Annotated in this window: 97 protein-coding genes and 1 riboswitch (2 of these 98 only partly in view); of the genes, 54 read left to right on the top strand and 43 right to left on the bottom strand. The window is 42.6% G+C overall.

Features of this window, described 5'->3' with window-relative positions; all coding sequences use genetic code 11:
* The 31 genes from J3P43_RS18005 to J3P43_RS17855 all read left to right on the top strand — a co-directional run.
* Positions 1 to 763, top strand: the 3' portion of a protein-coding gene (locus J3P43_RS18005; RefSeq protein WP_255905045.1) for a four-carbon acid sugar kinase family protein. 392 nt of this gene lie to the left of the window's left edge; 763 of the gene's 1,155 nt are visible here — the last part of the coding sequence; the start codon falls outside the window, past its left edge; its stop codon occupies positions 761 to 763.
* 17 nt (positions 764 to 780) lie between these two features.
* Entirely contained in the window at positions 781 to 2,337 is a 1,557-nt protein-coding gene (locus J3P43_RS18000; protein ID WP_255905043.1) for a sodium:solute symporter family protein, read from the top strand.
* 39 nt (positions 2,338 to 2,376) lie between these two features.
* Positions 2,377 to 3,774: a DUF4974 domain-containing protein gene (locus J3P43_RS17995; protein ID WP_255905041.1), complete on the top strand. Its 1,398-nt coding sequence runs from the start codon at positions 2,377 to 2,379 to the stop codon at positions 3,772 to 3,774.
* 1 nt (position 3,775) lies between these two features.
* Positions 3,776 to 4,678 carry a sugar phosphate isomerase/epimerase family protein gene (locus J3P43_RS17990; protein WP_255905039.1) on the top strand — a complete coding sequence of 301 codons (903 nt, stop codon included), beginning with the start codon at positions 3,776 to 3,778 and terminating at the stop codon, positions 4,676 to 4,678.
* A 277-nt stretch (positions 4,679 to 4,955) separates the two neighbouring features.
* Positions 4,956 to 7,739 carry a family 78 glycoside hydrolase catalytic domain gene (locus J3P43_RS17985; protein WP_255905037.1) on the top strand — a complete coding sequence of 928 codons (2,784 nt, stop codon included), beginning with the start codon at positions 4,956 to 4,958 and terminating at the stop codon, positions 7,737 to 7,739.
* Positions 7,740 to 7,751: 12 nt separating this feature from the next.
* Positions 7,752 to 8,855, top strand: coding sequence for a glycoside hydrolase family 130 protein (locus J3P43_RS17980; protein ID WP_255905035.1), 1,104 nt, complete (start codon positions 7,752 to 7,754; stop codon positions 8,853 to 8,855).
* Position 8,856: 1 nt separating this feature from the next.
* Positions 8,857 to 11,274 carry a beta-galactosidase GalB gene (gene galB, locus J3P43_RS17975; protein ID WP_255905033.1) on the top strand — a complete coding sequence of 806 codons (2,418 nt, stop codon included), beginning with the start codon at positions 8,857 to 8,859 and terminating at the stop codon, positions 11,272 to 11,274.
* 2 nt (positions 11,275 to 11,276) lie between these two features.
* A complete protein-coding gene (locus tag J3P43_RS17970; protein ID WP_255905031.1) occupies positions 11,277 to 12,326 on the top strand; it encodes a GntR family transcriptional regulator in 1,050 nt (349 codons plus the stop codon).
* On the top strand, positions 12,323 to 14,851 hold the full coding sequence (locus J3P43_RS17965) for an L-rhamnose mutarotase (RefSeq protein ID WP_255905028.1): 2,529 nt from the start codon (positions 12,323 to 12,325) through the stop codon (positions 14,849 to 14,851). The genes J3P43_RS17970 and J3P43_RS17965 overlap by 4 nt, the downstream gene beginning before the upstream one ends.
* Before the next feature lie 221 nt (positions 14,852 to 15,072).
* Complete coding sequence (locus tag J3P43_RS17960) at positions 15,073 to 16,224, top strand: Gfo/Idh/MocA family protein (protein WP_255905026.1); 1,152 nt, start codon at positions 15,073 to 15,075, stop codon at positions 16,222 to 16,224.
* 25 nt (positions 16,225 to 16,249) lie between these two features.
* Complete coding sequence (locus J3P43_RS17955; RefSeq protein ID WP_255905024.1) at positions 16,250 to 17,839, top strand: sodium:solute symporter; 1,590 nt, start codon at positions 16,250 to 16,252, stop codon at positions 17,837 to 17,839.
* A 68-nt stretch (positions 17,840 to 17,907) separates the two neighbouring features.
* Entirely contained in the window at positions 17,908 to 20,088 is a 2,181-nt protein-coding gene (locus J3P43_RS17950; protein ID WP_255905022.1) for an alpha-L-rhamnosidase-related protein, read from the top strand.
* Positions 20,088 to 21,161 carry a mandelate racemase/muconate lactonizing enzyme family protein gene (locus J3P43_RS17945; RefSeq protein WP_255905020.1) on the top strand — a complete coding sequence of 358 codons (1,074 nt, stop codon included), beginning with the start codon at positions 20,088 to 20,090 and terminating at the stop codon, positions 21,159 to 21,161. Before J3P43_RS17950 ends, J3P43_RS17945 begins: the two co-directional genes overlap by 1 nt.
* An 88-nt stretch (positions 21,162 to 21,249) precedes the next feature.
* A complete protein-coding gene (locus J3P43_RS17940; protein ID WP_255905116.1) occupies positions 21,250 to 21,600 on the top strand; it encodes a type II toxin-antitoxin system RelE/ParE family toxin in 351 nt (116 codons plus the stop codon).
* Positions 21,584 to 21,889, top strand: a complete 306-nt coding sequence (locus J3P43_RS17935; protein WP_255905018.1) for a helix-turn-helix domain-containing protein — start codon at positions 21,584 to 21,586, stop codon at positions 21,887 to 21,889. The genes J3P43_RS17940 and J3P43_RS17935 overlap by 17 nt, the downstream gene beginning before the upstream one ends.
* Before the next feature lie 320 nt (positions 21,890 to 22,209).
* Positions 22,210 to 25,500 carry a glycoside hydrolase family 2 TIM barrel-domain containing protein gene (locus tag J3P43_RS17930; RefSeq protein WP_255905016.1) on the top strand — a complete coding sequence of 1,097 codons (3,291 nt, stop codon included), beginning with the start codon at positions 22,210 to 22,212 and terminating at the stop codon, positions 25,498 to 25,500.
* Positions 25,501 to 25,533: 33 nt separating this feature from the next.
* Positions 25,534 to 26,694, top strand: coding sequence for an ABC transporter substrate-binding protein (locus tag J3P43_RS17925; protein WP_255905014.1), 1,161 nt, complete (start codon positions 25,534 to 25,536; stop codon positions 26,692 to 26,694).
* Entirely contained in the window at positions 26,691 to 27,848 is a 1,158-nt protein-coding gene (locus J3P43_RS17920) for a CaiB/BaiF CoA transferase family protein (protein ID WP_255905012.1), read from the top strand. The genes J3P43_RS17925 and J3P43_RS17920 overlap by 4 nt, the downstream gene beginning before the upstream one ends.
* The gene (locus tag J3P43_RS17915) at positions 27,849 to 29,060 is read left to right on the top strand and encodes a CaiB/BaiF CoA transferase family protein (RefSeq protein WP_255905010.1); all 1,212 of its coding nucleotides are present in this window, start codon (positions 27,849 to 27,851) and stop codon (positions 29,058 to 29,060) included. It begins immediately after the preceding gene.
* 1 nt (position 29,061) lies between these two features.
* On the top strand, positions 29,062 to 30,300 hold the full coding sequence (locus J3P43_RS17910; RefSeq protein ID WP_255905008.1) for an extracellular solute-binding protein: 1,239 nt from the start codon (positions 29,062 to 29,064) through the stop codon (positions 30,298 to 30,300).
* A gap of 6 nt (positions 30,301 to 30,306) precedes the next feature.
* Positions 30,307 to 31,404, top strand: coding sequence for a Gfo/Idh/MocA family protein (locus J3P43_RS17905; protein ID WP_255905006.1), 1,098 nt, complete (start codon positions 30,307 to 30,309; stop codon positions 31,402 to 31,404).
* Positions 31,405 to 31,483: 79 nt separating this feature from the next.
* Entirely contained in the window at positions 31,484 to 31,927 is a 444-nt protein-coding gene (locus J3P43_RS17900) for a MaoC/PaaZ C-terminal domain-containing protein (RefSeq protein ID WP_255905004.1), read from the top strand.
* A 28-nt stretch (positions 31,928 to 31,955) separates the two neighbouring features.
* Positions 31,956 to 33,254 carry an L-fucose:H+ symporter permease gene (gene fucP / locus J3P43_RS17895; protein ID WP_255905002.1) on the top strand — a complete coding sequence of 433 codons (1,299 nt, stop codon included), beginning with the start codon at positions 31,956 to 31,958 and terminating at the stop codon, positions 33,252 to 33,254.
* Positions 33,255 to 33,432: 178 nt separating this feature from the next.
* The gene (locus J3P43_RS17890) at positions 33,433 to 36,756 is read left to right on the top strand and encodes a glycosyl hydrolase (protein WP_255905000.1); all 3,324 of its coding nucleotides are present in this window, start codon (positions 33,433 to 33,435) and stop codon (positions 36,754 to 36,756) included.
* Positions 36,757 to 37,084: 328 nt separating this feature from the next.
* Positions 37,085 to 39,115 carry an aceric acid hydrolase gene (locus J3P43_RS17885; protein ID WP_255904997.1) on the top strand — a complete coding sequence of 677 codons (2,031 nt, stop codon included), beginning with the start codon at positions 37,085 to 37,087 and terminating at the stop codon, positions 39,113 to 39,115.
* A 63-nt stretch (positions 39,116 to 39,178) separates the two neighbouring features.
* Positions 39,179 to 40,423 (top strand): ribulose-bisphosphate carboxylase large subunit family protein, encoded by a 1,245-nt coding sequence (locus tag J3P43_RS17880; protein ID WP_255904995.1) that lies wholly within the window; start codon positions 39,179 to 39,181, stop codon positions 40,421 to 40,423.
* Positions 40,423 to 41,814 (top strand): four-carbon acid sugar kinase family protein, encoded by a 1,392-nt coding sequence (locus J3P43_RS17875; RefSeq protein ID WP_255904993.1) that lies wholly within the window; start codon positions 40,423 to 40,425, stop codon positions 41,812 to 41,814. Before J3P43_RS17880 ends, J3P43_RS17875 begins: the two co-directional genes overlap by 1 nt.
* A gap of 39 nt (positions 41,815 to 41,853) precedes the next feature.
* Entirely contained in the window at positions 41,854 to 42,519 is a 666-nt protein-coding gene (locus tag J3P43_RS17870) for an aspartate/glutamate racemase family protein (protein ID WP_255904991.1), read from the top strand.
* Positions 42,520 to 42,523: 4 nt separating this feature from the next.
* Positions 42,524 to 43,864, top strand: a complete 1,341-nt coding sequence (locus J3P43_RS17865; RefSeq protein WP_255904989.1) for a bile acid:sodium symporter family protein — start codon at positions 42,524 to 42,526, stop codon at positions 43,862 to 43,864.
* A 6-nt stretch (positions 43,865 to 43,870) separates the two neighbouring features.
* Positions 43,871 to 45,292 carry a sialate O-acetylesterase gene (locus tag J3P43_RS17860; protein ID WP_255904987.1) on the top strand — a complete coding sequence of 474 codons (1,422 nt, stop codon included), beginning with the start codon at positions 43,871 to 43,873 and terminating at the stop codon, positions 45,290 to 45,292.
* A 59-nt stretch (positions 45,293 to 45,351) separates the two neighbouring features.
* Positions 45,352 to 47,649: a DUF5703 domain-containing protein gene (locus tag J3P43_RS17855; protein WP_255904985.1), complete on the top strand. Its 2,298-nt coding sequence runs from the start codon at positions 45,352 to 45,354 to the stop codon at positions 47,647 to 47,649.
* Between the two features lie 71 nt (positions 47,650 to 47,720).
* Here J3P43_RS17855 and J3P43_RS17850 read toward each other — a convergent pair whose 3' ends face one another.
* Positions 47,721 to 48,011, bottom strand: coding sequence for a hypothetical protein (locus J3P43_RS17850; RefSeq protein WP_255904983.1), 291 nt, complete (start codon positions 48,009 to 48,011; stop codon positions 47,721 to 47,723).
* 176 nt (positions 48,012 to 48,187) lie between these two features.
* Between J3P43_RS17850 and J3P43_RS17845 the strand changes: the two genes are divergently transcribed.
* Positions 48,188 to 48,628 carry a response regulator gene (locus tag J3P43_RS17845; RefSeq protein WP_255904981.1) on the top strand — a complete coding sequence of 147 codons (441 nt, stop codon included), beginning with the start codon at positions 48,188 to 48,190 and terminating at the stop codon, positions 48,626 to 48,628.
* 9 nt (positions 48,629 to 48,637) lie between these two features.
* Here the strand turns inward: J3P43_RS17845 and J3P43_RS17840 are convergent, their stop codons facing one another.
* The 3 genes from J3P43_RS17840 to J3P43_RS17830 form a co-directional block, all read right to left on the bottom strand.
* Positions 48,638 to 50,023: an MBL fold metallo-hydrolase gene (locus J3P43_RS17840; protein WP_255904979.1), complete on the bottom strand. Its 1,386-nt coding sequence runs from the start codon at positions 50,021 to 50,023 to the stop codon at positions 48,638 to 48,640.
* Positions 50,024 to 50,059: 36 nt separating this feature from the next.
* On the bottom strand, positions 50,060 to 51,883 hold the full coding sequence (locus tag J3P43_RS17835) for an ABC transporter ATP-binding protein (RefSeq protein WP_255904977.1): 1,824 nt from the start codon (positions 51,881 to 51,883) through the stop codon (positions 50,060 to 50,062).
* 90 nt (positions 51,884 to 51,973) lie between these two features.
* On the bottom strand, positions 51,974 to 52,750 hold the full coding sequence (locus tag J3P43_RS17830) for an SAM hydrolase/SAM-dependent halogenase family protein (RefSeq protein ID WP_255904975.1): 777 nt from the start codon (positions 52,748 to 52,750) through the stop codon (positions 51,974 to 51,976).
* Positions 52,751 to 52,850: 100 nt separating this feature from the next.
* Between J3P43_RS17830 and J3P43_RS17825 the strand changes: the two genes are divergently transcribed.
* The 4 genes from J3P43_RS17825 (at position 52,851) to J3P43_RS17810 (ending at position 56,207) form a co-directional block, all read left to right on the top strand.
* On the top strand, positions 52,851 to 53,810 hold the full coding sequence (locus tag J3P43_RS17825; RefSeq protein ID WP_255904973.1) for a PhoH family protein: 960 nt from the start codon (positions 52,851 to 52,853) through the stop codon (positions 53,808 to 53,810).
* Positions 53,811 to 53,904: 94 nt separating this feature from the next.
* A complete protein-coding gene (locus J3P43_RS17820; protein ID WP_255904971.1) occupies positions 53,905 to 54,852 on the top strand; it encodes a phosphoribosylaminoimidazolesuccinocarboxamide synthase in 948 nt (315 codons plus the stop codon).
* A gap of 49 nt (positions 54,853 to 54,901) precedes the next feature.
* A complete protein-coding gene (locus J3P43_RS17815; RefSeq protein WP_255904969.1) occupies positions 54,902 to 55,279 on the top strand; it encodes an STAS domain-containing protein in 378 nt (125 codons plus the stop codon).
* Positions 55,280 to 55,295: 16 nt separating this feature from the next.
* The gene (locus tag J3P43_RS17810; protein ID WP_255904967.1) at positions 55,296 to 56,207 is read left to right on the top strand and encodes a ribonuclease Z; all 912 of its coding nucleotides are present in this window, start codon (positions 55,296 to 55,298) and stop codon (positions 56,205 to 56,207) included.
* 3 nt (positions 56,208 to 56,210) lie between these two features.
* Here J3P43_RS17810 and J3P43_RS17805 read toward each other — a convergent pair whose 3' ends face one another.
* From J3P43_RS17805 to J3P43_RS17795, 3 genes are all read right to left on the bottom strand, one after another.
* Positions 56,211 to 57,155 (bottom strand): MlaD family protein, encoded by a 945-nt coding sequence (locus J3P43_RS17805; protein ID WP_255904965.1) that lies wholly within the window; start codon positions 57,153 to 57,155, stop codon positions 56,211 to 56,213.
* Positions 57,156 to 57,248: 93 nt separating this feature from the next.
* A complete protein-coding gene (locus J3P43_RS17800; RefSeq protein ID WP_255905114.1) occupies positions 57,249 to 58,004 on the bottom strand; it encodes an N-acetylmuramoyl-L-alanine amidase family protein in 756 nt (251 codons plus the stop codon).
* Between the two features lie 99 nt (positions 58,005 to 58,103).
* On the bottom strand, positions 58,104 to 58,955 hold the full coding sequence (locus J3P43_RS17795; RefSeq protein ID WP_379126260.1) for an N-acetylmuramoyl-L-alanine amidase family protein: 852 nt from the start codon (positions 58,953 to 58,955) through the stop codon (positions 58,104 to 58,106).
* An 8-nt stretch (positions 58,956 to 58,963) separates the two neighbouring features.
* On the opposite strand from J3P43_RS17795, the gene J3P43_RS17790 reads away from it, so the two are divergent.
* From J3P43_RS17790 to J3P43_RS17780, 3 genes are read left to right on the top strand one after another with little or no spacing between them, the layout of a single operon-like run.
* On the top strand, positions 58,964 to 61,585 hold the full coding sequence (locus tag J3P43_RS17790; protein ID WP_255904961.1) for a putative LPS assembly protein LptD: 2,622 nt from the start codon (positions 58,964 to 58,966) through the stop codon (positions 61,583 to 61,585).
* Positions 61,585 to 62,832: a competence/damage-inducible protein A gene (locus J3P43_RS17785; protein ID WP_255905112.1), complete on the top strand. Its 1,248-nt coding sequence runs from the start codon at positions 61,585 to 61,587 to the stop codon at positions 62,830 to 62,832. Before J3P43_RS17790 ends, J3P43_RS17785 begins: the two co-directional genes overlap by 1 nt.
* A 41-nt stretch (positions 62,833 to 62,873) precedes the next feature.
* Positions 62,874 to 64,214, top strand: coding sequence for a dihydrolipoamide acetyltransferase family protein (locus J3P43_RS17780; RefSeq protein ID WP_255904959.1), 1,341 nt, complete (start codon positions 62,874 to 62,876; stop codon positions 64,212 to 64,214).
* A 37-nt stretch (positions 64,215 to 64,251) separates the two neighbouring features.
* On the opposite strand, the gene J3P43_RS17775 is transcribed toward J3P43_RS17780, so the two are convergent.
* Together J3P43_RS17775 and J3P43_RS17770 are read right to left on the bottom strand one after the other, a co-directional pair.
* Entirely contained in the window at positions 64,252 to 65,310 is a 1,059-nt protein-coding gene (locus J3P43_RS17775; protein WP_255904957.1) for a homoserine O-acetyltransferase family protein, read from the bottom strand.
* 173 nt (positions 65,311 to 65,483) lie between these two features.
* Positions 65,484 to 65,597: riboswitch (SAM riboswitch) on the bottom strand.
* Positions 65,598 to 65,691: 94 nt separating this feature from the next.
* Positions 65,692 to 66,807, bottom strand: a complete 1,116-nt coding sequence (locus J3P43_RS17770) for a trans-sulfuration enzyme family protein (protein WP_255904955.1) — start codon at positions 66,805 to 66,807, stop codon at positions 65,692 to 65,694.
* A gap of 121 nt (positions 66,808 to 66,928) precedes the next feature.
* On the opposite strand from J3P43_RS17770, the gene mqnE reads away from it, so the two are divergent.
* Genes mqnE through J3P43_RS17755 form a run of 3 tightly spaced genes read left to right on the top strand, consistent with a single transcriptional unit; the run spans position 66,929 to position 69,479 of the window.
* On the top strand, positions 66,929 to 68,122 hold the full coding sequence (gene mqnE, locus J3P43_RS17765) for an aminofutalosine synthase MqnE (RefSeq protein WP_255904953.1): 1,194 nt from the start codon (positions 66,929 to 66,931) through the stop codon (positions 68,120 to 68,122).
* 6 nt (positions 68,123 to 68,128) lie between these two features.
* Positions 68,129 to 68,758, top strand: coding sequence for a histidine phosphatase family protein (locus J3P43_RS17760; RefSeq protein WP_255904951.1), 630 nt, complete (start codon positions 68,129 to 68,131; stop codon positions 68,756 to 68,758).
* Positions 68,745 to 69,479 carry a menaquinone biosynthetic enzyme MqnA/MqnD family protein gene (locus J3P43_RS17755; RefSeq protein WP_255904949.1) on the top strand — a complete coding sequence of 245 codons (735 nt, stop codon included), beginning with the start codon at positions 68,745 to 68,747 and terminating at the stop codon, positions 69,477 to 69,479. Before J3P43_RS17760 ends, J3P43_RS17755 begins: the two co-directional genes overlap by 14 nt.
* Here the strand turns inward: J3P43_RS17755 and J3P43_RS17750 are convergent.
* From J3P43_RS17750 to J3P43_RS17735, 4 genes are all read right to left on the bottom strand, one after another.
* Entirely contained in the window at positions 69,469 to 71,877 is a 2,409-nt protein-coding gene (locus J3P43_RS17750) for a TonB-dependent receptor (RefSeq protein WP_255904947.1), read from the bottom strand. The two genes, J3P43_RS17755 and J3P43_RS17750, sit on opposite strands and share 11 nt — an antisense overlap.
* Complete coding sequence (locus J3P43_RS17745; RefSeq protein WP_255904945.1) at positions 71,858 to 73,186, bottom strand: HTTM domain-containing protein; 1,329 nt, start codon at positions 73,184 to 73,186, stop codon at positions 71,858 to 71,860. Before J3P43_RS17745 ends, J3P43_RS17750 begins: the two co-directional genes overlap by 20 nt.
* Before the next feature lie 19 nt (positions 73,187 to 73,205).
* Entirely contained in the window at positions 73,206 to 74,306 is a 1,101-nt protein-coding gene (locus J3P43_RS17740) for an imelysin family protein (protein ID WP_255904943.1), read from the bottom strand.
* Positions 74,307 to 74,381: 75 nt separating this feature from the next.
* The gene (locus tag J3P43_RS17735) at positions 74,382 to 75,524 is read right to left on the bottom strand and encodes a DUF4856 domain-containing protein (protein WP_255904941.1); all 1,143 of its coding nucleotides are present in this window, start codon (positions 75,522 to 75,524) and stop codon (positions 74,382 to 74,384) included.
* A 398-nt stretch (positions 75,525 to 75,922) separates the two neighbouring features.
* Between J3P43_RS17735 and J3P43_RS17730 the strand changes: the two genes are divergently transcribed.
* From J3P43_RS17730 to ligD, 3 genes are read left to right on the top strand one after another with little or no spacing between them, the layout of a single operon-like run.
* A complete protein-coding gene (locus J3P43_RS17730; RefSeq protein ID WP_255904939.1) occupies positions 75,923 to 76,390 on the top strand; it encodes a DUF2383 domain-containing protein in 468 nt (155 codons plus the stop codon).
* 6 nt (positions 76,391 to 76,396) lie between these two features.
* The gene (ku, locus tag J3P43_RS17725) at positions 76,397 to 77,167 is read left to right on the top strand and encodes a non-homologous end joining protein Ku (RefSeq protein ID WP_255904937.1); all 771 of its coding nucleotides are present in this window, start codon (positions 76,397 to 76,399) and stop codon (positions 77,165 to 77,167) included.
* Between the two features lie 3 nt (positions 77,168 to 77,170).
* Entirely contained in the window at positions 77,171 to 79,726 is a 2,556-nt protein-coding gene (gene ligD, locus J3P43_RS17720; protein WP_255904935.1) for a DNA ligase D, read from the top strand.
* A 52-nt stretch (positions 79,727 to 79,778) separates the two neighbouring features.
* Here the strand turns inward: ligD and J3P43_RS17715 are convergent, their stop codons facing one another.
* The 7 genes from J3P43_RS17715 to J3P43_RS17685 form a co-directional block, all read right to left on the bottom strand.
* Positions 79,779 to 80,960 (bottom strand): tetratricopeptide repeat protein, encoded by a 1,182-nt coding sequence (locus J3P43_RS17715; RefSeq protein ID WP_255904932.1) that lies wholly within the window; start codon positions 80,958 to 80,960, stop codon positions 79,779 to 79,781.
* Positions 80,961 to 80,966: 6 nt separating this feature from the next.
* On the bottom strand, positions 80,967 to 82,073 hold the full coding sequence (locus tag J3P43_RS17710) for a tetratricopeptide repeat protein (protein WP_255904930.1): 1,107 nt from the start codon (positions 82,071 to 82,073) through the stop codon (positions 80,967 to 80,969).
* Between the two features lie 9 nt (positions 82,074 to 82,082).
* Positions 82,083 to 84,737, bottom strand: coding sequence for a DNA gyrase subunit A (gene gyrA / locus J3P43_RS17705; protein ID WP_255904928.1), 2,655 nt, complete (start codon positions 84,735 to 84,737; stop codon positions 82,083 to 82,085).
* Positions 84,738 to 84,761: 24 nt separating this feature from the next.
* Entirely contained in the window at positions 84,762 to 85,034 is a 273-nt protein-coding gene (locus J3P43_RS17700) for a hypothetical protein (protein ID WP_255904926.1), read from the bottom strand.
* Positions 85,035 to 85,188: 154 nt separating this feature from the next.
* Positions 85,189 to 86,085: an oxygen-dependent coproporphyrinogen oxidase gene (hemF, locus tag J3P43_RS17695; RefSeq protein WP_255904924.1), complete on the bottom strand. Its 897-nt coding sequence runs from the start codon at positions 86,083 to 86,085 to the stop codon at positions 85,189 to 85,191.
* A gap of 67 nt (positions 86,086 to 86,152) precedes the next feature.
* The gene (locus J3P43_RS17690) at positions 86,153 to 87,424 is read right to left on the bottom strand and encodes an MFS transporter (RefSeq protein ID WP_255904922.1); all 1,272 of its coding nucleotides are present in this window, start codon (positions 87,422 to 87,424) and stop codon (positions 86,153 to 86,155) included.
* Between the two features lie 103 nt (positions 87,425 to 87,527).
* Positions 87,528 to 87,776 (bottom strand): hypothetical protein, encoded by a 249-nt coding sequence (locus J3P43_RS17685; protein WP_255904920.1) that lies wholly within the window; start codon positions 87,774 to 87,776, stop codon positions 87,528 to 87,530.
* Positions 87,777 to 87,886: 110 nt separating this feature from the next.
* On the opposite strand from J3P43_RS17685, the gene J3P43_RS17680 reads away from it, so the two are divergent.
* From J3P43_RS17680 to ppnP, 4 genes are read left to right on the top strand one after another with little or no spacing between them, the layout of a single operon-like run.
* Positions 87,887 to 88,357, top strand: coding sequence for a DUF4442 domain-containing protein (locus J3P43_RS17680; protein WP_255904918.1), 471 nt, complete (start codon positions 87,887 to 87,889; stop codon positions 88,355 to 88,357).
* 8 nt (positions 88,358 to 88,365) lie between these two features.
* Positions 88,366 to 89,007 (top strand): RNA-binding domain-containing protein, encoded by a 642-nt coding sequence (locus tag J3P43_RS17675; RefSeq protein ID WP_255904916.1) that lies wholly within the window; start codon positions 88,366 to 88,368, stop codon positions 89,005 to 89,007.
* A gap of 40 nt (positions 89,008 to 89,047) precedes the next feature.
* Complete coding sequence (locus tag J3P43_RS17670) at positions 89,048 to 90,397, top strand: MATE family efflux transporter (protein WP_255904914.1); 1,350 nt, start codon at positions 89,048 to 89,050, stop codon at positions 90,395 to 90,397.
* 44 nt (positions 90,398 to 90,441) lie between these two features.
* A complete protein-coding gene (gene ppnP, locus J3P43_RS17665; protein WP_255904912.1) occupies positions 90,442 to 90,723 on the top strand; it encodes a pyrimidine/purine nucleoside phosphorylase in 282 nt (93 codons plus the stop codon).
* A gap of 82 nt (positions 90,724 to 90,805) precedes the next feature.
* On the opposite strand, the gene J3P43_RS17660 is transcribed toward ppnP, so the two are convergent.
* The 12 genes from J3P43_RS17660 to J3P43_RS17605 form a co-directional block, all read right to left on the bottom strand.
* Positions 90,806 to 91,708 (bottom strand): histone deacetylase family protein, encoded by a 903-nt coding sequence (locus J3P43_RS17660; protein ID WP_255904910.1) that lies wholly within the window; start codon positions 91,706 to 91,708, stop codon positions 90,806 to 90,808.
* Entirely contained in the window at positions 91,702 to 92,946 is a 1,245-nt protein-coding gene (locus tag J3P43_RS17655) for a DUF1015 domain-containing protein (RefSeq protein WP_255904908.1), read from the bottom strand. The genes J3P43_RS17660 and J3P43_RS17655 overlap by 7 nt, the downstream gene beginning before the upstream one ends.
* 62 nt (positions 92,947 to 93,008) lie before the next feature.
* Positions 93,009 to 93,959: a D-2-hydroxyacid dehydrogenase gene (locus J3P43_RS17650; protein WP_255904906.1), complete on the bottom strand. Its 951-nt coding sequence runs from the start codon at positions 93,957 to 93,959 to the stop codon at positions 93,009 to 93,011.
* A gap of 40 nt (positions 93,960 to 93,999) precedes the next feature.
* Complete coding sequence (serC, locus tag J3P43_RS17645) at positions 94,000 to 95,067, bottom strand: 3-phosphoserine/phosphohydroxythreonine transaminase (protein WP_255904904.1); 1,068 nt, start codon at positions 95,065 to 95,067, stop codon at positions 94,000 to 94,002.
* Positions 95,068 to 95,120: 53 nt separating this feature from the next.
* Complete coding sequence (locus J3P43_RS17640) at positions 95,121 to 97,550, bottom strand: TonB-dependent receptor (RefSeq protein ID WP_255904902.1); 2,430 nt, start codon at positions 97,548 to 97,550, stop codon at positions 95,121 to 95,123.
* 3 nt (positions 97,551 to 97,553) lie between these two features.
* On the bottom strand, positions 97,554 to 98,225 hold the full coding sequence (rpe, locus tag J3P43_RS17635) for a ribulose-phosphate 3-epimerase (protein ID WP_255904900.1): 672 nt from the start codon (positions 98,223 to 98,225) through the stop codon (positions 97,554 to 97,556).
* An 82-nt stretch (positions 98,226 to 98,307) separates the two neighbouring features.
* On the bottom strand, positions 98,308 to 98,892 hold the full coding sequence (locus tag J3P43_RS17630) for a DUF4202 domain-containing protein (RefSeq protein WP_255904898.1): 585 nt from the start codon (positions 98,890 to 98,892) through the stop codon (positions 98,308 to 98,310).
* Positions 98,893 to 98,976: 84 nt separating this feature from the next.
* The gene (locus J3P43_RS17625; protein WP_255904896.1) at positions 98,977 to 99,270 is read right to left on the bottom strand and encodes an isoamylase early set domain-containing protein; all 294 of its coding nucleotides are present in this window, start codon (positions 99,268 to 99,270) and stop codon (positions 98,977 to 98,979) included.
* Positions 99,271 to 99,424: 154 nt separating this feature from the next.
* Positions 99,425 to 101,584 (bottom strand): polyribonucleotide nucleotidyltransferase, encoded by a 2,160-nt coding sequence (gene pnp, locus J3P43_RS17620; RefSeq protein WP_255904894.1) that lies wholly within the window; start codon positions 101,582 to 101,584, stop codon positions 99,425 to 99,427.
* A 124-nt stretch (positions 101,585 to 101,708) separates the two neighbouring features.
* On the bottom strand, positions 101,709 to 101,987 hold the full coding sequence (gene rpsO / locus J3P43_RS17615) for a 30S ribosomal protein S15 (RefSeq protein ID WP_255904892.1): 279 nt from the start codon (positions 101,985 to 101,987) through the stop codon (positions 101,709 to 101,711).
* Positions 101,988 to 102,083: 96 nt separating this feature from the next.
* Positions 102,084 to 102,500, bottom strand: a complete 417-nt coding sequence (locus J3P43_RS17610; RefSeq protein WP_255904890.1) for a BLUF domain-containing protein — start codon at positions 102,498 to 102,500, stop codon at positions 102,084 to 102,086.
* Between the two features lie 76 nt (positions 102,501 to 102,576).
* Positions 102,577 to 102,825, bottom strand: a complete 249-nt coding sequence (locus J3P43_RS17605; protein WP_255904888.1) for a hypothetical protein — start codon at positions 102,823 to 102,825, stop codon at positions 102,577 to 102,579.
* Positions 102,826 to 102,913: 88 nt separating this feature from the next.
* Here J3P43_RS17605 and J3P43_RS17600 point away from each other — a divergent pair, with 88 nt between their 5' ends.
* Positions 102,914 to 103,336, top strand: a complete 423-nt coding sequence (locus J3P43_RS17600) for an acyl-CoA thioesterase (protein ID WP_255904886.1) — start codon at positions 102,914 to 102,916, stop codon at positions 103,334 to 103,336.
* Here the strand turns inward: J3P43_RS17600 and J3P43_RS17595 are convergent, their stop codons facing one another.
* On the bottom strand, positions 103,337 to 104,323 hold the full coding sequence (locus J3P43_RS17595; RefSeq protein ID WP_255904884.1) for a D-alanine--D-alanine ligase: 987 nt from the start codon (positions 104,321 to 104,323) through the stop codon (positions 103,337 to 103,339). It lies immediately after the preceding gene.
* A 131-nt stretch (positions 104,324 to 104,454) separates the two neighbouring features.
* On the opposite strand from J3P43_RS17595, the gene J3P43_RS17590 reads away from it, so the two are divergent.
* Genes J3P43_RS17590 through J3P43_RS17575 form a run of 4 tightly spaced genes read left to right on the top strand, consistent with a single transcriptional unit; the run spans position 104,455 to position 107,937 of the window.
* On the top strand, positions 104,455 to 104,820 hold the full coding sequence (locus tag J3P43_RS17590) for a response regulator (RefSeq protein ID WP_255904882.1): 366 nt from the start codon (positions 104,455 to 104,457) through the stop codon (positions 104,818 to 104,820).
* A gap of 54 nt (positions 104,821 to 104,874) precedes the next feature.
* A complete protein-coding gene (locus J3P43_RS17585; protein ID WP_255904879.1) occupies positions 104,875 to 105,786 on the top strand; it encodes an ABC transporter ATP-binding protein in 912 nt (303 codons plus the stop codon).
* Complete coding sequence (locus J3P43_RS17580) at positions 105,779 to 106,999, top strand: ABC transporter permease (protein WP_255904877.1); 1,221 nt, start codon at positions 105,779 to 105,781, stop codon at positions 106,997 to 106,999. Before J3P43_RS17585 ends, J3P43_RS17580 begins: the two co-directional genes overlap by 8 nt.
* 5 nt (positions 107,000 to 107,004) lie before the next feature.
* Positions 107,005 to 107,937, top strand: a complete 933-nt coding sequence (locus J3P43_RS17575; protein WP_255904875.1) for a Ppx/GppA phosphatase family protein — start codon at positions 107,005 to 107,007, stop codon at positions 107,935 to 107,937.
* A 13-nt stretch (positions 107,938 to 107,950) separates the two neighbouring features.
* On the opposite strand, the gene J3P43_RS17570 is transcribed toward J3P43_RS17575, so the two are convergent.
* The 10 genes from J3P43_RS17570 to ccsA all read right to left on the bottom strand — a co-directional run.
* Positions 107,951 to 108,529, bottom strand: coding sequence for a Maf family nucleotide pyrophosphatase (locus J3P43_RS17570; protein WP_255904872.1), 579 nt, complete (start codon positions 108,527 to 108,529; stop codon positions 107,951 to 107,953).
* 3 nt (positions 108,530 to 108,532) lie between these two features.
* Complete coding sequence (locus J3P43_RS17565; RefSeq protein ID WP_255904870.1) at positions 108,533 to 109,069, bottom strand: KdsC family phosphatase; 537 nt, start codon at positions 109,067 to 109,069, stop codon at positions 108,533 to 108,535.
* Between the two features lie 152 nt (positions 109,070 to 109,221).
* The gene (gene iscX, locus J3P43_RS17560) at positions 109,222 to 109,464 is read right to left on the bottom strand and encodes a Fe-S cluster assembly protein IscX (protein WP_255904868.1); all 243 of its coding nucleotides are present in this window, start codon (positions 109,462 to 109,464) and stop codon (positions 109,222 to 109,224) included.
* Positions 109,465 to 109,473: 9 nt separating this feature from the next.
* On the bottom strand, positions 109,474 to 109,806 hold the full coding sequence (locus J3P43_RS17555) for a 2Fe-2S iron-sulfur cluster-binding protein (protein WP_255904866.1): 333 nt from the start codon (positions 109,804 to 109,806) through the stop codon (positions 109,474 to 109,476).
* A gap of 39 nt (positions 109,807 to 109,845) precedes the next feature.
* Positions 109,846 to 110,595, bottom strand: coding sequence for a Rossmann-like and DUF2520 domain-containing protein (locus J3P43_RS17550; RefSeq protein WP_255904864.1), 750 nt, complete (start codon positions 110,593 to 110,595; stop codon positions 109,846 to 109,848).
* Positions 110,596 to 113,040: a heme lyase CcmF/NrfE family subunit gene (locus tag J3P43_RS17545; protein WP_255904862.1), complete on the bottom strand. Its 2,445-nt coding sequence runs from the start codon at positions 113,038 to 113,040 to the stop codon at positions 110,596 to 110,598.
* Between the two features lie 14 nt (positions 113,041 to 113,054).
* Positions 113,055 to 113,456 (bottom strand): cytochrome c maturation protein CcmE domain-containing protein, encoded by a 402-nt coding sequence (locus tag J3P43_RS17540; protein ID WP_255904860.1) that lies wholly within the window; start codon positions 113,454 to 113,456, stop codon positions 113,055 to 113,057.
* Between the two features lie 122 nt (positions 113,457 to 113,578).
* Positions 113,579 to 115,009 carry a Glu/Leu/Phe/Val family dehydrogenase gene (locus tag J3P43_RS17535; RefSeq protein ID WP_255904858.1) on the bottom strand — a complete coding sequence of 477 codons (1,431 nt, stop codon included), beginning with the start codon at positions 115,007 to 115,009 and terminating at the stop codon, positions 113,579 to 113,581.
* A 109-nt stretch (positions 115,010 to 115,118) separates the two neighbouring features.
* Entirely contained in the window at positions 115,119 to 115,319 is a 201-nt protein-coding gene (locus J3P43_RS17530; protein ID WP_255904856.1) for a CcmD family protein, read from the bottom strand.
* Positions 115,316 to 115,343 carry the 3' portion of a cytochrome c biogenesis protein gene (gene ccsA / locus J3P43_RS17525; RefSeq protein ID WP_255905110.1) on the bottom strand. Its footprint extends 635 nt past the window's final position, so 28 of the gene's 663 nt are visible here — the last part of the coding sequence; the start codon falls outside the window, past its right edge — the gene reads right to left on this strand; its stop codon occupies positions 115,316 to 115,318. The genes J3P43_RS17530 and ccsA overlap by 4 nt, the downstream gene beginning before the upstream one ends.

The following is a 115,343-nucleotide window of genomic DNA, read 5'->3' as shown; positions in this document are numbered from 1 at the left end:
ATTTAAAGATGATCCCGAATTTCCGGCAAAAAGCTCGCAGGTAGTAGAATTATTGCCAGCTAAAAATCTCCCGATCATAGTAAAAAAGCACGGAGATCAGCTTGCCGACAATCAAATCGCTGTCGGCGAGGTAAGCCACACCACAGATTTAAAAAAGTGGACCGGTTGCGTCGGGGAAAATATGCTGCTTGCGGGCGGTTCAGGTTTTTTCTCTGCGATACTTGATTCACTTGAGCCCCTGCCAACATCTGAGCCGGTTGCGGCGCAGCCCTTTAAGGGAAATAAATTATATGTCTGTGGTACAGCATTTGTAAGCAGTCAATTGCGGGTTGCTGCTATTTCAAATCAGAAAGGCCTCGTTAATTATCTGCCCGAAAATCTGTTTTTGTCCGATGAATTGACACTATCAGTGGTTGAAAGTTTCGTATTGGAAGTTAGTCAGAAGCTCAGCCAACAAGGCGCAGCGGTGATTGCTATAAACCCGCTTACCAGAAACGGAAAAAACATTAATGCTATCAGTTTACGCGAGAAAACAGCGTTATTGGTTCAGGATGTTTTTCAAAAGGCCCAGATTGATGAGATGGTGATCGAAGGCGGTTCTACAGCCACCGCTATTTTTAATGCTTTGAATATTAAAACACTATTTCCAACCAACGAGTACGCGCCAGGAGTTATCAGATGTCGTGCCGGGGAGATAGAAAACCTGTATATTACGTTAAAGCCCGGCAGTTACAGCTGGCCCAAAGAAGTTTGGATTTTTTAAAATAAACCGAAAAATACATGACTAACCCTATTTTAAGTAGTATTGATTATGCTATTATCATTGCAGTATTGCTCACCACCTTGTACTTTGGTTTCCGCTTTTCGCGAAATCAGAACTCGGTAAAAACATACTTTGCAGCTAACGGCAGGGTGCCTACCTGGGCTATCGGCATGTCATTGTTGGCAACGCTGATCAGCAGCGTCACCTTTCTGGGATATCCCGGAGAAGGTTATTCTTCTAATTGGATCTTGCTCGTTCAGGGTCTTATGGTTCCAGTCGTTCTGATGGGCACTATTTGGTTTATTGTTCCCCTTTATCGTAAAGTGATTGGATTAAGTACTTACGAGTATTTCGAGAAACGTTTTGGCCCGGTAGCAAGATATTACAGTTCTATAGCCTTTGTTTTAAGACAGTTCTCCGGCATGGGAACGGTTTTTTACCTTCTGGCAATTGCGCTTTCAAGTATGACAGGAGGCAACCCATATTTGGTTATCGCGGTGGTGGGATTCATCATTATTGCCGTTAACCTGATGGGAGGGATCGAAGCTGTAATATGGCTTGATGTTTTCCAGGGTTTTATGCTTTTTGCAAGTGGGATATTGTGTTTGCTTGTAATCCTTTTCTCGGTCGAAGGCGGCCCTTCAGCCGTCTGGAATATCGCATCAGAAAATGGCAGAACCGGTTTCGGCCCGTATGACTGGGACTTCACTCGCCTTACATTCATCGTAATGGTGATTAACGGAGCTTTCTATGCTATTCAAAAATATGGAACCGATCAAACGGTGGTGCAGCGTTATTTAACAGCCAGAAGCGATAAATCAGCCATCCGGGCATCCATGATGGGGATTTTACTTACTGTTCCGGTATGGACCATGTTTATGTTTATCGGCACAGCTTTATTCGTGTTTTATAAACAACAGCCGCTTCCAGAAGGCGTTCGTCCTGATGCAGTGTTTCCATATTTTATCATGACCCAGCTTCCAACGGGTGTTATTGGATTTATCCTTGCAGCGATGATCTCTGCTGCCATCTGTAGCTTAAGTGCCGATTTGAACTCGCTGGCCGCCGTGGGCATTGAAGATTATTATAAAAAATTGAAGCCTAAAAACTCCGATATCAAATATTTGAAGGTGAGTAAAATATTAGTGGTGATCTCTGGCCTGATATCTATAGGCATTGGTGCTATTTACATCAATATCGGGAATGAAGGAATTTTAGGTATCATATTTACGCTTTACGCGATCTTCTCCGGTGGAATTGTTGGTATTTTTCTTCTCGGTCTATTTAGTGCCAGAGCTAATCAGCAGGGAATTAATATCGCAATCGGGGTTTGTGTGGTTTTTACAGCCTATGCATTTCTCACGTCTACCAAAATAAACTGGGGCGGTACCGAACTCTTATTAATTGATTTCGGCGCTTATAATTTCACCCATAATAAATTAATGCTGGGTGTTTACAGTCACCTTGTAATTATTGTAGTGGGATATTTTGCAAGTCTGTTCTTCCCAAAACCAAAACTAGACAAATTTTTATTGTACAGCGGCTGGAAAGAAAGCAGAGAAGAGCGAAGGTAAGAAGAATTAAGAGAGTCGTCTAAGCGTTAGTATAAGAGTATGATCAGAAAGTTGCTTTTTATTGCTTGGGTTTTATTAGGGATGATCAATACATCATTCGCCCAAACCTCCGACGATGCCTTTAAAGTTCCGTTGAAAGATGTGATCACACAGGTGGAGAACAGGTATAAAGTTAAAATCAGGTATCCCGAGGATTTGGTGAAAGACCGGTTGGTGACCTACGCCGGCTGGCGCTTTCGTCCTTCTCTTGAAGAGACATTAACCAATATTTTGGCTTCGCAGGATATCACTTTTGCGAAAGAAGGCGAGGGTCGCTATAAATTGCAAAATTTCCAGTATCATCTCAAAACCCCACTGCAGGGGAAACAGCAGCTCGAATTTTTATCGGCTTTCTACAATGATGCTGCCAGTTGGGAAAAGCGCAAAGCAGAATTAAAAGACTGTATGCTACAGGCGCTGCAGCTGTCGCCCTTACCCGCCAAACCTCGTAGTCAGCCGATCCGCAGTAATAAGAGAATATTTAATGGATATAGCGTAGAGAATGTCGCTCTGGAAGTTTTACCGGGCTTATATGTGAGTGGTTCCCTGTACCTGCCCTTAAAATCAAAAGGTAAAATCCCAGTAATACTAAATCCTGATGGACATTTTGGTGATGGACGTTACCGTGCAGATGCCCAATATCGCTGTGCCGTGCAGGCGCAGATGGGAGCAATGGCGTTTAGTTACGATTTGTTTGCCTGGGGAGAGTCGCTTTTGCAGTTTAAACCGGAAGATCACCGAAGAGCACTGGCTCAAACTATACAGGCGCTGAACGGTATCCGGATTTTAGATTGGATGCTATCATTTAAAAACGCCGATCCTAAGCGCGTTGCTATCACCGGAGGATCCGGCGGCGGGAGTCAGGCAATGCTTATCACTGCTATCGATCCGAGGATTACCTTAAGCGTACCCGTAGTAATGCTTTCATCATACCATAGCGGTGGCTGTCCCTGCGAAAGCGGAATGGGCATACATCTTTGCGGTGGCGGAACTAACAACGCCGAAATCGCCGCTATGGCAGCTCCTAAACCGCAACTGTTTATCTCCGATGGAAAAGACTGGACACAACAGGTTCCCGAAGTAGAATTCCCCTTTGTACAAAGAATCTACGGCTTTTACGGAAAACAGGGCATGGTTGAGAATAGACATTTACCGACAGAGGGCCACGATTATGGGGTTAATAAGAGACTTGCCCTTTACGATTTCCTGGCAAAACATTTTAAGCTTAATATAAAAAAGGTGCAGGACGGTTCCGGCAAAATAGACGAATCTAAAGTAACGATAGAAAAGTACCCGGCGATGTACGTATTCGGACCTAAAGGCGAGAACTTACCATCAAATGCCATCAAAAGCTTCGCCGACTTAGAAAAGGTTTTCGCGGAAAGTAAAAGAAATTAATATGCAAAACAGAAGAACATTTTTGAAGCATTCGGCACTGCTCGCTGGCACTGTATGTATCCCCGGAAGCCTGACCTGGGCCATGGCTGCCAAAAAGCAGCGCTATAAAATCGCCGTGATCGACCTGATGATCTTAAAACGTCAGAAGCTTAGTGCCTTTCAATTGGCAAAAGATATTGGAGCCGACGGATTAGAGGTTGATATGGGTGGCCTTGGTAACAGAAAAACCTTCGATAGTCAGCTTGCTAAGCCAGAGATTCGTCAGCAGTTCCTGAATAAAGCCAAAGAATTGAATCTTGAAATCTGTTCTCTGGCCATGACCGGCTTTTACGCCCAATCCTTTGCAACCCGGCCTACTTATCAGCGCATGGTTCAGGATTGTATTGATACCATGAAAGCGATGAATGTAAAAGTGGGATTTCTCCCGCTTGGCATTCAGGGCGATCTGGTTAAAAACCCAGAATTACGTTCTGCTATTGTAGAACGCTTAAAAGTGGTCGGTAAAATGGCGAAGAAGGCAGGAGTGGTAATAGGCATCGAAACGGCCCTTGATGCAAAAGGAGATGTTCAGCTTTTAAAGGATATTGACTGCAAGCACATCCAGATCTACTTTAACTTTTCAAATCCACTTAAAGAGGGAAGGGATCTGCATCAGGAGCTCCGCATTCTTGGAAAAAAACGTATCTGTATGATCCATTGCACCGATGAGGATGGTGTTTGGCTTGAAAACAATACTCGCATGGATATGCGAAAAGTAAAACAAACGCTCGATGATATCGGCTACCGGGGGTGGCTGGTAATTGAACGCTCCCGCGACCAGAAGGATCCTACAAATGTTCGAAAAAACTTCACGGCAAACACACGTTATATGAAGCAGATATTTCAATCTGGAAAGTCTGACTGATTTTCTCATTGCCGGATAAGTGCATTCCTAAGCTTGTTCTTATCCTGCAACTAGCTTGTTTCCAAAGGCGTTCTCCATGCCGCTTACTTTTCCAGCGATGGATCGGGGTTTTTCTGCTTTTTCCCCAAAAGATAACATCCTACAATAGCTGGAGAACTTGGTATAAAAAAACAAGGGGCCTCGCGTCTATTTTTGTATAGAGCCGACCAACTAATTCTTAATTTTTGCTGTCATTTATTCAAAAAGACATTGGTTGTCGACGCATTTTTAATCACACATGCGCCATTTTATAATAGTTTTACTAAGCTTATTTACTGTCGCACAGGCTTCTTCGCAAGACCTGCGGATTTATGATGCGCGTTGTGAATCTAAGGTAAATCCGCTCGGAGTGGATATGCTTAGGCCGCGATTAAGCTGGAAGCTTAGTTCCTTAGAAAGAAATACCGTGCAAACTGCCTATCGTGTGCTCGTTTCAGACAATGCACTCACGCTTCGCAAGAACCTTGGAAACATCTGGGACTCGCAAAAGGTAAATTCCAGCGCTTCAATACAAATCGATTTTAAAGGAAAAGCCCTGCGGCCGGCCCAAACCTATTACTGGAAAGTAATGGTTTGGGATAATAAAAAACGGCAATCTCAATGGTCGCCTACATCAACATTCCAAATGGGTTTATTTACCGCTGCCGATTGGAAAGGAGCTAAATGGATAGCTTATGAGAAATTGCCGGACTCCCTGGTGCATTCGTTGGTTACTGATAAGAAACCAGATAAAATAAGCACAAATAACGTCCTGCCGCTCTTACGGAAGACCTTCGTGGTAGATAAAAAAATAAAAAAGGCCTCAGCTTTCATTTCTGGTCTGGGACATTTTGAGCTGAGCCTGAACGGTAAAAAAGTTGGTGATCATTTTTTGGACGCCGGCTGGACACGATATGACAAGGAAGCATTGTATGTAACCTTCGACATCACCAACCAATTAAAATCCGGGAACAATACCTTGGGTGTAATGCTCGGCAACGGCTTTCACTATGTTCCGCCAGTGAAAGGACGCTTTCGGAAATTAAAATCATCTTTCGGATACCCTAAAATGATTACCAGGGTGTTGATTGAATATACCGATGGCAGCTCTCAAAACATCATCAGCGACAGTAGCTGGAAATCTGATAAAAGTCCCATAATTTTTTCAAGTATCTACGGAGGTGAAGATTACAACGCTAATCTGGAACAAAAGGGCTGGGATACTCCGGCTTTTAACGATAGAGGATGGAAACGAGTGTTGTTGGTCAATGGCCCGCCAAAATTGATCTCTCAGATGGCTGAGCCACTTAGAGTATTCGATCATTTTAATCCGTTAAAGACTACTAAACTCAGCAACGGAAACCTGGTGTACGACCTGGGCCAGAACGCATCAGGAATTATTGAACTACAGGTGAGCGGAAAAAAAGGAGATACCGTTCGCATTGCTCCGGCCGAGCTGGTAAAAGAAGATGGTTCGGTAAATCAGAAACCGACAGGTAGCCCCTTTTATTTCACCTACATTCTGAAAGGAGACGAAGTCGAAACCTGGCGCCCACGTTTCACCTATTACGGTTTCAGACACCTGGAGGTAAGGGGTGGCGCACAACCGCATGACCTGAACCCTGAAGATCGTCCTAAAATCATCAGCATAAAAGGTCTGCATACCCGAAATGCAGCTCCACGTGTAGGCCAGTTTGTTTCTTCGAATGAAATATTTAATAAGACAGATGAACTTATCGACTGGGCCATCAAAAGTAATATGGCCAGCGTGTTTACCGACTGTCCGCATCGCGAAAAGCTGGGTTGGCAGGAAGAAGTACACTTGATGGGTGCGTCAATGCGCTATAACTACGATATTTCGAATCTTGGAAGAAAAAACATCCAGGATATGAAAACCTCTCAACTTCCCAGTGGGCTGGTGCCCGAGACAGCGCCTGAATATGTAATGTTTACATGGGGAGGAGATATGTTTCGAGATTCTCCGGAATGGGGAAGTAACAGCATTATTTTTCCGTGGTATATGTATCAGTGGTATGGCGATAAACAAGCGCTTGTTTCGAGTTATCCCATGATGCAGAAGTATATCGCTTATCTTCAGACAAAAGCGAACAACAACATCTTGGCACAGGGTTTAGGCGATTGGTATGACCTCGGACCGAAGCCTCCGGGAGTTTCTCAGCTCACTCCAATGGGTGTAACGGGGACTGCCATCTATTACTACGATCTGAACATCATGGACAGCATTGCCCGGTTGATGGGAAAACCTGAAGACGCTGCAAAATATCGCAAACTGGCCGCCGACGTAAAGAAATCGTTTAACCAAACGTTCTTCAATAAAGAAACGAAACAGTACGCTACCGGCAGTCAGACTGCCAATGCAATGGCTATTTTCATGAACCTGGTTGAACCGGAATACAAAGAAGCTGTACTCGCTAACTTGATCAAAGACATTCGCGACAGAGGCAATGCGTTAACCGCCGGCGATATCGGTTTTAGGTACCTGCTCCGGGTATTAGAAAATGAAGGCCGCTCTGATGTGATCTATGATATGAACAGCCGCGGCGATGTACCTGGTTACGGTTATCAGCTTGCGAAGGGAGCGACTGCACTAACTGAATCCTGGGCAGCATTGCCAACAGTATCAAATAATCATTTGATGCTGGGGCATCTGATGGAATGGTTCTACAGCGGGCTTGGTGGAATCCGCGCCACTGAAGGAGCCATTGCCTTTAAAAACATTGATATTAAACCTGAAATAGTTGGGGATGTAACGTTTGCAAATACCAGTTACGATTCTCCTTACGGGATGATAAAATCGGAATGGAGGAATACAGCTGATGGATTTGAGCTGGATGTTCAAATTCCGGCAAATACTACCGCCACGGTCTATCTTCCTGCACAGCAATCCAGCAGGATCAAGGAAGGAGTAGCCGATTTGGCAAAATTAAATTCTGCGAACTTGAAGCAGATTGGATATAAAGAAGGAAGAGCAATCATTAAGGTGGGTTCGGGAAATTACCGGTTTACAGTATTGAATAAATAGCACACACGAATAATGAGATATATTACAGGTATTTTATTCCTTGCATCTTGTTACACTGCTTTTGCACAGCAAAAAGATACAGTGTCTCAGGTTGAGATGGAGAAGATTTATAATGAGGTTAAAACGCCACATAAGTACGGGCTTATAATTGTGCCTTCCGATGATTCTAAAAAGATGGATTGCCCCAGTGTTTTCCGCAAAGGGAAAAACTGGTACATGACTTACGTGATTTTTGATGGCCGCGGTTATGAAACCTGGCTTTCTAAAAGTAAAGATCTCTTAAACTGGCAAACACTTGGCCGGGTAATGTCGTTCGGCGATACAACAAAATGGGATGGCTCACAGCGTGCCGGTTACATCGCACTGCAGAACAATAAATGGGGCGGAAATTATAAGTTGAAGAAGTATAAAGGAAAATACTGGATGTCGTATTTTGGCGGGGCAGTTAAGGGCTATGAAGCCGGAGATTTAAGCATCGGAATGGCCTATACCACTGTCGATCCTTCGATCCCGCACGAATGGAAGAGATTCGAAAAACCCATCTTCACTTCGAAAGATGCTGACGTGCGCTGGTGGGAAAATCGCAAGCTGTTTAAGAGCAGCGTAGTTTGGGATAAGGGAAAAACCACCGGGCACCCCTTCGTAATGTATTATAACGCCAACGGCGATTCGGCCAAGAATAATATTAAAACCCGTTGGTTCGAGCGGATTGGTATGGCCGTTTCGGACGACATGGTCAACTGGAAGCGTTTTAACCCCGAGCCTGTGGTTCATCATCCTGTTGGAATAACCGGAGATGCGGTAGTACAAAAGATGGGCGATAACTGGGTGATGTTCTATTTTGGCGCGTTCTGGCAAGATAGAAAGGGAGCATTCAACCGTTTTGCCGCTTCTAAAGATATGGTTAATTGGACCGATTGGACAGGGGAGAACCTTGTTCAGTCGTCCGAGCCCTATGACGAGTTATATGCTCATAAATCCTTTGTAGTAAAACATAAAGGTGTTGTTTACCATTTCTATTGTGCAGTGAATAAAAAAGAACAACGGGGTATAGCTGTAGCTACTTCTAAAGACCTTGGAAAAAGTAAGATCAATTTCGTGAACTCAACTAAATAATATGCTCGCTATAAGACTAAAATCCACATTTATTATACTAGCCTTATTTGCCAGCATAGCAGTTGTCGGACAGCCAGTTAGCAGGGAGAACTTTAACAAAGGATGGAGATTTGCACTGGGGGATGTAAAACAAGCTCAGGAAAAAAATTTCAACGATTCGGGCTGGCGTGAATTGAGTCTTCCGCACGATTGGAGTATTGAAGGCTCGTTTGATGTGAAAAATCCTGCAACTAATCAGGGTGGAGCTTTGCCAACAGGTATCGCATGGTATCGTAAGACCTTCATAGTGCCGGCTTCTTCTGCAGGTAAAAATATACTCATTGAATTCGACGGCGTACATCGCGATAGCGAGGTTTGGCTTAATGGAAAATCTCTAGGCAAACGGCCAAATGGATATATTTCATTCCAGTATAACCTTAATCCACATTTAAAATTCGGCGAAGCGAACGTGATCGCGGTGCGGGTAAATAATTCGGAACAACCCGCTTCACGCTGGTATTCCGGCTCAGGGATTTACAGAAATGTATGGCTCGAGACAAAAGATGTTATAGCCGTTGCTCATTGGGGAACGTTTATCACAACCCCTAAAATAAGTGCCGAATCTGCAACGGTGAGTATCAAAACAACGGTTTCAAATTTTAAGTCACCAGGCGCAACAGCGGATATACGGACAATAATTTATGATCCCAAAGGAAAAGTGGTTGGATCGGTTGATTCCAAAAATACTTCGCTTGGAGGTACAAATACCGAGATTTCTCAGGAACTTCAAATTTCCAATCCCCAGCTTTGGGATGTTGAAAATCCGCATTTGTACAAAGCTATAACAACCATTTTTAGCGACGATAAGGTAATCGATACCTACCAGACAACTTTCGGCATCCGTTATTTTAAGTTCGAATCTGCAACAGGATTTTACCTTAACGGGAAGCCATTAAAACTTCTGGGTGTAAATAATCATCATGATCTTGGTGCTCTTGGAGCGGCGTTTAACGTCCGTGCAGCCGAGCGACAGTTGGAAATGCTAAAGGCAATGGGATGCAACGCTCTCCGGACAGCTCATAACCCACCGGCGCCAGAATTACTAGATTTATGCGACAAAATGGGTTTCCTGGTAATGGACGAAGCGTTTGACATGTGGAAGAAAAAGAAAAATGCCAAAGACTATCATCTGGATTTTGCCGAGTGGTCGCAAAGAGACATAGAAGACATGGTAAAACGAGACAGGAACCATCCTTCAATTATCCTCTGGAGCATTGGTAATGAGATTCGGGAGCAGTTTGATAGTACTGGAATTGCTATAGCAAAAGACCTGGTAGGATATGTGAAACGCTTAGATCCAACCCGTCCTGTAACCTCCGCACTTACCGAAACTATTCCAGAAAAGAACATGATCTACCAATCTGGTGCCTTAGATGTTTTGTCTTTCAACTACAAGCACGCTGATTATGCCGATTTGCCGAATCGCTTCCCGGGACAAAAATTCATATCAGGAGAAACTGCCTCAGCATTGCAAACACGCGGACATTACGAGATGCCATCTGATAGTATGCGAATCTGGCCAAAAGACGGGAAAACAAAATTTACGGAAGGCAACGCAGACTTCACGGCCTCTGCCTACGACAATTCATACGCGTACTGGGGATCCCCGCATGAAACGGTCTGGAACGTAGTTAAAAAATTGCCGCACATGGCCGGCTTGTTCGTATGGTCGGGATTCGACTATCTGGGCGAACCTCATCCGTATCCTTACCCTGCCCGAAGTTCGTATTATGGCATTATTGACTTAGCCGGCTTTCCGAAAGATGTATATTACATGTATCAAAGCGAGTGGACCGACAAACCGGGTCTTCATATATTTCCTCACTGGAACTGGGAAGCAGGCAAAACAGTTGATGTGTGGGCATATTACAACAATGCTGACGAAGTTGAATTGTTTTTAAACGGCAAATCGCTTGGTGTAAAGCGAAAAGAAGGCGATCAGATCCATATTATGTGGCGGATTCCTTTCCAGCCCGGCACCTTAAAAGCTGTCTCACGTAAGGATGGAAAAATCGTTTTAAGCCGCGAAATAAAAACTGCGGGTAAACCAGCCAGGATCGAACTAACAGCCGACAGAAAAAAGATCAGGTCAGATGGAGAAGATCTTTCGTTCGTGTCAGTTAGAGTGCTGGATAAAGATGGAAATCTTGTCCCTAACGCAAATAATCTTATAAAATTCAATATAAAAGGTGATGGCTTTATCGCCGGGGTGGATAATGGTTACCAGGCAAGTATGGAGTCGTTCAAGGCGCCATATCGCATGGCATACAATGGAAAGTGTTTGGCGATAATTCAATCCAAAGAGAAATCTGGAAAAATTAGGCTGCAGGCAACATCCGAGGGTTTGCGGCCCATGTCAATAACTATTAAAACCAAGTGATTATGAAGTCATCCTATGCAACTGCAACTCACACCAAGTTTTTTGATAATATCAAGGTCGATATGCATTCGGCCACGCCGAAGTATCTGCAATTGGCTCATTCAATTTTAGAGGGGATTGAGTCAGGGAAAATTCCGAAGAACATGATGCTGCCGTCGCTGAACGAGCTCACTTTTAATCTGGAAATATCCCGCGAGACTGCCGATAAAGGATATAAATATTTGCAACAACTTGGGGTCTTAAATGCAGTTCCGGGAAAAGGACATTTCATTAACAACATTGAGATAAAGCACGAGCTTAAGATTTGTCTTCTGATGAATAAGATCAGCGACGAAAAAAAGGTTTTTTATGACTCTTTCGTCGCCAGTCTGGGTGCACATGTCTCGATTGATTTCTATATTTATAATAACGATTTTAAGCTTTTTAAACGTTTACTGGCTCAAAAAGACGATTATTCTCATTACGCCATAGTGCCTCATTTTCTTGATAATTCAGATGAAGCAGAGCGATTGATCGACACTATTCCTAAAGAAAAACTTATCCTGCTCGATAAAGCCCTTCCAGGTGTAAAGGGAAGATACGGCTGTGTCTATGAAAATTTTAAAAAAGACATTTATAAGGCTCTTGAGCAAGCCGTGTATCAGCTCAGTAAATACCATACCATCAAACTGGTTTTTCCTAAAGACAGTTATTACCCAACCGATATCATTGAAGGTTTTGATTCATTTTGTCTTCAATACGCCTTCGATAGAGACGTCATTCACAGTTTTGACGATGACGAACTTCAGCCTGGCGTGGTCTATATCTGCTTGACAGAGAAGGACCTTGTGGGTTTAATTGAAGATGTTTCTGGAACCGGGTTTAAAGTCGGAACTGATATCGGTATTATTTCTTACAATGAAACACCGATTAAGAAATTTATACTCAGTGGAATCACCACTATTTCGACCGACTATAAACATATGGGTGTTTTAGCTGCCGAAATGATAGCAAGAGACTACCGGGAAAAAGTAGAATTGCCGTTTACTGTTAATTTGCGAGCTTCATTGTGATAAGAAATAAGATCATTTATATCGTCAGGCGCGGCCTGGTATTTTGTTTATTGGCCCTGATGGTTGACGCTGCTGCAGCTGATATCTGGGTATCGCCGAAGGGAAACAATACTAATTCGGGAGCGAAAGATAAGCCCCTTGCTGATATCGGCCTGGCCCTGAGAAAAGCCAGGGAGCTTCGACGCCTGCACGATCCTTCCATAAAAGGTGGGATTTCCATTATCCTTCGGGGAGGGGTCTATTCACTGTCCGAACCTTTATTCGTCAGACCGGAAGATTCCGGCACCGCAGAAAGTCCCACGACTTTTAAGGCCGCGCCCGGTGAAAGCCCCGTTTTAAGTGGAGGGATAACTGTTAGAGGATGGCAAAGAGCTGCTACTGTCGCTGGATTGCCCGCTGAAGCGCAGGGCAAAGTATGGGTTGCAGATGCGCCGGTAATTGGCGATGATATTCTTGATTTCAGACAGCTTTGGGTCGATAATAATAAGGCTATCCGTTCCCGGGATGTTAAGATCGGTACGATGAACCGCATTTTATCCTGGAATCATAAAGAGGAAACCTGTTGGATACCCAGGCCACTTGTTGATGTGAGTAAAGCGAAAGGAATTGAGATGCTCATCCATCAATGGTGGGCCATCGCCAACTTAAGGATAAAATCGATCGAGGCGCGCGGCGACAGCGCAAAGCTTTCCTTTTATCAGCCGGAAAGTCGGGTTCAGTCCGAACATCCATGGCCAGCTCCATGGATTTCGAAGACTACAGGAAACTCCGCTTTTTTCCTCTCCAACGCTATTGAATTCCTCAACGAGCTCGGCGAATGGTATCTCGACAAAAAGAACCGTAAAATCTACTATTGGCCAAGAACCAACGAAAACTTAAGTACCGCTACCGTTACTGTACCTTTTTTAGAAACGCTTGTAAAAATCCAGGGAACGATAGACAGACCGGTATCTTATGTTTTTTTTAAAGGCTTGTCTTTTCAGCATTCCACCTGGTTGCGGCCATCAAAAGAAGGACATGTCCCTCATCAGTCGGGCATGTATATGCTCGATGCTTATAAACTCAAGATTCCTGGAACCCCAGATAAGGCCGGTATGGAAAATCAGGCTTGGGTGGGGCGGCCCGCTGCTGCTGTTGAGGTAACTTTTACGAACTCTACCGGTTTTGAAGGATGTCGTTTCGAGCATCTGGCTTCTACCGGACTCGATTATAAACGAGGTGCCCACAATGACCAGATCAAAGGAAACTTATTTAAAGATATCGGTGGAACCGGAATACATGTAGGTGTTTATTCGGATGAAGCACATGAAGTCCACGTTCCTTACAATCCGCAAGATGAGCGTGATGTTTGCACAAACGTCCTCGTAAGCAATAATCTGGTTACCGATGTAACGAACGAAGACTGGGGATCAATCGGGATCAGCGCCGGATATGTAAAAGGTATCCGGATTGAACATAACGATATTTCCGAAGTTTCCTATACCGGAATTTCGATGGGCTGGGGATGGTCGCGTACTGTGAACACCATGCGTAACAACCGGATAGCTGCAAATAAAATCCATCGCTACGCCAAGCATATGTATGATGTGTCGTCGATTTATACGCTTTCTGCGCAGCCCGCTTCATTCATTGTAGAGAATCATATCGACAGTATTTACAAAGCACCTTATGTGCATGATCCGAATCATTGGTTCTATTTGTATACGGATGAAGGGTCTTCATTTTTTACTGTTAAAAATAACTGGACTCCATCCGATAAATACCTGCGGAACGCCAATGGCCCGGGTAATGTGTGGGAGAATAACGGCCCGCAGGTGGCAGATAGTATCCGGTTCAAAGCGGGATTACAGGCCCCGTACAGGTATTTACTGAAGGAAAGGGCACCAGTTTCGTCCGACAGGGAAATCAATCGTTCTGAAAAGACAAAGGTTGTGGAATTAGTGGGCTCATCAGGTACGAAGCATGATATTGCAGCGATGGCCGAGATTGCGCGAAAACACGGGCTCCCCGGCGAAAGTATCTATCAATGGAATAACCACACGGTAGCGTATGGTGCCATTCAAGATCCTGAAAGGATGCGAGAGGAACTTCTTGTCAAATACCCGGGCAGCTATGTGAAAATATATAATGCACCGCTATACGAGTTCAACCGAAAAAGACATTGCCCCGGTGCGACGCTTGTGAAGGATTGGGAGAACATTATACTTACTGCTGATCTTGTTAAGGATTCTTTGATGCAAAAAGAATACCTCGATTATCACGCTACTCAGTTTAAACAGTGGCCGGAAGTAGCCAAAGGTTTCTGTAATGCAGAGTTTCAGCAATTGCAGGTATTCAAAAATGCGGGCCAGCTAATGCTCATTATCAGCATCCCGAAAGGAAAGACACTGGACGAACTCAATCCGAGAACAACTCAGAATAATCCGCGGGTAGACGAATGGAACAAGTTAATGCAAAAATACCAGCAGGGAATTGAGGGGACGAAACCAGGGGAAACCTGGGTGTTTCTGGGGAAGGTAAAGTGAGGTGAAAGGTAAAAGCTGAAAGGTGAAAGGGAATAGCGAGTAGCTGAAGCTAAAGAGTAAGGGAGAGGTGCGACTAAAAACAAGCCGGCGGGTGAGGTCAAAAAGCCCAACAAAGTTCGAAAACAGATTTAAAAAATATATTAACCGTCAGGCTTATCCATAAAAACTCTCTCCTTAAGGAGGGGGTTTGGCAAAGAGCACAGGCGGATGACGTTTAAACTATGCTAACACAATTAAACTCCTCTCCTTCAGGAGAGGGCGGGCCAGCCAAGAGCGTAAAGGCGGGTGAGGTTCTAAAATTAGGAATATTAGGCCTTGGAGAAGGCCGCAGCACAATATCTGCTGCTCTTACGAGCGAAAAGTGGGAATTAAAAACCATTTGCGATGCAAACGAGGAAATGTGTAAACAACGGGCGAAGGAATTCGACTTTCAACATTACACTACCAGCTATCAGGATATGCTTGATGACAAAGAAATTGATGTTATCGCGATCTATACTCCGGATCACCTTCATGCTGAACATGTGAAGCAAGCTTTGCTGCACAATAAGCACGTGGTGTGTACAAAGCCATTCATAGACGATTTATCGGATGCCAACGATCTGCTCAAAGTTGCAGAGAAATCAGGAAAGAGAGTTTTCGTAGGCCAAAGTTCACGCTTCTTCGAGCCGGCAAAACGTCAGCGAAAAGACTTTGAAGCCGGATTGTTAGGCGATTTAATTACCATTGAAAGTCATTACCATGCAGATCATCGTTGGTTCTTAAAAAAAGGCTGGGCATTAAAGCAATCGTTTAAATGGTTATATGGTGGATTAAGTCATCCTGCCGATTTTATAAGATGGTATCTGCCCAATATCGAAGAAGTGATGGGATACGGAATGTTAAGTGCGAACGGCGCTAAAGAGGGCTTGAAGAATCACGATACCATGCATTTTATTTTCAAAGCTAGTGATGGTCGCATCGCCCGGGTTAGCGGCGCATATACCGGGCCCACCCAACCGGCAAGCCGAGATAGTGGCATGAGTGTGATATTGAGATGTACTGAAGGCGCTTCGCAGGCAGATTACCATGAATTGAGATATTCAGTTACCGATAAGACGGGCGAAGAAAGAGTAGTTCGTTGGGGAGATGACGTGATGAAACATTATTTCCGTTTCGAGGGACAAAGTCATCATGCGGGCGAATACCAAAATTACCTGGATTACTTTGCCGATAGCATTAATGAAAATTTTACGGCCTATCCCGATCTGAAAGAGGGAATTGGAACCATTGCTTTACTACAGGCCATGGATAAATCACTGGAAACAGGTTTGCCCGTTAAAATTGCGGACATATTATCGAGTTTCAATATATCTAAAGAACTTCTTAAATAGGAGCAAATAAAAACCTAACCAATAAATGAAAGACCTGAATAACTTATTACAGCCACTCGATTACACTATCATTGTCGGGTATCTTTTGATTTTACTGGCTATCGGCTACTGGGTGAGCTTTGTCAAAGATAAAAAGCAAAACGAAAACCTTTTCCTTGCCGGTAACTCGCTGGGATGGGCGAGTATTGGTTTAAATATGTGGGGAACCAATGTAGGGCCTTCGATGTTGATTGCATCGGCAAGTATTGGCTATACAACGGGTATCGTAGCTGGGAATTTTGCATGGTATGCCTTCGTATTCATCTTTCTGCTGGCTGTAGTTTTCGCGCCGAGATATTTACATGCCCGGGTTCAGACTTTGCCCGAATTTATGGGTAAACGCTTTGGCGACTCCACAAGGAATATCCTTGCCTGGTACACGTTAATCACCATATTAATATCCTGGTTAGCCCTTACTTTGTTTGCAGGAGGAATATTGATCCAGCAGCTTCTCGGCTTTCCAATGTGGCTGTCAGTGATCAGCATGGTACTTTTGGCTGCTTGTTTTTCTATTGCGGGAGGATTAAAGGCTATCGCTTACACCAACGTCTTTCAGATGCTGCTGCTCATTGCCGTTTCGCTGTTGCTTACGGTTTTCGGTTTTATGAAAGCGGGCGGGGTGATGGAAGTGTACAATAATACGCCCGGGGAATTCTGGAACCTCTTACTGCCTGCCGACGATAAAAATTATCCATGGCTTGCGATCGTTTTAGGTTATCCGGTAATGGGCGTCTGGTTCTGGTGTACCGACCAGTCAATGGTTCAGTCGGTACTTGGCGCAAAAACCTTAAAGCAAGGTCAACTTGGTGTGAACTTTATAGGCTGGTTAAAAATCTTGGATGTTCCTTTGTTTATCCTTCCGGGGATAATATGTGCTGTGCTTTATCCCAATTTAAAAAGTCCGGATGAAGCTTATATAACTATGGTTACAGGGCTTTTCCCTACCGGGATGATCGGCTTAATCGTAGTAGTTTTGATCGCCGCACTGATCAGCACCATCGGCTCTGCCTTGAATTCTTTAAGTACCGTTTTTACGATGGATATTTATGTAAAGAATCATAAGCCCGATGCTAGTCCTGCCGAAATTGTAAGGATTGGCCGGTTCGTAAACATAGCTGGGGCATTAATCGCGATTTTTATCACCCTCGCCATCGACAGCATCAAGGGCCTTAACTTATTCGACGTTTTTCAGTCGGTACTGGGCTTTATAGCTCCTCCAATGTCTGTAGTATTCCTTTTCGGAGTGCTTTGGAAGCGGACGACCACCAGAGCCGCCAATTTCACATTGACAGCCGGAACAGTAATCAGCCTGGGAATTGGAGTGTTATACCTATGGGTTTTTCCGTCTGCAGAATACCCGGCATGGCCGCATTTCCTCCAGCTTTCATTCTACATTTTTGTATTGCTGGCGACGTTGGCTTTCCTGATTACAATATTCGATAAAAATGCTGCCAGCAATGAACGCAATATCCTGGATTATACCAATCTGGCAAAGCCATCGAAAGATGTCTGGATTCTTTGGATATTACTCATAGTGGTGATGGTTGGATTGTATGTGTTCTTTAACGGGCACTAGAAATTCAAATTTAAAAGTCAAAAGCTCTGACGTTTACAGCAACGAGAAAAAAGTATTAAATACAGTTTATGATGAACTTAAAATCTATATTATCCAAACTACTTTTAGTCCTGTCAATCGGAGTCTTACTTCCTGATATGGCTTCAGCTCAATCAAAAGCCACATGGATCTGGTATCCCGGTGATTTCGAAGTTTGGTTAAGCAATAAAATGCAGGTAAGGCGTACAGAACGCGAAGCGGTATTTCCACCGCTTTGGCAATATTACAGTCCTTATGCCTTGGTAACCTTTCAAACAGAAGTAGATATTCCAAAACCAGATCAGGTGAAAATCTACTCAGAAGGACCTTTTCAATTACTTTTGGATGGGGTCCAGATTTATGGACAGCCAAAATCAATAACAGTTCCTGCCGGGAAACACAAAATTTCCTTTAAAGTTTATAATCAGGAAGTGCTGCCGGCGATTTATATTGCTGGTAACTATGTCAAATCTGATGCCTCCTGGAAGGTGACCAATGAAGATAAACTTTGGATTGATGAAAATGGGAAAGCACAACAATCCGGTACACCGTGGGTGCCTGTTGGTTCCTGGAATTTTGATACGCCAGTAAATAAACCTTCAGAATTTAAACTAACAACTACACCCTGGAATGCCAAAAAAACAGAAAAAACAGCAGCTGGTCAGTTGGTGGATTTTGGCAAAGAAACTTTTGGCTACATTAAAATTCACGGTTTAAAAGGAAAAGGTAGAGTAGCACTTTACTATGGTGAATCCCGTGAGGAAGCCATGGATACGGCCAGATGTGAAACACTAGACCATTTATCTTTTGATGGAAACCAGCCTGAAACTTACACACATGATGGATCGAAAGCCTTCCGCTATGTTCAGGTAGTAGCAGATGCATCGGTGAAGTATGATTCTATTTCGATGCTTTATGAATATTTGCCATTAGAGTATCGTGGGGCATTCAAATCTTCAGACCAGGAATTGAATAAAATTTGGGATGTGTCGGCTTACACGATGCATTTAACGTCCCGCGAATTTTTTATAGACGGAATCAAACGCGACCGTTGGGTTTGGTCTGGCGATGCTTATCAAAGTTATTTAATGAATTATTATTTATTCTTTGATTCGCCTTCTGTAGAACGGACAATGGCAGCTCTTCGCGGAAAAGATCCTGTAACGGCCCATGTAAATATCATAATGGATTATTCGCTGTATTGGTTTGTAGGCGTTTACGATTACTATTTACACACGGGCGATACTAAATTTATCAAAACTTTTTATCCGCGAATGAAATCATTGATGGATTTCTGCTTAGGAAGAAGAAACAAAAACGGATTCCTGGAACCATTAGAAGGTGATTGGGTTTTTATTGACTGGGCGAATGGATTACCAAAAACCGGAGAGGTTAGTTTTGAGCAAATGCTTTTAGCGAGAAGTTTAGAAGCTATGGCAGTTAGTGCTGAAATTGCAGGTGAAAAGGATGACCAGAAAGAATATCAAAAATTAGCTTCTGATTTAAAAACAAAATTATTCGATGTTTTTTGGGATAAGAAAGAAAACGTGATGAAGCACCAACGTATCGACGGTAAAATGCAGGATATTGTAACCAGATACGCTAATATGTTCGGTATTTTTTTCAATTATTTTACTGAAGAGCAAAAACAAAGTGTAAAAAATAAGGTGTTGCTGAATAAAGATGTTCTTCAAATCACAACGCCCTATATGCGTTTTTACGAGTTGGAAGCCTTGTGTGCTATGGGCGAACAGGATTATGTTCTAAAAGAAATGAAAGATTATTGGGGCGGAATGCTCAATGAGGGCGCAACATCTTTCTGGGAAGAATACAATCCGAATAAAAAAGGGACAGAGCATTTAACGATGTATGGTCGTCCTTATGGAAAAAGCCTTTGCCACGCTTGGGGAGCAAGTCCGATCTACTTATTAGGAAAGTATTATTTAGGAGTTAAACCATTGTCTCCAGGTTATGAAACATGGGCGATTGAACCAAATTTAGGCGGTTTAAAATGGATGGAAGGAAAAGTTCCAACTCCAAACGGTGAGATTTCTGTTTACGCCAGCACGTCGGAAGTGAAAGTAAAATCGCCGATAGGAACAGGCACACTGCGTTTAAAAAGCAAATCGAAACCCAGTGTGAAAGGTGCAAAAGTTCAGGCTTTGGGTAATGGTGTTTATGAAATTCAAATCCTGAAAGGGAAAGAATATACGGTAAAGTACAGCTTGTAATGAGTATAATAAAGAACTACTCCATTTTTTCAGCTAAATCAAAGTTAGACAAGCCTATTTCGGATGCTACCCATACCTTAACCGAAATTTCGTTTATGGTTTTGCGTATTCGTCTGGATAATGGAGTTGTTGGCGAATCTTATCTGCTTAGCTTTCAATACAGTCCCCAGGCAATTGCCGGGGCTTTGAAAGATGTTGGTAAAATGGTTCTGGGTGAACAAGTATATGATACCGTTAAAGTTTTTGAAAAGATTAATCATGCAAACGAATACTTCGGATTAGAAGGAATAAACCGCTGGGCGCAAGCGGCCTACAATATCGCCATGTGGGATGCCTGGTGCAAAACATTACAGCAACCAATCTGGAAAGTGCTTGGCTCATCACGTACCGAAATTCCTATCTATGGAAGTGGAGGCTGGATCTCCTATACCGTTGAAGAGCTGATTGATGAAGTAAGTAATTACAAATCGCGTGGGTTTAAAGCGGTGAAGATCAAGGTCGGCAAACCGGATTGGAAAGAAGATCTGGAACGACTTAAGCTGGTTCGCGAAGCGGTTGGGAATGACATCAATATTATGATGGATGCCAACCAGGGAATGCAGGTACCGGCAGCTTTACAACTGGCGCGGGCAGCCCGCGATCTGAACATAAACTGGTTTGAAGAACCTATTGATCATACCGATTTCGCAGGATATCAATTGTTAAGAACGCAGGCGGGAATTTCTCTGGCCATGGGCGAAAGAGAATATTCAACGCTTCCTTTGCGGGAATTACTTGTTCGTAATGCTATAGATATCTGGCAACCCGATATTTTACGATTGGGGGGCGTAGAGGCTTGGCGCAATAGTGCGGCGCTGGCAGGAAGCTTTAACATTCCCGTTTTACCGCATTATTATAAAGATTACGACATTCCTTTACTCTGCACCATTCCTAACGGAGCCGGTGCAGAGTCTTTCGATTGGATAGACCCCTTAATCAATTATCCTATCGAGATAAGAAATGGTATGGCGAGCCCCCACAACCGGCCTGGTTGGGGATTTGGTTTTAAGGATGAATTTTTGGTGGAGGTATAAGCGATCTTGCTATCTCTCGAAGCTCAAAACCAGATTCTTCGGAGTATTTTCTATTTGCAACTTGTTCACTGTTTAGGTAACTTTGTTCGTGGTCGAAAAAGTTATTCGCAACATTTTCTATTATAAACATTATTATCTCGACTTCTTTGAAGGCCTAAAACCCGATGTCAGAAAGAAGTTCAATTGGACTTTGAAATTGATAGCAACGCTGGAGCGGGTGCCCGTTAAATATTTCAAGCACCTGGAAGGTTCTTCGGGACTTTTTGAGATCAGAGTTGAAGTAGGATCAGATATCTACCGGGTTTTCTGCTTCTTTGATAAAGGACAATTGATAGTGTTGGTTAATGGGTTTCAGAAGAAATCGCAGAAGACCCCAAAAAACGAATTGGAATTGGCAGAAAAACTTAAAAAGGAGTACTTCGATGAAAAAGACAAGTAAAAATTTGACCTCTTTTGCTGATCATTTGGATGAGCAGTACGGAAAACCGGGTACAACTAAGAGAGAACAGTTTGAACAAGAATTTGAAGCGTTTAAACTGGGTGTAATGATTCAAGAACTTCGCAAGGAGCAAGGGCTTACTCAAGAGCAGTTGGCAGAGAAATGTGGTACAACTAAGACCTATATTTCACGGATTGAAAATAATGCAAGCGATATCAGACTTTCTACTTTAATGAGAATCATTCGCGAGGGGTTTGGGAAACACTTAAGATTAAGTGTTGAGGTTTAAAAAAGCCTGGCCCGGTACTTTCGCGTAACGATTTACTATCTGTGGAGCGACCCGCGCGGCCCGAGTTCTATAATATTTCTAATAGCCAAGTTCATGGCAATCATCAAGCAATCGCACTGTTCTGATAATATTTAAACATCATGTCCGGCTTTTTTAGGCTGTGGAGGGCAATATTCTATAATACAATGAGAACATGATATAAAGATAGAGTTTCGTCATCATATATATTTGTGTACAAGCCTGAGCTCAAAGTCAATAAATCAACTAACACATGTAGGTTATTGATTTATTGAGCGTTTCATATACACAAACCTCATTAGATGAAAGTATTTATATCCATTGCGATATTTTTTCTTTTTAGCATTCACGCGAGTGCGCAACTCGTAGATAAAACTCCCGCTGCTGTTCCCGTGGTTCCTACAATATACAACCGCGAGCCCTGGGAAGATCCTCTTGTTAGCGGCATCAATCGCGAACCATCGCGTGCTACGGCTTACTCATTTTCCTCCGTTACGGAAGCCTTGAAAGGCGATCGTACCAAGTCTGCGAGAATGATTTCCTTAAATGGCGAATGGGATTTTTCTTTTGCAATAAAGCCGTCAGATGCTCCTAAAGACTTTTATAAAAGTCGCGTTAGCGGATGGAAAAAAATAGAAGTCCCAAGTAATTGGGAGATGAAAGGATACGACAAGCCAATCTATAAAAGCGCTGTTTATCCGTTCCGCCCCGTAAATCCGCCTTATGTTCCTCAGGATTATAACGGCGTCGGATCTTATCAAAGAACATTCACCATTCCCGATAACTGGAAAAACATGAACGTAACTCTCCATTTTGGCGGAGTGAGCTCTGCTTACAAAGTGTGGGTCAACGGAAAATTTCTGGGCTATGCGGAAGATAGTTTTCTTGCATCCGAGTTTAACGTAACGCCTTATCTGCAGGCTGGTGAAAATATTGTTTCTGTACAGGTTATCCGCTGGAGCGATGGCAGTTTCCTCGAAGATCAGGATCACTGGCGCTTAAGCGGAATTCAAAGAGAAGTTCTCTTGCTGGCAGAACCAAAGCTTAGGATAGCAGATTTTCATTGGCAGGCAAAGTTGGATAAAGAATATAAAGATGCTGTTTTCAGCATTCGTCCTAGAATTGAAAATTTAACCGGCAAAGAGGTGAAGGGTTATAATGTTCGGGCTCAGTTATTTGATAAAAATGGGAAGCCTGTTTTTCAGAAGCCTTTGGAACGAACTGCAGAAAGCATCATTAATGAAATTTATCCAAGATTGGATAACGTGAAGTTTGGCTTGCTTGAAACGACGGTGAAAAATCCTGCTAAGTGGAGTGATGAGGAGCCAAACTTATACACACTCGTTCTTTCTTTACAGGATAGTACCGGAAATGTGCTCGAAGCAAAAAGTTGTAAGGTTGGGTTTAGAAGCATTGAATTTTCCAAGACCGATAGTAAACTACTCATTAACGGAAAAGTAACTTACCTGTACGGAGTTAATCGCCCAGATCATCATCCCATTAAAGGAAAAGCACTGAGCCGCGAGGATATTCTGGAAGATGTACGCACCATAAAACGTTTCAACTTCAACAGCATCCGCACCAGCCACTATCCAATGGATCCGTATTTATACGATCTGTGCGATGAATACGGAATCCTGGTTATTGACGAAGCGAACCTCGAAACCCACGGTCTGGGTGGCAAATTGAGCAACGATCCGCAATGGACGGCCGCTTATCTTGAGCGCAGCAATCGCATGGTAATGCGTGATAAGAACCATCCAAGCATCATTATCTGGAGCTTAGGGAATGAGGCAGGTCGCGGCCCAAATCACGCGGCTATGGCCGAATGGATTCATGATTTTGATATCACCCGTCCGGTTCAATACGAACCAGCAATGGGTAACCCGCGACTTGAGGGGTATATTGACCCTTCAGACCCGCGTTATCTTAAATCAAACGATCACTCACATCGTATTCAAAACCCTCAGGATTCTTATTATGTAGATATCGTGAGCCGGATGTACCCAAGCACGTACACGCCCAAGTTGATGGTAGAACAGAATAATAACGATAAGCGCCCAATCTTTTTTCTTGAGTACGCTCATGCGATGGGAAATTCTGTAGGAAATATGAAAGATTTCTGGGATATTTTCCGCAGTACGCCCAGGATTATTGGCGGTGCCATCTGGGAATTTAAAGATCAGGGCTTATTGAAAAAAGACAGTGCAGGAGTTGAATTTTACGCCTACGGTGGTGATTTTGGCGAAAAATATTTCGACAACTTTACGATAAAAGGCGTTGTAGCATCCGATGGACGACCAAAAGCACCGATGTTTGAATCGAAGCGCGTTTACCAGGGCGCACAATCCGAGTTAGTTGATGCAGCAAAAGGCCTGATCAAAATAACTAATCGCCATTCCGTTAAGTCTTTGGCTAATTATAATGTAAACCTGATCGTGCGCGAAGACGGTAGAATCGTTGTTAACAAGAATCTTCCAAAAATCGACCTCTCGGCAGGAAAAGAAACAACTCTAAGTATTGCCAAATATCTTCCCAAAATAAAGCCAGGCTCAGAGTACCTCGCCGATATACACTTTACTTTATCAGCGGATGAAGCCTGGGCGCCTAAAGGGTTTGAAGTGGCTTCCAACCAGTTTGCTTTAACCGGCCTGGTCGAGCCGAGGATGATTAAACGTGCTCCTTATCCTTCAATCGTGTTGAATGAAACTGCATCTGCTTATCAGCTAAACGGCAAGAACTTTAGCGTATCCATCGACAAGACAAAGGGAGCTTTAACCTCCTTCAAATTAAACGGAAAGGAACAAATTTTCGCTCCACTGCTTCCCGATTTTACCCGTCCGCAAACTGATAATGATAAGCGCGGCTGGAAAACGCATCGTAAATTGAAACAGTGGTTTTCTACAGACCTGAAACTTAAAAATATCTCTGCCGCTCAAACCACGCCGGGGACAATTAAGATAAAAAGTCTGTATTCGCTGATTAACGACAGTGCTTCTGTAGCTGTAACCTACACTGTAAATGGTGATGGAGTTATTAAAGTTGATTACTCACTGGATGTTAAGCCTGGTTTGCCTAATATCCCCAAAGTTGGGATGCAGGGAGGAATAGCACGGGGATACGATAATATCAGCTGGTATGGCAAAGGTCCTCTTGAGAATTATATCGACCGTAATTATGGTTTTGATGCGGCCATTTATTCCCAAAATATTTATGATTTCATGGAGCCTTACGCCGTTCCTCAGGAAAACGGAAATCGTACAGATGTGCGCTGGATGTATCTCTCTGATAAGAATAGAACCGAAGGTTTACTCGTAGTAGCCGATAGTTTGTTAAGCATGAGCGCATGGCCATACACCGAAGAAAATATCAGTACCGCCAAACATACTAACAAATTAAAAGATGCGGGTTTCATCACCCTGAATATCGATTTAATACAGATGGGAGTAGGAGGAAACGATAGCTGGAGTGACGTTGCAGCGCCTTTAGAACATTATCAGATTCCGGCTAAAGCATATAATTACAGCTTTTATTTATATCCCGTAAAAGGAAAAAAAGAGGTTAGCGAATTGGTTAAGAACATCAAGTTTTAGGCAGACTGAGCGAAAAGAAGAAGAATATTTAAAATGGCTGAGAAAATAATATTAAAAGGAATAACCTGGAACCACAGTCGTGGATTTGTGCCCATGGTAGCCACCGCACAACGGTTCTCCGAGTTAAATCCGAACGTTGAAATTACATGGGAGAAAAGAAGTTTGCAGCAATTTGCCGACTTTTCTATCCAGGAACTAGCCCAGCGTTTTGATCTGTTAGTAATCGATCATCCATGGGCTGGTTTTGCGGCAAAAACAAGGTCAATTGTGCCTTTGGATAAATATCTCAGCAAAGGCTATATCCAGGATCAGCGGCAAAGCACCGTCGGACGGTCGTTCGAAAGTTACTCGTACGATGGCCATCAATGGGCATTAGCTATTGATGCTGCTACTCCGGTGGCTTCGAGCAGGCCCGACTTATTGGATGAACATGGGTTTCAACTTCCCGCATCGTTTGAAGATCTGCTTGCGCTTGCACGTAAAGGATTGGTGGCTTTTGCCGGAATTCCTATCGATGTGCTGATGAGTTTTTACATGTTTTGCTGTTCATTGGGTGAAGATCCTTGTCAGAATGAAGATGCGGTAATATCTGATGAAACGGGTATAAAGGCCTTGCAACTCTTCAGAGAGCTGGCTTCTCATATTGATCCTGAGAATTTTCACCGGAATCCTATCCAGGTTTATGAAGCCATGACCCGGACAGATGATATTGCGTACTGCCCCTTTGCTTACGGGTATTCAAACTACTCGAGAAGAGGTTATGCCAGAAAGCTGCTTCATTTTCATGATATGGTTTCGCTCGACGGAAAGACAAATTTGAAGAGCACTTTGGGAGGAACTGGTCTGGCTGTTTCATCAAATTCCAGTAATATCGATATTGCAGTTCAGTATGTGAATTATGTTGCATCTGCGGCCTGCCAGCAAACCGTATTTTTCGAGAATGGCGGTCAGCCTGGCCATATCAGCGCCTGGACGGATGCTGAGGTAAATCGCCAAACTCATAATTATTTTTCGAATACTCTGCCCGCTTTGCAGCGCGCCTTTCTTCGCCCGAGGTATCATGGACATATGTTTTTCCAGGATCATGCAGGCGATATCGTTCGCGATTACCTGATGAAGGGTGGCAATGAAAAAGAAGTGCTTAATAAAATGAACGAGTTGTATCTTAAATCGAGGAACCTGCAAGTGGCATGAAACGACCGTTAGAAGGACTTATAGTTTTAGAGTTTTGCCAGTTTCTGGCCGGTCCTTTGGCGGGTTTAAAACTTGCTGATCTGGGTGCACGCGTTATCAAAATCGAGCGGCCGGTAAAAGGAGAGGCCTGTCGCCAGTTAGCAATTAAGAACCTTTTTGTTGAAAATGATAGCCTTTTATTTCACACCATAAACCGCGATAAGGAATCATATGCTGCCGATTTAAAAAACCCGGAGGATCTGGAAAGAGTAAAAAAATTGATCGCTAAAGCGGATATCATGACTCATAATTTCCGTCCGGGAGTGATGGAGAAAATAGGTCTTGACTTCGAATCCGCGAAAGCGATTAACCCTAAAATCATATACGGTGTTGTTACTGGTTATGGGGATAAAGGTCCCTGGGCAAACAAACCCGGCCAGGATTTATTGGTACAATCTCTTTCGGGTTTAACCCAATTAACAGGAACAAAAAATGACGGTCCGGTTCCCTTCGGGCTATCGGTTGCCGATACCATGTGTGGCAATCACCTGGCTCAGGGATTACTGGCAGCCTTATTAAAAAGAGCAAAGACAGGAAAGGGAGTGTTAGTTGAGGTGAGCCTTTTGGAATCTACGCTCGACCTGCAATTCGAAGTGTTAACTACTTACCTGAATGATGGTGCCAGGCTTCCGCAACGCAGTGCAGTAAGAGGAAGCGGGCATGCCTACTTAAGCGCTCCTTACGGGATTTATCACACCGCCGACGGCTACCTTGCTTTAGCAATGGGCAATCTTCATAACATTGCTGCTGCAATTGGCTGTGATATTTCAGAACATTTTGCCGAGTCATCTTCATGGTTCGACAAAAGGGATGAAATTGGAGTTCTGTTTTCAGGGATCATTGTACAAAAAAACACAGAAGAGTGGATTTATATACTGGAGCATGCCGGAGTGTGGTGCGCCCGGGTGCTTAATTATCAGGAAGTGTTTCATCAAGACGCAGTTAAACAGGCTGAAGCGATTCAATCGGTCAAAACCTCGCAAAACACCGAGATTAAAACCACCCGAAGCCCAATAAAGATAAATGAGTCCAGGCTTTACTCTGCGAAATCAGCACCGAAAGTTGGAGCTGGAAACACGTTAATAAATCAAGAATTTAACCTGGAAAATATTTAAATGAAGCCCTTAGAAGATTACCTGGTTGTAGATTTTAGTCAGTTCCTTTCGGGACCGTCGGCAAGTTTACGCATGGCGGATTTGGGTGCCAGGGTGATAAAAATAGAGCGTCCGGAAACGGGCGATATTTGCAGAACCTTATATACATCCAATGTGGTGATGAATGGCGAGTCCTCCGTTTTTCATGCCATCAACAGAAATAAGGAAAGCTTTGCCGCCGATTTGAAGAATACCGACGATGCAAACAGCGTATGGACTTTGCTTCGGAAGGCCGATGTGGTACTTCACAACTACCGCCCTGGAGTAATGGAAAGGCTGGGTTTTGATTATAAAAGTGTTAGTGCTGTAAATCCAGGAGTGATTTACGGAGAAATATCTGGTTATGGCACAGAAGGCGAGTGGAAAGATAAGCCCGGCCAGGACTTATTACTTCAATCTCTTACAGGTCTGACCTGGTTAAGTGGAAACGCTGATAATGGCCCTGTACCAATGGGTTTGTCTATCGTCGACATGCTTGCCGGGGCACATTTACTTCAAGGAGTATTAGCTTGTCTGGTGCAAAAAGGAATCAGCGGCGAGGGTGCCTTAGTGCAGATAAGCATGCTTGATTCGTCGCTAGACTTTCAGTTCGAAACGATCACAACCTTCTTGAACGATGGCGGCGCACTTCCTGAAAGAACCAAAAGCAATAATGCTAACGCTTATTTAGGCGCACCTTACGGGATATATCAAACAGCCGACGGTCATTTGGCGCTGGCTATGGGTTCTATTCCGGTGTTGGGTAATCTATTGCAATGCGACGGACTTAAAGCTTTTACCGAGTTATCAGAAGCCTTCACCAAACGGGATGAGATTAAACAAATCCTCGCCAGCCATCTTAAAACCGGAACCACAGAGAAATGGCTTTCTGTTTTAGAGCCCGCAGATATCTGGTGTGCCGATGTTCTTAACTGGGAACAATTAATGAACCATGAGGGATTTAAGGTATTGAATATGATTCAGGAGGTAGAGATGAGTGATGGTTATACATACAAAACTACTCGTTGTCCGATCCGCATTGATGGAGAGATCTTTAGTTCAGCTAAAGCATCGCCGAAGCTGGGAGAAGATAATGAACGGATCATTCAACAATTTCGGCTGGTGAAAACACCAGCCGAGGCGTCCGCCCCAGGGTTGGTGTCTTCACAAACGATTAAACAAGGTTTGAAATAATATGAGCTCAGCAGATAATCTTTTCAGAATAGCAGTCCGTAAGTTCGGCCCTTTCGAGTCGGCAATGGAAAAGCTGTGGAAGAAATATTGCGCTCATACGGGCTGTAAATTGCAGGCAGAATTTGTGCCAATGGATCTGCATCCTCTGCACGAGGCTACTCTGGTGAATAAAGGTCTGGCCAATGGCAGCTGGGATGTTGCTCATATCAATACAGATTGGATTTACGAAGCTTACACTTCCGGCTCGGTAGAAAAGCTGAACCAGTATATAGAGGCTAACCCTCCTGCCAATTATCCGGTAGGATGGAGTAACTCACTTTTACGGATGCAGCAATTTGGAGAAGATATTGTTGGTCTGCCTTTTCATGATGGCCCGGAATGCTTTATCTACCGCAAGGACTTATTCAACGACCTAAAAGAACAGGAAGCGTATTTAAGCCAATTTGGCAAACCACTTCAAGTACCTGCTACCTGGGATGAGTTCCAGCAGGTAGCACGATTTTTCCACCGTCCGGAGCGGAATTTGTACGGGAGTGTTTTCGCTTGCCTGGCCGACGGACACAACACCGTTTTTGATTTTTGTCTGCAACTTTGGACCCGAGGTGGCTCATTGGTAGACGATGATGGTAAGGTAAACGTTCTCACGCGGGAAGCGATTGAGGGCCTGAACTTTTATAGACAGCTAGTGAATGATAAGTCAGCAGTTCACCCAAAGTCAGATGAATATGAATCAGTTCAGGCTGGCTTAGCCTTCGCCAGAGGCGAGGTGGCGATGATGATCAACTGGTTTGGCTTCGCATCGATGTGCGAGGTTTACGAAGAATCGAAGGTAAAAGGAAAAGTAGATATTACTACGCTGCCTCACTCAGAAGGGAAAGATTCGGCCTCCTTAAATGTTTACTGGCTTTATACGATAGGCTCTGGGAGCAAGTACAAAAAAACCGCATACGATTTCGTCCGCTTTGCGGTAAACCAGGAAAATGATAAACTCCTAACCATGGAAGGGGGAATCGGTTGTCGTATTTCAACATGGAAAGATGCTGAAGTAAACGAAGTGATTCCTTATTACCACAAGCTGGAAATGCTGCATAAAACAGCCAGATCCCTTCCGCAAAAAAGTAACTGGGCCCAGATTGCAAGCCTAATTGACGAGGCAGTTTTAACTGCAATGCGATCTGATATGCCTGCCGAAGAGATTCTAAGCAGGGCGCAGAACAAAATTCAAACACTCAACACGTAAACGATAATGCAAATACCATATAAACCTCAGTTACCAGAAACACGACAACCTATCATCATTATAGGAGCAGGAGGGATTGTAAAAGATGCGCACCTTCCGGCCTATAAGCAAGCTGGTTTTTATGTGTATGGAATAACTAATCGCACTCGCTCTCGGGCAGAGAAGTTGGCCCAGGAGTTCGATATCCCTAACGTTTATGATAGCGTTTCGGAAGCTGTTGCGAAGGCTCCCGAAAATGCGGTTTATGATATTACCATCATGCCCGAAAAGTATGTGGAAACTTTAGAACAATTGCCCGATGGAAGTGCGGTGCTGATTCAAAAACCCATGGGCGACTATTACTGGCAGGCAAAAGAGATTCTTGAAGTGTGCAGAAGAAAGAATCTGGTCGCAGCAATTAATTTTCAGCTTCGTTTTGCACCTTTTGTTAGTGCTGCCAGATATATGGTAGAAAATGGAATGATTGGCGAGTTATACGATTTAGAAGTGCGCGTTACCCTAAAAACTCCGTGGGAGCTCTTCCCGCATGTAATGGTACACCCACGATTAGAAATTCAATATCACAGTATCCATTATGTAGACATGATCCGGTCTTTTCTCGGTGATCCCAGCAGTGTGTATGCTAAAACATTAAAGCATCCCGCTAAAGAGTTATCCTCATCACGCTCAACTATTTTAATGGATTACGGCGATACGATGCATGCAGTAATCAATACCAACCATGATCATGATTTCGGTCCGCATAACCAGGAGAGTTTTATTAAATGGGAGGGAACTAAAGGAGTGATTAAAGCCAAGATGGGTTTGCTGATGGATTATCCGCACGGGGTGCCGGACCTGTTTGAATATTGCATCGTCGAAGAAGGCAAACAGCCCGAATGGAAAACTTTAGAACTAGAAGGTTCGTGGTTTCCTGAAGCATTTATAGGTACAATGTCTAACTTGATGCGATATAAAGAATGCACCGACACTGTACTGCCTACAAGCGTAGAAGACGTGATTCATACGATGGCCGTTGTTGAGAGCGCCTATATTTCGAGCGATAAAGGCGGAGTAAAAGTTTCGGAGCAATTGCAGGAAGAGGGTAGTCATCGGATGACTTAACAGTTCATCGTAGTTTAACAATAATTGTGTTAGTCATCCGATGACTAACGCGACCTAATAAGTTAAGAGAAATAAAAACATGTATTTCAAATCAACATACTTCGAAGATTATATTTTAAACGATAAGCGCATTACTCTTGGCCGCACTATCACCGAAACAGATTTCGTGGTACACGCCGGGCATACTGGAGATTTCTTTCCGCATCACATGGACGCAGAATGGTGTAAAATGCAGCCATTTAAACAGCGCATAGCCCACGGCACCATGATCTTTAGTATCGGGATCGGTTTAACAGCCTCAGAAATAAATCCTGAAGCCATGTCAAAAGGTTATGACAGACTGCGTTTTGTGAAGCCCGTGTTTATTGGAGATACTATTCATTCGGAAATTACCATCTCAGAGAAAGCCGACGCAAAGAAGCCCGAGTACGGAACCGTAACCGAGCACGTAGAAATTATCAACCAGCACGGCGATGTGGTGCTGGTATGCGATCATTTACTGATGGTGAAAAGAAAATTATAAAACCTAAACTAAAAACTAACCGACAAAAATGGCATTTGCTACAAATCAAGAATCTGTTTCCGCAAAGCCCGGAACAGAAAACACAGGGAATAAGTACCTGGTTCCTTTTATTCTGGTATGTTCTCTATTCTTCTTATGGGGAATGGCGCACAACCTTGACTCTATCCTTATTCCACATTTGAAGAAAGCTTGTCAACTGAACAACAGACAATCTACCCTTGTAGATACTGCTGTGTTTATGGCTTATTTTCTGATGGCTATACCGGCCGGTGCAATTTTAAAAAAATGGGGTTACAAAAGCAGTATCGTATTAGGATTACTGGTTTTTGCTGTAGGGGCTTTTTTATTCGTTCCCGCTGCAAATACGCGGGCTTATGAAATTTTCCTGGTGGCATTATTCATCATTGGTTGCGGACTTACTATCCTCGAGACAGCGGCCAATCCATATGCGGCAGTTCTGGGTGATGCCAAAACCGCTTCCACTCGTCTGAATCTGGCAGCTTCTTTCAACGGTTTGGCTGCAATGGTTGCACCGATAGTGGGAACCATGTTTATTTTGTCTGGGAAAGAATACACACCAGATCAGCTTGCAGCCATGCCTGATGCTACCCGTATGGCTTATCTGATGGAAGAGGCTGCATCGGTAAAAGTGCCGTACATAGTTTTAGGCAGCGTTCTGGTTCTAATCGCTATTCTTTTTTACTTTATGCATGTGCCAGAAGTGAAACCGCAAAGTGATGACACCACTTCAAAAGGTGGTTTCTTTGATGTTTTGAAGCACAGACATCTGTCCTGGGCGGTAGTCGCTCAATTTTTCTACGTCGGCGCACAGGTATGTGTAACCAGCTTTTTTATCCGGATGGCCCAAAAAGGTGGCGGATTAGATGAGCATACCGCAGGATATTATCTGGGCGTATATGGTTTCTTATTTATGGCGGGCCGCTTTGTTGGTACAGCTTTATTGAAATTCATAAGCTCTCAGGCTCTGTTGTCTCTTTATGCAGTAATCTCCGTACTCCTTTGCATAGTTGCGATTTGGGGCGACGGAGCTTACGTAGTATACGCTCTAGGCGGATTAGGCTTTTTTATGTCCATTATGTTTCCAACCATTTTTGCCTTGGGTATAAACAATTTAGGCGAAGGCACAAAAGCCGGATCATCGTGGATCATCATGGCGATAGTAGGCGGGGCAATTTTGCCATACATTATGGGCACAGTGATCGATTTGAATAATGATGATATTCAACTGGGTTATTCAGTTCCTTTGGTTTGTTTCCTGGTGATTGTGTATTACGGAATGAAGGGATATAAGCCGGCGAAGACTTGATCGGTTTAAATGTGGTTTTTGGTGGATAGTAAAAACCACCACTTAATCCCCTCTTTGAAAAAAGGAGGGGAGGTTGACGCCTTAAATGGGCGCCATATCTAAGCGTCTTGCTTGCTGACCTTTCTTCAAGGAGAGCTGTCCGCAGGACTGAGGGGTGAATTGTGATAAATGTATATAAATGCGATATATTAAGATTTTCATTTCAGTTGTAATTCTGTTAAGCATCACCCAATCAACCAGGGCTCAGACCAGCGAATCCGCCAAGCCATGGGTATTTTGGTACTGGATGCACGGCGCAGTATCCCCGGAAGGAATTACAGCCGACCTGGAAGCGATGAAAGAGGTTGGTATTGCAGGGGCATATCTTATGCCGATTAAGGGAGTTACCAATCCTCCAATGTACACGCCAGCTGCCGCGCAACTTAGTCCGCGTTGGTGGGAAATGGTTAAGCACTCGCTTAAAGAAGCAGACCGTCTCGGACTCAAAATAGGAATGCATGTAAGCGATGGTTTTGCATTAGCCGGCGGGCCATGGATAACGCCAGAATTGTCGATGCAGAAAGTGGTTTCTACCCAAACAAACATTAGGGGCGGAAAGAAATCAAAGATCATTCTCCCTCAACCGGAAACAAAGGAAAACTACTATAGGGATATAGCAGTTTATGCATTTCCCTCCGCTCCGGGTGCAGGGATTTCAACCCAAACCATCGTTCCAAAAATTACTACGAGCACCGGAGCCGACGCTTCTTTTCTGGTTAAGCCTGAAAATAAAGAAGCAATCCGTTCCAATGAGCCGCTTTGGATCCAGTACGAGTTCGCAAAGCCGTTTACAGCCCGTACGGTGTTTATCCACACCAACGGAAATAATGTTCAGGCGCACCGCCTGATAATAGAAGTAAGTGAAGATGGTAAATCGTTCCGTCGGGTTACCCAGTTAGAGCCCCCACGACACGGCTGGCAGGACACTGATGCCGATATTACCCACAGCATTCAACCAACAACAGCAAAATATTTCAGATTTAAATACGATAAAGCTGGCTCTGAACCGGGAGCTGAAGACCTCGACGCCGCGAAATGGAAACCATCTTTAAAATTGGTGCGCCTTGAGCTTTCGGCCGAGCCACGTATCCATCAGTTTGAAGGCAAATCCGGCGCGGTTTGGAGAGTGAGCAAACGATCTACCGCTCAGCAAATCCCAGATAACTTGAGTGTCCCTCTGAAGCAGATTATTAACCTTACAGATAAGCTTAACGCAGACGGCAGTCTAAACTGGAATGTGCCTAAAGGCAACTGGACAATTATCAGAATGGGGCATACCTCTACCGGTCATACCAATGCCACAGGAGGAGCGGCGATCGGGCTTGAATGCGACAAATTCAACCCCGAGGCTATAAAACTTCAGTTTGATAAGTGGTATGGCGAAGCTTTACGTCAGGCGGGTCCTGAACTTGCACCAAGAATTTTAAATAGCTTCCATGTGGATAGCTGGGAATGCGGCAGTCAGAATTGGTCGCCGGTGTTTAGAGAAGAGTTTGAAAAGAGAAGAGGTTACGATTTATTGCCTTATCTTCCAATAATGGCTGGAATTCCGGTAGAAAGCGCTGAGGTTTCAGAAAAGTTTTTATACGATGTCAGGAAGACCATAGCCGAACTGGTAGTGGATAAATTCTACACCACTCTTGCAGGTCTTGCTAAAGAGAAGGGTGTTACGTTTACAGCCGAAAGTGTAGCTCCCACAATGATTAGCGATGGGATTTTGCACTACAAAACTGTCGACATCCCAATGGGGGAATTTTGGTTAAATAGTCCGACTCACGACAAGCCAAATGATATGCTTGACGCAATCTCTGGCGCTCATATCTACGGTAAAAACATCATTCAGGCGGAAGCTTTCACCACAGTACGAATGGCATGGAACGAACATCCAGGTATGATGAAAACTTTACAGGACCGCAACTATGCCCTTGGAATAAACAAAATGGTGTACCACGTATTCAACCACAATCCCTGGGTGGACAGAAAACCTGGAATGACTCTGGACGGCGTGGGTATCTATTTCCAGCGCGACCAAACCTGGTGGAAACAAGGCAAAGCCTGGGTAGGATATGCCGAGCGGGTTCAGAATTTATTACAGAAGGGCAAACCGGTGGCCGACATTGCTGTGTTTACCGGCGAGGATATCCCAAGGCGCTCGGTACTGCCAGACAGATTGGTTCCTTTCCTTCCGGGAATATTCGGTGAAGAAGTTGTAGAAGCAGAGGCAAAACGCCTCGGAAATATCGGCGAGCCCTTGAGGCAAATTCCTGTGGGCGTATCAAACTCGGCGAACATGGCTGATGCCGAGGATTTTGTGAACCCTTTACGTGGTTATGCTTATGATTCTTTCAATCCCGATGCACTGCTTTCAGGACGGGTTGTAAATGGAAATGTGGTGTTTGAAAGCGGAGCCAGTTACAAACTACTGGTTATACCGGGTAAAAGTCGCCTGAATCCGAATAACGATTGGATGAGTTTAGCTATCGTTGAAAAGCTTTTAAACTTAAGTAAATCCGGCGCAAAAATTTTGATGGCCGAAAAGCCTAAATATCAACCTGGTTTGCAACAGGCTAGTGTTACTGCGTTTAACAAAGTAGTGGATGAGCTGTGGAATTCGATCAGTCTGAAAGGCGCTTATCACGATGAAACATTTGACAAGTTTGGCATCGAAAGGGATCTTGACGTAAGAGAATCCTCAGGTAAATATGCCTCTAACATCGCCTACACTCACCGCCAGGATGGAATCGACGATATTTATTTCATTTCGAATCAGGAAGAAAAGGAGAGAGAATTAGACTTTTCGTTCCGTCGCGAGAGCAATGTTATCGAAGTTTTTGATCCGGTAAGCAACCGTAAATGGAAGGCAAGCGATTTTAAATTCTCCGGGAACAGAACGGTATTACCTTTAAAACTCGCAGCCAACGGCTCACTGTTCGTCATCTTTAAGAAAGCGTCTAAGGGACCGGAAGCTAAAAGAACCGCGAATTGGATAGAATTTGAGACGGTCGGGCCGGTTACAGGGACCTGGGATGTGGAGTTCCACGATATTTCGGGCGGCAAAAGAGAATTTAAGGACTTGAGTGATTGGAGCACGCACGCCGATTCTGCTATTAAATATTATTCTGGTACAGCCACTTATCAAAAGGAAATTAAGGTTAAGTCGAAAAAGCCGGTGTGGCTGGATCTGGGTGAAGTAGCTAACCTTGCAGAAGTGAAGGTCAACGGTATATCCTGCGGTATTGTTTGGACGCCTCCATACCGCGTCGACATCAGCAAGGCGTTGAAGAAAGGAACCAACCTGATTAGTGTTGAAGTGACGAACACCTGGGCTAATAGATTAATGGGCGATCAAAGATTGCCTGAGGATAAAAGAGTTACAAGAACTACAGCGCCGTACCGGCTTGCCGGACAGCCATTGCAACCGGCGGGTTTGCTGGGGCCGGTAATGTTATTGGAGGAGAAGTAGATGTTGAGAATAACGCAGACAGCGTTTGGAACGCTGTCTGCGTTCAACATATGCATTTTGTCATCTCGACGTGGGAGAGATCTTTGAGCAAGTTCTTAAGAGTTCTCCTTAGGTCGAAATGACAAGACATCCTAGTAGAACAAAGGAACCAACAAAGTTCCTGCTTTGCAAGCTAAACCTGATGGAAGCGGAAAGCCCGCATCCCGATCTTTTATCGGGAGAGGACTTGCAGCGTACAGCAGGAAGAAAGGAAAATAGCAGCACTGCATCTGCTTTTTAAAATATTAACCCGATGGCAACACCATCATAAGAAATAAAAACGATGAAGATGAACCGGAAAATTGCAAAAGGAACGCTAGCCCTAATTCTTTCGGGCTTTGTGCTGAGTGGCTCGGCGCAGGATAAAAGCCTGGTTAACACCTCTAGAAGTCCGCATGCTAAGCTGCAAAGTTTAAACATGAACGACGTCAACTGGACTACGGGCTTCTGGGCCGACCGTTTCAGGGTTGCCCAGGAAACTATGGTGCCTAATATGTGGAAGATCTACAACGATGCCAAGATTAGTCATGCTTTTAAAAACTTTGAAATTGCTGCAGGACTCGACACAGGCAGCCACAAAGGTCCTTCATTTCACGACGGTGATTACTACAAAACTCTTGAAGCTGTAGCCAGTGTTTATGCCGTTAGCCGGGATAGAAAATTGGATGAGATGATGGATAAAGCCATCGCCGTAATTGCTAAATCGCAGCGGGAGGATGGTTATATCTACACCAAGGCGATGATAGAACAACGTAAAACAGGTTCGAAAAATCAATTTCAGGACCGATTGAGTTTCGAGGCTTATAACATAGGGCATTTAATGACTGCCGCCTGCGTTCATTACCGGGCTACCGGAAAAACTTCGCTGCTTAATGTGGCTAAAAAGGCAGCGGACTACCTGTATAATTTTTATAAACAGGCATCTCCGACTTTGGCGCGTAATGCAATCTGCCCATCACATTATATGGGCACCATCGAAATGTACCGCACTACCCGCGAGCCAAGATATTTGGAACTGGCTCAGAAGTTAATCGACATAAAAGGTAAGATCGACGATGGTACTGATGACAACCAGGACAGAATTCCGTTCCGTGAGCAGACAAAAGCTATGGGACATGCCGTAAGGGCCAATTATCTTTGGGCTGGTGCTGCTGATGTTTATGCCGAAACTGGCGACAAAACGCTGATCAGTACCCTGAATTTGATGTGGGACGATATGACTAAGCGCAAAATGTATATCACCGGTGGATGCGGCTCTCTTTATGATGGAGTATCGCCAGATGGAACATCTTATAACCCATCGGTTGTTCAAAAGATTCACCAGGCTTTTGGTCGCGATTATCAGTTGCCAAACTTTACAGCACATAATGAAACTTGCGCCAATATTGGCAACGTGCTTTTCAACTGGCGCATGCTTCAGATAACCGGTGATGCTAAATACGCGGATGTAATTGAACTGGCACTTCATAATAGCGTCTTATCGGGAATCAGCATCGACGGAAAAAAATTCCTTTACACAAACCCGCTTGCCTTTTCAGACGACTTGCCTTTTCAACAACGCTGGTCGAAAGATCGGGTGGAATATATTGGTTTATCAAATTGCTGCCCTCCGAATGTGGTTCGCACCATTGCAGAGGTAGCGAATTATGCGTATAGCGTATCAGATAAAGGTTTGTGGCTGAATCTATACGGAAGCAATAACGTGTCAACAAAACTGAAAGACGGTTCAAAAATCAGCTTAGCTCAGGAAACAAACTATCCCTGGGATGGAAACATTAAGCTGACGCTTAAAGAAGCCGGTTCTAAATCACATTCTATTTTCTTCCGTGTTCCGGGATGGACAGATAATGCTCAGCTTTTAATCAACGGAAAAGCCGCTGACGTGAAATTAACTTCAGGCGAATACGCTGAAGTGAACCGTAAATGGAAAAAAGGTGATGTGGTAGAGTTAATTCTGCCAATGGAAGCCAAGCTTGTTGAGGCTAATCCTTTGGTGGAAGAAAACCGCAACCAGGTGGCTGTAAAACGCGGCCCGATAGTATATTGCCTTGAGTCTGTCGACATGCCGAATCAAAATATATTTAATGTATTTGTCCCATCGAGCATTGACCTTAAACCACACTCATTAAAAATTGATGGTGCAGATGTTATGAGTCTTGAAGGAGAAGCGAAGATGGTGGAGCCAAAAGACTGGACGAATGTACTGTATCGTGAAGTGTCGGATAAAAATCAGACGGCTAAAATTCGTTTAGTGCCTTATTTTGCCTGGGGAAACCGTGGCCATTCGGAAATGTCTGTTTGGTTACCGCTTAGCAGATAATATGACAATTGTGAATAACTGTACGCTTAGCTTTTAGCTTTAACCTTTTAGCTTTCACCTTAAATGCAAAGAATAACTGCTAAATATTACATTGAAACTCCATATGAGCTCGAAAAGGCAGCTCAGGTTCTTGCGGGCGAACAATCGTCGGGTACTTTCGTTGAGGTGCCGGGTGAAACCGCAGAATTAAAGAGTCGTTTCGCTGCCAGGGTAGAATCGATAGCGCCTTTGGAAACGGTTACGGAGCCTGCCATTCCCGGTGCAACCTCTAAGACCGGGAAATATCAACGGGCAATGATTGAAGTTTCCTGGTCGATAGAGAACTTTGGATATAATCTTCCGGTTATGATTTCGACTTTACAGGGAAATTTGTATGAATTAACACAATTCACAGGCTTGAAGTTAATGGATATTGAGCTTCCTGACTTGTATTCGGAACAGTTTAAAGGTCCTAAGTTCGGGATTGAAGGGTGTCGAAAGCTGACTGATGTCTACAACCGGCCGCTTATCGGAACTATCATCAAGCCCAGTATTGGGATGACACCCGAGCAAACTGCGGAGCTGGTGAAAACTCTTGTTGAAGCTGGCATTGATTTTATCAAGGACGATGAACTGTTGGGTTCGTCGGCTAATTCTCCATTCGACAAAAGGGTGGATGCGGTAATGCGGGTGATTAACGATCACGCTGATAAAACAGGCAAGAAAGTGATGTATGCGTTCAATATCAGTGATGAAATTGACGAAATGAAGCGCAATTACCAAAAGATTGTAAGAAATGGAGGGACTTGCGCAATGATAAGTCTAAATAGCGTAGGCATTTCTGCAACCAGGAAAATTTGCGAGATAGGGGAACTCGCCATACACGGCCATCGCAACGGCTGGGGAATGATGAACCGCCACCCTCTGCTGGGAATTGAGTTTCCGGCATATCAAAAGCTGTGGCGCCTGGCTGGTGTGGATCAGATCCATGTCAATGGCATCCAAAATAAATTTTGGGAGTCGGACGATTCAGTCGTGCGCTCAATTGAAGCCTGTCTGAAGCCGATCTTAAACGGAACAACAGTACTTCCGGTAGTATCGTCCGGCCAGTGGGGCGGACAAGCTCCGGAGACCTATCGACGTACTAAGACTGTCGACTTGCTTTATATGGCTGGCGGTGGAATTATGGCTCACCCGATGGGTCCGGCCGGTGGTGTAAGAGCTTTACACCAGGCTTGGGAGGCTGCGGTTGATGGATTATCAATTGAACAGGCTGCTCTTAAATATCCGGAGTTCGGGAAATCAGTAGAAAAATTTGATTCAAAATAATGGGAAACAACAACAGGCTTTTTATGGCTTTTTATGGCGATGATTTTACGGGCTCAACCGATGCTCTGGAATTCTTAAGTCGTGCCGGTATAAAAACTGTGTTGTTTATTGAACCACCAACTAAAGAGCAATTAGAGCGATATCCAGGATTACAGGCAATCGGAGTTGCGGGGATGACGCGTGCAATGCCGCCAGAAGCCATGGAGAAGGAACTTCAGCCCGCTTTTACTACTTTGAGGGCGTTAAATCCCCGTCATATTCATTATAAAGTTTGTTCAACATTCGACTCTTCTCCAACAATAGGAAGCATTGGAAAAGCCATAGACCTGGGAGCAGAAATTTTCGGTTCAGAATTTATCCCTCTGCTTGTAGCTGCACCTGTTTTGGGCAGACATTGCGTTTTTGGAAATCTCTTTGCGAAAATGGGAATCGGAAGTGAGGGTAGTATTTACCGGCTCGACCGCCATCCCTCAATGAGTAAACATCCCACAACACCTGCCGACGAAAGCGATTTACGCCTTCATTTGGCGAAGCAGACAAAGAGAAGAGTCGGACTTATCGATATTCTACAAATAGAAAAACCTCTTGAAGAGACCCGGCAGCAAATTCGCGAGCTTGTTGAATCTGGTGATGAGATTATCTTATTTGATGCTTTGTATCAGCAACAGCTGGCTTTAATAGGTGCACTAATGGATGAAAATGCCGAAGACGATGAAAGCTTGTTCTCTGTAGGTTCATCAGGGGTTGAGATGGCATTGGCTGCTTATTGGCAAACTAGCGGAGTAACACAACTGGCGCCGGTTTGGAATGACCTGGAAGATGCAGGTCCGGTTTTGATTGCTTCGGGCAGCTGTTCCCCGGTAACATCGGGGCAGATTGCATACGCGATAAACCATGGATTTGAGGAGATTGTGATTGATACTGAAAAGCTGGCGCGAGAAGGAATTTCAAACCCCTTAATCGAAGAATATGTTGCTCAGGCGATTCGGTATATCGAAAATAAATCGGATGTAATTCTGCACACCAGCCGTGGAAACGATGATATCCGGGTACGGGCGTCTGACCAGATACTTGAATCGCGAGGTATCGCAAAAACCGAAACCTCCATGTTGTATGGAACTGTCCTGGGCATAATAGCCAGACAAGTGGCCGAAAAAACATCCCTAAGGAGAATAATAATAGCCGGTGGGGACACCTCAAGTCATGCGGCGAGAGCAATGGGCATCGAAGCAGTAGAAATGATAGCACCGCTTTCGCCCGGATCTCCTCTATGTAAGGCTTATGCGCCTGGATCTTCAATAGACGGACTGGAAGTGAATTTTAAAGGCGGACAGGTAGGGAAGGAAGATTATTTTGAAATGGTAAGGGGAACGATTAACAGTAAATTATAACACTAAGACTTTGTGCCTTCGTGGCTAAAACAATAATATATGAAAATAAAAACATTAGGCCTTGTCCACACCTCCGCAACTCTGGTTCCGGTATTTCAAAAGCTTTGCGCTGATTACCTACCTGGAGTAAATGTCTTCAATATCGTCGATGATAGTTTGATTAAAGACGTGATCTCTAAAAACGAGCTGACCAATAACACGGCCCGCCGGGTGGTTGATTACGTTGGTTCTGCCGAAGCAGCGGGCGCCGACCTCATCATGGTAACTTGCTCATCCATCGGCTCTGCTGTTGAGGCTTCCGCAGCTCTAACGAACGTTCCTGTTTTGCGTGTAGACCAGCCAATGGCAGATATTGCAGTTCAGACCGGAAGTAGAATTGGAGTGATAGCAACGTTACCTACCACGCTGGAACCAACCAGCGATTTAGTGCGTCGCCGTGCAGTGGCTGCCGGTAAGCAAATCGCGTTGACCTCGCGTTTGTGTGAAGGTGCCTTTGAAGCTTTAATGAGTGGCGATACAGATAAACACGACAGCATGGTTGCAAAAGCATTAATCGAGCTGTCGGCCGAAGTTGATGTGATAGTTCTGGCCCAGGCATCAATGGCCAGGGTAGTGGATACACTGCCGGAGGCGGATAAGAGAGTGCCCATTCTTGCCAGTCCTGGCTTGGCCGTAAAACATATTGCCGATTTAACTAAAGAATGATCGTATGAGAAACGTTCGCAAACTTTGCCTCGGATTAAGCGCTATTTCTCTGCTAATTCTAATTATTGGCCTTGTAACCCAAAATCCACAATTGTGGCAACCTGCCGCCCTTGCCTTTGCAGTAAGCGCATCAATCGGCATAGACATTATTCCACTTCTTGAAAACTATCAGTATACGGCATGGATCATTACGGCCGTTGTCGCGGGGATGATTTATCCTTCTGCTTTTCTCAACTGGGGGAGTTTCGATCTGAGAAATAAATGGCTCATCCTGCTTGTTGTTCAATTGGTAATGTTCGGTATGGGTATCCAGATGGCATTAAAGGATTTTACAGGCCTGGCTAGCTCCGGAAAAGGCGTCCTGATAGGACTTTTATGCCAGTTCTCGATCATGCCTACGGTCGGTTTCCTGCTCACAAAAGTTTTTGATTTTGAACCTGAAGTGGCTGCAGGCGTTGTCCTTATCGGTGCTTGCTCAAGCGGACTGGCCTCGAATGTAATGACATATATTGCACGTGGAAATTTACCTTTATCGGTTACAGTGACCGCGATAGCCACACTCATTGCGCCCATTATGACTCCATTTATGATGCGTATGTTTGCCGGCACGTTGATAGAAGTAAAGTTCCTTAACATGATGATGGAGATTATCAAAATTGTGATTGTTCCAATCGGGGCGGCTTTGCTGCATGATTATCTTAAAACTGCGTCTCCTTGGGGCTGGAATATTGTCAGGCTTATCTCTGGTATCTCAGCTCTGTGGCTATTGGCGCTTCCTTTTGGTGTTTGGACTTATCTTAGCAACAACCTTGCAGAAAATGTACTTCAATCTGTAGAAATTTTTAGTTTTTTTGCCGGCGCTGTGCTCGTAGGACTCGGCTATCACCTGCTGTCCAGATCATTGCCAAAACTGGATAGTTTTATGCCTTATCTCTCCATGTTCGGCATTGTTTATTTCACTACGGTTACTACCGCTGCCGGGCGGGATAATTTGTTAAATGTTGGACTGATCTTATTTCTCGCAGCAGTGATACATAACGCAGCCGGATACTTTCTCGGATACTGGCTCAGCCGCGCTTTCGGTTTAAATAGAAATTCTGCACGTACCATTGCGTTTGAAGTTGGCCTGCAAAACGGCGGCATGGCTTCCGGTTTGGCGGGTTCTATGGGCAAACTCGGAACAGTAGGCCTGGCAGCGGCTGTATTCAGTCCATGGATGAATATATCGGGTTCTATCCTGGCAAACTATTGGAGAAAGCAGGTAATCAATGAAGAGCAAGCTGCTCTCAACAAGGAAGAATTAAGCGAAAACGATGCGATAGCAACTCCAAAAGCAACCTTATAATTTATAATGAAGAAAATATTAACACTCCATCTTTGCCTGTTTATTGCACTTTTTGCACATGCAGAAGTTAAACTTGCTTCCATCTTTACGGATAATATGGTGCTCCAGCAGAAATCTCAGGTTCCAATCTGGGGTTGGAGTACAGCCGGTAAGAACGTGCGGGTAAGTACATCCTGGAACGGCAGAAATTATTCAGCGAAAGCCGATAATTCGGGGAAATGGATAGTGAGAGTGGTTACCCCATCTGCTGGCGGGCCTTATGAGCTAAGCATCAGCGATGGAAAAGCTGTTAAATTAAAAAATGTCTTAATAGGTGAGGTCTGGATCTGCGGAGGGCAGTCGAACATGGAAATGCCCATGAAAGGTTTCAAGGGTCAGCCCATTTTAGGTTCAAACGATGCGATATTAAAATCCAGGAATAAACAGATTCTTGTATATACCGTTCCTCGTTCATCAGTTACCGAATTGCAGCAAAACAGCAAACCATCTGCATGGAAGGTAGCAGAACCCGAGTCGGTTGCAAATTTTAGTGCTACAGCTTATTATTTTGGACGATTATTGAACGAGATGCTGGATGTGCCGGTTGGCTTGATCAACGTAAGTTACAGCGGATCGTATGTAGAGGCCTGGATGTCTCCGGAAAATCTCAAGGCTTTTCCCGAAGTAAAAGTTCCTGCTAAAGAGGACCCGATCAAAGCGGTAAGCCGCACTCCCACAACGTTGTTTAACGGGATGTTATATCCAATATCCGGTTACGGTATAAAAGGCGCGATCTTCTATCAGGGAGAATCAAACTATGAGCGTCCAGACAGATATGAGGAGATGTTTCCCGCTATGGTAAAAGAATGGCGTTCATTATGGAAACAAGGGGATTTTCCGTTCTATTATGTTCAGATTGCGCCTTACAATTATGCCCAGCTGCCACCATTTAATTATGGTGGAAAGTTTAATTCTGCGTATTTACGCGATGCACAGCGCAAGTCTTTAACAAGAATACCGAACTCTGCTATGGCTGTTGTCCTTGATATTGGCGAGGAAAATCAGATTCATCCGGCAAACAAAGAAGCCGGAGGCAAGCGGCTGGCACTGCTGGCTTTAGCAAATATTTACGGCCTGAACGGATTTGGCTCTGCCAGCCCTCTGTACAAGTCTATGTCAGTTGGCGGCAGCGTTGCAACCATCAGCTTTGAGAATGCTGGAAATGGACTCACAGCTTTTGGAAAAGAGCTTAATACATTTGAGATTGCCGGCGCAAATAAAACGTTCTATCCTGCCAAGGCGACGATAAACGGTAGTTCGGTTTCAGTTTCTTCGCCCATGGTGAAAGAACCGGTAGCGGTGCGGTATGCGTTTAAAGACTTTATAGTCGGTGATTTATTCAACACCGAAGGCTTGCCGGCAAGTTCGTTTAGGACGGATGATTGGTAAGAGGCCTTTACTAGGTGCAAGACCAGTGCTCAAACAGAATACAAACCAAATAGAAGAAATTGAAAATACACGTCCTTATATTGCTGCTTTTTATAAGCTTAATAACCCAGGCACAACTCAGCTCCTACAATCCGGTATGGCTAACTCAATCCAAAAACTCCTCCGAATCGATGCCTCTTGGCGGAGGAAATATCGGCCTCAACGTATGGACGGAAAACAACGAAATCCTATTTTATATCGCCCGCTCGGGCACCTTTGATGAAAACAACAGCCTCCTTAAACTTGGAAGAGTAAGGCTCACTTTATCGCCGAATCCATTTGAAGGCGGCACATCGTTTAAACAAGAACTTCATCTAAACGATGGATACATCACCATTACTGGAACGAAAAACAAGCAGTCGACGCAGGTTAAACTTTGGGTGGATGTTTTCCTGCCTGTAGTCCACGTCGAAATAAACAGCAACCAGGCGCTGTCGGCCACCGCGAGCTATGAAAGCTGGCGTACCGAAGACCGGCTGCTTAAAGGAAAAGAAAACAACCAAAATTCCTATAAGTGGGCGCCACAGGGAGAAGCTAAGACTTTTAAGGATCAGATAAGCTTTACAAACTCCGGAGTTCAGTTCTTTCACCAGAATAAGCCATTCACTGTTTTTGATGTAACTGCTAAACAACAGGGGATGGATGCGGTGAAAGATCAGCTGTTTAATCCACTTAAAGATCTCATTTTTGGAGGAGCGCTTCTGGGACATAATTTCGTTCAGGCAGGAAATACCCGGGGACGATATATCGATACGGATTATAACGGCTTTACGATCAGGAGCAAGGTTCCATCTAAAAACCACAAGTTAAATATTGTGCTTCATACTCAGCACACGCCGTCGACGGAGGTTTGGAATGCTGGCTTACAACGCACAATTAGCGAAGCCACAAAAAATCAAAAACAGGCTGCCCGCAGATCACAGCAGTGGTGGAACGAATACTGGAAACGGAGCTTTATCCACATCAATAGCGACGTTCCCGCCAAGGATCCCCTTGCATGGCAGGTGGGCCGGAACTATCAGCTAATGCGTTACATGCTGGGTTGCAATCCTTTCGGCAACTATCCCACCAAATTCAATGGAGGATTATTCACTTATGACCCATCCTTTACAGATAGTACGCTAAAATTTACGCCCGATTTCCGAAACTGGGGAGGAGGGACCCACACCGCACAAAATCAACGGCTTGTTTACTGGCCAATGCTTAAAAGCGGCGACTTCGACCTGATGAAACCTCAGTTCAGAGTATACCAGCAGATGCTGAAAAATGCTGAATTACGGAGTCAGGTATATTGGAATCATAAGGGAGCGAGCTTTACCGAGCAACTGGAAAATTTCGGACTGCCAAATCCAGCAGAATACGGATGGAAGCGTCCCGCCGATTATGACAAGGGAATGCAATATAACGCCTGGCTTGAATACCAGTGGGATACCGTACTCGAGTTTTGCTTAATGATGATGGAAACGGAGCGTTATGCGGGTGAAAACATAAAGGAGCATATCCCATTTATTGAAAGTTGTCTCACCTTTTTCAACGAGCATTACCAGTATTTAGCTAAACAACGGGGCAGCAAAGTTTTCGATGGTAATGGACATTTGATTCTGTATCCGGGCTCGGCTGCCGAGACATATAAAATGACCTATAATGCGAGCTCGACCGTAGCCGGGCTGAGGGCGGTTCTGAGCCGGTTGCTTGAGCTTCCGGAATCTTATCTTTCGGAAGAAAAGCGAAAAGAATGGCAAGCCATGCTCAGTCGTATTCCTCCTATTAGCTTCAGAGCCTTTAATGGTAAGCCAACCATTGCACCGGCGAAACTGTGGGAGCGTGTCAACCATACAGAAAGCCCTCAGCTGTATCCTGTATTTCCATGGGGAATTTACGGTTTAGGCAAACCTGGACTTGATACCGCAATTAACACCTTCAAATATGATGCAGATTTGCTCAAGTCCCGCAGTCACATCGGTTGGAGGCAGGACAATATCTTCGCCGCCAGACTAGGCTTAACAGATGATGCATGGCAGCTAACTTCTGGAAAACTAAAAGATTCCGGTCGCAGATATCCAGCTTTCTGGGGGCCTGGTTTCGACTGGACACCGGATCATAACTGGGGAGGATCCGGCATGATAGGTTTGCAGGAAATGCTGATGCAGGCTGACGGTAGAAAAATTTACCTGTTCCCGGCCTGGCCAAAAGACAAAGATGTGCACTTTAAACTGCATGCGCCGTATCAAACAACGGTAGAGGCGAAGTTGAAAGATGGTAAGCTGGAATTTTTGCGGGTTTCTCCTGCAAGCAGGTTGAATGACGTGGTACAATAAAGTCCAGATTCATTTACAAATCTGGACTTTAAAAAAGAAGCCTATTCAAGGACTTCGCTTAAAATTTGATATTATAACTTATCAATAATCTCCTGTTCTTTCAGAGCCGAGATATTATTTTTGTCACTATAATTATCTGTCTGTTCGGCGAAATATTCCAGAATACCAGTAATAGTGTCGAGATTATCCGAAACTAACTGGTGCATTTCCGGCAGGTCTTTGTCTAATCGTTTATCGCCTAACTCGATATTATCGACCTCTATTTTTCCTAATTTTTTTATCACAGCCGTCTGACTGTTTTTCAAATCTTCTAATTCATGGACAATCTTCTCCATCAAATCGAATTTCTTTATCTTATCCATAGTGTTTAAATTTTCTATAGTGCCAACACCCCCTTTTATCAATTGTTTTAAAAAGCAGCATGCAGCGTGGTAAGGAAAACACCTTTATAATAGATTGTAACATCTCATTTACATGGCTTTAAAACTTTAAGACGCGCTTTTTGTACTATATTCAGGGAATCTAGATCTTTGTTGTTATGCCTTTAAATTTACTTATCATCGATGACGATCCAGTCCATAATAGCATTGTGGAGATGGTTGCGAGGCATTCTTCCCATCAAATCGAGTGTCATGCATTTTTAGAAGCTTCTGATGCTTTTTGTTATGTACTAAAGAACAATCGTCTAAATTCGCTACCCGACCTTATTTTATTAGATCTCGATATGCCTCTTGTCTCAGGCTGGGGATTTCTCGAGCTTTTTGAAACCATCGGACAAAACCTGGAGCGGCCGGTCGACGTGATCATTCTGACCTCTTTAATTCACGCTGAAATTAAAGAGAAAGCGGCCAGATTTAATTGTGTGAAAGGGATTTTTTCTAAGCCTTTTACAGAGGCCATGCTTGAGGATATACTTAATTCGTCTTTCATTACTGCAAACAGATATTCAAAGTATTCCAGCGCGAATTTTTTCCAATAACTAATTATTTTACAGTTCAAAAGGAGCTCCCTTTTCGGGGATAGTTACTTTATAACCTCTTTCGTAAAGATCTGCGGCTAAAGAATTCATGCTTTCAACTTCTCCATGAACCAGGAAAAGCCGCTTCAAAGTCGAACGGTCCTGACTCTCTACAAACTTTACTAAATCCTCATGATCACCATGTCCGCTCAATACATCCGTCCTTTTAATGGTCGCATATACTGCCAGTTCTCTGTCGCGGATATGAACATACGGATCGCCCCTTAAAAGTCGGTGCCCCAAGGTTCCCTTAGCGCTGTAACCAATAAAAAGTATGGTGCAGTAATAATTAGATATGTTATAGTATAAATGATCTTGTATACGTCCTCCCTCGAGCATCCCGGCGGAAGATACAATGACGCAAGGTTCCAGGTAGTTAGACAGTTCGCGACTTTCTTTCATATCCTGCACATAGAACAGGTTTTCGAATTCAAATCCATCACCCGCCTTCTGGTAGAAGTCGCGTGCATCTTCATTAAGGTGGCTAAGGTATTTACGGTAAATCTCGGTCGCATAGTTAGCCAGCGGGCTATCCACAAAAATTTTAACCCTTGGAAGCAGGCCATCCGTAAATATTTTATTGAGGGTATAGACTAAAGCCTGGGTGCGGCCAATGCTAAATGCAGGGATTATCAGGCGCCCCGGTGTTTTGATACAGGCATTCTCAATCTCTTCAACCAAAACCTGTTCAATGCTTTTATCTTTAGAATGGTACCGCCCACCGTAAGTAGATTCGCATACCAAATAATCTACCTGGGGTAGCTTTTGCGGATCAACCAGTACGGGATAATTTTCCCTGCCTATATCGCCACTAAAGGCAATTCTACGCTCAAGTCCATGTTCAATCACTGTAATAATCACGGAGGCAGCGCCCAGCAAATGACCCGCCGGAATAAGCTCAACCGATATTTCTCCACTTAACTTAAAAGGCTTGTTAAACCCGATAGTAACAAAGCGCTCGGCTGTCTCCATCACATGCTTCTGGAGGAACAAAGGGCTTGGGCCAGAACTGAACTTCTTAGATCTCCTCCTTTTCTTTTGCTTGCTCTCAAAAATATTCACAGAGTCAAGCAGCAAGAGTTCAGCCAGCTCGGCTGTAGGAGAGGTGCATATCACCTGACCTTCAAAGCCAGCCCTGATTAAAGTAGGCAGGTTCCCCGAATGGTCTATATGGGCATGAGTTAAAATAACTACGTCAATCTCACCTGGATTAAAAGGAAAATATTCATTTTCTTCTAATCTGGTTTCACGCTCATAATCCAGACCGCAATCAATAAGGATTTTATAATGCTCTGTTTCCAGAAGATGCATGCTGCCAGTAACCTGTTGTGCAGCACCCCATATCGTTAGTTTCATCCGTAAAGTTTTGGGAATAAGTCGTCCTAAAACAGACTATGCTTCAAATTGCAATTGGCTAAGATAACGGTATAAGCCTTCTTCATTTTTAAGAAGCTCATCATGAGTGCCACTTTCGATAACCATTCCCTTCTCAAGAACTACGATTTTATCTGCTTCTCGAATAGTTGACAAGCGATGGGCAATAATGATTGACGTCCGGTCTCTCATCAGAATCTCTAATGCTTCCTGTACCAGTCGCTCCGACTCCGAATCTAACGATGAGGTCGCCTCATCGAGAATTAAAATAGCCGGATCTTTTAATAAAGCTCTCGCAATAGCAATTCGCTGGCGTTGTCCCCCGGAAAGTTTAATCCCGCGTTCGCCAACCAAAGTATCATACCCTTCGGGCAAGGCTGTAACAAAGTTATGAGCGTTGGCTTTTTCAGCTGCTGCGATAATTTCTTCGTCGCTCGCGCCAATTTTCCCATATCCAATATTTTCCTTTATGGTTCCTCCGAAAAGAATGACATCCTGTGGAACAATAGCAACCTGATTTCTGATGTCGGTTAGAGCGTACTCGCCGGCGGGTTTGCCATCAAAAAGCAATTCACCTTCCTGTGCTTCATAAAAACGAAGTATTAATGAAGCAATCGTAGATTTACCCGCTCCACTGGGTCCAACAATCGCTACTTTTTCACCTGCACGGGCTTCGAACGACAGTCCCTTCAACACCGTAATCTCCTTACGGGATGGGTATGCAAAAACTACATCTTTAAAGGCCAGTTCCCCTGTTATAATCTTTTTGGTTTGATTTTCGGAAGCAACAATTGATATCGCTTCGTTTTTCTCGTTCAGGATCTCCATGACACGCTCACTCGCGCCTATTGCCTTCTGCACGTTAGCGTATAATTCGGGAAAGGTACCCATTGCAGCACCCACAAACATGGCATACAAAATATAGGTGGTCATGCTTCCTACATACAATTCACCCTGCGAAACAAGGATGGAACCGTACCAGATTACTCCTACAATAGTACCGAACAAGCAAAAGATGATAAACGAAGCAAAGCCACCTCTGTAAGTAGCTCCCCTTAAGGCGATTTTTACTACTTCTCTTAAACTAAGATTGTACCGGTTTGCCTCGTAAGCCTCATTTACAAAAGCCTTAACGCTGCTAATCCCTTGCAAGGTTTCTTCTACTACAGTATTCGATTCAGCAAGCTTGTCCTGAGCCTGGCGCGACACTTTCCGTATCAGCTTCCCCAGAAAAATTGCAACAACCACTAATACCGGAAGAATGCTCAGATTAAGTACAGTAAGCTTAACCGAGATAAAAAATAAAAATGCAACACCGCCAATCAAGATCACAATTTGTCTTAACATTTCAGCCAGGGTAGTAGTAAGTGTATCCTGGATCTGAGACAGATCAGACGAAAGCCTGCTGTTAAGTTCACCAACCCTGCGGTTCGAAAAGAAATCCATCGGGAGGGTGATCAATTTGAAGTAAGTATCTCTACGGATATCCGCCAGCGATTTCTCGGCAACTTCCACAAATAATTTTATCCTGAAAAAAGAAACAAACGACTGCAAGAACAAGATCACGAAAGCAACAATGCCGATCAGGTTAATGCTGGCAGGAATAAAGGAATATTTTTGATTGCCCTGGGCCGCATCTATCATGGCGCCCAAGAGAATAGGGAAGGCAAGGCCCGTTAAGCTGGATAAGAAAAGAAAGATTAACCCGATGATAAACTTCCACTTATAAGGCTTTAAATAATTAACCAAACCCGAAATCCGCTGTAAAGACTCTTTATTAATTTTGGCTTTAGGAAGTTCTTGTTCAGGTGCTGTTCCGCTATTAAATCTGTTTCTCGCCATTAACTATTAAAATAAAAAGCACCCATAAAGGCGCACAAAATTACTGTTTTCTTTGCTTTTAAAGTTCTAAGAAAATCACTGCAACGTCAATTAACTGAATTCAACGCGCACAATATCGCCTAAATGCAAACCCAGCAAACCACTGGCGTTTCCTTTGTTTATAGCAATTTCGAGGTAATTACTTATCCCAAACAAACAGAGTTTCTCGCCTTCAGGAACTTCATTATAATGCCAGCTTAATGTGGATATCGATTCATTTTTCCGGAAGTATAATACAAAATCCCTGTTCTGCTGAATTCTGGAGAACAAATCTTTAGAAATATTCGTGATCACGTTTTGAAAAGAGTCGATATAAATCACGCTCCCTTTAATTACATTATGCTCAATCACCGGCTGTAAATTCACTTTCTCTTCAAGTTCAGCAAGCGGGATCCCTATATCCTCCATTTTTCCACCCTCGGCGAGGTGAGTTGATGCCTTCGCGAAAATGTCCGTTAAAGGGAAATGAAGGAACTTTAAATCCTGCATAATATTCAGCTCTACAATCTCATCCGGCTTCTCGTCAAACATTAACGAAAAGATTCCGTTATCAGAGCCCACAAAAAAATGTCCTTTGTACTTTACAGCAAGGTATTTGGTGTTTTCGTTAAACACCGAATCTATCCCGATAAGGTGCACCGTGCCCGACGGAAAATAGGGGAACGCATTTTTTAAAACGAAAGCTGCCTGCGGAATGTTGAAAGCAGAGATGTTGTGTGTAATGTCAATAATATTCACCGTTGGCCTGATACTCAGAATGCTTCCTTTAAGAGCAGCCTGATAAAAATCTTTGTAACCCAAATCGGTTGTTAAAGTGATTATAGCCATTAAAATGTGAATATTTATTATTAACCTTGCGAGAGGCTTACAACCTGCAAATATTGAATTTTAATTGCACAAAAAATCAGGAAACTAAAAAAACCGTAACTTGAACGAACTAAAAATAGACCTTGAGAACATCAATCCCGTTACACTTTGGGGTTCGAATAACGAATATTTTGAAGTAATAAAAAGGCAGTTCCCTAAAATTAAGATTGTTGCACGCGGCAACGAAGTTAAGGTGTTGGGAGACGAGGCGGAGATTGCCACTTTCAATTCGCGATTCTCAAAAATCATTCAGCACGTAGAAAAATTTCAGAACCTCAGCACGAACGAATTAGAACGTTTGCTTGATGCAAAAATAACCATAGAAACTGAGTCGGCTTCGCCCCAGAACTCAGGCGCCGGAAGCGAGGCGATCGTATTTGGGCATAACGGTATTGTGGTAAAAGCGCGAACAGCCAACCAGCGCAGAATGGTTGACGGAATTAACAAGAACGACATTCTGTTCGCGATCGGTCCGGCAGGGACTGGCAAGACTTACACCGCTGTGGCTCTGGCTGTCAGAGCCTTGAAAAACAAGGAGATAAAACGAATTATATTAACAAGGCCTGCAGTTGAAGCCGGCGAAAACCTGGGTTTTCTTCCGGGCGACTTGAAGGAAAAGATTGATCCATATTTACGTCCGCTTTACGACGCTTTGGATGATATGATCCCACCCGAAAAGTTAAAAGTATACCTGGAAAACCGCACTATTGAGGTTGCTCCTTTAGCGTTTATGCGTGGCCGGACCCTCGACAACTGTTTTGTGATTCTGGATGAGGCTCAGAATACCACCGACATGCAGATTAAGATGTTTCTTACGAGGATGGGACCCAGTGCAAAGTTTATTGTAACGGGCGATGTTACTCAGATAGATTTACCTAAAAAACAGCAATCCGGACTTCAAACCGCCTTAAGAATACTAACCGACATTAAAGGGATCGATATCATTTACCTTAACGGAGATGATGTGGTGCGACATAAGCTCGTTAAACAAATCTTGAAAGCGTACGGAGATATTCAATAAAACCAAAAAGATTAATATGATTCTATATGGAGCATTAGGGTTAAAAGCCTAATTTTGCCTTAATGTTTAATTTCATATAAGCACTAATTTCTTCATGTCAGCAATAAAAGAAACGCACTTTCAATTCCCGGGTCAGACTAATTTTTACAAAGGAAAGGTACGCGATGTATATACCATCGATGATAAACTCCTTGTGATGGTGGTTTCAGACCGGATTTCGGCATTCGACGTAGTTTTACCCGAGCCGATTCCATTTAAGGGGCAGGTACTTAATCAGATTGCTGCAAAGTTTTTAAGTGCGACACAGGATATTGTTCCAAACTGGGTAATCGACGTACCGGACCCATCAGTTACTATAGGGAAAATTTGTGAGCCTTTCAAAGTTGAAATGGTGATAAGAGGTTATTTGGCCGGACATGCATGGCGGGAATACCAGGCTGGCAGACGAGAAGTTTGCGGTGTTAAACTTCCTGAAGGACTAAAAGAAAACGATAAATTACCCGAACCAATCATTACCCCAACTACCAAGGCTTCGGTTGGACACGATGAAGATATTTCAAGAGAAGAGATTCTGAAAAAAGGTATCGTTTCCGAAGAGGATTATACATTACTGGAAGAATACACTCGTTTATTGTACCAAAGAGGAACTGAACTGGCCGCCGAACGCGGACTTATCCTCGTGGATACCAAATATGAATTTGGTAAAGCCGAAGGTAAAATCTACCTGATAGACGAAATCCATACACCTGATTCATCGCGCTATTTTTATAAAGAAGGATATGAAGAACATCAGGCGAAGGGCGAGCCACAACGCCAGCTTTCGAAAGAATTCGTGCGTAAATGGTTAATGGAAAACGGGTTCCAGGGAAAAGAAGGACAAACAATTCCTGAAATGAACAAAGAGCTTGTAAATTCCATTTCGAATAGGTACATTGAACTATATGAACATATAACCGGTGAGTTGTTTATCAAGAGCGATTCCCCCGAAATTTACCAGCGGGTAGAAAAAAACATCAGCGACAGTTTGAGTCGTTTAAATTGAAAATATTTTTTATTATTGTAATCAAGGATTTACTTACAGGAAGAGTGATATGAAGTTCTCAATAGACAAACACGAGAAGTACGTTTTAATAAAGCTGAACGAATCGAAATTAAACAGCCTTATTTCACCGCAGCTTAAATCAGAATTTATTCTTATCAACACAGAGGGGTTACGAAATATAATTCTTGATCTTTCGGCGGTTAAGTATTCCGATTCATCGGGCCTGAGCAGTTTGCTTGTGGGGCACAGGCTTTGCAAAAATTCAGAAGGTAGTTTTATCATTACCGGTTTAAACGAAAACATTCAACGCCTGGTAACCATATCGCAATTGGAGAATGTCCTTTCAATTGTCCCAACTGTCGAAGAGGCAATCGACCTGATCTTCATGGAAGAAATTGAAAAAGAATTAAAAAAAGAGGCCAGATAATTGCTGACTTATATGCATGAGGTTTGATGTAACTATTTTAGGCAGCAGCTCTGCAACCCCAATTTATAACCGAAATCCAAGTTCCCAGCTTCTTAATATTAATGAACGTCATTTTTTGATTGACTGTGGAGAAGGTACGCAGGTTCAATTGCTTCGCAATGGGATTAAAACACAAAAAATAGAACATATTTTTATCAGTCACCTCCATGGCGATCATTATTTAGGTCTGGTTGGCTTATTGTCATCACTGCACCTCAATGGCAGAACCCGGCCTATGTATCTTTACGGTCCGCCCGAGCTGATGGAAATCCTTGACATTCAATTCAAGTACTCACAAACCCAACTTAGATATCCAATAGTATTTAAGTCCACTCAAACTACTCATATCGAGAAAATTCTCGAAAGCAACGATGTGATAGTAGAAACATTTGTATTGGATCACCGGATACCCTGCACCGGTTTTAAGTTTTCGGAAAAGAAACGCGGACGAAAGATTATTAAAGAGAAGTTTGATGAGCTGAAAATCCCCATAGATTTAATTCCTGAATTGAAAAGGGGAGGCAGCTTTACCGATAAAAAAGGACGGACTTATTCAGCCGATGAACTCACCGTAGAGGCGCCCGAACCGCGCAGCTACGCATACTGTTCGGATACTCTCTGCAGCTGGGGATATCTGGATGCGATCAAAGGAGTGAATACCCTTTATCATGAGGCTACATTTATGCACGACATGCTCTCGAGGGCGCAGGAAACATATCATACTACTTCGTTACAAGCTGCGGAAATCGCTATTAAGGCAGAAGTAAATCAGTTGTTATTAGGCCATTTTTCTGCTCGCTACCGTGAACTTGAGCCTCTGCTTGAAGAGTGCAAAACTCTTTTTGCAAACGCAAAACTGGCGATAGAAGGACAAACTTTCGAAATTTAGATCCTACTCTTTTCTTCCACCGAAAACCGAGAAGCTAACGTATCTTTTAGGATTGGCTTTCAGATCAATCATCAGCTTGTCGAGGTTTGCCGATGCATTGTTAAGATTATTATAAAGCCGTTCATCGTTAATTAACTGACCAAGCGTACCCTGTCCGCTATTTACTTTGTTAACGGCTGCCTGCAAGTCGGCAACAGCTTTGTCTGCATTCTTTATAGTATTCTCAAAATTCGCCCTGGCAAACTGATCAGAAACTTTTTCGAGATTTGTCATTACTGCATTTATACGAGCATTATTGTTTTTAAAGTTTGATGAAACCGACTCGAGATTGGCCATTATTGCTGAGATTCTGGTGCTTTCCATGCCAACCAGATTGTCGACTCTTTTGCTGGTTCCTTCGAGTGTTTCCAGAGTTCTGGCAATACTAGCGAAGCTCTTATTGAAGTTTTGCTGAAACTCGGGACTTATGGTGTTATTTACAGATGTAAGTACCGAATCTAATCGGCCAATAATTAGTTCGGCCTTCTTTTGTATAGGCTGAACCTGTTCCATTAAATTCTTTTCGGAATTTGCTCTGAGCGTATCGCCGTCTTCTGCGTAAACCTGGCTGGATCCCAGTTCAAATACGATTGCTTTGCTGCCAAGAAGGTCGGTGCTTTCCAAGCGGGCTATGGTATTTTTTGGGATCTGATAATCGGGACTGATTTTAAGTTGGGCCAGTATAGTGCCGTTGGGCTGTAGTTCCAGGGCGGCTACCCGGCCAATCTGATAACCATTCACCAAGACAGGTTTCGATACGGTTAATCCTTCAACGCTGTTGTAACGGGCATAAAACTCGTTCTCGCTCGAGAAAACATTATTTCCTTTTAAAAAACTATATCCCAGAACTAATATTGTAATTGCTACTGCAGCAAGAATGCCGACTTTGGTCTCATTAGTAATTTTCATCAATTATGGTTGTTGTACGCAGGAATTATCACGAAGGCTTTATTTGTTAACAATCCGTGATAGTTCAAAGCAATCATTTAGCTTGTAAAGATACTATTGTATTTCTACTTGTTTCTTATATGTTTGAATTGCTTTTAACAAACAACTTACTATTTCGGTTTGACCATAATCCGATACCATGTATTCTTCCTCCTGAGGGCAGCTTACAAAGCCTATTTCTGTGAGCACAGCTGGCATACCAGCCTTTGCCAGCACAGCAAGACTTTGTTCTTTTACTCCGCGGTCAATTCTGCCGGTAGCCACGTATTCGTTCTGCATCAAGCTTGCAAGCTTAATACTCTGATCTCTGAACTGGTTCTTCATCAAAGAAAAGATAATTATACTTTCCGGATCATTTGGGTCAAAGCCATCATAATTATCTTTATAATCCTTTTCCAATAATAACGAGGCATTTTCACGTAACGCAGCATCCTGTTGCCCTAAGCGGTTAAATCCCGACACAAAAGTCTCAGTGCCACGCACCGAACTCCTATTTTTTGTACTTGCAGGCATCGAATTGCAATGAATGGAAATAAATAAATCTGCCTTAGCCCGGTTTGCCACTCCAATGCGTTCATAAAGCGGGATGAAAACGTCTTCCGTGCGGGTATAAATAACTTTTACATCCGGCATACTTTCTTCAATCGCTTTCCCTAATTTGAGCGAAACCTGTAATGCCAGGTCTTTTTCACGTGCGATTAACCCGCGTGTGCTTCCATCATGGCCTCCATGTCCGGCATCAACAACGATAGTTTTAATTCTGTAAGGTGCCGGAGCAGGAACTTCCGATTTTCCCGTAAACGACAACATAGGAAGCAATAATAATAACCAGAAACTTGAGGTGAGTGTCTTTACCAAACCAGTTTTTGCACTTGTTTTAATTTTATTCATTTTGCTCGAAAACTTTTTCTAATCGATCTCTACTTGCTTTTTATAATTACGGACAGCACTTACAATATCCTCTACAATCTCTTCCTGACCTTGCACTGAATTCATATATCGTTCCTCTTCAGGATTGCTTATAAACCCTATTTCGGTGAGAACTGCAGGCATACCCGCACGCTGAAGAACGAGTATATTCTGTTCCTTAACCCCGCGGTCAACTCTGCCTGATCCAACGTATTCGTTCTGTAATAATGTTGCCAAACGGATACTTTGATCTCTGAACTGATTTTTCATCAACGAAAATATGATCATACTTTCAGGATCTTTTGGATCATAACCTCCATATTTACTTTTATAATCTTTCTCCAATAGAATATCGGCATTTTCTCTGATGGCCACATCCTGTTCATCTATCCTGCCAAAGCCGGCAACAAAACTTTCTACTCCCTTAATACTCGTTCTGTTTGCCTTAGATGTTGGCATTGAATTACAATGTATGGAAATAAATAAGTCTGCTTTCGCTCGGTTAGCCAGGTTTGTTCTACTGGCATTTTCAACAAAAACATCCGAAGTTCGGGTATATAAAACCTTTACATCCGGAAAACTTTGTGTTATTGCTTTTCCTAAACGAAGAGCAACCTGTAAGGTTACCTTTTTTTCTGATGAATATTTTCCGGAGGCTCCCCCCGCCTTTCCTCCGTGACCCGCATCAATTACAATAGTCTTTATACGATAAGCGGGCCTGGCGGAGTTATTAGTAAAAGATAAAAACAGCAGAGATGTTAAAAAAGGTAAAAAACCTATAAGCAATACTCTCGATGGGTTAATTTTCATTAATTTCGGCCAGTCTTTTATCATTGCAAAAATAATATTCATCATCAAATTTGAAATTTATCAAGAAGTTTTTTGTGAGAACCCTGTTTTTGATTCTGCTGCTGTTTTCAAACTTTGATATTTTCTCTCAAAGTACTCCGCCAAAAACGGATACTTCGCAACTCATTACCCCTATAACGGATACTTTATCAAAAAATTCTACCTCATCTTCCGGATTAAGTTCGGAAGTTAAATACACTGCCGACGATTCGATAAAGTTCAGCATCGACGGCAATATAGTTTACTTATATGGCAATGCCAGAGTATCGCATGAAGAAATGGAACTTTCTTCGAGCTATATCCGCCTCGATCAAAAAAACAAACTTCTATTTGCCAGCGGACAAAGAAACAAATATTCTGTTTATAAAGGACGTCCGATCTTGAAACAGGGCTCTGAACCGCCTGTAACATCGGACTCGCTGGTCTTCAATTTCGACACCAAACGGGGTAAATCTTTTGGCACCTTAACCGAAGTAGACGGTGGATTTATACAAGCCAACCAGTTTAAAAAGAATGAGTACAATGAGGGCTTTTTCAAAAATGGCATTTATAGTACCTGTAGTTTACCCGAGCCGCATACGCATTTCGGAATTCACATTACCCGCGGAATTGTAACCGAAAAACAGGTAATAAGCGGTCCTGCTTATCTGGTGATTGAACATGTGCCTTTACCGGCAGCAATACCTTTTGGATTTTTTCCAAAAACGAATAAACGTGCATCCGGTCTGCTTTTCCCCACATTTGGTGAGGATGGCACCAGAGGCTTTTTTATGCGGGGACTTGGGTGGTATTTCGGTATCAATGACTATTGGGATGCAGAGGTGCGGGGAACCCTTTATTCTAAATTATCCTACGAGACAAGTTTACAAGCCAGATACCGTAAAAACTACAAATACAGCGGGGGATTAAACCTGAGCTATGCATCAAACAGAGATCCTAATAGTATAGAAGGGACCGTGAACGCTAAACCAAGGAAAGACTTTAATATTCAATGGACCCATTCTCAAAGCGCTGAAGCTAATCCGGGAACGAGTTTCTCTGCCAACGTAAATATTGGTACCAGTTCCTATTTTCAAAATACCAGGGTTGCCGGCGACAGAATTGAACAGGCTACCAACAGCAGCGTATCATCAGGTATAAATTATCAGAGGACGTTTGCCAATAACCTGTTTAATTTTAGCACATCTTTACGGCATAGCCAGGACCTGCAAAAACAAAGGCTTTCGCTGGACCTGCCAACCTTCAATCTGGGTATGACTACTATCAATCCATTTGAAAGCAAAAGCGGTTCTGCAAATCCGAAATGGTACGAGCGTATATCTGTAGGCTACAGCATGCAGGGATCTAATTCAATTTCGGATGCACACGAGGATTCGGTTTTTAAAAAAGAGACCTTAAAGCGCTTCAGAAACGGAATTCAGCATAGCGTTCCTATTAGTATGTCGTTTAATGTGGCTAAATATTTTCAATTTAGTTCGGGTGTGAGTTACGGGGAACGCTGGACACTACAGACGATAAGGAAGCGATATGACACAGATTTGAAAAAGGTCTTAGTAGACACAGTATCAGGCTTCGCCAGAAATTATGATTATTCGTTGAATACCGGATTTAGCACCAAATTATATGGCACCAAAAACTTCAGGAAAGGCAATTTAGTAGCTATAAGGCACGTAATGACGCCCAACTTTAGTTTCTCCTATCGTCCCGATTTTAGTTCGGACAGGTTTGGCTTCTGGCGAAATATAGATGTCCCGGCAGATGCTGATACAGTTCTCAGAGATACTCGTTATTCAATCTATGAACGTGCAATAGGCGGCGGGCCTGGGTCGGGACGTTCTGCAAACATCAACTTCTCTTTCGAAAATAATATCGAAGCTAAGGTCAAATCCAAAAGCGACACTTCATCTAAATTTGAGAAGAAGCCCATTATTCAGGGACTGACTTTTAGTGGTAACTATGATTTTGAAGCCGAAGAACTTAATCGACTATCCACTATTTCATTCGGTGGCCGAACGGCTTTCTTTAAACAAAAACTAGCAATCTCTTTCCAGGGAGTTCTTGACCCGTACCGATTAGATACCGACGGATCTAGAAGGATTGGTTTCTTGTTTCAAGAGGGCAGATTGGCACGACTTTCGAGTTTTTCATTTTCAACAGGCTTTAACCTTAATCCTGCAGCCTTTAAAAGGCGGCAAGACAACCTAACAGAGCAACAAAATAATCCGAACACTACGCAACAGCAACGGGAGGATATTTCTGAAATACTCCGAAATCCTAATGGCTTCGTGGATTTTAGTATTCCATGGAACCTCAACGCTTCCTATAGTTTCTTCTTTTCTAATAACGGCGTCATCAGAAATGTTACCAACAACTTAAATTTCACTGGTGATTTTAGCGTAACACCTAAATGGAAGGTAAGCTACTCTTCGGGTTGGGATTTTAAAGCAAACGATTTCACTACTACCTCCTTTGCCATTAACCGCGATCTCCATTGCTGGGATCTGGCATTTAACTGGGTTCCTTTTGGTTTATATAAGAGTTACAGTGTTGACTTACGAGTCAGGGCCTCCATACTTCAGGATTTAAAGCTGAGTCGCAGAAGCGCCAGCAACAGTGGTATTTACTATCGATGATTTTAACCGAAATAATAACTATAGGCGACGAAATACTGATTGGGCAGATTGTTGACAGCAACTCGGCCTGGATAGCGCAAAAGCTAAATGAATGCGGCATCCGCGTCAAGCAAATTACTTCGGTATCTGATGATCGTGCACATATTCTTGAAGCTTTAAACGCCGCCTCCAGCCGTGCCGAAATAGTGATTATGACAGGAGGCCTGGGTCCGACTAAAGACGACATTACCAAAACCACACTCGCCGAATATTTTAATGTAGGTTTTAAAAGGGATGAAGCTACTCTGGCGAATGTATCCCGGATTTTCGAACGTTTTAAAAGACCATTGCTTGAGGCAAATATCCGACAGGCGGATGTTCCGGAAAACTGTACTGTTCTCCTGAATGCAAACGGTACTGCTCCAGGTATGTGGTTCAATCATCAGGAGGTTACTTATGTCTCGTTACCAGGCGTTCCGTTTGAAATGATGTATCTGATGGAAGAAGAAGTATTGCCGAGACTGAAAACCCAGCACCAGCTTGACGCAATTGTCCATCAGACTATTTTGACGGCGGGGCTTGGCGAGTCATTTCTTGCCGAAACTATATCCTCCATTGAAGATTCATTACCATCGCACATAAAACTTGCCTATTTACCTAAGCTTGGCCAGGTGCGGCTTCGTCTGAGCGCCTACGGAGGTAATGAAGCAGAACTGCAAACCGAAATAAACCATTATGTGGATAAAATTGTGCGAATGCTCGACAAGTATGTGGTTGCTACCGAAGACAAACCACTTGAGAAAGCTATTCTAGACTTTATGGAAGAAAGAGGCTTAACACTTTCGGTGGCAGAAAGCTGTACAGGTGGCTATCTTTCGCACCTTCTGACTCAGCATGCTGGCTCAAGTTCGGTTTTCCTTGGTGGTGGGGTAACGTACTCCAATGATCTGAAGATAAAGGTTCTGGGAGTTGCTCCAGACACCATCGATCAGTTTGGCGCCGTAAGCGAGGAGACGGTAAAGGAGATGGCTTGCGGCTCGCTGAATAAATTTAACTCACAATACGCTATCGCGATTAGCGGAATTGCCGGACCCGGCGGGGGCACCGCCGACAAACCCGTTGGAACTGTGTGGGTTGCAGTTGCAGGGCAGAAACGCCTGGTTAGTAAAAAATTTCAGTTCGGAAGCAAACGCGCGCAAAATATAGAAAGATCTGCTATCAACGCTTTAATATTACTTTTCCACATACTACGGGAAGACCATTGTTAACTGCTAAAAAGGTTTATTTTTGCCTTTGCTTGTTATAAAATATGCCTCAATTTGAATTGATCCTTCCTAAAATGGGCGAAAGCGTTGCTGAAGCCACCATCATAAAATGGTTAAAGCAACCCGGAGAACAGGTAAAGGAAGATGAAGCAATTGTAGAGATTGCGACGGATAAAGTGGATTCTGAAGTGCCGTCACCTGTTTCGGGAACACTTATCAAATACTTATATCAGGAAAACGACACTGCTCAGATTGGTGATGTGATCTGTTTAATCGAGACGTCAGAATCTGTCTCGGCAGAAGCGATACCCGCAATCGCGGATGCTACAACGAACGAAGAACTAGCTACTGAGCCCGCAACACCCGAAGATATTCCAGGAATCAGCACTGTGACAGAGCAGCCTGATGAAGTAAAACCTGAAACAGAAACAATCATTTCATCCGGAAGATTTTATTCCCCGCTCGTAAAAAGCATTGCTGCGGAAGAAAACATATCTGACGAAGAACTGGATACAATTCCGGGAACCGGAGCGGAGGGAAGGGTTACCAAACAGGATCTTCTTGATTATATATCCGGCAGGAATCCCTCGGGCTATAAAACAGCCTCTTCCGGATTTTCGAAAGCAGAACAATCAGCCAAACAAATCTATACGTCACCAACCTTTGGCCACTCTGGTACCGATGAAATTATAGAAATGGATCGGATGCGTAAGCTTATAGCCGAGCATATGATGATGAGTGTTCAAACAGCGCCACATGTTACGTCCTTTGTTGAATCGGATGTAACCAATATTGTGAGATGGCGCGAAAAAAATAAGTCTTTATTTGAGAAGAAAGTAGGCGAAAAAATCACCTATACTCCAATTTTTATTGAAGCTGTAGCTAAGGCAATAAGAGACTTCCCACTAATAAACAGCTCGTTAAACGGGACTCAGATCATTAAAAAAGCGGACGTGAATATTGGTCTGGCGGCCGCGTTGCCATCGGGTAACCTGATTGTTCCGGTAATCAGAAAAGCAGATCAGTTAAATCTGATTGGCCTAACCAAAGCAGTAAACGATCTCGCAAATCGCTCTAAGAGCAACCAACTGCAACCCGATGAGATTAAAGACGGCACCTTTACTGTTACCAACATCGGCTCGTTTGGCAACATTATGGGAACGCCCATTATTAACCAGCCACAGGTTGCAATCCTGGCGATAGGTGCAATTCAAAAGAAACCTGCAGTGATTGAGACAGAACAAGGCGACATGGTCGGTATCCGACACAAAATGTATTTATCTTTATCTTATGATCACCGGATAATAGATGGCGCTCTGGGAGGAATGTTTTTGAAAAGGATAAGCGATTATCTGGAAGCCTGGGACATTAATACCGAAATATAGTCGCCCCAGAACGTTTGTTCTAATCGTAGTTAGGTTATCAAACGGTTCGATGTAAATGTATCAGCGCACCCTCTGCCGCCGTATTTTTCAGAAACTTCATTATTTCATACGTGAGAATACCTGTTTCGATTAAAAAACCATCGTGCCCATAATAAGAATCTATTTCCAGATATGAAGCTCCGGGGATTTTTTCGGCCAGAAAACGTTGCTCGGAAGGAGGGAAGAGAATATCTGAACTGATACCCACCACTAATGTCTGAGCCTGAATTTCCCTTAATGCCTCAACAATGGAAGACCTGTGCCTGCCTACATTATGGCTATCCATTGCTTTACTCAAATACCAGTAGCTGTAAGCATTAAAGCGCTTTACTAGTTTATCGCCCTGGTAGTTTTGATAGGAGGATGCTTTAAAATTATCCCACTTTTCGTTGCCATCTTCCATTTGCGAATTAGCGTACGTTTCGTAATTACGGTACGACAAAAGAGCTATACTTCGTGCGGCCTTCAAGCCATCTTTTCCGCCGTCTGGTGTATCATCAAAATAAGTAGGGTCAGCGGCAATAGCCAGACGCTGACTTTCATTAAAGGCAACACCCCAGGGAGAATGGACTGCATTTGTAGCAATTATAATCAATCTTTTTATTCTAAGGGGTTCGCTAATCGCCCACTCAACAGCCTGTTGGCCGCCAAGAGAGCCGCCAATAAGCAAACCGATCTCAGAGATACCCAGATGATCTGCCAATAACTTCTGAACCTCCACCATGTCTTTCACGGTAAATTGCGGGAAAGAGCGGTAGTATCCTTGTTGGGTCTCCGGGTTGAAACTTAGGGGACACGTAGTACCATAACTTGAACCCAGGATATTCGCGCAGACGATAAAATGATCTTTGGGATTAAACAGGTCATCTTCCCCAAACAACCCTTGCCACCAATCAAACACATCCGAATTTCCCGTAAGGGCATGACACACCCACACCACATTATCTTGCTTTTCGTTAATGCTCCCGAAAGTCTGATAGGCTATTTCCAAACTTTGAAGCTCGGCACCGCTCTCGAATTTAAAGGTATTAGTGTGGGTAAATATTTGTATGCTCATTTGGGTGGGAATGACGAAGTGTTATCTTCAGCACCATTAATAATAATTAGTTCTGTTGTGATTAAAATCCTGCATTTTTTGCGATAAACGATCCACAAGAATGCATGCCGGAACTAATAAAATTTAATGGAAGAAACTGAGACCTCGTCTTTTCTTTGTTCATGGTTTTACATAATTTATATTTTCCCGGTGTTTCCGGGAGCAGGATTTGGCACCTTTTCCGGCGAATACCGGTTAGGTTGTCAGCGGGTCCTGGAGCCTGTTCTCTCACCGCTTCTTTATAAATCAAAACCTTGTTGAGGGGTGTTGACAGATTGGTAATGTACCAAATTGCGTCAAATATACGTTCTAAAGCACTATTCACCAAAAATTAAGGGAGAATTATTTTAGCGCCTGTTCTAAATCTGCTATCAAATCGTCTATATATTCCAGGCCCACAGAAATACGCAAAAGGTTTTTGGGAGTTTTGGTATCCGGACCTTCTACAGACGCCCGGTGTTCAATCAAACTTTCTACGCCCCCCAGACTGGTGGCCCTGGTGAAAAGCTTGAGTTTGTTTGAAATCTCTCTGGTTTCGTCAGAACTCCCTCTGATTGTGAATGATAGCATCCCACCAAAATCACTCATTTGTGTTTTAGCGATATGGTGCAAAGGATGATTTTCAAGACCGGGATAAAAAACAGCTTCAACCCGTGGATGCGACTCAAGGTACCGGGCTATTTTTCCCGCATTTGCCGAATGTCCGCGCATACGATACGGCAGTGTCTTAATTCCCCGGACGGCCATATAGCAATCAAAAGGTGCCGGCACAGCGCCAGAAAGAGTTTGAACAGACCGGATGCGCTCCCAGAATCCGTCGTTGTTCTTAGTAATCAGCACACCTCCTAATACATCGCTGTGTCCGCCTAAATACTTTGTAGTGGCATGCATAACCAGATCGGCCCCCAAAGTAAGTGGTTGCTGAAAAACTGGTGTGGCGAATGTATTATCACAACAAACGATAATGCCTCTCTCATGAGCGATTTTGCAGATTCCCGCTATATCCGTGACTTTTAACAGAGGATTAGAAGGTGTCTCTATCCAAATCAGTTTAGTATCCGGTTTGATAGCCGATTCAACAGCTTTCAAATCAGATAAATCTAAATAGTCTGCCGTAAGAATATCCTTATAAACACTATTGATAAGATTTTTTAATCCATGATACATATCATCGGGGGCGACAATATGACTTCCCGGCTTCAGCGATTGAAACACAGCCGCACCGGCGGCGTTGCCCGAAGAGAAAGCGCAGGCATCCACACCGCCTTCTAATTGTGCCATAACGTTTTCCAGCGATTTCCGGTTAGGGTTTGCCGCCCGCGTATAACTAAAGCCTCCGGGAAATTCTCCGTCTTCTCCGCGTTCAAAAGTAGTCGACAATGTGATGGGCTGAACTACAGCCCGCGTTGAAGGGTCGGTATGGTTGCCGGCATGAATTGCAATCGTTTCAATTTTCATCTTCTGAGGCTTTCAGCAAATATTAGATTTCTATTCAAAATAAACCAGTCATAATGGAATAAAAGCTATTGTTACAACAATATGATAGTACAATTTGTGGCATTATCGTATTTTTGTTTTAATGGATTCTGAACACAAACTCCACACCTTAATATCCGACAAAAATCTCTCTCAGGAACTTAAAGATATTGCTTTAAAGGTATCAAACCATCAGCGAATAAGCTTTGATGAAGGAGTTATACTATACGAAAATGGGGAATTAGGATACCTCGGAGTTCTGGCAAATTATATCCGTGAGAAGAAGCACGGAGACCGCACCTATTTCAACCGGAATTTTCATATTGAACCCACAAATCTTTGTGTTTATGATTGTAAGTTCTGCTCGTATTCCAGGTTAATAAAGCAGAAAGAAGAAGGCTGGGAGTATACCATGGATGAAATGTTCGACATGGTAAAAAAATACGATGGACAGCCGGTAACAGAAGTACATATTGTAGGCGGGGTATTACCACAATATGATGTAGCGTTTTATTCCGAACTGTTTAAAAAGATCCGTCAGCATAGACCAGAACTTCATATTAAAGCATTAACACCGGTTGAGTATCATTACATATTTAAAAAGGCAAAAATAGATTATCCTACCGGGATGAAATTGATGAAAGATGCTGGTTTAGATTCAATTCCCGGGGGCGGCGCAGAGATCTTTCATCCTGAAATCAGGGAACAAATCGCTAAAGATAAATGTAACGCAGAACAGTGGTTACAGATCCATGAAGAATGGCACAAACTTGGACAGCGTTCTAATGCCACCATGTTATATGGTCATATCGAGCAATTCTGGCATCGCGTAGACCATATGGAACGACTGCGGGAGTTGCAGGACAGAACCGCTGGTTTCCAAACCTTTATCCCGCTTAAATTTCGTAACCAGGATAACCAGATGTCTCATGTTCCGGAAGTTTCGGTGATTGAAGATTTGAGAAACTATGCTATTTCGAGGATCTATTTAGACAACTTCGACCACATCAAAGCATACTGGGCGATGATTAGCCGCGAAACGGCTCAGCTTTCGCTGAATTTTGGTGTGGATGATATCGATGGGACGCTTGACGATACTACAAAAATTTACTCGATGGCAGGCGCTGAAGAGCAAAATCCAGCGATGAGTACTAAAGAGCTCGTCGATCTGATTAAGAATATTGGACGCCACCCCATTGAGCGCGACACTCTTTATCGTGAGATTACCGACTATAAAGATTTTGTTTTCGAGGAGGTTGCCAAACCTCAGTTCTATAAATTACCTGTAATAAATTAATCGATATTGGAGAAGACTATTTATCTGATTCGTCATGGCGAAACAGACTTGAATAAAAGGGGAGTGGTACAGGGCAGAGGCATGGACACCGAACTTAATGAAACCGGTTGGAAGCAAGCCGAAGCATTTTATAAAGCTTATAAACATGTCCCTTTCGATAAAATCTATACCTCCACATTAAAACGGACGCATCAAACTGTAAAGCAGTTTATTGATGACGGGATTCCATGGACACAGTACGCAGGATTAGATGAACTGGCATGGGGGATTTACGAAGGGAAGGAAAGTACCGAAGAAATGCGGACGGCCTTTGAAAACATGATGGCTGGCTGGACAAAGGGCGATCTTCATTTAAAATTCGAGGCAGGGGAGAGTCCCTTAGAAGTGAAAGAAAGACAGCTCGAAGTTCTGGAGAAACTTATTGCTGAGAATACCGCCAAAAATATACTGATATGTATGCATGGCCGGGCAATGCGTCTTTTTCTATGTCTTCTAACCAACAGGTCTATTTGCGAAATGGATACCTTCCCGCATCAAAATACCACTCTTTATAAGCTTCATTTTGATGGAAGTACTTTTAATATCATTGATTTTCATAATACAGACCACTTAAAATATTTTTGTGAGCAGGATTAGAGTTTCCGCCGTATCATACACTAATACAAAGCCCTTTGTTTACGGACTTGAGCACTCGGGCATAATGGACGAGATCGACCTAACATTAGATATCCCATCAGATTGCGCCCGTAAACTAATTGATAACAAGGCAGATATCGGATTAGTCCCGGTTGCAGCATTGTTAAATATTCCCGGGTATAAAATACTATCCGACTTTTGTATCGGTGCAAACGGCGCGGTTAATTCAGTATTTATTTTTAGTACAAAACCTATTGGCGAAGTAAAAACAGTGAGGCTCGATCTTCAGTCGAGAACATCAAACGCTTTGGCCAGAATTCTGCTTAGAGAGTTTTGGAAAGTTGATGTAGTGTTTTCCGATTCACCGGATACAGATGCCTATGTTGAAATTGGCGACAGGACTTTTGGAAAGGCAGAAAAAGTACCATTTGCATATGATCTGGCCGAAGCATGGAAGTCGTTCACCGGGTTGCCATTCGCCTTTGCTGTTTGGGCTTCGAACCGGGAACTTGAACCCTCTTTTATCACCAGGTTTAACGAAGCTTTAAGCTACGGCCTTGAACACCGGCCTGAATTACTTAAAGCACTGCCTCCAAATCCGGACATAGATTTGGAAGATTATCTTCTGCATAAAATTGATTATGCCTTAACTGCTGACAAAAAAGAAGCAATTGATCTGTTCTTGTCGTATTTAAAGCAGATCTATGCCATTAGTACTTAAACTGCAGGCTTAGGTAAAAGCTTCGGTTGGATGATGGGATTATTCCCGGGCCGGGATATCCGGTAGCTCTTCTGGTGAAATAATATTGGTTGGTGAAATTGTTCACACCTGTTTCCAGTTTAAGATATTTCCATTGTTTTGACAAGCCAAAATCAAAAACATGAAAGGCAGGGATCAGACCCGTGACTGCGGAAGCGCCTCCATTCGAGTCGTTTGATGCATCGGTAAACTGCCTGGACAAATACGTAGCCTGCAACCTGCTTCTAAGAGTTTTCCATTGAGCTTCCAGGCCACCTTTAAAATTTAATAAAGGAACGAATTCTACTTCCTTGCCTTGCACGCCCACATTACTTTTAATATATTCTGATTTAACTAAGGTAAGATTTGAAAAGACATTTAACTCAAGTTCATCTTTCTTAATCAAATCATAAGTGGTAAATGTCTCTAATCCGTAAATCAGAGCCTTTCCAATATTGGTACGCGTACTTATGAGCCGGGAATCCTCCTCTTTCTTGATTAAAAGCTCCCCGATACGGTTTCCATAATTTAAAAGAAAAGCGCTTATATCAAACCTAAACCAGCGATTAGTTTGATTTCTTATTCCAGCATCCCAGCTAAAGCCTTTTTCGTCGGCAATATCTAAGTCTGTTTCAAAAGAGGGGCTGGTAACATGAATATCACTGAACGTAATAGCACGAAAATTCTGACTTAAGTTGGAATAAAAGCTTGTTCCATTTGCATGCTTATACTCCAAACCTAGTCCGGCAATGACAAATGACCTTACGCGGCCTAAAGTGCTTGGGATCACCTCATTCAAAATAATATTTTCAGCAAGGTCTTTTCTTACATCACGGAAGTAACCGTCGGAGCGTGTATTGATATACTCATACCGAATACCCGGAGTTAGTGTGAGATTGTCTTTCAGATAAACAATATTCTCGAAAAAGAACGACTGATTGAAGTTTGGATATTTATAGTCTGACTTTAAGTTCTCGGCGCTTTCTATAAATTCAAAATCAGCCGAATAGCCATTATTGGCAATTCCCTGTTTTCCGGTGTTCGCTACTTTATATGTTCTTGCACCTATTAGTCCGGTGGCATTTAAGCCGAATAACCGATAAGGTTGAAGGTGACGGGCTTCCATGCCAATAGTATTGAACTCACCGATTATCAGTTCGCGATTCTCTTTTTCGGTAGGGGTGCCGTCCTCGACTTCGACCCTATAATTCAAAAAGCCAAGCGCCTTTCTTGAAGCCAGCAGTCCGAAAGCCCTTACGTTGAATTTTCCGCTAGCACCGACCTTCTGGTCATACGTTAAATTAAACAGGTTCCAGTCTATTCCGAACCAGTTTCTTTCACGATTGGATTGCGTCGGGTCTTCGTTAAACATCCTGTCGCTTAAGCCGCCTGCCTGCTGAGATAAATAGTTAAGATAGGTATGCTCGAAGGCAATGGATGATTTGGGATTAAAAGCATAATCGAGATGAAAATAGGTCGACACATTATTATATTTCGAATTTGGGCGCCATCCCTCGGCTTTTTTATAATTGACGAAAGCGTAATATCCGAACTTTTTATTGGTTCCGGAGATACTGTTGAATGTATTGAATAAGCCATAAGACGCAATACTTTCCCTGCTCACAAATTCGAACTTTTTATCTTTTACAGGCTTCTTCATCACAAAGTTAATTAGCCCGCCAAACTGCGTTCCATATTGCAGAGAAGACGCTCCGCGGATAATTTCGATTGATTTTACCGCTTCAACAGGAGGAGTGTAATAGCTTTCGGGATATCCCAGAGCATCCGGACTAATATCGTGGCCGTTTTGGCGCACGTTAAAATTAGCTGCCCGGTTGGGGTTTAGTCCCCGGCCGCCGATGTTTAACTGCAAGCCGCCTTCACTTTCCCAGATATTCAGACCCGCCACTTTAGCATAAATCTCGCGGGCATTATTCGTCGAGAGGTTGGCTATCACATTTTCCATACGAATCACCTCGCTTTTCTTGCCGGCATAGATCGCGGTTCCTTCTACGGCTCTTAAATACCCAAAATTACGTGCCTTAACAGGATCTTTAATAGTTACCGTGCTAAGTACCTGAGAAAGACTTGTCAGTTCGACCTCGATAAAGTATGTGGGATTCTGGATTTCTATTGTGGTATCGCGATAGCTTTCTTTGCTGAAACGTAGTTTTTGGCCTGCTGTAATGCTTGTACCAACACTGAAGCGACCCGTTGAATCTGTAACAGTAGAGAGATTTCTGTCGGATAAAGAAACTTTAACCCCGACTACGGGGCCCGACAGATCCACAACGCGGCCGGCAATATTCTGCGCCCGCAAGCTATCCGCTGATAAAGCAAAAATTAAAATTAGTATGTAGTTAAAATCCTTTAATTTCATGGTTAAACTGTGTAATCCACCCTTTATGCTTGAACCCATCTTCTTTTCCGTAAAGATCTACCTTCGGATCTATAAGTAATTGATTTGACCTGGCGTTTAGTGTGGCATAACATTCCACAAAAACTGCAGGCTCTTGAAAACCTTGCTTTTTAAATTCATTTCCCAGGAAATTAGCGAACTGCACTATCATGTCTGGCTGGAACGACATTTGCTTCTCCTGGGTAGCATTTAAGTAGTTTCCGTTATTTATTATTCTTTGCTGTGATGACTTCAGATCTTTTACGGTAAACGTGGCAATTCCTGCTTTTTCCATCAACATCACCCTCCAGGAAAACCGGTATCCCTGTTCAGTCCAGAACAACTTACCAGGATATAAAAGAAACCTTAAAGGAAACAGCACCTGGAAAAGAAAGAAAGGAATCAATATATAGGATAGCGTGGCCAACTTCTTTTCCAGCAGGATTGATTGAGTCTCCTTCTTCTTATCGAACCATTTTAAAAGATTCAAAGCCATTTTTTCGTCAAAGAAGATTAACGAACCAATGATCATGATGTATGGAAACATGCCGATCGCTGGAAAGAAAATACTGGTGCAAACATGAAAAATAATCACCACCGGAAAGGCGAACTTTCGAGTCTTCTTATACAGCAGGAAAATCCAAATAGTAAGATCATAGAGCGCTCCAAACCAACTAAACAGGTAAGCCATCCAGATCTCGTCCACCAGACCGCCGATTAAAGGCAGGTCGTATTTAGAAGGCAGCCATATTTTCAACGGAAGGGCATGTACAAGCCAATCGGTGTTAAGTTTTGCCAATCCCGCATAAAAATAAACAAGGCACAACATAAACCGGATGGAGCCGACACACCAGCGGGGAACATGAGTATAGGTTTTGGTATAGTTAAAACGCGTATCAAGTGAGCAAAAATTTCCGGCAGGTAGCCAGATTAACAGGAAACCAACAATCGCGATAAAATAATAATGATTAAGATAATAAGCTTTATCCATCAACTCGATGTAGCTAAAACTGAGAAAGAACAGGATAGCAGAGATTCTGTACTTCAATCCGAGCATCAAACCCAAAGCCGACAGGGCACATATCAAAAAAATGAGGTATGTGTAGATGCCAAGGGGCCTTATAAACTCAAAGCCATAGAAAGTAAAATGGAAAGACGGGTTAATATAAAGCTCAGCTATCCATCCCATTAACCAGAATCGTAAAACACTTATAAACATCACCGCCCCAAACATTATCCTGAATAATGCAAGGGGCGCAATGTGAACCGGTTGTTCCAGGTATTTTTTCAATGGATAAATTCCTTATTTGTTAATCTCCATCAGTGTCGGTGTAAGAAATTGTAACGCTTAAAGCTGAAGCTACGTCGGTTTTTATGGTAACCACCATCTGCTGATAGGCTAACCAAACATCCTGCAGCTTTGCCGGGTTAGTTTGTGCTATCGCACGAAAATCAGGTTCAAGTGCGCTGATCTTGGCTTCAGTGGCTTGAAATTGGTTGTTAAGTGTGGAGGCGATCGACGTACCATTTTTACGGTCCATAAAAATTACGTAATTATTCAGGCTACTACCGTTCTTACTAGTTATATATCCAGTTCCGTACCAGGCGGCCTTATATGCATTAAATGCTGCAAGGGCAAGAGCTTTGGAATGTATTTTCGAATAAACGCCTTCCACATTTCCCGGAAGGGCGGTGCCGGTACGCTGGCCTCCAGGAATGCCGAATTTAGCCTCGCGATTATGCATTTCGAGGTAGGGGAGGTAGGTATTATTGAATAACTCACCTAACGAACTTCCCCGATCAACCCCCGATGCATTAATAAAAGTCTGACGATAAGTACTATTCCAGGAGGTTAATACACTTTTGTTAAGATCATTAATCTTCTTTGCCAATGCATTTATAAAAAGCGATTTTGAAGAACTTGAAAAAGATGATATTATTTCCTGATCTGTTTTATTATTACCGTAAAGGAGGTATTCAATTGCAGGAAAGCCCTGGATTGATTTTTGGAACGGACTATTTAGGTCGTATGTGGCGCCATCAGAGATCTGGTCTATTTTTACAGCATCTGCCGGATAAGTATTAGCATGAGAAATAAAGTTCAGATTCATGGCGGGGCCAAAATTCCAGAGCGCAATTTTCTGCCATGCGACGTAAGCATCAAGCCAGGCTGTACGAGCTTGAGCTAAACCACCAGAGGTAGGATTTTGAGTAAAAGCCTGAATATTGCTTACCATCACGTCGGCTTTGGTCTGAAAATCGTTGTAGGAGGGAAGAATAAGGCTGTCGGCCATATTTATCAAAATAAGCTGACGATTAAATCCATCAGCCCCATTGTCGTCATTATTCGTCTTTTTACACGCGAAAATAATCAGGCTTAAAATCCCCGCTACCAACACAGTTCTTTTCATATTTCTTTATTTATGTTAAAATCAGCACGGTCGAAACCATGCTGATCTTGTTTTATATACTACTTAAACAGGCTGCTAGTAATCCTTCGAAGGATCAACTGAATACAGATTGGCTAACTGGGTTTTTACTGTTGCGATTTTTGTAGTGATATCGCCAGCCCAGAAGCCGTCGCCTGAAGTAAGTAAATTCATCCATTCTGTTGCTTTTGCAGCGCTAATTTTAGCAGAAGGAGCGTATTGTAAAGAGTAGATAAATCCAAGTCCTTCAGACAATTCGTGGAAAGCAGAGGCAAAGTTACCCGCGTCAATTTTCTTTTTCGATTCGCCTAAGTAATGTAAGGCTTTAGTCATGCACACCGTTTCAAAATTCTGTCTGATGATGGCTCTTTGCTTATCTCTTTCAGCATAATTTTTAGCAACTATAGCCGCACGGCCTGTACGGAATGCCTCGTAAGTTTTAGAAGCTATTTGGTTTGTAGCTTCAAGACCATAAAAATACCCACCCCAGTAACCACGATCTTGGGTTCCTTCAAACTTCAAGTCATTAACTTTTGTAAAATAACCATAAGCTTCATCCCATGAATGTTCCATGGTAGTATAATTCTTACCACTCTCTACATTATCGTTATTGATAAGCTTGGCATCGCTAAGGTAGTTGTTAACCGCCTGATCCATAAAACAAGCACCCATCAATGCTTTTTGAAATAGCTGCGTATATTCTACTCCTTTTTCGCTTACTAAATATTTAGAAGTGCCACCTTGAACTTGTATTACTCCTGCTTGATTTGGGCCTGCCGGAGAAGTTGAAGTACTAGCTGCTGCCGCGTCGGTCAAAATGGATTTGAACCAGGTGATAGTTGTTCCCTGATGGGCAACATGCGCTGCAGAAGCTGAAGTTTTATCGCTGAGCTTTTTTGAAGTAGCTGCATTTAATGTAGCGTCCGTAAATGGAGCATTGGTGTTCTCGTACATGTTGATCAACTTTGTAGAGTTCAGAACCGCACCGGTAGTAGCAGTCGATAGGTAAGTCGCAATTTCCTTCATCATGTTCTGGCGCTGTGTCTGACCACTGTAATCAACACTGGTAGCGCTGTTACGGGCAAAGTCGTACGTAGCAGGAACCTCTAATTTAACTTCTGGTTCAGGATTGTTTTTATCACAAGAGCTGAATATAACTGTGAATGCAATCGAGGCAGATAGTAGTAATTTTTTATGCATGTGAATTTTTATTTAGATTAATTATCGATAGCGCAAAATTAACCAGAGAATCGGTTTCTCCAAAATTATTTAGATTTTTTCTAAATAAAGACAAGTTGCGCTATTGTATTTGATTAACAGATAGTTAATACATAAAAAGCATGAAATTTGACAAGAGAACTCATGAGAGTTTCTGGCAACTTCCTTTATTGAGTCCGATTTCGGCGCGGTGTTCCTTCAGATACTATCCATATATACAAGACGTAGACTATCGTCGGTTCTAAAAGAGTTGGCTGAAATAGATCATGATTTATGTCTTATAATTAATATTATGTTAAATAGGCTGTTTAATCCCCTAATGCTTCTCTTCTCAAACTATTTTATATCAATATCGTTTATTCTGTAAGTATCATACGATTATGGAAACATCATATCATGAAAATTATACAAAACAGCTTCAACGCTTGTTAAATGCTGTAATTAAAAGCCACAGAAAATATTTGAAAGCTTCTGATCAGATAGAATCACAGGAATTTAAAGACCAGTTTCGCCGCTATACTAACGAACGCAGCCAGATTATCGCCGAACTTAAAGACGCAATTCACAAGTTAGGCGGTCAAACTCAAGACACCGCTGACGCGGAAGCTGCTGTTAATCATTCTGATCACGCAAAAACCGACGGTAAAAAAGACCAGTCGGTGCTTGAAGCTCTTCGGGCGTCTGAGCAGGAAACGCTCGATATTTACGATGAGGTATTACAGGGAAGTATTCTGGAGGAATTCGATCTGAAGACACTCATTATGAGTCAAAGACTCATCATAAACGAGGCCTACACCGAGTTGGACAAGAGATATTTCGAGCTCTTTAAGCTTAGTCAACCATATTAATACCTTATGAGGTCTATCTGGAAAGGCTCGATCGGCTTTGGACTGGTAAATATACCTGTAAAACTCTATTCGGCTGTTCAGAGTAGTTCTCTGGGCCTTGATATGCTCGACAGTCGCGATCATTCAAGAATCCGCTACCAACGGATAAATGAGAAAACAAGGAAGGAAGTGCCTTACGATAAAATTGTGAAGGGCTACCCTATTAACGATAATTACGTAATCCTTGAGGATAAAGACTACGAAGACGCAAGTCCGGAAAAAAGCAAAATGATTGAGATTGAGAGTTTCGTGAACATTGATGAAGTAAACCCAATGTATTACGAAACTTCTTATTATTCTGAACCAGAAACTCAGGGGCGAAAAGCCTACGCCCTGCTTCTGCAATCGCTGAAAAAATCTAAAAAAGCTGGTTTGGCCCGTTTTGTACTGCGAAGCACAGAAAACCTATGTATTATTCATCCGGTAGACAAAGTTATCGTCATTACTAAAATTCGCTTTGCAGAAGAGATTCGTTCGTCGGAAGAGATACTTACGCCGGATGACGTTTCTGTAAACAAAAAGGAACTTGATATGGGTTTGGCCCTGGTGAACCAATATAGCAGTAAATTCGAAATTGATAAGTTCAAAGATGAATACCATCATGAATTAATGAAAATTATCGAGGCTAAAGCCAAAGGAAAGCGTCCAACTATCAAAAAACTTAAACCACAGAAAGCGTCTGATGATAATCTGTTTGACCAACTGATGCAAAGCCTTAACACCAAGAAAGGAGCTTAGCCCATGGGCCTTACAGAGTATAATAAGAAACGTACGTTTTCCAATACTCCGGAACCGAAAGCCAACAAAAACACTTCTAAGGGTAGTTTACGCTTTGTTGTTCAAAGACATCACGCTTCCCGGCTGCATTATGATTTCAGGTTAGAACTGGATGGTGTTTTAAAAAGCTGGGCCGTTCCTAAAGGACCGTCGTTAAATCCGAAAGACAAACGGTTAGCGATGATGGTAGAGGATCACCCCTACTCGTATCGCACTTTTGAAGGGACAATCCCGGAAGGGAATTACGGCGCTGGTGTGGTAACCATCTTTGATGAAGGAACTTATGAAGCTATTGATGGCACTTCGGGCGAGACTGCTTTAAAAAAGGGCTTAAACTCCGGCGATTTGAAATTCCGGCTTCATGGCCGTATACTGAACGGTGAATTTGCCCTAATTAAACTTAAAAACAGTGAAGATAACGCCTGGCTGCTGATAAAACATAAAGACGAATTTTCTACGGATAAAAACTTTGATAGCGAAGAACTGGTTTCCGATAAAATTAAAAAAGAGGGCCTTGCACGCAAAACAAAAAAGCAATCAAATTCTGCTGCAATCGCTACAGAAAAGATTATCGAAAAAACGCCGGTTATTAAGGATAAACCATCTAAAGAAATTAGTTACAAACCTATGCTGGCTAAACTCTCGGCCGATGTTTTTGATGATGAACGATGGATTTACGAGAAGAAACTTGATGGTTACCGGGCTATTGCATATGCCGGCAGCGAAGTAAAACTGATATCGAGAAACGGCATTGACTTTAGTCATAAATATAGAAATATCATAAATGCGCTGAAGCAAATCAAAACCGATGCTGTACTGGATGGTGAACTGGTAGCCGAAGATGACAGCGGAAAAAGCGACTTCCAAAATCTTCAGAATTACGCTACAAAAAGCAAGCAGGTTACCCTAAAATATTATGCGTTTGATTTGCTCGCTTTAAATGGCCACGATCTTCGTCAGCTGGAACTGATTAAGCGAAAACAGCTTTTGAAGGTATTAGTTGAGCAACTCGCTAACCCCTTGATCATTTACAGCGAACATATTGAAAAAACAGGAATAAAACTCTTCGCAGAAGCTGAAGAAAACGGCTGGGAAGGAATCATTGCAAAAGATGGTTCAAGTACTTATGAAAGTAATAAGCGCTCTGACCGATGGCTTAAGTTTAAACTGCAAAATTCCCAGGAAGCCATTATAATTGGCTATTCCAAACCTGCAGGGAGCCGAAAGTATTTCGGCTCTCTGGTATTGGCTATGTATGAACAAAAAGAGCTCGTTTATATTGGAAATTGTGGCACCGGATTCAACGAAACCACACTAAAAGAAGTTTACAGCAAGATGAACGCTCTGGCGAGCGACACAAAACCAGTGCGGCAGAAGGTTCCGAACGAGCGGACAATTACCTGGATTATACCCGAGCTGGTTTGCGAGGTAACTTTTTCAGAATGGACCGGCGATAAACATTTACGGCATCCGGTTTTTAAAGGTTTGCGTTACGATAAAGGAAACAATGAAGTACAACAGGAGATTCCCGAAACATCCCGGGCACCCTCTAAGACTACCAGAATGAAAACAACGAAGGAAAAAGGCGCCAATTCAAACACGCAGGAAAGCCTCAATGATAAAGAAGAGGTTTACGGTAAAAAAACCCTTAAGCTTACCAACCTGAATAAACTATACTGGAAAAAAGAAGGAATTACAAAGGGGCAACTAATCGAATATTACCGGTCTGTATCCAACTATATCCTGCCCTTCCTGAAAGACCGGCCGCTTTCTTTGAACCGGCACCCTAACGGGATTGATGCGCCCAATTTCTTTCAGAAGGATCTGGATACCGATCAAATTCCGGATTGGATCCAATATCAGCCCATGTATTCCGAAAGCAACGATAAAGATATTGACTATCTGATCTGCAACGACCTCCCTACCCTTCTTTGGATGGCGAATTTAGGCTGCATCGAAATCAATCCATGGCTAAGCACCTACAAAAAGGCTGAAAATCCTGTTTTTGCAGTAATGGATCTCGACCCGAATGATGTAGATGATTTTACTGAAGTAGTACGGGTTGCATTAACAGCGAAAGAACTTTTAACCCAGATGGGAATTAAGCCATGGATAAAAACTTCCGGCTCGAGAGGACTCCATATATTTATCCATGTAGGGCAGCAGTATGATTACGATATAATCAAAGATTTTATACACTACCTGGGGCAAATGATCATGAAACATCATCCGGAAACCACCAGCCTGGAGCGCAGTCCTTCCAAAAGGAAAAACAAAATATATCTCGATTTTCTGCAAAACCGCAGAGGACAAACGATTGCGGCGCCTTACTCGGCCCGGCCAAAACCCGGAGCAACTGTATCAACGCCACTCGATTGGGACGAAGTGAATGAACAGCTAAACATAAAAGTCTTTACCATTTTCAATACCTTAAAACGAATTCAGGATAGTGGAGACCTCTGGAAAGATATCACAAAAGAAAAAACCGATCTGAAATCGGCTTTAAGTTCCATGAAATAAAAAGAGGCTGATTCAACGACGAATCAGCCTCTTTCAATATTATAGTAATCCCTTATAACGCTTTTAATCTTGCTTCCAGCTCAGCCACTTTAGCCTTGTCAGATTTTGCATGATAATATGAAATAAGGTTATTCAGCGCTAACTTTGATTTAGGATCTATCTCTGCTGCTTTTTGAAGATATGGTAATGCCTTATCAAACTCAGCAGTCGCTTTTTTCTTTGCTGCGTTATATTGAGCTAACTGCGCCGGGGTTAAAGACTTGCCAGAATACTGCTTGTTTGCAGCGTTGTATAAATCAATTCCACGGTTCATAATAAGGCTTCCTGCATTAAGGTAAGCTTCGATAAAATTAGGATCAACTGCAATAGCCTTCTTGTAAGCTTCTTCAGCCTTAGCAAGATCATTTAACGATCCGTAAGCGATACCCAGGTAAAACGGATAGAATTTATTGGTAGGGTTAGCCTGGATCTGCCCTTCAATTTTAGATATCACATCTTTATATTTTCCAGAGTTGATACTAAACTCTATCTCGCGAGCTACCAGTTGATTACTTTTTGGATATTTGGCGTATCCATCAGATAAGGTTTTAATAGCGGCTGCAGTATCTTTATTGGCGGCATGCGACTCGGCCAGGTTGGCATATACATCCGGCAAGAACGAAAAATTTGTACTCAATAATTCGTTGTAATGCTTGATGGCAGATTTATAATCCTTCACATTTTGCGCACTTGCACCGGCATAGTAAGCCGCAATAGTATCACCAGGGCTATATTCTAATCCCTTAACAAAATCAGGATACGAAGCCGCGTACTCTTTCTTGTTAAATGATTTGATCGCCTTAGTTAGATAATAAGTATATATTAATTGATTTGCTACGTTGATGTTGGCTTTATTTTCACCTTTTATATCTAACTCTTTTGCTTTTGCGAGAGCTGCTACTGCTTCTGTAAGAGCCGGAGCTGCGGCTGTAGAATCGAACAATGCCTTTTCTGCATAAATTAACGATCTGAAAGTCCATGTCGCAGGCTCCAAACTGGTTCTCTTGTGGACAGAAGCCTTATCAATTGCTTCCTGCGCTGCTTTTAAAGATGGCTTTGCAAGCGGAGGAGACTGTTTCAACTTCGTAAACTTGCCATACTCCGTTCTCGCAAGTTCAACCTCTGAGCTTTGCGCGTAGGTATTGATGGAAAGCATAACTACCGCTGTTCCTAAAATTAAAGACTTAAAGTTCATTGTTGTTTAGTTTAAGATAATTTGACTCAATTTATTTTTAACACGTTGTAATTCGAGTGTGTTTCCTGTGTGTGTATAAAGGATCATTAACGATTTCAAAACATTTACAGAATTTGGATTCAACTCTGCGGCCTGCACCAGATATCTGCGCGACTCGGCAAGCAGATCCCTGCTCTTATCCGATGCTTTCAAAAACGAATTTAGGTAAAGTAATCCTAACGCATAATTTCCTTCGTAATTATTCTGTTCCAAAGAAATAATTTTTTTATAATACTCTTCCGCCCGGTCCTTTTTACCGGTCATTTCAAATGAAAATCCGGCCAGATACAAAAGATTCAGATTGTCGGGCAAAAACTCCAAAGCATCGTCTACAAGCTTCGAAACAGTCTCGTAGGCTCCGTTATCAGCATAAGTATTCAATTCTTTAAAAAGCAAATCCTTGTTCCCCGGAAAGGCTTTTCTTCCCTGCTGGATAACAGAAAGTGCCTTAGAACTGTTTCGAGTTTGTTCGTAAAGATTTGAAAGAGCAAGATAATAATCAGAAAGAGAACGCTTATTGTCTGTAATCAAATAAGAATAATATTGGATGGCTTTATCGGTGTAGCCCAGCCTTTCACTTAAAACCGCCAGGTTATGCCGTAAGGGGAATTTGTCGGTGCTTAAAGAGTCTGCCCATATATACGCATTAAAAGCATCGCTATAATTCAAAGCTCTTGAAGCTTGTTTAGCCTTAATTATCCAGGCATTACTAAGTTGTTTGCGAATAAATTTGATCTCCGGCTCATGCACATCGTTGAGTTTGGGGCTTTTCAATCTTTCCAGAGAAAATAAAGCCTCATTTATCGGATCTTTAACGTATTTGAGTTTACGGGTAGAATCGGCATAAGCCAAAGAAGAATAAATCATCCCTCTGATAAGATTAACACGGTAGCTCATAGAATCGCGTTTGGTTTTATACGATTCGTCGATGTTCTTACGTGCCTTTTCTAAGGTCGTTATTTCGGGTTTTTGGGTATAGCGGGCGAAATTATTCGATGCTTCTTTAGTAAGCGTTTGTGCCTTCAAATTAAGGCACAAACACATACCAATAATGCTTAAAAGTAACTTATACATTAGAAGAGTTTACTTCTTTAACGAATCATCCTCCTCATCAGTATCGTCATCTTCGGGATCTGATGCTTCAGACAAGTCTGACGACTTCAATTCGTCAATAACTTCTTCATCGGTTACAGCTGGCTCTGAAGACTCGAATCCTTCAGTTTCTAAAACACCATCCGCTTCCAATATCGCTTCCGCATCCTCCAGAACTTCGTCTTCATGCTCAACCTTAGCTACAGATGCAATTTCGTCGTCGCCTTTCAGATTGATTAAACGCACCCCTTGTGTTGCACGTCCCATCACCCGAAGCTCACTTACAGCAATCCGGATAACGATACCCGACTTGTTGATGATCATTAAATCATCCTTATCAGTTACATCTTTAATCGCGATCAGCTCACCGGTTTTATCTGTTACATTAATGGTTTTAACACCCTTACCTCCCCTGTTCGTAATGCGATAATCCTCCAGGTCGGTACGTTTACCGTATCCTTTTTCAGAAACCACTAAAATTGTAGATTCCGGATCGTTCACACTGATCATACCAATCACCTCATCTTTATCATGAGCAAGCGTTACTCCGCGAACTCCGGTGGCTGTACGTCCCATTGGTCTAACAGTTGATTCATTGAAGCGAATGGCACGTCCGGAACGTAAAGCTACAATGATTTCGCTGCTGCCATCGGTTAAGTTAGCCTCGAGTAATTGATCGCCATCGTTAATGTTAATAGCATTGATGCCATTAGAACGGGGGCGGGAATATGCGGCCAGTGAAGTTTTCTTTATAGTTCCTTTTTTGGTACACATGATAATAAAGTTATTATCAAGGTATTCCTGGTCTCTTAAATTCTTAACCTTAATGTAAGCCTTTATCTTTTCCTCCTTAGGGATATTGATCACGTTTTGTATCGCCCTTCCTTTACTTGTTCTCGATCCCTCCGGAATTTCATAAACACGTAACCAGAAACAACGGCCCGCCTCGGTAAAGAACAACATGTAGTTGTGATTTGAGGCGATTATTATATGTTCAATAAAATCAGCATCACGCGATTGAGAACCCATCGAACCTTTTCCACCTCTTCCCTGCGTACGATATTCGGTTAAAGGTGTACGCTTGATATAGCCTTCATGCGAGATGGTGATTACAACTCCTTCATCTTCGATGAAATCTTCCATGCGCATGTCTTCTGCCGAGTGAACAATTGACGTTCTGCGCTCATCGCCGTATTTTTCTTTAATTTCGCTAAGCTCATCTTTGATGATCTGCATTCTTAAGCCTTCATCAGCTAAAACAGACTTCAAATACTCGATGGTTTTCATCAATTCAGCAAACTCTTCCTTGATCTTGTCGCGTTCAAGTCCTGTTAAACGACGAAGCGTCATATCCAGAATTGCCCGGGCCTGAATGTCGGATAAACCAAATGCTTCGATCAAACCAGTACGCGCATCTTCAGGAGTGTCCGAGCTGCGTATCAGTCTAATAACCTCATCCAGATGATCTAGAGCTATAAGTAAGCCTTCCAGAATATGAGCACGCTTCTCAGCCTCAGCTAATTCAAATTTTGTCCTGCGCACAACCACTTCATGACGATGGTCCACAAAATGCCTGATGATATCTTTCAGGTTCAGCATCATCGGTCTTCCATGAACCAGCGCGATACTGTTGATGCTAAACGAGGTTTGTAAAGCAGTGTATTTGTAAAGGTTATTCAGAACGATCGAAGCATTTGCGTCGCGTTTAATTTCATAAACAATACGCATACCGTCACGGTCTGACTCGTCGCGTATCTCAGAAATACCTTCAAGTTTTTTCTCATTTACCAATTCGGCGGTACGTTCAATCATCATCGCCTTATTCACCTGGTATGGAATTTCATTTACGATGATACGCTCGCGGTCGTGACCAAAGGTTTCAATTTCTGCTTTTGCACGAATAACGATACGCCCTCTTCCAGTCTCATAGGCGTCTTTTGCGCCAGAGTGTCCGTAGATAATACCACCTGTTGGAAAATCGGGAGCTTTAATGTGCTGCATTAATCCTGATATCTCGATTTCTTTATCGTCGATATATGCAATGGTAGCATCAATAACCTCATTAATATTATGCGGTGCCATGTTAGTCGCCATCCCCACAGCAATACCCGAAGCACCGTTCATCAACAGATTAGGAATCTTCGAAGGAAGTACCGTAGGCTCTTCCAACGAGTCGTCAAAGTTTAACTGGTAATCAATTGTGTCTTTATTGATATCAGCCAGCATCTCTTCGGCAATACGCTTCAGGCGCGCTTCGGTATAACGCATCGCCGCCGGACTATCGCCATCAATCGAACCAAAGTTACCCTGCCCGTCAACCAAAGGATAACGTAAACTCCAATCCTGAGCCATACGCACCATGGTATCGTAAACAGACGAGTCGCCATGCGGATGGTATTTTCCGAGTACATCTCCCACAATACGCGCCGACTTTTTATGAGCCTTTCCGCTGGTAACACCTAAATCAAGCATACCATAAAGAACACGGCGATGCACCGGCTTCAAACCGTCCCTTACATCAGGTAAAGCACGGGAAACAATCACCGACATCGAATAATCGATGTACGCGGCTTTCATTTCTTCTTCAATATTTATTAGAATTATTTTGTCGTTAGGGGAGTTTTGATCTTCCGTTTCGTCGGCCATTGTTTGATTTTCCTTTTGTGAAAATTAGGTCTTAATATTATCAATGCGAAGATAAGAAAATAAGCCAGTTTGGGGGCATCTGTGGAAAAGTTTTAGAGTGTTAAAAACATCAAAAAACCAGTTAATGAATGCAAAAAGCAGGATTTGGAAAGCAACTTTCGTTTCTATGGCAAGAGCAGCCCCGCTATCCGTTACAAGCTCGGCCTCCACCTCTTCCACGACTCGCTTTTCTCTACTATCGGGTTTAGGCGGCAAGGTTTGGCTCCCTTGGCGTGGAGTACTTTTCAAAGCTCCCATGCTTCTTTAACTTTTTGAAAGTAATGGCGGAATGGTTAGAACTTTCCAAAAGTTCCGAGACTTTTGGAAGTTGTGCGGTGGGTGTTAGAACATATTGCCTAAAACTTTTAGAAAGTAAACGGACGGAGGGGCTAAAATTTTCTAAAAGTTATACCTACACCCAATCAATACCTTTCTTTAACAGCCTCAAAGTCCTCTCCTCTTCGGTCCCTGGCTCGGGCTTAAAGTCATATACCCAATTGGCCTGAGGCGGCAAACTCATCAGAATCGACTCAATTCTGCCATTGGTTTCCAAACCGAATTTCGTTCCTGCATCATAAACCAGATTGAACTCCACATATCGGCTCCTGCGTTGATACTGCCATTGCTTCTGAGAAGATGAAAACTCTTTTTTCCGGCTACGGTTAACCAGTTCCGAGTAAACGGGTACAAATGCCCGCCCAACAGCTTTCGAAAACTCAAATATTTCCTCCCAGCCGATACCCGCTGTAGCCGGAGTTAGCCGATCATAAAATATACCGCCAATTCCGCGCGTTTCGTTACGGTGTTTGATAAAGAAATAGTCATCTGCCCAAGTCTTAAACTTTGAATAAAACTCAGCGTTGAACTTGTCGCAGACACTTTTTAAAGACTTATGAAAGAAGCGGGCGTCTTCTTCAATTACATAATGCGGCGTAAGATCGATACCTCCGCCAAACCACCGGGTATTTTCATCGATTTCGAAATATCTGATATTCATGTGAATGATTGGAACCAGAGGGTGGTTCGGATGGATTACGATAGAAATGCCCGTCGCAAAAAAATCTTCCTTATCAATCTTAAAGGCTTTTTTTATAGGTTCTGGCAGCTGGCCATGCACCGCCGAAAAGTTTACGCCACCTTTTTCAATAATACCGCCATTTTGAAGTATTCGGGTTCTCCCTCCGCCGCCGCCGTCACGCTCCCAAAGTTCTTCCTGAAATTTTCCGGTTCTATCCAGCGCTTCAAGTCCGGCAGTAATTTCATCCTGGATAAGTTGATATTGGGCAGCTATTTCTTCCTTCCTTATCATCCTGTAAAGATGCTTCTTCTTGTTTAAAACAGCAGATATAACTTTAATTTTGACACCAGAAAGAAAATTAATTTTTTTCAGACACCAACGTTCCTTCTTCAGGCACATCCTCTCCCTCTACATAGTCGAGATCCTTACCGAAGGTTTCTTTAAGCTGGCTGAGCGCGAACAAACCGAGTGCTGCCAGTATGCCTGTCATTAAATATGCAGCGGTAAGCAGATTGTACTGTCCAACAAAAAAATTAAATAAAATCGTGATTGGTATAAGTGCGCCCCGTACAAAGTTGGGTACGGTGGTAGTTACGGTTGCCCTGATATTTGTTCCAAATTGTTCTGACGCGATGGTAACGAAAGTTGCCCAATATCCCACTGCAAAGCCCATAAACAGGCAAAGCCAGGTAAATCTTTCAGGACTTATTCCTTCACTGCCCAAATAAGCTATAATACTGATCACAGACAGAATATGGAAAATAAACATGGTGATTTTCCTGGATTTAGTGATCTGTGCCAATAATCCTGCTACAATATCACCCACAGCAATCCCAATATAGGTATACATAATGCCCGTTCCGGCCTTTATTGGTTGTGTAGCACCAAGTTCTTTTCCGAATTCCGGCGATAGAGTTACTAATATCCCGACAACAAACCATAAAGGCGCGCCGATTAAAATGCAATACAAATATTTAATAAGATTCTTGCGATTGCCGAGTATCAGCATCACATTTCCTTTTGATATGTTCTTGTTGGCTACTTCATTGAACATCCCGGATTCATACGTTCCAACGCGGAGAAACAATAGAACTAAACCCAGGCCTCCCCCCACAAAATAAGAGGTTTGCCAACTACCGGTCCATTCATAAACGAAGTTAGCCAGCACAGCGCCGAACAATCCTACTCCGGCGACTATCATGGTGCCGTATCCCCGGTTTTCCTTGCTCATGGTTTCACTTACAAGTGTAATCCCCGCGCCAAGTTCGCCGGCAAGTCCCACACCTGCGATAAAACGGATGTAAGCATAAGAGTCAACATCGGTAACAAAACCATTTGCAATATTAGCGAGCGAGTAGAGCAAAATCGATCCAAAAAGAACCTTTATGCGACCAAGTTTATCGCCCATTATTCCCCAGAGAATGCCTCCGATCAGCAAACCGGCCATCTGCATATTTAATACATATTGGCCTTGTATTCGCATGTGTTCCTCGGCAATACCTATATCTTTAAGACTTTGAACTCTAACGATAGAAAAAAGTACCAGATCATAGATATCCACAAAATATCCTAGAGCGGCAACAACAACAAGAAAAATAACATTCTTTTGAGAGGATGCAGTTTTAGTCATTCGGTTATCGGTTTAACCGATGAAACTACAATTAAATTTAAGAAAGGAAAAAAAGAATTGTAATTCTGCCTGATTTCGGAGCAGGCAGAATTACAGAAAGAGATTAGGGAGTTGGTGTTGTGCCAGTGCCTTCAGTGCCGGTTCCGGTACCTGTTCCTATAGTATCAGTTCCTGTTCCCGTACCCATGCCTGTGGTATCGGTCATCATGGTATCTGTACTCATACCCTCTGTAGGCATTAAGGTCGAGTCAGAATCGGCATTGCCTGATTCGTTCTGATTCGAGCTGCATGCGGAAAATGTTAACGCGAAGCACCCCGCGATTAGCGCTAATTTAAAAGCTGATTTTTTCATTTCATTAGTTTTAATAAGTAGATATTAAGATCGACCAACTTTTAACCTTGCTTAAATTAAATTGTTTACGAAATGTTAAACTCTTTTGGTTAAAATCAGCATATTCGCTAATGCTTGTATCTGAAAGGGTATTAAAATGGGCCATGCGGATGTATCCTCCGTTTTTGTTTCAGGGAATATGGATACAAAAGTTCGAAAAAGAGTTTACAGGTGCGCAGGTAAAAATTTGCAACAGCATCTTGAACAGGAATTACAACCGGTCTATTTTTGGCGGCACTATTTCCAGCGCTTCCGACCCTTTTTATGTTATTTTGTTCCACCAGATTTTAGGAAGGAAGGGGTATCAAGTCAAACTTTGGCTTAAACATGCATCAATAGACTACATAAGACCCGCGAATTGCAACCTTTATTTTTCACTTAGCCTGGGCGATGAGGATATTAAAGAAGCTTTACAGAAACTTGATGAAGATGGAAAATTTATAAAAACATTTCCCGTTAAAATAACTAATAAAGAAGGGGTGCTTTATGCGATGGTGCATAATGAGATTTATATAAAAAAGCTCAGTTCTTCTAACAACTAATTCCAGAAATGAATTCTTTCAGACCACATCATATAAAACAGCTCATTTTTGAAGGTGAAGGAGTTTCTCTAGATTTCAAAAAAACCATCACCTCCTGCGAAAAGATTGCAAAGACCATGGTTTCGTTTGCAAACAATAAGGGCGGACGTTTATTGGTTGGCGTGGCCGATAACGGCGAAATTAAAGGCTGTAAATCTGAAGAGGAAGAGAAATATATGCTGACCAAAGCAGCTACCTTTTTTTGCAGACCAGCACTTGAACCAATTTTTGAGGAAATATACATTGATAACAAAGTTGTTTTGCTTGTTGATATTCGCGAAAGCGATTCTAAACCGCATTATGCTTTAGGCGACGATAAAAAATGGTGGGTGTATATCCGGGTGAAAGACAAGAGTCTGCTTGCCAGTAAAATAGTGGTGGACGTATTAAAGGGAAGTTCCAGGGACGAAGGTGTATTTATCGAATATTCAAGTAAAGAAAAAGCTCTGCTCGAGTACCTCGATGAAAATGAGCGCATTACCTCTAAAGAGTACGGCAAGATTTTGAACCTATCGCGCAGGCGGGCGCAACGGATTTTGGTAAATCTTGTTTTATCTGGTGTAATCCGCTTACATACCACCGAAAAAGAAGAATACTATACCGCCTCCTGACCGGTATTAACTCCGCTTTTCGCCTATCTATCAGCCAGCTATGTTTTCGAGGTACAAACTCCATTATAAAACCAACCTGATCCTGGCAATCCCTGTGGTAATTTCGCAACTCGGACATACGCTGGTTCACATGGCCGATAGTATTATCGTTGGCCATTTTGCCGGTACGATTTCCCTGGCGGCTGTATCCCTTGTTAACAGCATATTTACCGTGATGATGGTAATAGGGATTGGGATTTCGTATGGCCTCACTCCTCTCATTGCTCAGGAAGACGGCAAAAGAAACTTTAGGGAATGCGGAAAGCTTTTGGCTAATAGCTTGTTCATCAACGTGCTAACCGGATTTTTGCTTTTTGTGGTCATTTATTTCGGATTACTCCTGTCAATAGACCACTTAGGACAAGCTCCCGAAGTGGTCGCTGAAGCAAGACCGTATCTCGGATTGCTTGGTATATCTATTATTCCGCTAATGGTCTTTATGACGTTTAAGCAGTTTGCTGAAGGCCTGGGCTTTACAAAACAAGCTATGGTAATTTCCATTGCAGGCAATGTGATAAATGTCATCCTGGGTGTCATTTTCGTTAAAGGACTTTTCGGAGTTGAATCAATGGGCGTTGCCGGTGTGGGTTGGAGTACTTTGATTGACCGTACTCTTATGGCTATCGTCATGGGGATTTATATTGTAAGATCGGCACATTTTAAGGCATATATCAAGAACTTCGCGATTCGTCGAATCAGCAAAATCAGATCATTTAAAATATTAAAGATTGGCGGGCCTGTTGCTATGCAATATGCTTTTGAGGTTAGCGCATTTAGCGGTGCAGCTATAATTATCGGAACTATCGGCGCTGCTCATCAGGCTGCACACCAGGTAGCTATTAACCTGGCGGCAATTACCTATATGATGGCCAGTGGCATTTCTGCAGCAGCCACCATCAAAACAGGTAATAGCTTCGGGCGAAAAGATTTTAAGGAGTTGCGTTTGTCGGCAAATTCGAATTATCACATCGTGATCGCTTTTATGATGTTTACAGCTTTATTATTCGTTAGCTTAAACCAGTTTCTGCCGCTTTTATACACCACAGACAAAACAGTAGTTATGATCGCATCTCAGCTACTTATCATTGCCGGACTGTTTCAACTTTTCGATGGAACCCAGGTGGTGGGCCTTGGCATTCTGCGCGGTGTTGGTGATGTGAACGTACCCACGTTAATAACGTTTATAGCCTATTGGATCATTGGGCTGCCGGTAGCGTATTTCCTTGGAATAAGCTTGTCGCTTGGAGCTAACGGCGTATGGTTCGGATTGACCATCGGCCTGCTGATATCATCCTTACTCCTTTTTTTGCGATACAGACATATGGTTAAAAAATTCAAACTCGGTGTATAGAGAACCGATTCAAAAATTTACTTTTGTCGGTAATTTAAAAGAAAATGATCAACGTAAACGAATACTTTAACGGAACTGTAAAATCTCTTGGCTACGATTCTTCCGAAGGGAAATCAACCATTGGTGTAATTGAACCAGGCGAATATGAATTTGGCACCTCGAGCCACGAAACTATGATTGTAATTGAAGGCGAACTTGTTGCGCTTTTACCGGGTCAATCTGATTGGAAAAATTATAAAAACTCCGAATCATTCGAAGTTCCGGCGAATTCCAGTTTTAAAGTTAAAGCAAATAGCCAGACTTCCTACTTGTGCAAGTATAAATAGTTTAAACCCAAGAAGGCGCAGGGATATCTTCGAGACTTTGCGCCTCTGTGGTTAAATCTTACCGCTTCATAAAACACTTACTCTAAAAATACATCTCAACTGCCAACCTAAAAGTGTTGCAGTGTGCCTCAACTATATCGCTGATCCGCTGCGAATACCCTCCTCCCATACTTACCTGGACTGGTATTTTCTCACTCTTGCATCGTTTAAGAACCAACCTGTCTCTTTCTTTACAACCTTGTCTTGTCAATCCTAAATGCCCGAACCTATCAGTCGCCAGTACATCAACTCCCGAAAGGAAAAAAACAAAGTCAGGTTTAGTTTTTTCAAACAGGCCGGGTAAAGTCTCCGCCAGGATATTTAAGTATTCCTCGTCCATCATTCCGTTTTTCAAACCGAGATCCAAATCCGATTTCTCCTTTCTAAAAGGAAAATTCTTCTCAGCATGCATTGAAAATGTAAAGACCCTGGGTTCGTTTTGAAAAATTTGCGCCGTTCCATTTCCCTGATGAACGTCGAGATCAATAATTAATATTGATTTAGCAAGACTGTTTTCCAACAGATAAGTGGCCGCAACTGCCTGATCGTTTAAAAGGCAAAAACCTTCGCCCCAGTTTGTACCTGCATGATGAGTACCTCCTGCAACGTTAAAGGCAATACCATTATCAAATGCAAAATGACAGGTGTCGATTGTTCCCTGAACTATTCGCATCTCACGTTCGACCAATTTCGCGGTAAGGGGAAAACCTGTTCTCCGCTCTTCTTTAGCGCTGAGGTGTAGCGTTTTTAGTCGCTCCCAATAGTCTTTATCGTGGGTTAACAAAATATACTTTTCGTCAACTGCTTGGGGAGAAAATAAATTATCCTTACTTATTGTCCCTTCATGGAGCAGTTGTTCGGGGATCAACTCATATTTCAGCATCGGAAAGCGATGGCCTTCTGGCAAAGGATGGGCATAAATCGTATCAAAAGCGATCTTTAACACGTTTCTTCCAACTGATGAATTAATAAACCTGCCGGAAACTTTGGTTCAAAAGATGTTGATTTAGCCGGCATCTTTTCTCCGCTATCGGCGATTTGAAAAAGGCTGGAAATGGAGGGCGGACTTAAAACAAAGGCGATTTGATAATCACCGGAGTTTACTCTTTCTTCAAGCTCCCCTATCGGATGTTTGCCTGATATAAAAGTTATTCTTTTATCTGTATTCGGATCGTCAATATCAAATATGGGCTTAAGCACATGGTTGTGTAGAAGCGATACATCCAAATTATTAATGAGATCTGCTCCATGATACAAAAATGGTTTTGCCTTTAGCTTATGCCAGAAGCCTGCGGCGTACAAAGAAATTTCATGACGATCTAAGCTACCTCGATCGTATTCCAGCACCTCAAAAGTCTGGCCGATTTTCTCTAATAAACTTTCTGCATCAAAATCAGCCAAACCCGATATAAGCCGGTTGAATGAATACAAGCGCAATTGGTCATGGGCCATATATACGGTCGAAAAACAAGTCCTCTGCGAATTTTGGTCCTCCATTTTGCGGCTGTATCTTAGAGCGGCTGCGACGCGGTGATGTCCGTCTGCAATATACGCCGACTTAAGCACCGAGATCTCCGACATGAGCGACTTAATGCGATCTAACTCCGAGATTCTCCAGAGTTGGTAGCGGTCTTCATTCTGCATGAATTCAATCTGCGGTCTGGTCTCTACCGTCGAAAAAATATGCTGATCTATCGATTCAGATCCTGGATATGTTACTAATATGGGATTGGCATCAATCTCTGCGTTCCCAAAATAATCGGCCAGTTGCTCTTCCCGTTCTGTTCGGGTGGTCTCATGGGCTTTGATATTATTGTTTGCAAAATCAGCTATCGAAGTACAAGTCCAAATACCGGTATAGGTAACTTTGTCCCTGGTAAGCCTGTAAATGTAAATCGCAGGCTCCTGATCCCGGATTAGAATGCCTTGTTTTAAAAAAGCAGCCAGATTTTCTTTGATCTGTAAAAAGGACTGCTCTTTTCTGGTCTCGCCCGGACTATCGTTCTGAATATCCGGTACAAGCATCTGCACAAAAGATAAAGGGTTCAAACTGGCCATTTCTTTCGCAACCTCTAGGCTCATTTCCTCTGTTGAGCATATTACTTTCCCTGCATTGAGAGAAAGCGGGTGGAGCCATTTTACGGGAAGAATATTCGGCATAGGCAGCATTCTATAATGGAACATGCGTTTAACAAAAAAGGTTGCCTGCATTTGCAAACAACCTTTTCTAATTAAGTATTTGAAGCTTATTTTTTGAAGTGATCAATAATAAGATTGGCAAGTTCAACGCCAATTCGCTCTTGTGCTTCGTTTGTAGCGGCACCGATGTGCGGCGTTAATGATATTTTAGGATGGGTTAAAATCTCCTGCCGTGGAGTTGGCTCATTGTCAAAAACATCTAAACCAGCAAATGCCACCTTACCCGAATTTAGCGCTTCAACTAAAGCAAGCTCATCAATAGCACCACCACGCGCACAATTTACTACACCAACGCCCTTTTTAATTTTTTCAAACTCCTCTTTTCCAAGAATCGCTTTATCTACAAAAGGAATGTGCAAGCTAATAAAATCAGATTCGGCTAAAAGCTCATCCAGGGTTACTTTTTTTACCGGGACCTTCACATTTACTCCCCCAGCAAGATTTAGTTCAATTTGAGTTTCAAAGTCGTACACATCGTATCCTAAAACCTCCATACCCAAACCAAGCGCCATCTTAGCGGTCTCTTTCCCGATACGGCCTAAACCTATAATTCCGATTTTTTTTCCTTTTAACTCAATACCTTTTGCGTAGGCTTTTTTCAGGTCGTTAAATTTGGTTCCGCCTTCAACCGGCATTTTACGGTTAGCGTCGTGCAAAAAACGAACTCCTGTAAAAAGATGAGCAAAAACCAGCTCGGCCACAGATGGAGACGACGCGGCTGGGGTATTTACCACCGCACGACCTTGTGATCTTGCGTAATCAACATCGATATTGTCCATCCCAACCCCACCACGACCAATAAGTCTTAAGTTCGGACAAGCATCAATCAGATCTTTACGAACTTTTGTTGCACTGCGAACAGTAATCGCATCAAAGTTTTTTAGCGCTTCTGGTAATTGTTCCTGAGGAATATTTTGTGTCTCAACAAAAAAACCGGCAGCTTCAAGCATGCTCTTTCCTGTTGCGTCGATACCGTCGTTGGCAAGAATTCTAATCATTATTATACTGTTTAGTTTTTGTATTTAATTTTACTTTCTTCTATTTCACCGTTTCGGCAAACTCCTGCATCACATCTATCAGGCTATGGATGGCCGTGATCGGTAAGGCATTATAGATTGAAGCTCTGAATCCGCCTACACTGCGATGTCCTTTTATTCCAACCATTCCTCTTTCTTCAGCAAGTTTTAAGAAAGGCTTTTCCAGCTCTTTATTTTCCATGACGAAGCAGATGTTCATACGAGAGCGGTCTTCTACAGCACATGGCGACTTAAATAAAGGGTTACGGTCAATCTCTTCATATAAAGCAGCGGCTTTCGCGATGTTTTCTTGCTCAATAGCTGCCACACCTCCTTTTGATTTTAACCATTGAAGATTTAGCATCGATACATAGATTGAAAATACCGGCGGGGTATTGTAAAGCGACTTGTTGTCAGCATGGATTTTATAATCCAGCATTGAAGGCAATTTACGGCCAGATTTTCCTAATAGTTCATCCTTAATGATCACCAGCGTTACTCCGGCAGGGCCCATGTTTTTTTGTGCACCGGCATAGATAATTCCAAAATCCGATACGTTTATCTCGCGACTGAAGATATCTGAAGACATATCACAAACCACTGGAACAGAAGTCTTCGGAGTCTCAAATAATTCAGTTCCAAAAATGGTATTGTTGGATGTATAATGGAAATAAGCTGCATCAGCAGGGATTTCGTAATCCTTAGGAATAAATGTATAGTTAGATTCTTTTGATGAAGCAACAACTTTTACCTCGCCAAATAATTTTGCTTCTTTTAAAGCCTTACTAGCCCAGGCACCAGAATCCAGATAGGCAGCCGACTGCCCTTCGGCTAACAAATTCATGGGTACCATAGAGAATTGTGTGCTGGCCCCACCCTGTAAAAGCAATACAGAATATCCCTCCGGAACATTCAAAAGTTCTTTTACCAGTTTAATTGTTTCGTCTACAACTGCCTCAAATTCAGGGGCTCTGTGCGAAATTTCCAGGATTGATAAACCTGTGTCGTTAAAATTTAATACTGCCTGTGAAGCTTGTTTAAATACTTCCTGAGGTAAAATACAGGGGCCTGCGCCGAAGTTACATATCATTTTGGTTCAGTGTTTTATGTTCCAAATTTAGAATATTTATATCTTTTTCTCACTTAATTTTTAATTTTAGCAATGAATTTTATATTTAACTGACGGGATGTTAAATAATTAGGAATAGCATATTGATTGTTATTCACATCTTTTATCCATAGAAACGATACTGTATTGTTAATGTTTAACAAATTAAACACCTCAGCATAAGCAATAAAAGAGCTAAAGTATCGATCTAAAAACCCGGTTTTATTCCTGTTGCCACGCTCTAAAAAATCTTTTGAAAAACCTATATCGGCTCTTTTATACGAAGGTATTTTAAAATATCCCCGGTAACGTTCATTATCAGGCGGGCCCGTCGGCAGTGAAGATCCGTATAGAAGGCTTAAATGAACTTTGTAAGAAGGGCTGTTAAAAAGCTTGTCTTGAAAAAAAACAGAGAAATTAACACGCTGATCGGTCGGCCGCTTCAGATAACCCGGATAAATAGTTTTAATGCTACCGTCGGCCTCTTTCACCTGGTAAGAATCATCTTCTATATCTTCAGCTGTCTTCATAAACGACAATCGGAATGAAGACTCAAGGCCCTTTACAAACTCTCCGCTTAAGGCAAAATCAGCTCCCATTGCATATCCCTCAGATTGCTGATCCGCAAGATAGCGTATTCTTAAATTTTCAATCTTGTAAGGAATCAAATTGCTCAGCTTTTTATAGTACAGTTCAGACGAAAACCTGAACGCAGTTGAATTTCTTGTAAACGAATAATCTGTTCCAGCTAGTAAATGTATAGAACGCTGAGATTTTGCGCGGTTATTCAAACCTCCATTGAGGTTCCTCAGTTCGCGATAAAAAGGTGGCTGATTGTATAATCCGGCGGAGAACCGGTAAACAACGTCTCTCTGGCTGGGATGATAAACCGCATTCAGTCTCGGACTTATTAACATTTCTTCGGTGAAAGTGCTGTAGTTGCTTCTAAGGCCACCGCAAAGGGTTAATTGAGATGTAAGGGCTAACGTATTCTGAATGTATGCACTTATTCTGTTTGTAATCACCGAATTTCTTGCGCTGACAGCATTCATCGCCAGTAAGGCACCTGTATTATTGGGAAGTGTATATCCTGCAGAGTCGATTATTTGATACTCATTTAAATAATCGTCGATTTTATCGTACTGGTACCTGATTCCGGCTTCGATGAAAGAGTCGTTTTTTTGAAAATAAGCCCTTAATTCCGAACTATATATATGCGCTTGGAGATTGTTTCTCGCATACTCGTAATTCACGCCAATACCTCGGTTAATTCCCGCGCCTGGTATCCCTTCATCCTCAGTGCTCTGTTCTTCAAAAATATAACTACCTTCAATGTCAAATGTCTCCCGCTCGCTATTGTTAAAAGCCGAGTTGATCCATTTGAACCATAGATTTTGCCAGGGCTTAAATGTTAAAGTAAGCGCAGCGGCCACAGATTCGTACTTGTCTTCTTCTTTCCCCTGATAATTTATATTTAACTTGAATTGCCGGTCTAGCGTTCCGAAAGTCGTTTCACGGCTTTCAGGAATCAACGTGAAACGGCTTAGATTATAGTCGCCGAAGGCAGAGATATTTAGTTTTTTGTTAATGTCTATATTGTAAAGAATCTGAAAGTCATAAAACTGAGGTTGATAACTGCCTTTAACCGGCTGTGATTTCAACAAACTCCGATTGGTCTTTTGCCTCAATCCAGCCAGGAGAAATGAATCTTTGAAGGGCATCTTTGCGGAAGCAGACAATCCCAGCATCCCCAACGACGCAATGTACTGAGTGCTATCTGGCCTGCTATATCGCACATCAAGCACAGAAGATAACTTATCACCATATTTTGACTCGAAACCACCTGCCGAGAAGCTGGCTTTGCTTAGAAGTTCCGGATTGATAAAACTTAAGCCCTCTTGCTGACCATTACGGACAAGCAAGGGGCGGAAGATCTCCACATCATTAATATAAACGAGATTTTCATCAAAATTCCCACCTCGTACAGAGTACTGCGAGCTAAGTTCATTATTGGACGAGACGCCGGGCAAGGTTTTTAAAATGGCTTCAAAATTTCCGGAAGCCAAAGGAATATTTTGAATCGAGCCAATATCTATACTTCGTAAATTCCCAGGCCGGTCTCTCTCTGAATTGATGGTAACCGGGTTTAGCTGTGTGATGTCGGTAACAAGAGTGATGTTCTTTTCTACATCATTTTTTGAACTGGTCACTACATCGAGTACCTGACTGAGATATCCCGTTAGTGAGTAAGATACTTTTAAGCTGGCTGCCCTTGCCCTGAATGTCAATGTATAAAAGCCTTCCTTGTCGCTGACGGTAGAGGGGCCGGAATTTAAAAGCCGGACATTCACACCTTCTAAACTTTCGTGCTTTTCGTTCGTTATCTTTCCCCGAACGGTCACCACTTTCTGGGCCCAGGTAAAGCTTGTAAGAAAAAGCAGGAAGATAATGAAGGTGCTTCTCATCTGTCAGGCTTGCAGAGTGTGGCCTTGAGGTAGTTTTAATTGAGAAATTACGTGACCAGGGTTTTCGGCTGTAAATACAAAATTACCCGCTACTAATACATTCGCACCGGCATTAATTAATGCAGAGGAGTTACCCAAATTTACGCCGCCATCTATTTCTATGTAAAGATTATCGTTTCTACCTGCAGCCATTGCTTTTAGTGCCCGCACTTTACGATAGGTGTTCGGAATAAACTTCTGTGCTCCGAACCCCGGATTTACCGACATGATCAGCACCAGATCAAGGTCTTCGATGATATCATCCAAAACATTAACCGGTGTGTGAGGGTTAAGAGCAACTCCCGCAATACATCCTAAATTTTTTATTGCCTGAATGGTGCGGTGCAGATGAGTACAAGCTTCGTAGTGAACGGTGATAGAGGCAGCTCCGGCATTTTTAAACTGTTCAAGATAACGATCGGGGTCGACGATCATCAAATGAACGTCTAATGGCTTTTGGGCGATTTTTGCGATGGCATCAAGCACCGGAAAACCAAAAGATATATTAGGAACAAATACTCCATCCATAATATCGATGTGAAACCAATCGGCCTCACTCGAGTTTACCATGTCTATATCACGATTTAAATTGCCGAAATCTGCAGCCAATACAGATGGAGCTATAAGGTGGTTCATGCATCAAATATACTTGATTTGACAAATTAAATTTGCCAGTTTTATCAATTAAAATGATTCGTTGTGCCAATAATCCGCCATTCTAGGCAAGCGCCTTTTCTATCAGCCCCTTCCCTCTTTCAGAGTATGTTAAGGTAAGGGCAGCATTATGGCCTGGTTCAGTCATTTTCCCCCAGGTTTTTTGCAATATGCGGACAACCTTTGCATCGTCGTGCTTTTCAATAAAGTCGTCGTACTCAAACTGCAGGAAAACAAGACAAAGTGCGTTTTCCATAGTTTGAACTTCGGGATCAGTTTTTAACTGTTGTTTAAGAACTATGCGGCGGACATCTTCAATCAAATCATCAGAGTATCCGGCTTTATGCAGTAACTGAGCAGCTATATCGGCATGATACTTAGCAAGATTGCTTCGCCAGTTTAAGTACCCCGCTTTTCCTTCGGGATATGATTCTCTTGGAATTTCCCAGCGACCAATATGCTCACATCTTGAAGCAAGCAATAAGGCTTCACTTGCGTTGGGATCTAATTTAGTTACCCATTGATAAACATTTAGTGCAAAAAAAAGCTCTTGTGGATATACTGCGCCGTTCCAGGTATAGCGTTTAGGATCGCGGCTGTTATAATCGTCAAAAAGCTCCAGGGCTGTTTCGAATTTGTTTGTGTCCATAATAGAATTGAGATGGGTATAAAGCAAAAAAGCACACTTAAACTCAATGAGTTAAAAGCGTGCTTCATGTATCCTTGTCGCGTGCTAATAAAGTTTCAACACGCTATTGGTGCTTCCAAATTCATTTGGCACCTGTACGTCTGCTTCCTCTTCGTTCATCCAGTCAGTTTCGTTTACGCGATATTTAAATTCGTGTTTAGAGTCTTTAGGTAAAGCGATTTCGGCAGAGAATGAACCATCCTTCTTTTTCGATAGCAGGACTGGAGTTTCCCAATCATCATTCAAACCAAGTAACTCAACTGTCTTCGCGCCTTCAGCTTTTACAGTAAATTTTACTTTATATGCACCTTTCGATTTAACAAACGTTTTTTGAAGCATTTCTATAGGATTTTTTTATTTTTTTATACAAATCACGCAATTATTCTGCGTATTTCATAATAATTATTTGATTTTTTTGAGTTTTCTGCAAAACAATTATCAGAGAAAAATGTTTCGATGACCAATAAAAAAGCCCCTTGCGGGGCTTTGAAATCTATGCTGTCGGCGCAGAGCCTTCAGGTTGCTTCTCTTCTTTAGGCGGACGAGGGATAAGTGCCTTCCTCGATAACTTGAGTTTACCTTGTTTGTCAACTTCAAGCAATTTCACTCTCACTTCATCTCCAACGTTAAATATTCCATCCATGGATTCATAACGCTTCCAGTCGATCTCAGAAATATGCAGCAAACCGTCTTTACCTGGCATAATTTCAACAAATGCACCGAATGGCATGATGGATTTCACTTTTCCTTCGTAGATTTCTCCGGGCTCTGGTTTAGCAACAATATTTTTGATACGCTTTACCGCTGCATCGATGGCATCTTTACCAGGAGCAAAAATGCTGATAACACCCTGATTGTCTTTTTCTTCGATAGTTATGGTAGCGCCTGTTTCGCGTTGCATTTCCTGGATAACTTTTCCACCTGGCCCGATAACCGCGCCAATGAATTCTTTATCAATTCTAAGCATCTCTAAACGAGGAGCATGTGGTTTTAACTCTGCACGAGGCTCGGCGATGGTTTTCTTCATTTCGTTTAGAATATGAAGGCGACCTTCTTTAGCCTGATGTAAAGCATCTCTTAACACTTCCCACTTCAAACCATTGATTTTCAAGTCCATCTGACATGCTACAATGCCTTTTTCAGTTCCTGTAACTTTGAAATCCATATCTCCTAAATGATCCTCATCACCCAAGATATCAGACAACACTGCGTATTTACCTGTTTTCTCATCAGTGATTAGTCCCATCGCAATACCTGATACTGGTGCTTTCAATTTAACACCTGCATCCATAAGTGCCAATGTACCGGCACAAACAGTTGCCATAGAAGACGAACCATTAGATTCTAAGATATCAGATACAATACGAACTGTGTAAGGATTTTCGTCATCACCAGGCATTACTTTTTTCAACGAACGCAATGCAAGGTTACCGTGACCGATTTCACGGCGGCCGGCTCCTCTGTTAGGACGAACCTCACCGGTTGAGAAACCAGGGAAATTATAATGTAAGATGAATTTTTGATAACCATTAAAGAAAGCTCCGTCGATCATCTGCTCATCAAGTTTGGTACCTAATGTAACCGTCGTAAGGGCCTGTGTTTCACCACGGGTAAAAACTGCGGAACCATGGGCTGCTGGCAAATAGCCAATTTCGCTCCAGATTGGGCGCACCGTGCGTGCATCACGACCATCTAAACGAATCCCTTCATCAAGGATCAAGTTGCGGATAGCATCATATTCCACATCGTGGAAATATTTCTTAGCTAACCCCTTTGTAATATCATCGATATCTTCTCCTAATGAAACGATAAATGTATCGCGGATCAACTTAAAGCTGTCAGAACGATCATGTTTAGATGAACCTGATTTGGCTACATCGTAAACCTGCTGATATGTAGCTGCAAAAACCTGCTCTCTTAATGCCGGATTGCTATGCTCGTGAGAATATGTGCGCTTAACTGTTTTACCAGCTTCCGCCATTAATTCTTTTTGAACAGCTACCTGGATTTTGATCGCTTTATGAGCGAATTCGATCGCTTCGATCATTTCTTCTTCATCGATCTCGCTGCACTCACCCTCTACCATGCCGATATCATTTTCTGAACCGGCTACTATAAATTCTAAAGTTGCACGCTCTAAATCGCTTAAATAAGGATTGATTACAAGTTTTCCGTCAATTTTGGCAACACGCACTTCAGAAATAGGCCCGTTAAAGGGTATATCTGACACAGCAAGCGCTGCTGATGCAGCAAGACCAGCCAGGGCATCAGGCATAATATTTTTATCAGCTGAAATAAGTGAAATCATCACTTGAGTATCGGCATGATAATCCTCAGGGAACATCGGGCGCAATGCACGGTCCACAAGGCGTGAAATTAAAATCTCATAATCAGATAAACGTGCCTCACGACGAAGGAATCCGCCGGGAATCCGTCCGGCTGCAGCATATTTTTCCTGGTAATCAACAGATAAAGGAAGGAAATCAACCCCCTCTTTTGCCTCTTTCGACGACACAACAGTAGCCAGCAACATGGTATCACCCATTTTCACTACTACAGAACCATCGGCTTGTTTGGCAAGCTTACCGGTTTCAATTTCGATTATACGGCCATCGCCCAAATCGAAAGATTTTGTAATTAAGTTATAACTCATTTTTTTTCATTAATGATGCGCTTTTCCTCTTTAATAACGCATCGGGATATTTTATTAAAATTTATTGCGAAGTTAAAAAAAAAGCCACCCTTTAATGGATGGCTTTTGATTTTTTTAAAAAGAATTATTTTATGATATCTCTTAGCTCAAGAGCTTTGATGATAGCACGATACCTGTTAATATCTTTCTTATATAAATAAGCGAGTAAACCACGACGTTTACCTACTAATTTTTGAAGAGCTAACTGAGTAGAAAAATCTTTTCTGTTGTTTTTCAAATGCCCTGTTAAGTGAGCAATACGAGCTGTAAATAAAGCTACCTGACCTTCTGTTGAACCGGTATCAGTTGCTGATTTACCGTGTTTGGCAAAAATCTCTGCCTTGTACTCTGTACTTAAATACATTACCTGAATAATATTAAAGCGATTAAATATTTTTGTTAATTGCCTGCAAAGGTACTGATTGTATCTGATTTTACCAATATAATCGATAAATTAAAACTACCGGTTATTCTTCAGGAAATCTTTCAGGATACGCATCTCCCTGCTATCAATATTAAAGCACTCCTCTAAATAAGCTTCCATCTCCGGATTACTGAAATCATTTAGAACTGAATGGATGTCGCTCATAAATACGTAATTTTCAAAATACCGGTGGGTGGAACTGTGGTCAAAAAGTTTGATAATATTACTTAGGTTAGGATTTCGCTTAACGTCCTCGTATTCCTCTAACACCTTTTCCTTATTACCTTCGATTAAACGAAGCACATTTCCTCCTAAAACCATCACAATACCGGTTAAACCACGTGAGGTAGCCACTTTACGTTCAGCATCGACAATAGCAGCCACTTCTTCGGTCTTTAAAATTTCTGTCACCGAACTTATGAAGATAATTGCATGCAAGGGCGGGCTATTCATTGTTTGGTTAGTTTTTTGATTATAAAGCGGGAAATATATAAGTTATTTAACACAATCGCTAAATATTTTATTGATTTTAAGGCAGCTGATAACCATTATATCTTTTGTGACGGATATCCCAAACCACTTCAATTGGACGGAAGCCAGCTTTGACTTTGATTAAAGGAAGCCTCTCACCACCCGCTCCTCTTTTCGTCCAGACATCAGAGGATGGTTTATTGAGACGGATGTGCCTTAATTTCAAAGGGTGCACAAAAACTCTTGTAAATATAAATGCGAGGTAGGTTTTTAGTAATCCATTATTCTGAATAATGGATGTAAACAATATAAATTAGCGCAAAAGGAAAGTATTACTATTTTTATGAACTCTTAAATAATTTCCTTGTTAGCTTTTTTTGAAGCAAAAGTTTTGAATGGATAAACATAAAGAATACAGCAAATTCACTACCGAATTGAAGGTACGGCCGGACGATATCGACATGTTTAATCATGTCCACAACAGTAAATACCTTGACTACGTATTAGCAGCCCGTTACGAGCAAATGGAAACTTGCTATGGCATGTCTATGGAAGAATTTATAGATATGGGGTATGGATGGGTAGTTAAAACCGCCCATGTAGAATTTAAACGTCCCTTAACTTTGGGCGAAATGTTTACGGTAACCACCTGGATCATTTCGATGGATGAAAAAAGCAGCAAAGTAAAGTTCGAAATTGTAAGTTCGAAAACCGGAAAAGTATGCAGCGACGGTTGGTTTGATTATGTATTAATCGACATTCAAACCGGCCGCGGCATGAAGATAACAGAAGAAATGATCGAGAGATATTCTATCTGATCAGACAATTGCCACTTCAATTAACTCGGTATAAAAGTCTTTTATGGTTCGGCCAATGGCCCGGACCTGTTGCGGAATAATACTATTTTCAGTTTGCCCAGGGACGGTGTTCACTTCTATAAAAAAGAATTTGCCCGTTCCTTCCTCCAGGATATAGTCTATTCGCACAACCCCTCTGCAATTCAGCTTCTTATAGGCCTCCAGAACAACTCTTTCCACCCGATTCTTTTCCTCGTCGGACATTCTGCCCGGCGTAATCTCTTCGGTAACGCCAGAAGTATATTTTGCCTCAAAGTCGAAAAACTCTTTTGAAGTTACAATCTCGGTCGCCGGAAGTACTTTAACACCTTCTTTTCCATGATACACACCAATGGTAAATTCGCGGCCCTTTATAAATTCTTCAACTAATACCTGGGTATCTTCCTTAAATGCTTTTTCAAGCGCTTCGGGAAGTTCTTCGGCTGTTTTAACCTTACTCATCCCAATACTGCTTCCGCCATTATTTGGTTTGACAAATAAGGGAAGATCGAGTTGCGCCAGTATTTGAGCGGCGGTATCCTTCCCATTGGAAAATAGTTGCACAGAATGGGCAATATTCAAGTCCGCCACCCCATTTACGATAGCTTTGGTGTAACCTTTATTCATGGTAATTGCCGAAGTGGGCGCATCACAGGTGGTATACGGAATGCCGATCATATCGAAATAGCCCTGTAATTTTCCGTCTTCGCCGGGCGAGCCGTGCAATCCGATAAATATCCCGTCAAAACGAATGACTTTTCCCTGAATTTCAATCGAAAAATCGTTTTTGTTAACCTCATGCTTCACACCTCCCTCATCCTCATGAAACCAGCTTTGCGCCGAAATAATAACTTTATACACATCAAACCTGTCGCGATCAAGATTTTTATCAATCACTTCAGCACTTTTAAGGGATATCACAGATTCGCCGGTGAAACCTCCGGTTACTAAAGCTATAACTTTCTTCATGTCTAATATATTGAGGTACGATTTTTGAATTCAATGAGAGGCGAAACTAAAAATAAAATTAATGTCCTATATTACTTATTTCAATAAAAAAATTACCTTAGGGACTAAATATCTAAAACCTCAAACGCGCAATGAAAACTGTTCTTGTAATCGATGATATCGAGATATCTACTTTTATTGTTAGAAAGTTAATCAACCAAATTTCTCCGGAAACCGTGGTATACGAATGCAACGATCCCGTTAAAGGTTTGCAAATGATTACAGAAGTAAATCCTGATTTTATCTTTCTAGATCTGAATATGCCATTAATGGATGGCTGGCAGTTTTTAAACCAAATGGCGAAAAAAGACCTTGACCACAAGGTCATTATCCTTACCTCTTCCACCAGTTCAGACGATCATGGTGATTCTTTCAACTTCCCGAATGTCTACACTTTTCTGGTAAAGCCTCTAAAGCCTTCCGATATCACGACTTTACTTAATTCTATAACTTTATAAAAGCCTTAAGAAATAAAGCAAATCATGCTTTCCGGCTTTCCGGCTACCCCAACTATGCTTAAAATCGAAAATATAGTCAAGCAATATGCCGATCACAGGGCACTCGACAATGTGAGCCTGGAGGTCGAAAAAGGCTGTATTTTCGGTTTGCTTGGCCCTAACGGTGCCGGAAAGACCTCGTTAATAAGAATCATCAATCAAATAACGGCTCCAGACGAAGGAAGCGTTTATATTAACGGCGAACGTCTAAATCCTGCACATATTAACCGGATTGGGTATTTACCCGAAGAACGGGGTCTCTATAAAAAGATGGAAATAGGCGAGCAAACGCTTTATCTGGCCCAATTAAAAGGACTTAGCAAAGCAGAAGCTCTTCAACGCAGCCAATACTGGTTTGAAAAGCTGGAGATGCAAAGCTGGTGGAAAAAAAAGGTAGAAGACCTAAGCAAAGGCATGCAGCAAAAGGTTCAATTTGTTGCAACGGTAATACATGAACCAGACCTAATTATATTAGACGAGCCTTTCTCTGGCTTCGATCCCATTAACGCCGAGGTGATTAAAAATGAAATTCTGGAATTGAATAAAAAAGGCGCAACTATTATTTTCTCTACCCACAGAATGGAATCTGTTGAACAGCTTTGCGATAGTATCGCTCTGATTCATAAATCTAAAAAGGTACTCGATGGCCGTCTGAAGGATATCAGAAATTCGTATCGCAGTAATACTTACTGCATTGAGTATCTGGGTGAAGAAATAAAGCCTGAAGCCACCGAACTATACGAGGTTGTTAAGTCGCGTAACCTCGAGGATACCAAAGAGATTGTTTTAAAGCTTAGAAATGGAGTGAAGGTTAATGATGCGCTGCAGTACCTGCTTTCGGTGGCGCAAATTCAGCAGCTTACAGAAGTAATTCCAACAATTAATGAAATTTTCATTCAGCAGGTAAACGGTATCGATCATGCGTAAAACCCTACTCATCATACGACGGGAATATCTTAGCCGGGTAAAGAAAAAAAGTTTCCTGTTGATGACTATTTTGGTTCCTCTCCTATTTATGGGAATGACCGGCCTGGTTGCTTACCTCACTCACACCGGTGGCGATGCGATAACGGAGGTTGCCGTTATTGACAAAAGCGGATTTTTCTTACCCCAACTTAAGAATTCAAAAAGCCTTATTTTTTTACCAACAGCGGAAGAGTTTAGCGACGCTAAACTACGGGCCAGAGAAGACGGCAGTTTTGTATTGTTTATCCCGAAAGATATTGGGGATCAATCGCAGGTGCAACTTGTTTCGGAAAAGAAGGCCCCAATGTTTATCACCAACGAAATAGAAAATCAAATCAATAATATCCTGCGAACCAAGCATTTGCAGGAAGCCGGAATTGATATTGCAACCCTCGAACGGATTAAGCCTAACGTAAGCATAGAATATAAGGAACTTACCGATGAAGGCGAGAAAAAAACCGACACAAAAGCCGCTTACGCTATCAGCTTTGCGGCTGCAATACTTATCTACATTTGCCTCTTTATTTATGGTGCCCAGGTAATGAGAGGTGTGATAGAGGAAAAAACAAGCCGTATCGTCGAAGTAATTATATCGTCGGTAAAGCCGTTTCAGTTGATGCTGGGAAAAATTATTGGGATCGGAATGGTTGGCCTGACTCAATTTCTGCTTTGGGTTACTTTATCTTACCTGGCCACAAAGATCACCGACGTTCAGGCTCTCCCCATGTTAAGTGCCTTACAAACTATTCCTGTAGGATATATACTGGTTACTTTCTTAGCGTATTTTTTAGGAGGGTATCTGTTATACAGCGCCCTATTTGCTGCGGTGGGTTCGGCGGTTGACAACGAAACTGAAACGCAGCAGTTTATGTTTCCAATTACACTGCCGCTGCTATTTACATACATTATGGCATTCAGCTTTATCGTAAACAATCCCAACAGCACATTGTCGTTTTGGCTAAGCATGATTCCCTTTACCTCTCCCATCGCCATGATGGTTAGAATTCCGTTTGGTGTACCAGACTGGCAGTTATATTTATCCATAACCTTTCTAATTGCGGGCTTTATCTTTACTACGTGGGTTGCAGCCAGGATTTACCGAGTTGGCATTCTGATGTATGGTAAAAAGTCAAGCTACCGGGAATTGCTTAAGTGGTTTTTATATAAAGAGTAATAACCATGTCCAAACGTATCGCGGCGCTCGACCTTGGAACAAATACTTTTCACTTATTGATAGCGGATATTTTCGAGGGTGTAATCACGCGAATTATTTATTCAGACCAAAAACATGTGAAGCTGGGTGAGGGAGGTATAAGTACGGGAACCATCACCGAAGCGAGTTTCAGCAGAGGTATCGAGGCTTTATCTGATTTCCATCAGGCAATTATCGAACATAAAGTAGAATTCATTAGGGCGGTAGGAACAGCGGCATTGCGAAGCGCCGCCAACGGCCAGATGTTTATTGATCAGGTAAAGGCAAATACGGGAATTGCAGTTGAGATAATAGATGGTGATCGCGAAGCCAGCTTAATCTATTTAGGCGTTAAGCAGGCCATTAGATTGCAGGAGAATTCTCTTATAATGGATATTGGCGGCGGAAGTGTGGAGTTTATCTTCGCGAATGCAAATGGAATCCTTTGGAAAAAGAGCTATCCCATTGGTGCGGCAAAATTAATGGCGCTGTTTCATCATATCGATCCAATACCTGATGCAGAGATAAAAAATATAAAAAATCATCTTCAAGACGTCTTGACTGACTTGAAAGCAACATCGCGTGATCTTAAGCTCCAAAGACTTATCGGTTCGGCCGGAGCGTTTGAAACCTTCGCTGCACTTTGCCAAATTAAAACGCTGGGAGCGTCGTTGCCTGTCGGTAAACATTTTTGTTTCGATTTAGGGGTGCTAAACGAGGTATTGGAAGATATCTTAAAATCTACCCACCATCAACGTGCGGCAAATCCTGCAATTCTATCGGTAAGAACCGATATGATCGTGGTGGCGTCTATTCTTACTCAATGTGTTATAAACGAGTTGAAATTTAGGTCGGTAGAGTTAAGTAGTTTTTCTCTGAAAGAAGGACTTTTGGCGGAGCAATTGCAGCCTCGATATTAAGCGATTAAATACTTTACTTCTTGCTGAACTTTTGCAGTTCTTCATACACTCGGTGAGTAGGCAGGCCAACCACATTGGTGTATGAACCTACTATTTTTTCGATACCCACCAGCCCTGGCCATTCCTGAATACCATACGAACCGGCTTTGTCGAAAGGTTTGCAGGTTTTTATATAGTGTCTTATTTGTTCTGGTAAAAGCACTTTAAAGTGAACTTCCGAAACTTCATAAAAAGAATGTAATTGATGATTCTGAAGAAATGCAACACCTGTAATTACCTCGTGCCGTTTGCCTGAGAGTAAGCTAAGCATTTCAAAAGCATGCTCTTCGTCTTCAGGCTTTCCAAGAATCAGGTTATTAACACAAACTATAGTATCTGCAGTAAGTACCAGTTCATCTTCGGCTAAAGTTTCGTCGAATGCAAGAGCTTTCTTTTCTGCAATGTGAACGGCGATTTCTGACGGCTTTAACCCTTCAGGATAGCTTTCATCCACATCCTTCAACACGATGCGGAAATCGAGGTTCATCAACCGGAGAAGTTCCTGACGGCGAGGCGATTTTGAGGCTAATATAATCTTTGGAAACTTATCCATGAGTTAAGCAGATGGGATACTGTCTTCTTGAGCAGTCGGATTATTGTCGTACCAGTTATCCTGAACCTTTAATACTTTTTCGATGATATCCCTCACGCAGCCTTCGCCACCGTTTTTCGCAGAAATGTAGTCGCTTATTTCTTTTACCTCTTCTACTGCGTCAGCCGGACAGGTACTCGCCCCTGCAACTTTCATCACCGGCAGATCGGGAATATCATCTCCCATATAAATCACCTGTTCATCACTCAATTTATGCTCGGCAAGAAATTTGTGATACACCGCCAGCTTTTGGGTAATTCCGAGATGCACATCCGTAATTCCCAGGCCTTTCAGCCGTAAAATAACGCTCTCAGATTTCCCTCCCGAGATCACACAAATAAAGTATCCTTTCTTTACCGCTAACTGCATAGCGTAACCATCGCGCACATTGAAACGGCGTAATTGCTCGCCAGATTCTGTGACGTGAATGGTGGCATCGGTTAGAACGCCGTCAATATCCAGAACAAAGGCCTTTATCTGTTTTAACTTATTAAGAAACATGATTAGATGTGCAGATGGATTGATGTACGGATACGCAGATTCATGTAAAGCGCGTTAAAAAGTGCAGATGGATTTTCGCACTTACCCATTTCATACCTGAACATAGATATAACGGTTTTGCGATATCTACCCATTGCATATCTACACATCTATTATTGATTATCCCGCCATTCGTAAACCCAGGCAGATTGAATTTGCTCCAAATGTCCTTCGTTACATTCTTCGCGGGTGCCTGCAAAATTTGGAAGCGATAACACCCATTCCATCAAATCTGTAAACCGGATGCGATAGATCTTCGATTCGTTAAAATCATCGCCGAACTTTTCGTAAAGCCCCATAGCGATATCTTCATGATCCTTCCAATAAACGGGTAAGGCAAACTTATGCTGATTCATGTGAGAATATTAGTGTCCTAAGAACTGGTTTTGGTCTGGTAAAGTAACTTCTATATCGCCATCAATTACCACACATTGACAACCGAGGCGGGAATTAATACGAGGGTTGACAGCGCGGTCGATGAAATCTTCTTCCTTATCTGATATTTCCTGAAGATTGTCCATTCCTTTGTTTACGTACACCTGGCAGGTACTGCAACCGCAAACACCACCACAATTATGCTGAAGTTCAATTCCGTTGTCAAGGCATACGTCAAGTACCGACTCGCCCTCTGCTATAGGAAGTTCGACAGACTCTAATCCCTGCTCTTCGAAATTTATTTTTAATTTATACAGATTCATTGCGGCAAAATTAATAAAAATGAGCAGGCCCAGTGTGTTTTAATCGAAATTGATAATGCTTTGACTTAACCTCTCATATAAATCCCGTAAGGCTGGATTGTTTTCCAGGAATTCAAGATGTTTTCTAAGCGTGATCTGGTCATTTCTTATAGCAGGGCCCGTCTGAACCGAACGAGCTGAGTGTGTCTGAATTTTCTTTGCCGTTTCCATAATTAACGGTCGTATCATTTCGAACTCCAGACCATCGCTCTGTAATATCTTATCGGCGATGGCATATAAATGATTGCTGAAATTACAGGCAAATACAGCTGCAAGGTGTAAGGTCTTCCGCTGTTGACTACTTATTTCGCTTACTTTTGTAGAAATAGTTCCAGCAAGTTCCAACAATTTCCCGCTAACCTCGGGATTAATGCCTTCTACAGCAATTGGAATATTTGAAAAATCAACAGGACTTTGCTTTGAGAATGTTTGTACAGGATAAAAAACACCTGATAAGCCGGGGATATTTAATTCTGATGTTCCTGCAGTATGGATCAGAATTTTATCCCGAAAAGGAAATTTAGCTGACACCTCCCTGATACTATCGTCGCTTACCGAGATAATATAAATCTCGGCGTTGGGCGATAAAAGGGACATCTCTCCGCAATACCGTGTTGAAAGCTCAATTGCTAGTGTCTTTGCATTTGCGGGAGTTCTGCTCCAAATCTCCACAATTTCGTGCCCTGCCTGTTTAAAAGCTTTGCCTAGATGTGTTGCCACATTACCGCTTCCAAGCAAGGTTATCCTCATCTATCTGGTCGGTCTTGATTCTTTTTGCCTGCGGAAAATCGAAAGAAGGAAGCCTATAACCATAATAATGGTTCCGCCCCATAAGAGGTTGATATACGGGAATTTGATAGCTTTCAACACAATCCATTTCTTTGGAGCTGCGGGTTTTTGATAAACCATTAACTCTAATTTATCTCTATCAGGATAGATATTAGAGAAACGCAGTTTGAGCCCTGCTTCTTCAATAGTTTTGGCGAAATCAAATTTGTTACCGTTTTTGATCAGATACAGTGGTTGCACTGTAAATGTTTTGCCGCCTGTAACGACATCCAGTTCCATACCTACCGCAATATCATTTGGAGCCAATGGAATTTTTTCAATACTCGCATCTCTGTTTACAGATTTTACCACAATAAATCCTTTCGAATAATTTATGGTGTCGCCAGGAGAAACCTCCTTGGTTAGCGGAGTATCGTATTCTTCATCTTCGCTGTGTCCTTCGTGCGGCTCATGTTTGTCTTCCTTTATTTGCGGAGCAGCAGTAGCGTGCGTGTATATATCGTAAGTGAGATAATGGCGTGTGTCTGGCGAGGCCACCAATCCCATTTTCGGGTTTTGCTGTGCATTCGGGTAAAGATCAAATTCCTCAACTACCTTTCCTGTTTTTTTATCGATATTTTTATAGTTTACCCGATAATATACGTTCGGACCATCAATTGAATCGCCAAGGTAAGTAATCGTATAATTGTCCATTTCCATCGGTTCTCCCTCATAAAGCATGAGGTTATCCTTTGGCTTTTCCACTTTATCAAAGCCTTCCACTGCGATCGTACCAGAGGTATTCACTGAAACTACTTCACTGGTGGCGGCAGAAACCAACGCACCAATCAGCAATAATGCAAAACCAATATGCGCGACCGATGAGCCAGCCAGTTTCCACTTCCCTTTCAATGCATCGTACAGCACGTCGAGGTTGCTGACAACCGAGAAGATCCCTGCAAAGGTTAATACGATATACATCAGGTTAGTATACACTTTAGCGATATATACAAATCCGGCAGCGGCGATAAGGGCGATCAGTAACGCAATTCTGATTTTCCTCCAGAACTTAGCCGGGTCGGTATGTTTATATTTTAAAAACTGGGTGAAACCCGAAATAATGGCCACTACTACAGCAAAGGGAACCTGCCACTTATTATAATGCTGAATCTCGTCGGCTGGCGGAGCTATCTTTGTACCAAAAGCGGCGTTAAATACCGGAATGGAGGTTGTGGCTAATACCTGCACACATGAAAGACCCAGAACTAAGGCTCCTATAAACAACCAAAACTCGCGCGAGTAGGTTTCTTCGTCTTTTTCTGTGATGGGCATCTGCTTCCATCGCGTCCACATTAAGGCGATGGCTAATATGGCAAATGCTGCGATATAGAGAAGCAAATGTCCAAACATCCCCAAGTCGGTAAACGAATGGACGGAGGTCTCACCCAAAATTCCGCTTCGGGTTAAAAATGATGCGTATAAAACCAGTATAAAACTTATAAGCGTTAAAAACGTAGCTGTAAAATACGAATGCCCGGTGCTTTTATACGCAAGGATTACGTGAACAGCGGCGATCAGCATCAGCCATGGAATAATTGATGCATTTTCAACGGGATCCCAGGCCCAGAACCCGCCGAAGTTCAACGCTTCGTAAGCCCAGAAAGAACCCATAATAATTCCCGCTCCTAAAATCATCACCGCAAAAAGCGCCCACGGTAATGCGGCTGTCGGCCATTCTTTAAAGCGCTTCTCCCAGAGCCCGCCAATAGCATAGGCAAATGGAACAATCATTGACGCAAATCCGAGGAACAATGTGGGCGGATGTATAACCATCCAGTAGTTTTGCAGAAGCGGATTTAATCCATTTCCGTCACCTATCAATGTCAGGTAATCCGGTCTTGAGAATATAGGGCCTTCTACAGCTTCACGAAGAAGGATAAAAGGCGAACTACCGATTCGTGTCCCAAGAATTTCGACGCCAAGGAGCATAGAAGCAAGGAAAGTTTGCGATAACATCACGGTTGTCATGACCGAGTTTTCCCAGCTTTTTGCCTTCCACATTAAAATATTGGCTAATGCCGACTGCCAGAACATCCATAACCAGAAACTTCCCTCCTGCCCTTCCCAAAAACTGGAAATAATATAGTAAACCGGCAGGGACCTCGACGAGTGCGAGTAAGCGTAGTGGTATTCGAAATAGTGATTATAAATAATATAGAAAAGGCAGGAGCCTATACCGATCACAGAAATGGTATTCAGACCACTTGACAGACGTGCAATTCGTTTCCATGAATCGTCAAGGGTATCTTTTACTGTGGCAAAGTAGTATGATAGTGTGGCTAAAAGGGCTGTACCGAAAGATAAAACGATAAAAAACTGACCTAGCTGGCCAGGAAGCAGGTGCTCACCTGCAAACTGTGTATCCATTTATGACGATTAATTTAAGAAGCAGTACTTACTTCCTGAACTTCAATTTGATCCTTATTGTACTTGGAAGGACATTTCATTAGAATTTTGGAAGCGTGAAACTCGCCATCAACCATTTTACCTGTTAATACGATCTGCTCCGAGCGTTCAAAGTCCTGCGGCTTGGTACCGTTAAATACAACTTTGCAAGCTTTACCGTTATTGTCCTTCATATAAAAGGCAAAATAATTAGCATCTTTTTCAGGATTATAGATAAGTTCCTGATTTTTATCTAATTGCCCAACCACATGCAATTCTGAGGATGATTCCTGAGCATCAGTAAAGGTGCCATAGGTGCTTGAATCGGCATAAGTGCTGATAATTGTACCTATAGCGATTGCAATGATAATAATCCCAATAATAGAGCTTCTTTTCATGAATTTTCCAAAACTTATTTCTCCAACGAAATTGGTTCCGCAAAATTACAAAACGTTACTCATTACTAAGACGAATATCAACAGGGAAGTTTATTAAGAATTAATCTAAATAAGCATGTTAACTATGGCCAGATACCCAGATTCATATAAGAAATGGCGATTTTATTTATCGAACCTACAAAAGCCGCTGTTCTGAGATCATGGATTTTTGGATTGCTCTGCTTGATTTCTCTGATCTCATGATAAGCCCGGATCATGGTTTCTTCGAGGCCCGAGTTTACAAGTTCAAGTTCTGAAGGCCCTTTCACTACTAATTTCTTTTGTTCCGGACTTAAATTCACCCCGGTCATTTTCTCCATAAGATTGATCAGGTTGAGACTGGTATTTTCTTCATACCGTTTATCCATACGTCCAAAAGCAACGTGAGAAAGGTTTTTAAGCCATTCGAAATACGACACCGTAACCCCTCCGGCATTACAATACATATCAGGAATAATGATTCCACCGTTTTTAATAAATATTTCGGCAGCTTGCGGAGAAGTAGGCCCGTTAGCGCCTTCAGCTATGATTTTCGCCCTTATTTTAGCAATATTATGAAGAGTAAGCTGGTTCTCTAGTGCTGCCGGCACCAGAATATCGCAGTCCTGCTCAAGCCCATCGGCAGAGTTATTGAACCCGGTAGAACCCTTAAATCCAAGAATAGAGCCGGTCTCTTTTCTATGTGTCATTACCGCTTCCAGGTCAAGGCCTGCGGCGTTGTAAATAGCTCCTTCAAATTCGCACAGACCCACAATTATTGCCCCGAATTCGGCCAGATATTTTGCCGAATGGTATCCAACATTACCAAGTCCCTGAACAATTATTCTTTTACCTTCTAAACCCGGACTTAGTCCCAGCGGCTTCATATCTTCGGCAATACTTACACATTCTTTTGTAGCAATCGCCACTCCCCTGCCTGTAGCCTCTTTACGTCCGTGAATTCCATGCAGGGCGATGGGTTTACCCGTTACACAACCCAGAGCATCTAACTGACCAGGATTCATGGTTAGATAGGTATCCGCAATCCAGCTCATCTCGCGCTCACCCGAACCGTAGTCTGGCGCCGGAACATCAATGGCGGGCCCAATAAAGTTTTTCTTGATTAATTCAACCGTATAGCGGCGGGTGATATTCTCCAGTTCGGCAAGAGAGTAATTTTTGGTATTGATCTTTATACCGCCCTTTGCTCCACCAAAGGGAACGTTCACTATGGCGCATTTATACGTCATCAGCGCCGCTAAGGCCATCACCTCATCCTGGTTTACAATTTCGCTGTAGCGAATACCGCCTTTCGTAGGCGACATATGATTTGAATGTTCAACCCTCCATCCGTCTATCACCTCTACATTATGGCCTTTTCTAATAGGGAAGCGGAAATGGTAGACGCTGTTACATGCCTTTATCTGGTTGAGAAGGCCGGCAGAATGGTTAGTAAATTGTGCTGCGTAATCAAAATAAGAACAAACATCGTCAAAGAAACCTGATGGATTAGGGTTAACAATATCTTTTGCCATATCGAAGGGTTTTTAAAGTCTTTTTTGCAATTTGATTAATTAAATCAATACTGCAAAACAATCTTAACTTAAACCTCTAAACGGCGGGAATGTTCGATGTGAGTGGCTGCTAGTCTTTTTTCTCCAGCTTTTTCACGCGGCGGTCTATAGAAAAAAGATACATCACCAAGCCAAGAAAGATCACACCTATTACCGCTACCACCACGTATATCTTACCCGAGCTCCTCATTCCGGTAGCCATGTCGACATCTTGCGAACGGGCCTGAATGAAAGTGAAGATCAATGCAAGAATGCTAAGTATCTTTTTCATATTGAGTTTTCTATGTTTTCAAGT

The sequence above is a fragment of the Paradesertivirga mongoliensis genome, from assembly GCF_024436395.1.
Taxonomy (GTDB): domain Bacteria; phylum Bacteroidota; class Bacteroidia; order Sphingobacteriales; family Sphingobacteriaceae; genus Paradesertivirga; species Paradesertivirga mongoliensis.
This window is presented reverse-complemented; position numbering and strand designations above follow the sequence as displayed.

Excerpts from the sequence above, each read along its gene's own strand:
- J3P43_RS18000 (WP_255905043.1), top strand. The coding sequence starts at position 781 with ATGACTAACCCTATTTTAAGTAGTATTGATTATGCTATTATCATTGCA.
- J3P43_RS17995 (WP_255905041.1), top strand. The coding sequence starts at position 2,377 with ATGATCAGAAAGTTGCTTTTTATTGCTTGGGTTTTATTAGGGATGATC.
- J3P43_RS17990 (WP_255905039.1), top strand. The coding sequence starts at position 3,776 with ATGCAAAACAGAAGAACATTTTTGAAGCATTCGGCACTGCTCGCTGGC.
- J3P43_RS17985 (WP_255905037.1), top strand. The coding sequence starts at position 4,956 with ATGCGCCATTTTATAATAGTTTTACTAAGCTTATTTACTGTCGCACAG.
- J3P43_RS17980 (WP_255905035.1), top strand. The coding sequence starts at position 7,752 with ATGAGATATATTACAGGTATTTTATTCCTTGCATCTTGTTACACTGCT.
- galB (WP_255905033.1), top strand. The coding sequence starts at position 8,857 with ATGCTCGCTATAAGACTAAAATCCACATTTATTATACTAGCCTTATTT.
- J3P43_RS17970 (WP_255905031.1), top strand. The coding sequence starts at position 11,277 with ATGAAGTCATCCTATGCAACTGCAACTCACACCAAGTTTTTTGATAAT.
- J3P43_RS17960 (WP_255905026.1), top strand. The coding sequence starts at position 15,073 with ATGCTAACACAATTAAACTCCTCTCCTTCAGGAGAGGGCGGGCCAGCC.
- J3P43_RS17955 (WP_255905024.1), top strand. The coding sequence starts at position 16,250 with ATGAAAGACCTGAATAACTTATTACAGCCACTCGATTACACTATCATT.
- J3P43_RS17950 (WP_255905022.1), top strand. The coding sequence starts at position 17,908 with ATGATGAACTTAAAATCTATATTATCCAAACTACTTTTAGTCCTGTCA.
- J3P43_RS17945 (WP_255905020.1), top strand. The coding sequence starts at position 20,088 with ATGAGTATAATAAAGAACTACTCCATTTTTTCAGCTAAATCAAAGTTA.
- J3P43_RS17935 (WP_255905018.1), top strand. The coding sequence starts at position 21,584 with ATGAAAAAGACAAGTAAAAATTTGACCTCTTTTGCTGATCATTTGGAT.
- J3P43_RS17930 (WP_255905016.1), top strand. The coding sequence starts at position 22,210 with ATGAAAGTATTTATATCCATTGCGATATTTTTTCTTTTTAGCATTCAC.
- J3P43_RS17925 (WP_255905014.1), top strand. The coding sequence starts at position 25,534 with ATGGCTGAGAAAATAATATTAAAAGGAATAACCTGGAACCACAGTCGT.
- J3P43_RS17920 (WP_255905012.1), top strand. The coding sequence starts at position 26,691 with ATGAAACGACCGTTAGAAGGACTTATAGTTTTAGAGTTTTGCCAGTTT.
- J3P43_RS17915 (WP_255905010.1), top strand. The coding sequence starts at position 27,849 with ATGAAGCCCTTAGAAGATTACCTGGTTGTAGATTTTAGTCAGTTCCTT.
- J3P43_RS17910 (WP_255905008.1), top strand. The coding sequence starts at position 29,062 with ATGAGCTCAGCAGATAATCTTTTCAGAATAGCAGTCCGTAAGTTCGGC.
- J3P43_RS17905 (WP_255905006.1), top strand. The coding sequence starts at position 30,307 with ATGCAAATACCATATAAACCTCAGTTACCAGAAACACGACAACCTATC.
- J3P43_RS17900 (WP_255905004.1), top strand. The coding sequence starts at position 31,484 with ATGTATTTCAAATCAACATACTTCGAAGATTATATTTTAAACGATAAG.
- fucP (WP_255905002.1), top strand. The coding sequence starts at position 31,956 with ATGGCATTTGCTACAAATCAAGAATCTGTTTCCGCAAAGCCCGGAACA.
- J3P43_RS17890 (WP_255905000.1), top strand. The coding sequence starts at position 33,433 with ATGCGATATATTAAGATTTTCATTTCAGTTGTAATTCTGTTAAGCATC.
- J3P43_RS17885 (WP_255904997.1), top strand. The coding sequence starts at position 37,085 with ATGAACCGGAAAATTGCAAAAGGAACGCTAGCCCTAATTCTTTCGGGC.
- J3P43_RS17880 (WP_255904995.1), top strand. The coding sequence starts at position 39,179 with ATGCAAAGAATAACTGCTAAATATTACATTGAAACTCCATATGAGCTC.
- J3P43_RS17875 (WP_255904993.1), top strand. The coding sequence starts at position 40,423 with ATGGGAAACAACAACAGGCTTTTTATGGCTTTTTATGGCGATGATTTT.
- J3P43_RS17870 (WP_255904991.1), top strand. The coding sequence starts at position 41,854 with ATGAAAATAAAAACATTAGGCCTTGTCCACACCTCCGCAACTCTGGTT.
- J3P43_RS17865 (WP_255904989.1), top strand. The coding sequence starts at position 42,524 with ATGAGAAACGTTCGCAAACTTTGCCTCGGATTAAGCGCTATTTCTCTG.
- J3P43_RS17860 (WP_255904987.1), top strand. The coding sequence starts at position 43,871 with ATGAAGAAAATATTAACACTCCATCTTTGCCTGTTTATTGCACTTTTT.
- J3P43_RS17850 (WP_255904983.1), bottom strand. The coding sequence starts at position 48,011 with ATGGATAAGATAAAGAAATTCGATTTGATGGAGAAGATTGTCCATGAA.
- J3P43_RS17845 (WP_255904981.1), top strand. The coding sequence starts at position 48,188 with ATGCCTTTAAATTTACTTATCATCGATGACGATCCAGTCCATAATAGC.
- J3P43_RS17840 (WP_255904979.1), bottom strand. The coding sequence starts at position 50,023 with ATGAAACTAACGATATGGGGTGCTGCACAACAGGTTACTGGCAGCATG.
- J3P43_RS17835 (WP_255904977.1), bottom strand. The coding sequence starts at position 51,883 with ATGGCGAGAAACAGATTTAATAGCGGAACAGCACCTGAACAAGAACTT.
- J3P43_RS17830 (WP_255904975.1), bottom strand. The coding sequence starts at position 52,750 with ATGGCTATAATCACTTTAACAACCGATTTGGGTTACAAAGATTTTTAT.
- J3P43_RS17820 (WP_255904971.1), top strand. The coding sequence starts at position 53,905 with ATGTCAGCAATAAAAGAAACGCACTTTCAATTCCCGGGTCAGACTAAT.
- J3P43_RS17815 (WP_255904969.1), top strand. The coding sequence starts at position 54,902 with ATGAAGTTCTCAATAGACAAACACGAGAAGTACGTTTTAATAAAGCTG.
- J3P43_RS17810 (WP_255904967.1), top strand. The coding sequence starts at position 55,296 with ATGAGGTTTGATGTAACTATTTTAGGCAGCAGCTCTGCAACCCCAATT.
- J3P43_RS17805 (WP_255904965.1), bottom strand. The coding sequence starts at position 57,155 with ATGAAAATTACTAATGAGACCAAAGTCGGCATTCTTGCTGCAGTAGCA.
- J3P43_RS17800 (WP_255905114.1), bottom strand. The coding sequence starts at position 58,004 with ATGTTGTCGTTTACGGGAAAATCGGAAGTTCCTGCTCCGGCACCTTAC.
- J3P43_RS17795 (WP_379126260.1), bottom strand. The coding sequence starts at position 58,955 with ATGAATATTATTTTTGCAATGATAAAAGACTGGCCGAAATTAATGAAA.
- J3P43_RS17780 (WP_255904959.1), top strand. The coding sequence starts at position 62,874 with ATGCCTCAATTTGAATTGATCCTTCCTAAAATGGGCGAAAGCGTTGCT.
- J3P43_RS17775 (WP_255904957.1), bottom strand. The coding sequence starts at position 65,310 with ATGAGCATACAAATATTTACCCACACTAATACCTTTAAATTCGAGAGC.
- J3P43_RS17770 (WP_255904955.1), bottom strand. The coding sequence starts at position 66,807 with ATGAAAATTGAAACGATTGCAATTCATGCCGGCAACCATACCGACCCT.
- mqnE (WP_255904953.1), top strand. The coding sequence starts at position 66,929 with ATGGATTCTGAACACAAACTCCACACCTTAATATCCGACAAAAATCTC.
- J3P43_RS17750 (WP_255904947.1), bottom strand. The coding sequence starts at position 71,877 with ATGAAATTAAAGGATTTTAACTACATACTAATTTTAATTTTTGCTTTA.
- J3P43_RS17740 (WP_255904943.1), bottom strand. The coding sequence starts at position 74,306 with ATGAAAAGAACTGTGTTGGTAGCGGGGATTTTAAGCCTGATTATTTTC.
- J3P43_RS17735 (WP_255904941.1), bottom strand. The coding sequence starts at position 75,524 with ATGCATAAAAAATTACTACTATCTGCCTCGATTGCATTCACAGTTATA.
- J3P43_RS17730 (WP_255904939.1), top strand. The coding sequence starts at position 75,923 with ATGGAAACATCATATCATGAAAATTATACAAAACAGCTTCAACGCTTG.
- ku (WP_255904937.1), top strand. The coding sequence starts at position 76,397 with ATGAGGTCTATCTGGAAAGGCTCGATCGGCTTTGGACTGGTAAATATA.
- ligD (WP_255904935.1), top strand. The coding sequence starts at position 77,171 with ATGGGCCTTACAGAGTATAATAAGAAACGTACGTTTTCCAATACTCCG.
- J3P43_RS17715 (WP_255904932.1), bottom strand. The coding sequence starts at position 80,960 with ATGAACTTTAAGTCTTTAATTTTAGGAACAGCGGTAGTTATGCTTTCC.
- J3P43_RS17710 (WP_255904930.1), bottom strand. The coding sequence starts at position 82,073 with ATGTATAAGTTACTTTTAAGCATTATTGGTATGTGTTTGTGCCTTAAT.
- gyrA (WP_255904928.1), bottom strand. The coding sequence starts at position 84,737 with ATGGCCGACGAAACGGAAGATCAAAACTCCCCTAACGACAAAATAATT.
- J3P43_RS17700 (WP_255904926.1), bottom strand. The coding sequence starts at position 85,034 with ATGGGAGCTTTGAAAAGTACTCCACGCCAAGGGAGCCAAACCTTGCCG.
- hemF (WP_255904924.1), bottom strand. The coding sequence starts at position 86,085 with ATGATAAGGAAGGAAGAAATAGCTGCCCAATATCAACTTATCCAGGAT.
- J3P43_RS17690 (WP_255904922.1), bottom strand. The coding sequence starts at position 87,424 with ATGACTAAAACTGCATCCTCTCAAAAGAATGTTATTTTTCTTGTTGTT.
- J3P43_RS17685 (WP_255904920.1), bottom strand. The coding sequence starts at position 87,776 with ATGAAAAAATCAGCTTTTAAATTAGCGCTAATCGCGGGGTGCTTCGCG.
- J3P43_RS17680 (WP_255904918.1), top strand. The coding sequence starts at position 87,887 with ATGCTTGTATCTGAAAGGGTATTAAAATGGGCCATGCGGATGTATCCT.
- J3P43_RS17675 (WP_255904916.1), top strand. The coding sequence starts at position 88,366 with ATGAATTCTTTCAGACCACATCATATAAAACAGCTCATTTTTGAAGGT.
- J3P43_RS17670 (WP_255904914.1), top strand. The coding sequence starts at position 89,048 with ATGTTTTCGAGGTACAAACTCCATTATAAAACCAACCTGATCCTGGCA.
- ppnP (WP_255904912.1), top strand. The coding sequence starts at position 90,442 with ATGATCAACGTAAACGAATACTTTAACGGAACTGTAAAATCTCTTGGC.
- J3P43_RS17655 (WP_255904908.1), bottom strand. The coding sequence starts at position 92,946 with ATGTTCCATTATAGAATGCTGCCTATGCCGAATATTCTTCCCGTAAAA.
- J3P43_RS17650 (WP_255904906.1), bottom strand. The coding sequence starts at position 93,959 with ATGATTAGAATTCTTGCCAACGACGGTATCGACGCAACAGGAAAGAGC.
- serC (WP_255904904.1), bottom strand. The coding sequence starts at position 95,067 with ATGATATGTAACTTCGGCGCAGGCCCCTGTATTTTACCTCAGGAAGTA.
- J3P43_RS17640 (WP_255904902.1), bottom strand. The coding sequence starts at position 97,550 with ATGAGAAGCACCTTCATTATCTTCCTGCTTTTTCTTACAAGCTTTACC.
- rpe (WP_255904900.1), bottom strand. The coding sequence starts at position 98,225 with ATGAACCACCTTATAGCTCCATCTGTATTGGCTGCAGATTTCGGCAAT.
- J3P43_RS17630 (WP_255904898.1), bottom strand. The coding sequence starts at position 98,892 with ATGGACACAAACAAATTCGAAACAGCCCTGGAGCTTTTTGACGATTAT.
- J3P43_RS17625 (WP_255904896.1), bottom strand. The coding sequence starts at position 99,270 with ATGCTTCAAAAAACGTTTGTTAAATCGAAAGGTGCATATAAAGTAAAA.
- pnp (WP_255904894.1), bottom strand. The coding sequence starts at position 101,584 with ATGAGTTATAACTTAATTACAAAATCTTTCGATTTGGGCGATGGCCGT.
- rpsO (WP_255904892.1), bottom strand. The coding sequence starts at position 101,987 with ATGTATTTAAGTACAGAGTACAAGGCAGAGATTTTTGCCAAACACGGT.
- J3P43_RS17610 (WP_255904890.1), bottom strand. The coding sequence starts at position 102,500 with ATGAATAGCCCGCCCTTGCATGCAATTATCTTCATAAGTTCGGTGACA.
- J3P43_RS17600 (WP_255904886.1), top strand. The coding sequence starts at position 102,914 with ATGGATAAACATAAAGAATACAGCAAATTCACTACCGAATTGAAGGTA.
- J3P43_RS17595 (WP_255904884.1), bottom strand. The coding sequence starts at position 104,323 with ATGAAGAAAGTTATAGCTTTAGTAACCGGAGGTTTCACCGGCGAATCT.
- J3P43_RS17590 (WP_255904882.1), top strand. The coding sequence starts at position 104,455 with ATGAAAACTGTTCTTGTAATCGATGATATCGAGATATCTACTTTTATT.
- J3P43_RS17585 (WP_255904879.1), top strand. The coding sequence starts at position 104,875 with ATGCTTAAAATCGAAAATATAGTCAAGCAATATGCCGATCACAGGGCA.
- J3P43_RS17580 (WP_255904877.1), top strand. The coding sequence starts at position 105,779 with ATGCGTAAAACCCTACTCATCATACGACGGGAATATCTTAGCCGGGTA.
- J3P43_RS17575 (WP_255904875.1), top strand. The coding sequence starts at position 107,005 with ATGTCCAAACGTATCGCGGCGCTCGACCTTGGAACAAATACTTTTCAC.
- J3P43_RS17570 (WP_255904872.1), bottom strand. The coding sequence starts at position 108,529 with ATGGATAAGTTTCCAAAGATTATATTAGCCTCAAAATCGCCTCGCCGT.
- J3P43_RS17565 (WP_255904870.1), bottom strand. The coding sequence starts at position 109,069 with ATGTTTCTTAATAAGTTAAAACAGATAAAGGCCTTTGTTCTGGATATT.
- iscX (WP_255904868.1), bottom strand. The coding sequence starts at position 109,464 with ATGAATCAGCATAAGTTTGCCTTACCCGTTTATTGGAAGGATCATGAA.
- J3P43_RS17555 (WP_255904866.1), bottom strand. The coding sequence starts at position 109,806 with ATGAATCTGTATAAATTAAAAATAAATTTCGAAGAGCAGGGATTAGAG.
- J3P43_RS17550 (WP_255904864.1), bottom strand. The coding sequence starts at position 110,595 with ATGAGGATAACCTTGCTTGGAAGCGGTAATGTGGCAACACATCTAGGC.
- J3P43_RS17545 (WP_255904862.1), bottom strand. The coding sequence starts at position 113,040 with ATGGATACACAGTTTGCAGGTGAGCACCTGCTTCCTGGCCAGCTAGGT.
- J3P43_RS17540 (WP_255904860.1), bottom strand. The coding sequence starts at position 113,456 with ATGAAAAGAAGCTCTATTATTGGGATTATTATCATTGCAATCGCTATA.
- J3P43_RS17535 (WP_255904858.1), bottom strand. The coding sequence starts at position 115,009 with ATGGCAAAAGATATTGTTAACCCTAATCCATCAGGTTTCTTTGACGAT.
- J3P43_RS17530 (WP_255904856.1), bottom strand. The coding sequence starts at position 115,319 with ATGAAAAAGATACTTAGCATTCTTGCATTGATCTTCACTTTCATTCAG.